General features: G+C 58.1%; 111 protein-coding genes, 1 tRNA gene and 1 other annotated feature (2 of these 113 running past the window's edge). Of the genes, 14 read left to right on the top strand and 98 right to left on the bottom strand.

Features of this window, described 5'->3' with window-relative positions:
- Positions 1-680: the 5' portion of a YwiC-like family protein gene (locus ACSEXW_RS08450; RefSeq protein WP_438445690.1), read on the bottom strand. 37 nt of this gene lie to the left of the window's left edge; 680 of the gene's 717 nt are visible here — the first part of the coding sequence; it begins with the start codon at positions 678-680; its stop codon lies beyond the left edge, outside the window.
- Positions 681-827: 147 nt separating this feature from the next.
- On the opposite strand from ACSEXW_RS08450, the gene ACSEXW_RS08445 reads away from it, so the two are divergent.
- Positions 828-1,532, top strand: coding sequence for a histidine phosphatase family protein (locus ACSEXW_RS08445; protein WP_438445689.1), 705 nt, complete (start codon positions 828-830; stop codon positions 1,530-1,532).
- Between the two features lie 65 nt (positions 1,533-1,597).
- Here the strand turns inward: ACSEXW_RS08445 and glgA are convergent, their stop codons facing one another.
- The 5 genes from glgA to ACSEXW_RS08420 all read right to left on the bottom strand — a co-directional run bounded on the left by glgA (position 1,598) and on the right by ACSEXW_RS08420 (position 9,755).
- Positions 1,598-3,148, bottom strand: a complete 1,551-nt coding sequence (glgA, locus tag ACSEXW_RS08440) for a glycogen synthase GlgA (protein WP_438445688.1) — start codon at positions 3,146-3,148, stop codon at positions 1,598-1,600.
- A 46-nt stretch (positions 3,149-3,194) separates the two neighbouring features.
- Positions 3,195-4,304, bottom strand: coding sequence for a glucose-1-phosphate adenylyltransferase subunit GlgD (gene glgD / locus ACSEXW_RS08435; RefSeq protein ID WP_438445687.1), 1,110 nt, complete (start codon positions 4,302-4,304; stop codon positions 3,195-3,197).
- A 41-nt stretch (positions 4,305-4,345) separates the two neighbouring features.
- Complete coding sequence (locus ACSEXW_RS08430; protein WP_438445686.1) at positions 4,346-5,479, bottom strand: glucose-1-phosphate adenylyltransferase; 1,134 nt, start codon at positions 5,477-5,479, stop codon at positions 4,346-4,348.
- Between the two features lie 3 nt (positions 5,480-5,482).
- The gene (gene glgB, locus ACSEXW_RS08425; RefSeq protein ID WP_438445685.1) at positions 5,483-7,396 is read right to left on the bottom strand and encodes a 1,4-alpha-glucan branching protein GlgB; all 1,914 of its coding nucleotides are present in this window, start codon (positions 7,394-7,396) and stop codon (positions 5,483-5,485) included.
- 403 nt (positions 7,397-7,799) lie between these two features.
- The gene (locus ACSEXW_RS08420) at positions 7,800-9,755 is read right to left on the bottom strand and encodes a stalk domain-containing protein (protein ID WP_438445684.1); all 1,956 of its coding nucleotides are present in this window, start codon (positions 9,753-9,755) and stop codon (positions 7,800-7,802) included.
- Positions 9,756-9,942: 187 nt separating this feature from the next.
- Here ACSEXW_RS08420 and ACSEXW_RS08415 point away from each other — a divergent pair, with 187 nt between their 5' ends.
- Positions 9,943-11,076: a peptidylprolyl isomerase gene (locus ACSEXW_RS08415; protein WP_438445683.1), complete on the top strand. Its 1,134-nt coding sequence runs from the start codon at positions 9,943-9,945 to the stop codon at positions 11,074-11,076.
- Between the two features lie 34 nt (positions 11,077-11,110).
- Here the strand turns inward: ACSEXW_RS08415 and ACSEXW_RS08410 are convergent, their stop codons facing one another.
- Complete coding sequence (locus tag ACSEXW_RS08410; protein WP_438445682.1) at positions 11,111-11,503, bottom strand: hypothetical protein; 393 nt, start codon at positions 11,501-11,503, stop codon at positions 11,111-11,113.
- 266 nt (positions 11,504-11,769) lie between these two features.
- On the opposite strand from ACSEXW_RS08410, the gene ACSEXW_RS08405 reads away from it, so the two are divergent.
- Genes ACSEXW_RS08405 through ACSEXW_RS08395 form a run of 3 tightly spaced genes read left to right on the top strand, consistent with a single transcriptional unit; the run spans position 11,770 to position 13,646 of the window.
- Positions 11,770-12,633, top strand: coding sequence for a class I SAM-dependent methyltransferase (locus ACSEXW_RS08405; RefSeq protein WP_438445681.1), 864 nt, complete (start codon positions 11,770-11,772; stop codon positions 12,631-12,633).
- Between the two features lie 3 nt (positions 12,634-12,636).
- A complete protein-coding gene (locus ACSEXW_RS08400; RefSeq protein WP_438445680.1) occupies positions 12,637-13,359 on the top strand; it encodes an RluA family pseudouridine synthase in 723 nt (240 codons plus the stop codon).
- Between the two features lie 47 nt (positions 13,360-13,406).
- Entirely contained in the window at positions 13,407-13,646 is a 240-nt protein-coding gene (locus ACSEXW_RS08395; RefSeq protein WP_438445679.1) for a helix-turn-helix domain-containing protein, read from the top strand.
- A gap of 66 nt (positions 13,647-13,712) precedes the next feature.
- Here ACSEXW_RS08395 and ACSEXW_RS08390 read toward each other — a convergent pair whose 3' ends face one another.
- Positions 13,713-14,117, bottom strand: a complete 405-nt coding sequence (locus ACSEXW_RS08390) for a MarR family winged helix-turn-helix transcriptional regulator (protein WP_438445678.1) — start codon at positions 14,115-14,117, stop codon at positions 13,713-13,715.
- Between the two features lie 214 nt (positions 14,118-14,331).
- Between ACSEXW_RS08390 and ACSEXW_RS08385 the strand changes: the two genes are divergently transcribed.
- Positions 14,332-14,505: a hypothetical protein gene (locus ACSEXW_RS08385; RefSeq protein ID WP_438445677.1), complete on the top strand. Its 174-nt coding sequence runs from the start codon at positions 14,332-14,334 to the stop codon at positions 14,503-14,505.
- On the opposite strand, the gene gyrA is transcribed toward ACSEXW_RS08385, so the two are convergent.
- The 16 genes from gyrA to leuC form a co-directional block, all read right to left on the bottom strand.
- The gene (gyrA, locus tag ACSEXW_RS08380; RefSeq protein ID WP_438445676.1) at positions 14,496-16,943 is read right to left on the bottom strand and encodes a DNA gyrase subunit A; all 2,448 of its coding nucleotides are present in this window, start codon (positions 16,941-16,943) and stop codon (positions 14,496-14,498) included. The two genes, ACSEXW_RS08385 and gyrA, sit on opposite strands and share 10 nt — an antisense overlap.
- Positions 16,944-16,998: 55 nt before the next feature.
- Entirely contained in the window at positions 16,999-18,975 is a 1,977-nt protein-coding gene (parE, locus tag ACSEXW_RS08375) for a DNA topoisomerase IV subunit B (RefSeq protein WP_438445675.1), read from the bottom strand.
- Between the two features lie 82 nt (positions 18,976-19,057).
- Positions 19,058-20,050, bottom strand: a complete 993-nt coding sequence (locus tag ACSEXW_RS08370; RefSeq protein WP_438445674.1) for an ABC transporter permease — start codon at positions 20,048-20,050, stop codon at positions 19,058-19,060.
- A complete protein-coding gene (locus ACSEXW_RS08365) occupies positions 20,043-20,999 on the bottom strand; it encodes an ABC transporter ATP-binding protein (protein WP_438445673.1) in 957 nt (318 codons plus the stop codon). Before ACSEXW_RS08365 ends, ACSEXW_RS08370 begins: the two co-directional genes overlap by 8 nt.
- A 13-nt stretch (positions 21,000-21,012) precedes the next feature.
- Complete coding sequence (locus ACSEXW_RS08360; RefSeq protein ID WP_438445672.1) at positions 21,013-21,882, bottom strand: GDSL-type esterase/lipase family protein; 870 nt, start codon at positions 21,880-21,882, stop codon at positions 21,013-21,015.
- Positions 21,883-22,138: 256 nt separating this feature from the next.
- Entirely contained in the window at positions 22,139-24,025 is a 1,887-nt protein-coding gene (locus ACSEXW_RS08355) for an ABC transporter ATP-binding protein (RefSeq protein WP_438445671.1), read from the bottom strand.
- A complete protein-coding gene (locus ACSEXW_RS08350) occupies positions 24,018-25,793 on the bottom strand; it encodes an ABC transporter ATP-binding protein (protein ID WP_438445670.1) in 1,776 nt (591 codons plus the stop codon). Before ACSEXW_RS08350 ends, ACSEXW_RS08355 begins: the two co-directional genes overlap by 8 nt.
- A 419-nt stretch (positions 25,794-26,212) precedes the next feature.
- A complete protein-coding gene (locus ACSEXW_RS08345; RefSeq protein ID WP_438445669.1) occupies positions 26,213-29,911 on the bottom strand; it encodes a dynamin family protein in 3,699 nt (1,232 codons plus the stop codon).
- 75 nt (positions 29,912-29,986) lie between these two features.
- A complete protein-coding gene (locus ACSEXW_RS08340) occupies positions 29,987-30,259 on the bottom strand; it encodes an NAD/NADP transhydrogenase alpha subunit (protein WP_438445668.1) in 273 nt (90 codons plus the stop codon).
- A gap of 22 nt (positions 30,260-30,281) precedes the next feature.
- Positions 30,282-30,977 carry an endonuclease III gene (nth, locus tag ACSEXW_RS08335; protein ID WP_438445667.1) on the bottom strand — a complete coding sequence of 232 codons (696 nt, stop codon included), beginning with the start codon at positions 30,975-30,977 and terminating at the stop codon, positions 30,282-30,284.
- 229 nt (positions 30,978-31,206) lie between these two features.
- The gene (locus ACSEXW_RS08330; RefSeq protein ID WP_438445666.1) at positions 31,207-33,942 is read right to left on the bottom strand and encodes an S-layer homology domain-containing protein; all 2,736 of its coding nucleotides are present in this window, start codon (positions 33,940-33,942) and stop codon (positions 31,207-31,209) included.
- Between the two features lie 31 nt (positions 33,943-33,973).
- Positions 33,974-34,519 (bottom strand): GerMN domain-containing protein, encoded by a 546-nt coding sequence (locus ACSEXW_RS08325; RefSeq protein ID WP_438445865.1) that lies wholly within the window; start codon positions 34,517-34,519, stop codon positions 33,974-33,976.
- A gap of 22 nt (positions 34,520-34,541) precedes the next feature.
- Positions 34,542-36,065 (bottom strand): N-acetylmuramoyl-L-alanine amidase family protein, encoded by a 1,524-nt coding sequence (locus tag ACSEXW_RS08320; protein WP_438445665.1) that lies wholly within the window; start codon positions 36,063-36,065, stop codon positions 34,542-34,544.
- 205 nt (positions 36,066-36,270) lie between these two features.
- Entirely contained in the window at positions 36,271-36,882 is a 612-nt protein-coding gene (locus ACSEXW_RS08315) for a LysE/ArgO family amino acid transporter (protein WP_438445664.1), read from the bottom strand.
- Between the two features lie 168 nt (positions 36,883-37,050).
- A complete protein-coding gene (gene leuD / locus ACSEXW_RS08310; RefSeq protein ID WP_438445663.1) occupies positions 37,051-37,659 on the bottom strand; it encodes a 3-isopropylmalate dehydratase small subunit in 609 nt (202 codons plus the stop codon).
- Between the two features lie 71 nt (positions 37,660-37,730).
- Positions 37,731-39,137, bottom strand: coding sequence for a 3-isopropylmalate dehydratase large subunit (leuC, locus tag ACSEXW_RS08305; protein ID WP_438445662.1), 1,407 nt, complete (start codon positions 39,135-39,137; stop codon positions 37,731-37,733).
- Positions 39,138-39,302: 165 nt separating this feature from the next.
- On the opposite strand from leuC, the gene ACSEXW_RS08300 reads away from it, so the two are divergent.
- Complete coding sequence (locus tag ACSEXW_RS08300) at positions 39,303-40,217, top strand: LysR family transcriptional regulator (RefSeq protein WP_438445661.1); 915 nt, start codon at positions 39,303-39,305, stop codon at positions 40,215-40,217.
- A gap of 67 nt (positions 40,218-40,284) precedes the next feature.
- Here ACSEXW_RS08300 and ACSEXW_RS08295 read toward each other — a convergent pair whose 3' ends face one another.
- Positions 40,285-41,100, bottom strand: coding sequence for a carbon-nitrogen family hydrolase (locus tag ACSEXW_RS08295; RefSeq protein WP_438445660.1), 816 nt, complete (start codon positions 41,098-41,100; stop codon positions 40,285-40,287).
- Between the two features lie 200 nt (positions 41,101-41,300).
- Positions 41,301-41,513: a binding site (T-box leader), on the top strand.
- 76 nt (positions 41,514-41,589) lie between these two features.
- On the opposite strand from ACSEXW_RS08295, the gene proB reads away from it, so the two are divergent.
- The 4 genes from proB (at position 41,590) to ACSEXW_RS08275 (ending at position 46,123) form a co-directional block, all read left to right on the top strand.
- Positions 41,590-42,690: a glutamate 5-kinase gene (proB, locus tag ACSEXW_RS08290; RefSeq protein WP_438445659.1), complete on the top strand. Its 1,101-nt coding sequence runs from the start codon at positions 41,590-41,592 to the stop codon at positions 42,688-42,690.
- Between the two features lie 15 nt (positions 42,691-42,705).
- On the top strand, positions 42,706-43,953 hold the full coding sequence (locus tag ACSEXW_RS08285; RefSeq protein ID WP_438445658.1) for a glutamate-5-semialdehyde dehydrogenase: 1,248 nt from the start codon (positions 42,706-42,708) through the stop codon (positions 43,951-43,953).
- Between the two features lie 38 nt (positions 43,954-43,991).
- Entirely contained in the window at positions 43,992-44,843 is an 852-nt protein-coding gene (gene proC, locus ACSEXW_RS08280) for a pyrroline-5-carboxylate reductase (protein WP_438445657.1), read from the top strand.
- A gap of 167 nt (positions 44,844-45,010) precedes the next feature.
- Positions 45,011-46,123 (top strand): GGDEF domain-containing protein, encoded by a 1,113-nt coding sequence (locus ACSEXW_RS08275; protein WP_438445656.1) that lies wholly within the window; start codon positions 45,011-45,013, stop codon positions 46,121-46,123.
- Between the two features lie 57 nt (positions 46,124-46,180).
- Here the strand turns inward: ACSEXW_RS08275 and ACSEXW_RS08270 are convergent, their stop codons facing one another.
- The 8 genes from ACSEXW_RS08270 to ACSEXW_RS08235 all read right to left on the bottom strand — a co-directional run bounded on the left by ACSEXW_RS08270 (position 46,181) and on the right by ACSEXW_RS08235 (position 54,769).
- The gene (locus ACSEXW_RS08270; RefSeq protein WP_438445655.1) at positions 46,181-46,864 is read right to left on the bottom strand and encodes a DnaD domain-containing protein; all 684 of its coding nucleotides are present in this window, start codon (positions 46,862-46,864) and stop codon (positions 46,181-46,183) included.
- 121 nt (positions 46,865-46,985) lie between these two features.
- A complete protein-coding gene (asnS, locus tag ACSEXW_RS08265) occupies positions 46,986-48,281 on the bottom strand; it encodes an asparagine--tRNA ligase (protein WP_438445654.1) in 1,296 nt (431 codons plus the stop codon).
- Positions 48,282-48,312: 31 nt separating this feature from the next.
- Complete coding sequence (locus ACSEXW_RS08260; RefSeq protein WP_438445653.1) at positions 48,313-49,527, bottom strand: acetate/propionate family kinase; 1,215 nt, start codon at positions 49,525-49,527, stop codon at positions 48,313-48,315.
- The gene (locus ACSEXW_RS08255; RefSeq protein ID WP_438445652.1) at positions 49,524-50,396 is read right to left on the bottom strand and encodes a 3-hydroxyacyl-CoA dehydrogenase family protein; all 873 of its coding nucleotides are present in this window, start codon (positions 50,394-50,396) and stop codon (positions 49,524-49,526) included. The genes ACSEXW_RS08260 and ACSEXW_RS08255 overlap by 4 nt, the downstream gene beginning before the upstream one ends.
- Positions 50,397-50,663: 267 nt before the next feature.
- Positions 50,664-52,175 (bottom strand): AAA family ATPase, encoded by a 1,512-nt coding sequence (locus ACSEXW_RS08250; protein WP_438445651.1) that lies wholly within the window; start codon positions 52,173-52,175, stop codon positions 50,664-50,666.
- Positions 52,168-52,698: a hypothetical protein gene (locus tag ACSEXW_RS08245; RefSeq protein WP_438445650.1), complete on the bottom strand. Its 531-nt coding sequence runs from the start codon at positions 52,696-52,698 to the stop codon at positions 52,168-52,170. The genes ACSEXW_RS08250 and ACSEXW_RS08245 overlap by 8 nt, the downstream gene beginning before the upstream one ends.
- Before the next feature lie 255 nt (positions 52,699-52,953).
- Entirely contained in the window at positions 52,954-53,439 is a 486-nt protein-coding gene (locus ACSEXW_RS08240) for a cell wall elongation regulator TseB-like domain-containing protein (RefSeq protein ID WP_438445649.1), read from the bottom strand.
- A gap of 31 nt (positions 53,440-53,470) precedes the next feature.
- Positions 53,471-54,769 (bottom strand): amidohydrolase, encoded by a 1,299-nt coding sequence (locus ACSEXW_RS08235; RefSeq protein WP_438445648.1) that lies wholly within the window; start codon positions 54,767-54,769, stop codon positions 53,471-53,473.
- Between the two features lie 224 nt (positions 54,770-54,993).
- On the opposite strand from ACSEXW_RS08235, the gene ACSEXW_RS08230 reads away from it, so the two are divergent.
- Positions 54,994-55,617 carry a DUF47 domain-containing protein gene (locus ACSEXW_RS08230; RefSeq protein WP_438445647.1) on the top strand — a complete coding sequence of 208 codons (624 nt, stop codon included), beginning with the start codon at positions 54,994-54,996 and terminating at the stop codon, positions 55,615-55,617.
- 59 nt (positions 55,618-55,676) lie between these two features.
- Here ACSEXW_RS08230 and ACSEXW_RS08225 read toward each other — a convergent pair whose 3' ends face one another.
- The 14 genes from ACSEXW_RS08225 to ACSEXW_RS08160 form a co-directional block, all read right to left on the bottom strand.
- Positions 55,677-56,300, bottom strand: a complete 624-nt coding sequence (locus ACSEXW_RS08225) for a redox-sensing transcriptional repressor Rex (RefSeq protein WP_438445646.1) — start codon at positions 56,298-56,300, stop codon at positions 55,677-55,679.
- Positions 56,297-59,158 (bottom strand): ATP-dependent DNA helicase DinG, encoded by a 2,862-nt coding sequence (gene dinG / locus ACSEXW_RS08220; protein WP_438445645.1) that lies wholly within the window; start codon positions 59,156-59,158, stop codon positions 56,297-56,299. Before dinG ends, ACSEXW_RS08225 begins: the two co-directional genes overlap by 4 nt.
- 85 nt (positions 59,159-59,243) lie before the next feature.
- Entirely contained in the window at positions 59,244-59,897 is a 654-nt protein-coding gene (locus ACSEXW_RS08215; RefSeq protein ID WP_438445644.1) for a tetratricopeptide repeat protein, read from the bottom strand.
- A 106-nt stretch (positions 59,898-60,003) separates the two neighbouring features.
- Positions 60,004-60,390, bottom strand: coding sequence for an aspartate 1-decarboxylase (panD, locus tag ACSEXW_RS08210; protein ID WP_438445643.1), 387 nt, complete (start codon positions 60,388-60,390; stop codon positions 60,004-60,006).
- A 36-nt stretch (positions 60,391-60,426) separates the two neighbouring features.
- A complete protein-coding gene (panC, locus tag ACSEXW_RS08205) occupies positions 60,427-61,302 on the bottom strand; it encodes a pantoate--beta-alanine ligase (protein WP_438445642.1) in 876 nt (291 codons plus the stop codon).
- Between the two features lie 50 nt (positions 61,303-61,352).
- Positions 61,353-62,207 (bottom strand): 3-methyl-2-oxobutanoate hydroxymethyltransferase, encoded by an 855-nt coding sequence (panB, locus tag ACSEXW_RS08200; RefSeq protein WP_438445641.1) that lies wholly within the window; start codon positions 62,205-62,207, stop codon positions 61,353-61,355.
- A 308-nt stretch (positions 62,208-62,515) separates the two neighbouring features.
- A complete protein-coding gene (locus ACSEXW_RS08195) occupies positions 62,516-63,496 on the bottom strand; it encodes a biotin--[acetyl-CoA-carboxylase] ligase (protein ID WP_438445640.1) in 981 nt (326 codons plus the stop codon).
- Positions 63,493-64,803 (bottom strand): CCA tRNA nucleotidyltransferase, encoded by a 1,311-nt coding sequence (locus ACSEXW_RS08190; protein ID WP_438445639.1) that lies wholly within the window; start codon positions 64,801-64,803, stop codon positions 63,493-63,495. The genes ACSEXW_RS08195 and ACSEXW_RS08190 overlap by 4 nt, the downstream gene beginning before the upstream one ends.
- A gap of 5 nt (positions 64,804-64,808) precedes the next feature.
- Positions 64,809-65,987: an N-acetyl-alpha-D-glucosaminyl L-malate synthase BshA gene (gene bshA / locus ACSEXW_RS08185; protein ID WP_438445638.1), complete on the bottom strand. Its 1,179-nt coding sequence runs from the start codon at positions 65,985-65,987 to the stop codon at positions 64,809-64,811.
- A 35-nt stretch (positions 65,988-66,022) separates the two neighbouring features.
- Positions 66,023-66,724: a bacillithiol biosynthesis deacetylase BshB1 gene (bshB1, locus tag ACSEXW_RS08180; protein ID WP_438445637.1), complete on the bottom strand. Its 702-nt coding sequence runs from the start codon at positions 66,722-66,724 to the stop codon at positions 66,023-66,025.
- Positions 66,721-67,143: a methylglyoxal synthase gene (locus ACSEXW_RS08175; protein WP_438445864.1), complete on the bottom strand. Its 423-nt coding sequence runs from the start codon at positions 67,141-67,143 to the stop codon at positions 66,721-66,723. Before ACSEXW_RS08175 ends, bshB1 begins: the two co-directional genes overlap by 4 nt.
- A gap of 79 nt (positions 67,144-67,222) precedes the next feature.
- The gene (dapB, locus tag ACSEXW_RS08170) at positions 67,223-68,026 is read right to left on the bottom strand and encodes a 4-hydroxy-tetrahydrodipicolinate reductase (RefSeq protein WP_438445636.1); all 804 of its coding nucleotides are present in this window, start codon (positions 68,024-68,026) and stop codon (positions 67,223-67,225) included.
- 63 nt (positions 68,027-68,089) lie between these two features.
- Positions 68,090-68,608, bottom strand: a complete 519-nt coding sequence (locus ACSEXW_RS08165; RefSeq protein ID WP_438445635.1) for a tetratricopeptide repeat protein — start codon at positions 68,606-68,608, stop codon at positions 68,090-68,092.
- Between the two features lie 55 nt (positions 68,609-68,663).
- Positions 68,664-68,999, bottom strand: coding sequence for a nucleotide pyrophosphohydrolase (locus ACSEXW_RS08160; protein WP_438445634.1), 336 nt, complete (start codon positions 68,997-68,999; stop codon positions 68,664-68,666).
- A 191-nt stretch (positions 69,000-69,190) separates the two neighbouring features.
- On the opposite strand from ACSEXW_RS08160, the gene ACSEXW_RS08155 reads away from it, so the two are divergent.
- On the top strand, positions 69,191-70,060 hold the full coding sequence (locus tag ACSEXW_RS08155; protein WP_438445633.1) for a YitT family protein: 870 nt from the start codon (positions 69,191-69,193) through the stop codon (positions 70,058-70,060).
- 21 nt (positions 70,061-70,081) lie between these two features.
- Here ACSEXW_RS08155 and ACSEXW_RS08150 read toward each other — a convergent pair whose 3' ends face one another.
- From ACSEXW_RS08150 to ACSEXW_RS08095, 12 genes are all read right to left on the bottom strand, one after another.
- A complete protein-coding gene (locus ACSEXW_RS08150) occupies positions 70,082-70,954 on the bottom strand; it encodes a sporulation protein YpjB (protein ID WP_438445632.1) in 873 nt (290 codons plus the stop codon).
- A gap of 43 nt (positions 70,955-70,997) precedes the next feature.
- The gene (locus tag ACSEXW_RS08145) at positions 70,998-71,663 is read right to left on the bottom strand and encodes a DUF1405 domain-containing protein (protein WP_438445631.1); all 666 of its coding nucleotides are present in this window, start codon (positions 71,661-71,663) and stop codon (positions 70,998-71,000) included.
- A gap of 67 nt (positions 71,664-71,730) precedes the next feature.
- Positions 71,731-72,612: a c-type cytochrome gene (locus ACSEXW_RS08140; protein WP_438445630.1), complete on the bottom strand. Its 882-nt coding sequence runs from the start codon at positions 72,610-72,612 to the stop codon at positions 71,731-71,733.
- 21 nt (positions 72,613-72,633) lie between these two features.
- Positions 72,634-73,305 carry a menaquinol-cytochrome c reductase cytochrome b subunit gene (qcrB, locus tag ACSEXW_RS08135; RefSeq protein ID WP_438445629.1) on the bottom strand — a complete coding sequence of 224 codons (672 nt, stop codon included), beginning with the start codon at positions 73,303-73,305 and terminating at the stop codon, positions 72,634-72,636.
- 23 nt (positions 73,306-73,328) lie between these two features.
- A complete protein-coding gene (locus ACSEXW_RS08130) occupies positions 73,329-73,826 on the bottom strand; it encodes a Rieske (2Fe-2S) protein (protein WP_438445628.1) in 498 nt (165 codons plus the stop codon).
- A gap of 264 nt (positions 73,827-74,090) precedes the next feature.
- Positions 74,091-74,522 (bottom strand): DUF2487 family protein, encoded by a 432-nt coding sequence (locus ACSEXW_RS08125; protein WP_438445627.1) that lies wholly within the window; start codon positions 74,520-74,522, stop codon positions 74,091-74,093.
- A gap of 122 nt (positions 74,523-74,644) precedes the next feature.
- Positions 74,645-76,981: a putative bifunctional diguanylate cyclase/phosphodiesterase gene (locus ACSEXW_RS08120; protein ID WP_438445626.1), complete on the bottom strand. Its 2,337-nt coding sequence runs from the start codon at positions 76,979-76,981 to the stop codon at positions 74,645-74,647.
- Between the two features lie 142 nt (positions 76,982-77,123).
- Positions 77,124-77,345, bottom strand: a complete 222-nt coding sequence (locus tag ACSEXW_RS08115; protein ID WP_438445625.1) for an IDEAL domain-containing protein — start codon at positions 77,343-77,345, stop codon at positions 77,124-77,126.
- Positions 77,346-77,444: 99 nt separating this feature from the next.
- A complete protein-coding gene (locus tag ACSEXW_RS08110; protein WP_438445624.1) occupies positions 77,445-77,960 on the bottom strand; it encodes a gamma carbonic anhydrase family protein in 516 nt (171 codons plus the stop codon).
- Between the two features lie 63 nt (positions 77,961-78,023).
- Positions 78,024-79,151 carry a hypothetical protein gene (locus ACSEXW_RS08105; RefSeq protein ID WP_438445623.1) on the bottom strand — a complete coding sequence of 376 codons (1,128 nt, stop codon included), beginning with the start codon at positions 79,149-79,151 and terminating at the stop codon, positions 78,024-78,026.
- Between the two features lie 151 nt (positions 79,152-79,302).
- Entirely contained in the window at positions 79,303-79,920 is a 618-nt protein-coding gene (locus tag ACSEXW_RS08100) for an anti-sigma factor family protein (RefSeq protein WP_438445622.1), read from the bottom strand.
- Positions 79,917-80,510, bottom strand: a complete 594-nt coding sequence (locus ACSEXW_RS08095; protein ID WP_438445621.1) for an RNA polymerase sigma factor — start codon at positions 80,508-80,510, stop codon at positions 79,917-79,919. Before ACSEXW_RS08095 ends, ACSEXW_RS08100 begins: the two co-directional genes overlap by 4 nt.
- Positions 80,511-81,285: 775 nt before the next feature.
- On the opposite strand from ACSEXW_RS08095, the gene metG reads away from it, so the two are divergent.
- Positions 81,286-82,932 (top strand): methionine--tRNA ligase, encoded by a 1,647-nt coding sequence (gene metG, locus ACSEXW_RS08090; RefSeq protein WP_438445620.1) that lies wholly within the window; start codon positions 81,286-81,288, stop codon positions 82,930-82,932.
- Positions 82,933-82,980: 48 nt separating this feature from the next.
- Here the strand turns inward: metG and ACSEXW_RS08085 are convergent, their stop codons facing one another.
- The 39 genes from ACSEXW_RS08085 to ACSEXW_RS07895 all read right to left on the bottom strand — a co-directional run.
- A complete protein-coding gene (locus ACSEXW_RS08085; RefSeq protein ID WP_438445619.1) occupies positions 82,981-84,069 on the bottom strand; it encodes a prephenate dehydrogenase in 1,089 nt (362 codons plus the stop codon).
- A 30-nt stretch (positions 84,070-84,099) separates the two neighbouring features.
- The gene (gene hisC / locus ACSEXW_RS08080) at positions 84,100-85,200 is read right to left on the bottom strand and encodes a histidinol-phosphate transaminase (RefSeq protein ID WP_438445618.1); all 1,101 of its coding nucleotides are present in this window, start codon (positions 85,198-85,200) and stop codon (positions 84,100-84,102) included.
- A 229-nt stretch (positions 85,201-85,429) separates the two neighbouring features.
- Positions 85,430-86,236, bottom strand: a complete 807-nt coding sequence (trpA, locus tag ACSEXW_RS08075; RefSeq protein WP_438445617.1) for a tryptophan synthase subunit alpha — start codon at positions 86,234-86,236, stop codon at positions 85,430-85,432.
- A complete protein-coding gene (gene trpB, locus ACSEXW_RS08070) occupies positions 86,233-87,435 on the bottom strand; it encodes a tryptophan synthase subunit beta (protein WP_438445616.1) in 1,203 nt (400 codons plus the stop codon). The genes trpA and trpB overlap by 4 nt, the downstream gene beginning before the upstream one ends.
- Positions 87,432-88,121 carry a phosphoribosylanthranilate isomerase gene (locus ACSEXW_RS08065; protein ID WP_438445615.1) on the bottom strand — a complete coding sequence of 230 codons (690 nt, stop codon included), beginning with the start codon at positions 88,119-88,121 and terminating at the stop codon, positions 87,432-87,434. The genes trpB and ACSEXW_RS08065 overlap by 4 nt, the downstream gene beginning before the upstream one ends.
- 17 nt (positions 88,122-88,138) lie before the next feature.
- The gene (gene trpC, locus ACSEXW_RS08060; protein ID WP_438445614.1) at positions 88,139-88,939 is read right to left on the bottom strand and encodes an indole-3-glycerol phosphate synthase TrpC; all 801 of its coding nucleotides are present in this window, start codon (positions 88,937-88,939) and stop codon (positions 88,139-88,141) included.
- Positions 88,929-89,969: an anthranilate phosphoribosyltransferase gene (gene trpD / locus ACSEXW_RS08055; protein ID WP_438445613.1), complete on the bottom strand. Its 1,041-nt coding sequence runs from the start codon at positions 89,967-89,969 to the stop codon at positions 88,929-88,931. Before trpD ends, trpC begins: the two co-directional genes overlap by 11 nt.
- Positions 89,970-90,009: 40 nt before the next feature.
- A complete protein-coding gene (gene trpE, locus ACSEXW_RS08050; protein ID WP_438445612.1) occupies positions 90,010-91,551 on the bottom strand; it encodes an anthranilate synthase component I in 1,542 nt (513 codons plus the stop codon).
- Between the two features lie 342 nt (positions 91,552-91,893).
- A complete protein-coding gene (gene aroH / locus ACSEXW_RS08045) occupies positions 91,894-92,262 on the bottom strand; it encodes a chorismate mutase (protein WP_438445611.1) in 369 nt (122 codons plus the stop codon).
- 3 nt (positions 92,263-92,265) lie between these two features.
- Complete coding sequence (gene aroB / locus ACSEXW_RS08040) at positions 92,266-93,372, bottom strand: 3-dehydroquinate synthase (RefSeq protein ID WP_438445610.1); 1,107 nt, start codon at positions 93,370-93,372, stop codon at positions 92,266-92,268.
- Between the two features lie 4 nt (positions 93,373-93,376).
- Positions 93,377-94,540 (bottom strand): chorismate synthase, encoded by a 1,164-nt coding sequence (gene aroC, locus ACSEXW_RS08035; RefSeq protein ID WP_438445609.1) that lies wholly within the window; start codon positions 94,538-94,540, stop codon positions 93,377-93,379.
- 590 nt (positions 94,541-95,130) lie between these two features.
- The gene (locus tag ACSEXW_RS08030; protein WP_438445608.1) at positions 95,131-95,295 is read right to left on the bottom strand and encodes a hypothetical protein; all 165 of its coding nucleotides are present in this window, start codon (positions 95,293-95,295) and stop codon (positions 95,131-95,133) included.
- Positions 95,296-95,381: 86 nt separating this feature from the next.
- Positions 95,382-96,155 carry a CheR family methyltransferase gene (locus ACSEXW_RS08025; RefSeq protein WP_438445607.1) on the bottom strand — a complete coding sequence of 258 codons (774 nt, stop codon included), beginning with the start codon at positions 96,153-96,155 and terminating at the stop codon, positions 95,382-95,384.
- 153 nt (positions 96,156-96,308) lie between these two features.
- Positions 96,309-96,752 carry a nucleoside-diphosphate kinase gene (gene ndk / locus ACSEXW_RS08020; protein ID WP_438445606.1) on the bottom strand — a complete coding sequence of 148 codons (444 nt, stop codon included), beginning with the start codon at positions 96,750-96,752 and terminating at the stop codon, positions 96,309-96,311.
- Between the two features lie 96 nt (positions 96,753-96,848).
- Positions 96,849-97,823, bottom strand: coding sequence for a polyprenyl synthetase family protein (locus ACSEXW_RS08015; protein ID WP_438445605.1), 975 nt, complete (start codon positions 97,821-97,823; stop codon positions 96,849-96,851).
- Positions 97,820-98,677: a menaquinone biosynthetic enzyme MqnA/MqnD family protein gene (locus ACSEXW_RS08010; protein ID WP_438445604.1), complete on the bottom strand. Its 858-nt coding sequence runs from the start codon at positions 98,675-98,677 to the stop codon at positions 97,820-97,822. The genes ACSEXW_RS08015 and ACSEXW_RS08010 overlap by 4 nt, the downstream gene beginning before the upstream one ends.
- On the bottom strand, positions 98,643-99,284 hold the full coding sequence (locus ACSEXW_RS08005) for a UbiX family flavin prenyltransferase (protein WP_438445603.1): 642 nt from the start codon (positions 99,282-99,284) through the stop codon (positions 98,643-98,645). The genes ACSEXW_RS08010 and ACSEXW_RS08005 overlap by 35 nt, the downstream gene beginning before the upstream one ends.
- On the bottom strand, positions 99,284-100,150 hold the full coding sequence (locus tag ACSEXW_RS08000) for a UbiA-like polyprenyltransferase (protein ID WP_438445602.1): 867 nt from the start codon (positions 100,148-100,150) through the stop codon (positions 99,284-99,286). Before ACSEXW_RS08000 ends, ACSEXW_RS08005 begins: the two co-directional genes overlap by 1 nt.
- A complete protein-coding gene (locus tag ACSEXW_RS07995; protein ID WP_438445601.1) occupies positions 100,140-100,883 on the bottom strand; it encodes a demethylmenaquinone methyltransferase in 744 nt (247 codons plus the stop codon). The genes ACSEXW_RS08000 and ACSEXW_RS07995 overlap by 11 nt, the downstream gene beginning before the upstream one ends.
- Positions 100,884-100,895: 12 nt before the next feature.
- Positions 100,896-101,759 (bottom strand): heptaprenyl diphosphate synthase component 1, encoded by an 864-nt coding sequence (locus ACSEXW_RS07990; protein WP_438445600.1) that lies wholly within the window; start codon positions 101,757-101,759, stop codon positions 100,896-100,898.
- A 117-nt stretch (positions 101,760-101,876) separates the two neighbouring features.
- The gene (locus ACSEXW_RS07985; RefSeq protein WP_438445599.1) at positions 101,877-102,389 is read right to left on the bottom strand and encodes a hypothetical protein; all 513 of its coding nucleotides are present in this window, start codon (positions 102,387-102,389) and stop codon (positions 101,877-101,879) included.
- A gap of 102 nt (positions 102,390-102,491) precedes the next feature.
- Complete coding sequence (mtrB, locus tag ACSEXW_RS07980) at positions 102,492-102,713, bottom strand: trp RNA-binding attenuation protein MtrB (RefSeq protein ID WP_438445598.1); 222 nt, start codon at positions 102,711-102,713, stop codon at positions 102,492-102,494.
- A gap of 124 nt (positions 102,714-102,837) precedes the next feature.
- A tRNA-Pro gene (locus ACSEXW_RS07975) sits at positions 102,838-102,914 on the bottom strand.
- 187 nt (positions 102,915-103,101) lie between these two features.
- Positions 103,102-103,374, bottom strand: coding sequence for a non-specific DNA-binding protein Hbs (gene hbs / locus ACSEXW_RS07970; RefSeq protein WP_438445597.1), 273 nt, complete (start codon positions 103,372-103,374; stop codon positions 103,102-103,104).
- 254 nt (positions 103,375-103,628) lie between these two features.
- On the bottom strand, positions 103,629-105,107 hold the full coding sequence (spoIVA, locus tag ACSEXW_RS07965) for a stage IV sporulation protein A (RefSeq protein WP_438445596.1): 1,479 nt from the start codon (positions 105,105-105,107) through the stop codon (positions 103,629-103,631).
- Positions 105,108-105,436: 329 nt separating this feature from the next.
- Positions 105,437-106,159 carry a YphF family lipoprotein gene (locus tag ACSEXW_RS07960; RefSeq protein ID WP_438445595.1) on the bottom strand — a complete coding sequence of 241 codons (723 nt, stop codon included), beginning with the start codon at positions 106,157-106,159 and terminating at the stop codon, positions 105,437-105,439.
- Complete coding sequence (locus ACSEXW_RS07955) at positions 106,156-106,500, bottom strand: 2Fe-2S iron-sulfur cluster-binding protein (RefSeq protein ID WP_438445594.1); 345 nt, start codon at positions 106,498-106,500, stop codon at positions 106,156-106,158. Before ACSEXW_RS07955 ends, ACSEXW_RS07960 begins: the two co-directional genes overlap by 4 nt.
- A 19-nt stretch (positions 106,501-106,519) precedes the next feature.
- Positions 106,520-106,813, bottom strand: coding sequence for a 2Fe-2S iron-sulfur cluster-binding protein (locus ACSEXW_RS07950; RefSeq protein WP_438445593.1), 294 nt, complete (start codon positions 106,811-106,813; stop codon positions 106,520-106,522).
- 27 nt (positions 106,814-106,840) lie between these two features.
- Positions 106,841-107,023 (bottom strand): DUF2768 family protein, encoded by a 183-nt coding sequence (locus tag ACSEXW_RS07945; RefSeq protein WP_438445592.1) that lies wholly within the window; start codon positions 107,021-107,023, stop codon positions 106,841-106,843.
- 150 nt (positions 107,024-107,173) lie between these two features.
- On the bottom strand, positions 107,174-107,455 hold the full coding sequence (locus ACSEXW_RS07940; protein WP_438445591.1) for a stage VI sporulation protein F: 282 nt from the start codon (positions 107,453-107,455) through the stop codon (positions 107,174-107,176).
- Between the two features lie 80 nt (positions 107,456-107,535).
- Positions 107,536-108,585 carry an NAD(P)H-dependent glycerol-3-phosphate dehydrogenase gene (locus tag ACSEXW_RS07935; protein ID WP_438445590.1) on the bottom strand — a complete coding sequence of 350 codons (1,050 nt, stop codon included), beginning with the start codon at positions 108,583-108,585 and terminating at the stop codon, positions 107,536-107,538.
- A gap of 31 nt (positions 108,586-108,616) precedes the next feature.
- The gene (plsY, locus tag ACSEXW_RS07930; protein ID WP_438445589.1) at positions 108,617-109,213 is read right to left on the bottom strand and encodes a glycerol-3-phosphate 1-O-acyltransferase PlsY; all 597 of its coding nucleotides are present in this window, start codon (positions 109,211-109,213) and stop codon (positions 108,617-108,619) included.
- A 12-nt stretch (positions 109,214-109,225) separates the two neighbouring features.
- Entirely contained in the window at positions 109,226-110,548 is a 1,323-nt protein-coding gene (gene der / locus ACSEXW_RS07925; protein WP_438445588.1) for a ribosome biogenesis GTPase Der, read from the bottom strand.
- 105 nt (positions 110,549-110,653) lie between these two features.
- Positions 110,654-110,848: a capping complex subunit for YIEGIA gene (locus ACSEXW_RS07920; protein WP_438445587.1), complete on the bottom strand. Its 195-nt coding sequence runs from the start codon at positions 110,846-110,848 to the stop codon at positions 110,654-110,656.
- A 15-nt stretch (positions 110,849-110,863) separates the two neighbouring features.
- Entirely contained in the window at positions 110,864-111,772 is a 909-nt protein-coding gene (locus tag ACSEXW_RS07915) for a YIEGIA family protein (protein WP_438445586.1), read from the bottom strand.
- Positions 111,773-111,789: 17 nt separating this feature from the next.
- A complete protein-coding gene (locus ACSEXW_RS07910) occupies positions 111,790-112,224 on the bottom strand; it encodes a hypothetical protein (RefSeq protein WP_438445585.1) in 435 nt (144 codons plus the stop codon).
- A 301-nt stretch (positions 112,225-112,525) separates the two neighbouring features.
- Positions 112,526-113,572, bottom strand: a complete 1,047-nt coding sequence (gene fni / locus ACSEXW_RS07905) for a type 2 isopentenyl-diphosphate Delta-isomerase (protein WP_438445584.1) — start codon at positions 113,570-113,572, stop codon at positions 112,526-112,528.
- 20 nt (positions 113,573-113,592) lie between these two features.
- Positions 113,593-114,864 carry a 30S ribosomal protein S1 gene (rpsA, locus tag ACSEXW_RS07900; RefSeq protein WP_438445583.1) on the bottom strand — a complete coding sequence of 424 codons (1,272 nt, stop codon included), beginning with the start codon at positions 114,862-114,864 and terminating at the stop codon, positions 113,593-113,595.
- 84 nt (positions 114,865-114,948) lie between these two features.
- Positions 114,949-115,343 carry the 3' portion of a lysophospholipid acyltransferase family protein gene (locus tag ACSEXW_RS07895; protein WP_438445863.1) on the bottom strand. Its footprint extends 199 nt past the window's final position, so only the last 395 of its 594 coding nucleotides appear in the window; its start codon lies beyond the right edge, outside the window; its stop codon occupies positions 114,949-114,951.

Genomic DNA, 115,343 nt, shown 5'->3' with positions numbered 1-115,343 from the left:
GCGGATACGCCGATCTCCAGAATCCCGCTCTGCTTCACGGTCAGGCCGATCCGGGGAATCAACGCGCTTCTCGCCAGCAGGAAGCCGGATAAGAGAAGCAGCAGCGGCTCCCCGTACCAGAGCGCCGCCGCCCCCAACAGCAGGTGATAGAGCACCGATCCGGCATAGAACACCGGATTCCCCTTCTCCCGGATCAGCGTCTTCACGTAATACACCGTCCCGGTGAAGTACAGCACGCAGAGCACGAACAGCGTGGAGGCCAAGTCCCAATCGTCTCCGCCTCCCAGGTAATAGACCGGGAATACCACGGAAGAGAACTGGACGATAGCGGTCAGATCGTTGACCACCGTTCTCTCCCGGTTCATGCGGGCGTAGATGCCGTTCACCGCCAGCAGCGGAAGCAAGGCAAGCCCGTAATAGATCAGCCGCGGCTCCAACAGGAGCAAGGCTGCTCCTGCGGGCAGCAGCAGCCCGCCGTAGAGCAGCGCGGGTCCCCGGTACCGCTCCTTCCGGCCGGTACGGACCCATTGCAGCACCGGGAAGCTGAACAGATACGCCAGCAGCCAGCAGACGAACATCAGAGCGTGGATCGGTCTGGCTCCCGCTGCCGCCACCCCGAGTATGTAGGGCACGGCCAGCATGGCCCATGCCCCGTGCTGATTCGGAATATATCGTTTCATGATGCACCTCCTAATCACGATTGAAGCACAGCGTACCGAATCTCTATGTGACCCCGCTCACATATTGTCAAGCCACTCCCCGGAAGGTACAATAATACCAGTCCTTAGAAGTCCCGCCATTATTCTTCCGGAACGGAGCAGCTTGCCATGAGACTCTACATCATCCGCCATGCGGATCCCGACTATCCCAATCATACCATAACCGAGGCCGGACATCTCGAAGCGCAGGCCTTGTCCAAGCGAATGGCCGTCCATGGATTGGACCGGATCTACGCCTCCCCCATGGGGCGTGCGCTGGACACCATGCGATACACCTCCGAGCTGCTGAGCCTTCCCCACGAAGTGGAGGAGTGGACACAGGAGCTCAGCCTGAAGCTGGAGGAGACCCCCTACGGACGCTTGTCCCATTGGGATCTTCCCGGCGAAGTGATCCGGGGCCAGGACGTCTTCCCCACCCACGAGACCTGGAAGGAGCTGGACTATTACGCCGGAACCGAAGGGCCCTCCACCTTCGAGAAGCTGAAGGCCGCTTCCGACGAATTCCTGAAGCGCCAAGGCTTCGAGCGCGTCGGCGGCCGCTACCGGATTCTTCGCCCCCAGAACAAGGACCGCATCGCGGTCTTCTGCCATGGCGGCTTCGGACTTACCTGGCTGGCCCACCTGCTGGAAATTCCGGTAAGCCTGGTCTGGTCCGGCTTCTGGATGCCGCCCAGCTCCGTCACCACGATCCTCTTCGACGAACGGTCCGAGGAGTGGGCGGTGCCCCGCTGCATCGGCTTCGGCGATGTCTCGCACCTGTATGAGGCCGGTTTGCCGGTCCGTCCCCGCGGAGTCATCACCAACTTTGACTAAGCACATCAAAAAGCGGCTTCCAGCCTGTAGGCCGGAGCCGCTTTTTGACGCGCTCTGCATGAGACCTATTCGGACGCCGCTTCCAGGGCAGGGGCATCGGCAGCAGCCTCTGGAGCTTCCTCGTCGGACGGCTCCTCGGAAGCCGCATCCGCCGGCGACAGCGCGACCGGCGCATTCCCGCCGGACATCACTTGCCGGTACAGCTGCACGTACTGCTTCGCCGATTGCTCCCAGCCGAAATCCGTCTTGGCGATGTTCTTCATGATCTGGTTCCAGGCCTCTTCGTCCGCATAACACTTCAGCGCCCGCTTCACCGCATACAGCATCTCGTGGGCGTTGTAGTCGAAGAAGGTGAAGCCGGTGCCTTCGCCCGTATCCTCATTATAGGCGGACACCGTATCCTTCAAACCGCCGGTTTCTCGGACGATAGGCACGGAGCGGTACCGGAGCGCGATCAGCTGGCCCAGTCCGCAGGGCTCGAATTGGGAGGGCATCAGGAACATATCCGAAGCCGCATAGATCTTGCGGGCCAATCCGTCGTGGAAGGTGATGTGGGCCGACACCTGGTCCGGATGCCAATGGGCCTTATCCAGAAACAGATGCTCGTACCTCTCTTCTCCGGTGCCCAGCACGACCAGCTGCAGCTTCTCGGCTAAGAGCTCGTCCATCATGGTCTGAATCAGATCCAGGCCCTTCTGCTCCACCAGCCGGGAGACAATGCCGATCATCGGGATCCGTTCGTCCACCGTAAGTCCCAGCTCCGCCTGCAGCGCCGTCTTATTCCTCCGCTTCTTCGAGAGCGCGTTCCGGAAGGGCTCCGCCAGATTCGGATCCTTCATGGGGTCGAACAGCGTGTTGTCGATGCCGTTGACGATACCGGTCAGCTCCCCGCTCCAGCTCCGCTTCCGCAGAACACCGTCCATTCCTTCCCCGTAATATTCGGTCTGGATCTCCTCGGCGTAGGTCCTGCTCACGGTGGTCACCACGTCCGCCGATTCCAGAGCGGCCTTCATGCAGTTGCCGTCCCCGTAATATTCCAGATGATCCCCCATGCCGAAGTACTCGTCTCCCATGCCCAGGAGATCCTGCATCAGCTTCCGGTTAAAACGGCCTTGATACCGAAGGTTGTGGATCGTAAACACCGTCTTGATGGATTGGTAGAACGGATGCTGCATATACAGCCGCTTCAGCAGATACGGGATAAGTCCCGTCTGCCAGTCATGGCAGTGCAGAATATCCGGCTTGAACCCCAGGTGGGGCAGTGCTTCCAGCACCGCCCGGCTGAAGTAGATGAAGCGTTCGGCATCGTCCCCGTACCCATAGAGACCGCCGCGCCGGAAGTAAAACTCATTGTCCACGAAGTAGTAGGTGATGCCGTTGTGCTCCAGCACCTGCACGCCGCAGTATTGGTTCCGCCAGCCCAGGAAGACGGACAGGGTGGCCGCCGTCTCCATCTTGGACCGGAACGACTCCGCAATGTCGCCGTACTTCGGCAGAATCACGCGGACGTCCAGCTTCTGCTCCCGGAGCACCTCCGGCAGGGAGCCGATCACGTCGGCCAAGCCTCCGGACTTGACGAAGGGTACCGCCTCCGAAGCGGCAAACAGGATTTTCATACGCAGATAACCTCCTTATCCGAACCGTTAATCGACCCGAGACGGATCAGATAACCTTCTTCTTCGCAGCGATGAACGGCGCGCTGAGCGCCCCTTTCAGAACACGGCCGCTGTGGATCATGACGTCCTTGTCGAGGATGGCGTTCTCCACGTTGACATTCTCCTGGATCTCGCAGTTCTGCAGCACGATGCAGTTGCGGAGCACGGCCCCCTTGCGCACCTTGACGCCGCGGAACAGGATGCAGTTCTCCACTTCCCCCTCGATCACACATCCGTTGGCGATCATGGCGTTGCGTACGTCGGAGCTGCCGGTATACTTGGCCGGCGGCTCGTCTTTGATCTTCGTGTAGATCAGGCCCGGCCGGAAGAACAGATCCCGCCAGATCTGGGGATTCAGCATGTTCATGCTGTGATGGTAGTAGCTCTGGATCGTGTTGATCACGCCCAGGTAGCCGTGGTACGGGAAGCCGACGATCTTCAGCCGGTCCACGTTCTTCATGATGGCATCCCGCACCAGATGGTCATAGCCTTGAGCGAGGGAGGTTTCCACCAGGTCCAGGAGCAGCTCCTTCTTCATCAGGAACATCTCCATGGACACCTTGCTGCTGTTCAGGCGGCCCGTGTGGTCCTGGATATCCTTGACCTGGCCCAGCGGATTGATCAGGATGCGGCGGCATTCCGCCAGATCCTCCTCCGGCATATCCTTATAGATCATGGTGATGTCCGCGCCGGAGGCCTTATGGTGCTCGAACACCTCCGTCAGATCGATATTGCATACCATGTGGCTGCGGGTGATCAGGACGTAGTCCTGGGAGCTGCGGTAGAAGTAATCGCGATGGCTGTAGAAATGGTATAAATCCCCTTTGACGATTTCACGGATCTCATCTACAGCGGGCGGCAGGATGAACAGACCGCCCCGCTTCCGGTTCAGATCCCATTCCTTGCCGGAGCCCAGATGGTCCATGAGCGAGCGGTACTTGGTGTGGGCGAAGACCGCCACGTTGATCATGCCCGAATTGACCATGCTGGACATAATGAAGTCGATAAGCCGGTAGCGGGCCCCGAAGGGAACCGAAGCGACCGTCCGTTTATAGGTCAGCTCCTCCAAGTGATCCAGTTCGTTAACCAAATTGATGACGCCGAGCACATTTTTCATGAAGTCCGCATCCCTTCCCGTAGTGTGAAACGCTGTATGAATCAGGTCACAATCTCGTGGTTGCCGATCAACGTGATTTCCTTCTGCTCCAGGTCCCCGACTACGGAGCCGTCCGCCACCATGGTGCCTTCGCCGATGATCGCACGGTTGATGACGCAGTTGTCGCCGATCTTCACACCCGGCATAATGACCGAATCGCGGATGATGCTTCCTTCGCCGACCCGCACGCCATAGAACAGCACGGAATGGTCGACGGTGCCCATGACGGAGCAGCCTTCATTCAGGATGGAATTGCGGACCCGGGCGGTGGGTGAGATATATTGGGCCGGCTGATTCGGATTCAGGGAATAGATCCGCCAAGCCTTCTCGTTCAGATTCAGCTCGGGCTCATCCTCCAAGAGATCCATGCTGGCCTCCCATAGGCTTTCCACCGTCCCCACGTCCTTCCAATAGCCCTCGAACGGATACGCGAACATGCGCTCGCCCGCCTTCAGCATGCCCGGGATCACGTCCTTGCCGAAGTCGTTGTTGGAGGCCGGATTCTCGGCGTCGTGAACCAGGTACTGCTTCAAGACCGGCCAGCTGAAAATATAGACGCCCATGGAGGCCAGGTTGCTCTTCGGAGCCTTCGGCTTCTCTTCGAACTCCGTTATGCGGTAATCCTCGTCCGCCTTCATAATGCCGAAGCGGCTTGCCTCGTCCCACTTCACCTCGATGACGGCAATGGTGGCGTCCGCGTCATTTTGCTTGTGGAATTGAAGCATCCGGTCATAATCCATCTTGTAGATGTGGTCGCCGGAGATGACCAGCACGTACTCGGGGGCATACTGCTCGATGAAGCCAATGTTCTGGTATATGGCGTTGGCCGTACCCTTATACCAGTCCCCTCCCTTGGACTTCATGAAGGGAGGCAGCACCGTGACGCCTCCGCCCTTGCGGTCCAGATCCCAGGGAGTTCCGATGCCGATATACGAGTTCAAGACCAAGGGCTGGTACTGGGTCAGCACCCCGACCGTATCGATGCCCGAATTGGTGCAATTCGAGAGCGTAAAATCGATGATGCGGTATTTCCCTCCGAAATGGACGGCTGGCTTGGCCAGATTCTTGGTCAACGCGCCCAGGCGGCGCCCTTCGCCTCCGGCGAGCAGCATGGCGACACATTCTTTTTGCTGCATGCGTCAGATCCCCTTTCTGGTATTGGATTTATGTTTGAACCAAACGGCGCCCAGCGGGGGCAGCGTGAAGCTGATGCTGGCCGGCTGCCCGTGCAAGGGCTCCTCCATGGATTGGATCCTGGCTTTGTTGGTCTGTCCGGAGCCGCCGAATGGGGTCAGATCCGTGTTCAGGATCTCCCGGTACAAGCCTACTGCAGGTACACCTATTCTATAGTTATGATAGACCCTCTCCGTGAAATTACAGACGGCCACAATATGCTCCTCGCCGCTCCCGCTCCACCGGATGAAGGACAGCACGCTCTGTCCCGAATTATCCGCGTCGATCCATTGGAAGCCGTTCGGATGGTGATCCTGCTCCCACAGGGCCTTCTCCTTGGCGTATACGGCGTTCAGCTGCTTCACGTAGCCGTGCATCTGCTGGTGCTTCTCGTATTCGAGGAGCTCCCAGTCCAAGTCCTCCATGTCCTTCCATTCGTCGAATTGGCCGAACTCCCCGCCCATGAAGAGCAGCTTCTTGCCGGGATGCCCCATCATATAGGCGTACAGGAGCCGGAGATTGGCGAATTTCTGCCAGTAATCGCCCGGCATTTTGTTCAGAAGCGACTTCTTGCCGTGAACCACCTCGTCATGCGAGAACGGCAGCAGGTAATTCTCTGAATAGGCGTACATCAGGGAGAAGGTCAGGAGATTGTGATGGTGCTTGCGGTGGACCGTCTCCTTCTGCATGTACTTCAGCACGTCGTTCATCCAGCCCATATTCCACTTATAATTGAAGCCCAGCCCGCCGACATGCACGGGAGCCGTCACAAGCGGATAATCCGAGGAATCCTCGGCCACCATCAGAGCGTTGGGGAAATATTGGAACACGGCCTTGTTCATCTTCTTGATAAAAGCCAGCGCGTCCAGGTTCTCGAACCCGCCGTACATATTGCGTGGCGCCGTGTCCGGCGACTTATCGAAGCACAAGCTCATCATACTGGCCACCGCGTCCACCCGGATCCCGTCCACATGGTAGACGTCCATCCAGAACACGGCGTTGGAGATCAGGTAGCTGACCACCTCCGGCTTGCTGAAGTCGAAGGCCAGGGTACCCCAGCCCGTCTTCTCCGAGATGTTCGGATCCGGATGCTCGTACAGCGGGGAGCCGTCGAAGAGTCTAAGCCCGTGGTCATCCTTGCAGAAGTGGCCCGGCACCCAATCGATCAGCACGCCGATGCCGTTCTGATGGCAGTGGTCGATGAAGGACATCAGCTGTTCGGGCTTGCCGTACCGGCTGGTGGCGCTGTAGTAGCCGGTAGCCTGGTAGCCCCAGGAGCGGTCGAACGGATGCTCCGTCAGCGGCAGGAGCTCGATGTGGGTGTACCCCATCTCCTTCACATACTCCACAAGATCCCGTGCGTATTCCTCATAGGTGTAGAACACCTCGTTCTCTATGTACTTCCATGAGCCCAAGTGAACCTCATACACGTTGACGGGCTGCTTGAAGACCGGCGATTTGGCCGTCCGGCGGCGCCATTTCGCATCTCCCCATTGGTGCTGGTCCAGCCGGGCTACGACGGAGGCCGTATGGGGGCGAAGCTCGGAATGGAAGGCATACGGGTCGCTCTTCAGGCGCGTCCTGCCGTCTGCCCCGGTGATTTCGTATTTGTAGACGTCTCCTTCCCCCAGCTCCGGGATGAACAGGGACCATACCCCTCCCGATTCGGGAAGCAGCTCCATCCCGTGCAGGGAACCGTCCCAGCCGTTGAAATTGCCGGCCACGGCCACCCGGACCGCATGGGGAGCCCACACGGTAAACCGGACTCCTGCCCTTCCGTCCGCTGTCTCCAGATGAGCGCCGAACGTACGGTAGCTGTGGAACAGATTGCCTTCATGGAACAGATACAAGTCATGCGAAGTAGGGTTGCACACCGCCAATATCACTCCACTCCTTCCGATTCCGAGCATCGCTTTTTTCTAACATTTTACTTTTTAACATACGCTGTAAGTATTTTATACAATTCTATGAAAAATTGATGTAAGAATGGATCGAAGAATATATAATTATTCCCTCGATTTCAAGTAAGTTTGCTCACATAAAATCGTCTGTTGTCGAAAGGATGGCGGCGGATGTATTGGGAATTGTTCTAAATTGCTTTGTAACATCTTACAAAGGAGTTACGTTAACCATTCGAGAATCGAGCACGATTTCCTGCTCCATGATCTCATCATGAACGAATTTTAATGTTCGGATACGTTAGACGAACAAGAAAACGCCCTTCCGGCGCCAAACCTTGGAAGGGCGTTACGTACGGCGGCAGGTTTCATACCCGATGCCGAGCTATGGGGTTTCGATGTTGACCGTTGCGGACTTCCCGTCCCATGTCACCTTGCCTCCGAAGGCTTCGCCTACGAATCGGGCCGGCACCATAGTGGAACCGTTGATCAGTTGGGCGGGTACCGGCAGCTGTACGGCTGCGCCGCCCTTCATGACCGTCCGGCTGCCGATGGTGATGGACACGGTCTGCCCGCCCTTGCGGCCGGTGGCCGTCTCCGTACGGGCATCCCAATCCACGGTGGCGCCAAGGGCGTTAAAGATGGCCCGGACCGGCGCCAGAGTACTGCCGTTGATCACGACCGGAGGCTGATCGAACGCATAATCCTTGCCGTTGATCCGGACGGACACGATGGGCTCCAGCGTCAGCGCCTTGCGCACCGCCAAGTCCCCGTTCTTCTTGTAGACGGCAAGCTCCAGCACGCTCCCGGGAGGCACGGCACCGGCATCGAGCTCGAGACGGAACGGAGCGGAGGCCTGCTCCGACAGAAGCGCCCCGTTCAGGAGGTACGCCACTCTGCCGATCATGACGTCCGGGATCTTGATGTAAGGCACCACGCTTAGGTGCTTGGCGAAGGCAACGGTGCCTTCGGCCTTGCGGAAGCCCGAAGGTGCAGCCGGCTTGGCGCCCGTCTCCACCTTCGTCAGGAAGTACGGGTCGGCGATCAGCGACCGGTAAGCGCTCATCATGCCGTCATTATGGCTTAAGAGGTAGTCATTGTAGGAATTCCGTTGGCCTTGGTCCACGTTGAAGTAGGTGATGGCCTTCAGCCGGGGATACTTCTTGGTCATGACCGAGTACAGCCGGTCCAGATTCATGACGCCCCATTCCGTCCAGACCGTGCCGGAATCATTGTGGTTGGAGTGCGCAACGGCCGTCTCGCTGATCATAATCGGCTTCCGGTCCGCATACAGCGTATAGAGCTCGTCCAGTCGCTCCACGGGACTGATCCCGAGGCTGGATGCCTGGATGTTCCCGTGCTCATAAGGCTCCGTGTACAGGCTCACACCCACCCAATCCACATAATCGTCCCCCGGATAGTAGGCGCTCATGGTACCGCGCGGCACGTCGCCCGGACTCCATACCATCGCCACGTTCGGCGCCTCCTCCTGCATGATCCGGTGCAGCAGCCGCCACTTGGCGATATACGTCTCCGGATCTCCGTTCCACACGGTCCAGGCTCCGTTCATCTCGGAGGCATACCGCAGGAAGATCGGGATGCCCGATGCTTTGGCCTCCCGCGCCCATTGGCGGATATAAGCGTTGTCCTGGACCTGGTCCAGGCCCTGGGACGGCTCGAACGCGATCTGGAGGGCGGCTCCGGCCTCCTTGGCATTTTTGGCATAGCCGTTGGGGAAGCTCTTTCCCCATTGCGTATACGCCAGGTAGATCGCGTGCTTCTTCTTATACAGCTGCTCGGACTTGATATAACGGTTGCCCATAAGTGGATCCTGCTCCGGGTACAGGCCTAGATAAGCGCCGTATGCAGGCTCGAACTTCGCCAGCCCGCCGTTCGGTCCGGCGGAGCGGGACAGCGACTCCTGTTCTCCGGCGGACACATACAAGTCCAGCGTCAGACGGATCTGCTCGGCACGCTGCATATCCTCGGCGCCCCAATTCTCCCCAGCCTGCAGCCAATACTTGTCCTCCAGCTCGTAATACCGGATGGCGTTCTCATAATCCCCGATTCCATCGTAATAATGGCCCAGGTTCTTGGCCATCAAGGCCGCGTTGTTCGCACTGTCCTCCTCCGCGAACTGCTGGAAGAGCTTCTCCCAGAGCGGAGCCGCCGCGCTGTAATTTCCTTCCGCCTCATAGCGGTTTGCCTGCGACAGGGCATTCCAATCCGCCGCATGACCGGCTTCTGGCACTCCGGTTCCCAGAAGGGCCGCAAGCGCCAGTACGGCCAGTGCTCTTTTCCCTCGAACCATGTGCTTCCCGATATTCCTCTTCTCCGGCATTTTGCCCATCCCCCCTGTGTCATTCTATGAGACCATTATAGCGGAAGCGGTCGATTCTGGATGCTCCGATGTGGATCATGAAGGAAATCCGGCAGATGATGTCGAAGGAATATGTCGCCGGAGCCGGGGGTACGTTATGTGCTCTTCGTTCGGCCATCATCCAAATAAGAAGCTGGAGGTACCCATTTTGAAGGACAAACTCAAAGGCTTGGTGATCGGCGCCCTGCTGGGCAGCGCGATTACCGGTACGGCGGCGTATGCCTCCGCCAACACGCAGCAGATCGAGGTGCTGTTCCGGCCGCTCAAGATCCTCTTCGACGGTGTGGAGAAGCAGCCTGAGAAGGGGACGCCCTTCATTTATGACGGTTCCACCTATGTGCCGCTCCGATTCGTCTCCGAGTCCTTGGGCAAGGAAGTGGGCTGGGACGAGGAAACCGGGACGATCACCATCGACGAGCCGGGCTCGAAGACGGCCATCGCCGAATACAAGGACGGCGACAAGGTCTACACGATCACCCAGTCCCGTGTGAACAAGCAGATGTCCATCGCCATGCTGTACAGGCCTTCTCTCCAGAATTACATATCCGACCCGAATTTCCGGGATCAGATCATACAGGAGGTGGCGGCATTCCTGATCACCGCCGGCCGTGCCGACGATGCGATGCTGCAAGCGGCTAAGGAACAGGCGCCTGCCCTCCTTCAGGAGCTGAAATCGGCGTATGCGCAGAATGTCAACGGTGACCAAGCCTGGGGCTCGCGGCTGCAGGAGCTGAAGCTGACGGAGAACGATCTTCTGGAATTCCTGCGTCTGAATACCGTCCGTGCCGCATACTTCAACCGTCAGATTACGGAAGACCAGCTGCGTGCCGCATACTTGAGCGCCTCGACGTCCCACGAATACGACACCGCGACGGTCCGCCATGTTCTGGTGGGGTTCGAGACGCAGGACGGCAAGACCCGCACCAAGGAGGAGGCTTTGACCCGGGCCAAGGAGGTGGCTTCCAAGCTGAAGGCCGGAGCGGACTTCGGCGTCACGGCCAAGACGTATTCGGACGACCCGGGCTCCAAGGACCAGGGCGGCCGCTATGAGAACGAAGCCATCAGCGGATGGGTGACGGGCTTCAAGAACGCGGTTCTCTCCCAAGAGATCGGTGCCATCGGGGAACCCGTTGAGACGGAATACGGCTATCACGTGATCCAAGTGGAAGCCCGCCACACCCCCAAGCTTGAGGAGATCCGCAACGAGCTGCACTCCCGCCTGCAGAGCTCCGCATACACCGCGTTCCTGGAGCAGCTTCCCAGCCTCCGGACGCAGCCATAAGGCTTGGTGAATCACCCAACAAAAAAAATGCCGGTCACGTGGTGTGACCGGCATCCTTTTTGATCGGGCATAATCCTCGGCGTACTCTCGACAGCGCATCGTCAACGGACGGAACGACCTGCCAGTTGTCCCGCTCCAAGTCCTTCCGTTTCACCTTCGCGATCCAACCCTCCGCATCCACGGCGAATATGTATCGGAAGGGCGCATCCGTATATGTCCTCTTGATCTCATCCAACAGCGGAGCCAGATCTTGCTTGGACAGGCGAATCTCATGCATATCGATGATCAGAACATACTCCTCCGGACGGATGTTCCGAATCTTCTGCTCCAGTTCTCGTTGAAACAGCTTGGCATCATAGACGGTGAAATATCCCGAATACGAAATGACCAAGATGCCGTCCTTCTGATTCAAGGTCATTTTGAACACGTTACCCACACTCCCATAGGACAAGATCGCCCCAAACGGCGTGATTCCCAAAAAAAGGATGCGTCTATCGGGTTGGATGTCTTATCAGTATAATAATCCCCCGTTGCGGATGATAGCGGGTTCACTATATTGTCGATGATTAATGGCGTTAGGTATGTCGAATCCGTGGCGATGTTCCCGAACATCAAGGGATGGTCGGGATACTGGATATTGCGAGAGCATCTGTTGTAGAATAGATAAGATTATTACTCAAAGGATGGATACTTATGTACTTGGCGAACGAATGGAAGGATTACGAGCTGCTCGACACCGGCGGCGGAGAGAAACTGGAGCGGTGGGGCGGATATATCCTGCGCCGTCCGGACCCTCAGATCATCTGGCCGCTGCAGCAGGAGACCGGCATGTGGAAGGATGCCCACGCGCATTACCACCGCAGCTCCAGCGGAGGCGGTCAATGGGAGGAGAAGGTCAAGCTCCCCGAGCGCTGGACGATTACATACGAGAACCTGAAGTTTATCATCAAGCCGACCGGCTTCAAGCACACCGGATTGTTCCCGGAGCAGCAGGTCAACTGGAAATGGATGATGGGCAAGATCCGCGGTGCCGGACGTCCCATCAAGGTACTGAACCTCTTCGCATACACCGGTGGCGCCACGGTTGCCTGCGCAAGTGCCGGCGCGGAGGTGTGCCATGTGGATGCGGCCAAGGGCATGGTCCTCTGGGCCAAGGAAAACCTGCAGGCCTCGGGCTTGGGGGACAAGCCGGTCCGCTTCATCACCGATGACGTGTTCAAGTTCGTCCAGCGGGAGCAGCGCCGCGGCAATACCTACGATGCGATCATCATGGATCCGCCCTCCTACGGGCGCGGCCCCAATGGGGAAATGTGGAAGCTGGAGACCGATCTGTACCGCTTCGTCGACTCCTGCCGGTCGATTCTGACCCCGAAGCCCCTGTTCTTCCTGATCAATTCCTATACGACAGGCATCTCGTCCTCCGTATTGACGAACATCTTGTCCATGGCCCTGAAGAACGAGTACGGCGGCAGCATTTCCTCCGGCGAAATCGGCCTGCCGATCACGGCCTCCGGATTGAACCTGCCGTGCGGCATCCTGGGCCGCTGGGAGGCGTAGCCCATGGGCTCCCCCAGCAGCAGCTCCTCCGGAGGCGGCATTCCCGTGCTGTACGAGGACAACCATATTCTGATCGTGGTGAAGCCCGTCAACATGCCGACGCAGGAGGACGAGTCCAAGGACCCGGATCTCCTGACCGAGCTGAAGCAGGATCTGAAGGAGCGCCACGGTAAGCCCGGCAACGTATTCCTGGGCTTGGTCCACCGGCTCGACCGGCCCGTCGGCGGGGTTATGGTCTTCGCCAAGACCTCCAAGGCCGCCTCCCGCCTCTCGGACGCCGTCCGGACCCGCAGCTTCGGCAAGCGGTATCTGGCGGTCGTGCACGGTACGCCGTCCCAGCCCACTGGCCGTCTGACGCATCATCTGCTGAAGGACAGCCGGACCAACACCGTCCAGGCGGTGCCGAAGGGCAGCCATCCCGATGCCAAGGAGGCCGTGCTCGATTACGAGGTGCTGGGCTCCTCCGGCGGCCTGTCCCTTGTCCGTGTGGAGCTCCTGACCGGCCGGTCGCATCAGATCCGGGTTCAGATGGCGGCCATAGGCTGTCCCCTGTACGGCGACCAGAAGTACGGCGCAGCGCTGAACAAGCCCGGGCAGCAGATCGCGCTCTGGTCCGCTTACCTGCACTTCGAGCATCCGGTACAGCGCGAGCCCGTGACATTCCGCTGTGCTCCCCCATCCGAGTTCCCCTGGAACATATGGGACGCGGCAATGCTTCAAGAATAAGCGACATCTTCTTCCCGATCTGATATAATGGGAACAGGTGATCGCATATGATGGAGGATATCGACCGCAAAGTACTGCGGATTCTGATCAATCATTCCCGAATGACCCAGACCGTCCCGTCCATCCGCAAGCTCTGCATCAAGACCGGCCGCTCGGACAGCGACATCCGGTCGATCCTGAAGAAGCTTGCGGATATGGGCTACATCGAGTGGAATCCACAGCTTCCCGAACAGGTGAAGCTGCTGGAATCCCCGGGCCGGCAGGAATCCCCCTCTAGGTACCGATGAAGCATACGCCGTTACACAGAACAGCCCCCGCATCCTCCGGTTGGAGGTACGGGGGCTGTTCTGCCGTCAGTTGGCGACCTTGCCCAGAAGATAGACCAGCAGCTGCTGGTTATGGGAGGAGATCCGGTTCAGGTAGGATTCCAGGAACCGCTTGCGGATCTCCATCCCCCTCATGCATTCTTCCTTCCCCTTGGCGGTGGCTGAGATCCACACGATGCGGCGGTCCTTCTCATCCCGCTCCCGTTCGATGAGTCCGGCCTTTTCCATGCGGTCCAGCAGGGTCGTAACCGCTGCAGGCGTTGTCGAGAGATGCGGCAAAAAATCGGAGGGCTTCATCCGCTCCTCCGGCAGAAGCAGCTCCAGCACGGCGAGCTGCCCCTCCGTCAACCCCGGGGCCAGCTCCGTCTCCATATGGGTCTTCAAATCACGGGACATCTTGTACCACAGCTTGCCGAATTCCTGAGCATACATGTTTACCCTTCACCCCGAGCCTATCGAATACTCTCATTATACCACCCGGACCACGAAGGAAAAAGGTTAATCTCCTTAATATTTTAGGACATCAATCGACTGATTGAGGAACCTTGTGCGTTTTTTCAACATATGCTGATAGCAGGGCATGGTATTTCCGCACTTAGCTGCCGAATCCCGCTGCCCTAGACAGATGTGCCGGGAGGGATTCCCCATGCCTAACGAACAGCATAAGATCGAAATCGTCAAACGAGCCCTGGCGGAAGGATTGATTCACGATCCGAGTTGGATCGACAAAAAAGACGAGCCCATGCCCGTGTGGGCGGTGCTCGAAGTGGCCTTGCTCTTGCTGGAGAAGCTGGATCCGCCATGCGCCACCTACGATTGAACGTTCGGTAGACGGATCATATCCGATATCATATCGCCTTTGGCCACGGGAACCACGCTGATCCCGGTGGATTTCCGGTCCTCGATGGGAGTGTCCTCCGTTGTAAACGCGTACCTCTCTCCATTCTTGGTAACGGCGATCAGGCCAAAAGGAGTCTTGACGGCGTAGGCGCCCGCCAATGCCGCCCCGTTGGGCCGCACCCTTTTGCCTTCCTTGAATTCAAAGGTAATGACGCCTTTGCCTCCGCGCCCCTGCATCGGGTAATCGAAGACAAAGCTGCGCTTGGCAAAGCCGATGTCGGAGACGACCAGGATCTCTCCTTCCTCGCCGCGAACCCATTCCGCTGCGACCAGCTCGTCATCCTCCCGCAGTTGAATGCCACGCACGCCGCCCGCAACGCGGCCCATCGGATTTACCTCCGCTTCCTGGAAGCGGATGCTCATGCCCAATTTGCTGATCAGCACCAGATCCCGGGTGTTGTCCGATAGCTCCACCTTCAGCACTTCATCGTTCTCGGACACCTTGCAAGCGGTGATCCCGATGGACCGGGTGGTCTCATACTCCTTCAGGTCCGTCCGCTTCACTTGACCGCCGCGGGTGACGAAGACCAGCGATTTGCCGGCATCCTGGAAGCTCTTCACCGGGATGATGCTGACAATCGAATCATCCTTCGGAATCGGGATGACGTTCACCACCGCCGTTCCGGTATCCTTCCACTTATATTCGGGCACCTGGTGGACAGGCAGGAGGTAATACTGCCCCTTGCGGGTGAACATGAGCAGGTTCTCAATAGTGTTGACCTCCAGGAGATGCTTGACGTAATCTCCCTCCTTCACACCGCTGCTGCCGATATCCCCGCCCGAACGGGTGAAGGAAAGCTTGGAGGTCCGCTTGATGTAGCCTTCGCCGGAGAGCGTGACGTACACATCCTCCGCGTTGACCAGCACCTGCACGTTCACCTTCAGCTCCTCGACCTCGCCCTGGATGTCCGAACGGCGGTCGATGCCGAACTTATCCCGGATCTCGGTCATCTCTTCTCTGATAACCTTGATCAGCTTGGCCGTGCTGCCGAGAATGCCCTTCAGGTAGTCGATGGTCTTCTGGAGCTCCTTCAGCTCCTTCTCCAGCGAATGGATCTCCAGGTTGGTCAGCCGGTACAGCTGCAGGGTCAGGATGGCGTCCGCCTGGCGCTCGGTGAACCCATATTGCTCCACCAGGTTCTTCTGGGCGTCCTGCCGGTTCTTCGAGGCCTTGATCGTGGCGATCACATCGTCTAAGATGTTCAACGCCTTGACAAGGCCTTCCAGCACGTGAGCCCGGTCCTCAGCCTTCTCCAGCTCATAGCGGGTGCGGAAGGTGACGACCTCCTTCTGGTGCTCCACATAGGCCTCCAGAATGGCCTTCAGCCCCATCTGGACCGGTGTCTTGTTCACGATGGCCACCATATTGAAGTTGTACGTCACCTGCAGGTCCGTCTTCTTCAGGAGGAAGGCCAGAATGCCTTGGGCATCCGCCTCCTTCTTCAGCTCGATGACGATGCGCAGGCCGTTGCGGCCGCTCTCGTCCCGAACCTCGGCGATCCCCTCCACCTTCTTCTCGAGGCGGATATTCTCAATGGCCGTAACCAGCTTGGACTTGACCACCTGGTACGGGATCTCCGTAATCACGATCTGCTGCTTGCCGCCGCGCAGATCCTCGATCGCCGTGCGGGCCCGCAGATAGATGCGGCCCTTGCCCGTCCGGAAGGCTTCCTTGATGCCCTCTGAGCCCATGATGATGCCGCCGGTCGGGAAGTCCGGACCTTGAATGGCGGTCATGAGGTCCTCCAGCGTCGATTCCGGCTTCTCCATGATCATAACGCAGGCGTTGATAACCTCACGCAGGTTATGCGGGGGAATCTCCGTCGCGAAGCCGGAGGAGATGCCGCTGACCCCGTTCACCAGAAGATTCGGGTAGCGGGAAGGCAGCACCGTCGGCTCCTTGGTGGAATTGTCGAAGTTGTCCTTGAACAATACCGTGCGCTTGTCGATATCCCGCAGAAGCTCCATGGCGATCTCGGACAAGCGGGCCTCCGTATAACGCATGGCCGCTGCCGGATCATCGTCCATGGAGCCCCAGTTGCCGTGTCCGTCCACCAGGACATGCCCCATTTTCCAAGGCTGGGCCATCCGGACCATTCCCTCGTAGATGGAGGAGTCCCCATGGGGGTGGAAGTTGCCCATTACGTCTCCCACGGTCTTGGCGGACTTCCGGTACGGCTTGTCCGGTGTATTGCCCGCATCGTACATGGCATATAGAATCCGCCGCTGGACGGGCTTCAGCCCGTCGCGCACATCGGGAATGGCGCGGTCTTGAATGATATATTTGGAATAACGTCCGAACCGGTCCCCGACCACATCCTCCAGGAATGCCGGCATAAATTGCTCATTTACGCTCAATTGAATAACCCCCAACCGATGCTGTTATCCCCGTACCTGGCGGATCGCAGCCCGTCTATTCCTCGTACTCCGTAAAATCCACATTCTCGATAATCCAGCGCTTGCGCGGCTCCACCTTGTCCCCCATGAGGGTGGACACCCGGCGCTCCGCCTTGGCGGCATCCTCGATCTGGACCTGGTAGAGGGATCGGGCGGCGGGATCCATGGTGGTTTCCCACAGCTGCTCGGGATTCATCTCGCCCAAGCCCTTGTAGCGCTGGAGCTCGTAGCCTTTGCCGAATTCCTTGGCGATCTGCGCGAGATCCTCATCGGAGTAGGCATACTTCAGCATGGTGTTCTTGCCGGACTTCTTCGTCACCTTGAACAGCGGCGGCTGGGCGATGAACACCCGTCCGGCATCGATCAGAGGCTTCATATACCGGTAGAAGAAGGTCAGGAGCAGCACCTGGATATGGGCGCCGTCCGTGTCTGCATCGGTCATGATGATAATCTTGCCGTAATTGGTCTCGCTGGGATCGAACTCGGAGCCGACGCCGGCACCGATGGCCGAGATGATGGCCTTGTATTCGTCGTTCTTCAGAATGTCGATCAGCTTGGCCTTCTCCGGATTCATCGGCTTGCCCTTCAGGGGCAGGATAGCCTGATGCTTCGAATCCCGGCCCTGCTTGGCCGACCCGCCGGCGGAATCCCCTTCCACGATGAAGAGCTCGTTCGACATATAATCCTTCGATTGGGCGGGGGTCAGCTTGCCGTTCAGGTTGGAGCTCTCGCTCTTCCCCTTCTTGCCGGTGCGGACCTCCTCCCTTGCCTTGCGGGCCGCTTCCCGGGCCTTGGAGGCTTGGACGGCCTTCTTGAGCAGAGACTGGGCGATCTGCGGGTTCTCCTCCAGGAAGACGCCCAGCTTGTCCGACACGACGGAATCCACGGCCCCCCGGGCGGAGGCGCTGCCCAGCTGGTCCTTCGTCTGGCCGACGAACTCCACCTCGCCCATCTTGATGTTGATGACCGCCATCATGCCTTCCCGCAGGTCGGCGCCCTCCAGATTCTTATCCTTTTCCTTCAGGATGGCCGCTTTGCGTGCATAATCATTCATCACACGGGTAAACGCCGTCTTGAATCCGGTTTCATGGGTTCCTCCTCCGCGGGTCGGAATGGAGTTCACGAAGGAAGCGATGGTTTCGGTGTAGCCGTCGTTGTACTGCAGGGCCACTTCCACCTCGATGTCATCCTTCTCGGCCATGAAATGGATGACGGGATGGAGGACGGTCTTGTCCTCATTCAGGAACTGCACGAACTGGCTGGCGCCTCCTTCGTACAGGTAGGTGTCCTCGTTGCCGCTCCGCTCGTCCTTCAACACGACCTTCAGGCCTGAGTTCAGGAAGGCGATCTCCTGGAGGCGCTCCGACAAGGTGTCGTAGCTGACGGCGATGCCGCCGGCGAACACCTTGGCGTCCGGCCGGAAGGTGACGCTGGTGCCGGTGCGGTTCGTGTTGCCCAGCACCTCCAGCCCGGTGACCGGCTCGCCCACATGATCGACGCCCTTCGCATCCGTCCAGGACTCGAAGCGCATCCGGTGGGTCTTGCCCTCCCGCCAGATCGTCACCTCGAGCCATTCGGAGAGGGCATTCGTCACCGAGGCGCCTACACCGTGAAGGCCTCCGGACTTCTTATAGCCGGCGCCTCCGAACTTGCCGCCCGCGTGGAGTACCGTATATACCACCTGCGGCGTGGGTACGCCGGTCTTATGCATGGCGGTCGGGATGCCCCGGCCGTTATCTTTGACGGTTATGGATTGGTCCTTGTGGATGGTCACCTGGATTTCCGTGCAGTACTTCGCCAGGTGCTCGTCCACCGCATTATCGACAATTTCCCAAACCAGATGGTGCAATCCCGACGGGCCTGTGCTCCCGATATACATACCGGGCCGCTTGCGTACGGCTACAAGCCCCTCCAGCACCTGTATATCATCCGCATCATACCCGGTAGCCTGCGGCTGTCCTTGATTCGCAAACAATTCGATCTGTTCCGCCATCGGCGTGATCCACCCTCATTTCCGACTGATTCTAACGCTGCTATATCCTGCTATAATCGTCTCCAAGCCAGCTTTTCTCATTTTAGTTTAAAATGTCTCGTTTTGTAAACACCGCAAACGATACCGCCAGCGCGCCGGCTGTCCAGACGGCCAGAACCGTCAGAGAGAAGGGCAGCGTCAGCCCCGGAATGGACGGCAGGGCGCCGGTCAGGAAATCGATGGTTTGGAGATTCAGCATAAACAAATATTTGGCGCTTGTCCAGGAGGAAGCCATGCTGGAGAGGATCGTGCCGGCGATCAGCGTCGCCAGCATGATGCCCATACCCGCCGCCGTGCTGCGTACCAGCACGGACACCATCAGGGACATGCAGGCCACCACCACGCAGGAGAACCAGGACAAGCCGTACTCCATCAGGATATAGCGCCATTGGGACACCCCATGCACGTCCGCCACGGACAGCTCGTCTCCGACGATGCGGTATCCGACGAGCACCGGCTCATCCCAGCCGTGGTAGCCGAATACCGCACCCGATATGAGATAGGAGATTCCCCCGATCAGCGCGATGATCAGGGACACGAACATAATCAGCGCGATCAGCTTGCTGAGCAGGATTTTCCACCGGGGCACGGGACGGGTCAAGAGCAGCTTGATGGTGCCGGAGGATTGCTCCGAGGACACCAGGTCAGCCCCGATCACCGAGACCATGAGAGGCACGAACAGGATGAGCGCGTTCTTCATGAATTCCCGGGTGAACGTGACGCCGTTCGGCGTGCTCGGGTTGATGTTCTTATCGAGCGCATACTGGAGCTGCTTCATGGTGACCCTCATCGTCTTCTTCCACTCGTCCGATACCCGGGGGCTGGAGAGCCGGTTGGTCATGTCCTTCAGGCGCTGCTCGGTTTCGATTCTCCAATTGCTGGTGCCGAATTGCTTGGCCCTCTCGGCCGACACCCGGTACTGCGCGTATGTAAAGATCGGAATAAGGACCAAGAGAATCAGCAGGATGACCATGAACCGGCGCTTCTTGATCATTTTAATCGTTTCGTTCTGGATCAGGGGATACAGGCTACTCAATGCGCTCGCCCTCCGTTAGACGCAGGAACAGGTCCTCGAGCGTCGGATTTTTGATGGATACCGCATAGACCCGGACCCCGCTGCCCGTAAGCCGCTCCGTCAGCTCCGGTATGCGCTCGGCGTTGAGCTCCGCGGCAATGCCCTGATCGGCTCCGGTGCCTTCCAGCTCGGGCTGCCGGACCTCCTCCTGCAGGAGCGTCACGCCGTCGGCGGCTTCCAGCAGGGCTAGGCCCCGATCCCGGGGCGCCACATGCCAGTGGACGGTGCTGGTTTCCCGCTTCAGGAGATCCGCCACCTGGCCGACGGCGATGACTGAGCCGTGGCTGATGATGGCCACCCGGTCGCACATCAGCTGGATCTCCGACAGCAGATGGCTCGAGACGAACACGCTTAAGCCCTTCGAGGCCAGATCGCGGATGAACTCGCGCATTTCCTTGATGCCCTGCGGATCCAGGCCGTTGGTGGGCTCGTCCAGAATCAGGAGCTTCGGCGAGCCCAAGAGCGCCTGGGCGATGCCCAGACGCTGGCGCATGCCGAGGGAGTAGGTCTTCACCTTGTCCCCGATCCGCTGGTCCATCCCCACGATGGCTACCACCTCGCGGATCCGCGCCTCCGTTACTCCGGGCAGCATCCGGGCGAAGTGCTCCAGGTTCTCCCAGCCGGACAAGTACGGGTAGAGCTCCGGGTTCTCGACGATGCAGCCGATCTGGCTGAGCGCCCGGCAGGAGTCCTGCCGGAGCGAGACGCCCCCGATCTCGATGCTGCCCTCCGTAGGCCGGATGAGACCGACCAGCATGCGGATGGTCGTCGTTTTGCCGGCACCGTTTGGACCCAGGAAGCCGAAGACCTCCCCTGCGCCGATGTCGAAGGAAACGCCCTTAATGATCCACTTGTCCTTGATCTTCTTCTTCAAGTTCTTGACGGACAATACGGTCCCGTCTGCTCTCATGACCGCTCCCCCCTCACTTTAAGACCTGCATGACCCTGGCCGCCATCTCGTCATATCCAGCGCCATTCGGGTGGAAATGATCCGTGTACAACAGATCGAGCCACTTGCTCTGGAAGATGTCGTACGTGGGGACAATGGTGATGTTCGGATACCGGTTGGAAGCCTCGAAGACCGCATTGTTCCACTTCCCGATCCAAGCTGCGCCTTCGCGGGTCGGATCGAACTCCATGAAGGGATGGTACAAGCCCAGGTAGAGGATCCGGGCCTTCGGATTGGTGACCGCCAGCTTCTCGGCAATCTGACCGAGCCGCTTCACAGACTCCGGCAGCTGCTTGGACAGCGCCTCGAAATTAAACGAAATTTCAGCGGGGAGTGCGGTCGAAGTGCCGTTCCCCGTCCCTTGGGCCGGACTGGCGGTCGGAGCCGCCGTAACGGAGGTGGCGATCCGATTCAGGTCGTTCCCCCCGATGGTGAACAGGATGATGTCCGCCTGCTTGATGTAATCGGCGGACGCCGGCTTGTTGATCTCCGCCAGCAAATCCTGTGTCGTCGCGCCGTTCACGGCAAAATTCCAGACATACACGGGCTTGTCCGACTGGTTCTCCAGCTGGCGCTTGACCCGTCCGATATACCCTTCGCCCTTCTCATCCCCGACCCCCTTGGTCAAGGAATCCCCCAAAGCAAGAATCTGAATCTTATCCGGGTGATTCATCGGTGTTGGCGTCACGTCCGCCGCCGGCTGGCCTTGTGCCGCCCCCGGCAGCTCCTCTCCCTTCGGATATAGAATGGTATTGACGGCATAGCCCATGCCGATCACCAGAACCGCTGTCGTCAGCAGCCCGAACAGGCCCGTCACTCTCCACAGCCACTTCGTATTTCCCATGCTCCGCCCCCCTGCCTGCAATATCTCAAGTCTATGATTAAGAGTAAATCTTCCGATTTCATTTTGCAAATGGTAGGTCCGAGGCGGAATCTTCAGGAGCATGCGGATTTTCGGACCGGCTCCGTCAGCCAATCCCAACCCGTTCATTTAGTGTAAAAGCTTCCCAACCCCGGCTCCGCTTATTCAGATAGGATTCGGACAAGAGGGCTTGCCAATCAAAAAAAGACGCCCCGTTGCCGGAGCGTCCTTCGTTCCCTTAACCCGCAGCCGCCTCGTCCAGGAAGCGGTATTGAGCTTGAATCAAGCCGTAATAAATGCCCATCTTGCGCATCAGATCGTCGTGGCTGCCGGTCTCCATGATCCGCCCGTGGTCCAGCACCACAATGTTGTCGGCATTGCGGATGGTGGACAGCCGGTGAGCGATGATGAAGGAGGTCCGGCCGAACAGCAGGGTTTGGAGCGCCTCCTGGATCTTCAGCTCCGTCTCGGTGTCGATGGAGGCCGTCGCTTCGTCCAGGATTAGAATCCTCGGATCCGCCAGGAGGGCGCGGGCGAAGGAGATGAGCTGGCGCTGGCCCATGGAGAGCGCATTCCCCCGCTCCTGCACCTCCGTGTCGTAGCCTGCAGGCAGCCGTTCGATGAAGTCATGGGCGTGAACCGCACGCGCGGCCATCTCCACTTCTTCATCCGTGGCGTCCAGTCGGCCGAAGCGGATGTTATCCCGGATGGTGCCCGCGAAGATGAAGGTGTCCTGCAGGACGATGCCGATCTGGGACCGCAGCGATTGCAGCGTCACATCCCGGATGTCCGTGCCATCCACAAGAATTCTTCCCTCCACCGGATCGTAGAAGCGGCTCAGCAGGTTGATGATGGTGCTCTTGCCGGAGCCCGTATGGCCCACCAGCGCCACGGACTGCCCCGCTTGCACCTTCAGGCTGATGCCGCGGAGGGCGGGTCTGCCCGCCTCGTACTCGAATACGAGATGGTCGAAGTGGACGCGGCCTTCGATCGGCGGCAGCTCCCTGGCTTCCGGCTTCTCGCCGACGGTGGGCTTCTCGTCGATGAACTCGAAGATCCGCTCCGAGGACGCCATGGCCACCAGCAGCTGGGAATACAGCTGGCCCAGACGGTTGATGGGCTCCCAGAACTGGCCGATGTAGGTGGCAAAGCCGACCAGCACGCCGATGGTCATATCGCCCGCTTCCACCAGATGGGCCCCATACCAGAACATGATGCAGTAGCCGATGGCGCCGGTAATCTCGATGACCGGACCGAAGCTCTGGTTCAGGGCGGAGGCCTTGTTCCAGGACCTCTTGTTGATTTCGTTCATTCCGTTGAAGTACTGTATGTTTTCCTTCTCCTGGGCGAAGGCCTGGGTCACCTTGATCCCCTGGATGCACTCGTTCAGGTGGGAGTTCAGCCGGGATTGCTTCATGCGGACGTCCTGCCAGGCCCTGCGGATCCGTTTGCGGAGTGATGTGGACACCAGGAACATGATAGGCACCGTTAGAATGATGGCCACGCCGAGCTTCACGTTCAGCGCCAGCAGCAGGATGATGATGCCTGCCAGCTGCACGCAGTCGATTAGGGAGTTTACCACCCCGTTCGTGAAGAGGTCCTGCAGGGAGTTGATGTCATTGGTCACCCGCACGAGCACGGATCCGGCCGGACGCTTGTCGAAGAACCGGAAGCTCAGCTTCTGGATGTGGCTGAACAGGTCCTGGCGCAGGTCATAGATGACCCGGTGCCCGATGGCGTTCGTATACTTGATGCGGAAGCTGTTCGCCAGCCACTGGATCAGGTAAACCCCGGCCATGGCGCCGGCAACGGTGAACAGCAGATCTTGATCCTTCTTCAGGATCGCGTGGTCGATGGCGTAGGAGATCAGGAACGGGATCGCCAGCTTCGTCAAGGTCACTAGAAGGATCGAGACGATGATGATCGGCAGAAGCTGCTTGCTGTAGGGCCGCATGTACGAGATCAGACGGCGGACCTGGGACCAGTTGAACGGCTTCTCGATGGCATCGTCATCCTGATAGACGAACCGCTCCGATTGATCCGCCTTGCCGGCTGCCGCTTGCTTCCTCTCCGTCTGTTGTGCTTCGGGAATGGTATCGCGTCCTGCTGAAGGTTGTTCAGCCATTTGCCGCCCTCCTGTTTCCATCCAGCTCATCGTCATCTGGCCGGTCCATGTACTGGATGTTGAACGTATCGCGGTAATGCCCCGGCTGCTTCAAGAGCTGCTCATGGGTGCCTCTCTGGATGGTCCGGCCCTTATCCAGCACTACGATTTCATCCGCATGGCGCAGCGACGAGATCCGGTGGGCGATGATGAAGGTGGTCCGGCCCGCCATCAGCTCCTTGAAGCCGGCCTGGATCTCGTGCTCCGTCTCCATGTCGACGGCGCTCGTCGCGTCGTCCAGCACCAGGATCTTGGGGTTCTTGATGAACGCCCGGGCGATGGCGATCCGCTGCTTTTGCCCGCCGGATAAGCCCAAGCCCCGCTCACCGACGATCGTATCATAGCCCAGCGGCAGCTCCATGATGAAGTCATGGGCTTTGGCCAGCTTGGCGGCCCGGATGATCTCCTCCATGGTGGCGCCCTTGTTGCCGTAAGCGATATTGTTCCGGATGGACGCCGAGAACAGGAAGGTTTCCTGGAAGACCACCGCAATCTGGCCCCGGAGGCTGTCCAGCTTCAGATCCTCGATCCGGTGGCCGTCCAATCGGATGGAGCCCTCCTTCACGTTATAGGCCCGCATCAGAAGCTGGATGACCGTAGATTTGCCCGAGCCGGTGCCTCCCAATAAGCCGATGACGCTGCCCGGAGGAGCGTTCAAGTGGAAGTCGTGCAGCGCAGGCTCCTGATCCGGATAACCGAAGGTCACATGGTCGAACTCCACATGGCCCTTCACCGCATCCTGCTTCAGCTCCACCGCCTTCTCCTTGTCCTTCACGTGGATGTGCTCGTTCAGAATATCCAGCACTCGCTCCCCGGAGGTCTTCGATTGGGTGTAGTTGTTGATATGGAAGCCGACGCCCCAGAGCGGGCCGATGATGTACCAGATCAAGCTGGAGAATGCCACCAGCTCCCCGATGCTGATCTCATCCTGAATGACCATATAACCGCCGGCAGCGATCAGAATGACCACGCTCAGGCTGGCGAACAGCTCCATAACAGGGAAGTAAGCTGCCCACAGGCGCGCGGCAAAAATGTTGCTCGACTTATATTCCTCGCTGGTCCTCGAGAACTTCTCCACCTGATGCGGTTCCCGGGCGAAGGACTTGACGGTCCGAACACCTGTGATGTTCTCCTGGGCGGCCGTCGTCATGGAGCTCATCGATTTCCGGATGTTCCGGAAGGCTGGATGGATCTTCCCCTCGAACTTAAACGCCGTGACCATCAGGAAGGGCATGGTGATCAGCGTAACGAGCGTCAGCTTCCCGTTCATGGAGATCATCATGGCCGCGCCGAAGACGATCATGACGAACACATTGATGATCTGGATCATTCCGAAGGCGATGAAGTTCCGGATAGCCTCCAGGTCCTGCGTGAGACGGGACATCAGATCCCCCGTCCGGGCTTTGTCGTAATATTGAAAGGATAAGTACTGCAGCTTCTCGTACAAGGCATTCCGGAGATTGAAGGCCAGCCGGTTGCCCAGCCGGGTTCCAAGGAAGCCGCTTCCGTATTGGAACATCCCCTTGACGGTGACGACGCCGACGACCAGAAGCGAGAGTGCGGGTACCTTGTCGAACTGCTCTTGGGTGATCACGTCGTCAATCAGATAGCGAAGCAGGTTCGGATAGACCAGACCTAATGCGGTTGCCGTGATCAGGCACAGCAGGGAACCGAACAGGAACCCCCGGTCTTGCCAGTAGTACTGCTTCAGCTGCTTGAAAACCTCCATTTGAACCTCCATTGTACGTTGGATTGGTTGTTCCGGTGCATGCAAGGGCCTGACGGTTGCGACTTACGGAGCGTGCGGCTTATGCCGCCATCACGCTGACTTCCTGATTTCCGTTGCGGTTGAACGCGAAAATAAGGACCACCTCCGTTGATTGTCCCTGTACTAGGACAGTATGCAGGAATCAGGACAAGAAAGCACTTCCAAATCCTTTTAGAATCTTATCATCCAACCTCGGTTCCGGCAATTTACGAAACGTCAGGTATTCCCCCTAATACCAACATTTGTGGAAAGTATGGGACTCCAGCACCACGTATTCGTGGAAATGGTCCGTTTTCCCCCGAATGGAACCCCTTTCATGGCATTTATCTCCAAAAGCGGAGAACCGCTAGTTTCCCAGCGGTTCTCCATCAGCCACATGTTCAATTGTTGTGCAACAGTTCATCCAACAGCTGCTTGCCGGCTTCCAGCCGGCCTGCGTCCGCGCCTTCGCTCCAGACCGACTCCAAGCCCGCACAGTGCTCACGGACGGATCCTTCCAGCCCTTCGCTTAAGGTCCGTGCGGATTGCTCCGCTTGGAGCTGGTACAAGCCGAGAAATTGGTCCGCATGGGTGCGGATATATTGTTCAACGGCAGGAGTCAAGCGGTTCTGCAGGGCCGTCATCAAGGCGGCGCTTCCTTCCCCTTCGAAGAAATGCCGGCCGTTGCGGTAGAAGCCCAGGAGCCACTTCACATCCGGTTCTTCAGCCTGTGGCGCTTCTAGCACGGATGGAGTCGGATGTGCGGGCGGCTCGAAGGATGCCGCCTCGTAGCCCTCCAGAAGCAGGGACAGATTCTCCCCCGTACGCGTCCACTTGGTCCCGAGGGCCCGGTTCAGATACGATTCCATCCGTAGGGTCACCGCCAGCGTCTCCTGGGAGAGGTGGTAGCCCATCATCCGGATCAGATCCTGCCAGGCGGCCTTGAAGGCGCGCTTCATGTCTCCCGCATCCTCCCGGAGAGCGGCGGGATTGAAGGCGGCCCGGAACATCTCCGGGTATCGGAAGCCGGCGCGCTGCTTTACGTAGTAGAGCTGCTCCTCCAGCTCCTTCTGCAGAGCTTGAGCGTCCGGGCTCTCCCATGGGATTCCCGCGCGCTCCAAGGCTTGGAGGCCGGCAGCCCGCAGCGCGTCTCTCTTCCGCTCCCGCTCGCCCGCATCCTCCCGCGCCGCCCGGATCCACTGCTCCAGCACGCCACTGGCGTGAGCCAGCTCCCGTTCCGCATTCCGGACGGCGAGTCCGGTCAGCTCCTGCTCGGCGAAGCGCCGGAAGGCTGCTTCGAAGGCCGCGATGCCGCTCTGTTGCAGAAGTGCGCCGTCCCCGTCCAGCTTCGCCTCCACTGCCATCTGGCTCGATACCGGATAGAGCCGCGGATTGCGGATGCCGAACTTCAGGAGATTATCCTCTACATGCCGGAGAACGGCTTCCAGCTCTTCATGGCCGGAGGCCAGATCCGCTGCATTGACGATGAAGAACATCTTATCCAGCTGCATAGCGTCCTTCACCCGGCCCAGCTGCATCAGAAACTCCCGGTCCGCTTGGGAGAATGCATGGTTGTAATAAGTTACGAAGAGAATGGCGTCTGCATTCTTGATGTAATTGAAGGCCACCCCCGTATGCCGGGCGTTGATGGAATCGGCTCCCGGCGTATCCACAAGTACCACACCATGGGCCGACAGCGGCGTATCCTGGTACAGCTCCACCAGCGTGGCGAAGCAGGACTTGGTCTCATCCGCCACATACGAGTGGAACAGTTCCCTGCTCGCCTGCAGCACTTGGCCCAAGGAGGCCGCCATCGTCCCCCACCCCTTCTCCACAGCCTTCAGGAAGGTCACGTGGGGCTTGCCTGCTGGCGGCACCCCGTCAGGCGTCAGCTTGCGAACCCGTGACAAGAGTGCGTTCGAGTCCTGAAGCTCCGACTCCGGCACATCCATGCCGATGGCTCGCAGCGAATAGACGATTTCCTCATGGATATCCGCCTCGGACTTCAGGAACACCCGGACCGTGCCGTGGGGATGCTGCTCATCCGGAGGCAGAATCGTATTGATGGCCGCCGTCGTAGGGTTCGGGGATACGGGCAGGACCCGCTCCCCCATGAGCGCATTGGCGAAGGAGGACTTCCCGGCGCTGAAGGCCCCGAATAACGCCAACGTGTAGCGGTTCTGCCCCAGCTTGGCGGCCTTCTCCCGCAAGGAACGGACCAGGGTCCCCGTCCCCGGCAGCTCCTCCAGAGCACTGGCACCGGCCTTGAGCTTCTCCGCCGTACGCTTCACCCGGTCGAACGGGAGCCCTAACGAATGGCTCTCCTCTGCCGGAGCGGCCTCCCGTACGTGCTCTCCCGGCAAAAAACGGGCAGCGGCACCGGACGTCCGCTTGAGAGGCTCCGGTGCGCCTCCCGGCGGACGGCCCGCCCCCTCCGTCCGGTGAGCGCCGGCCGTTACGGCTGCCGGGACCAGATCTTCGGGGTCCGGCAGCGCCAGCCCGCCGGCTCCACCTTCGGTAGCCTCATCGGCCAGCCGCATCAGCGCGATTTCCTTCGCCTTCTCCTCGTCCTCCATCCGGCGGATCCCGTCGTAGGCTGCGAGCTGAACGGCAGCTTCCCGCTTGCGCGTGGCGAGCTGACGGCGCTCCTCCAGCCCCTGGGCAGCGAGGCGGCTCCCTAAGCTCTCCAACAGCGTCCAGAGCGCCTTGCGGCATAGCTGCTTCAGCTCCGAGGAGAGCTGGCGGCAATAGTTCAGCACATATTCGCCGGTGAAATCCGGCCCGGCATGCACCTGCCCGGATAACCAGTCTGATGTGACGGGGAGCTTCAACGTCTCCTCCAGCTCCTGCAGGAACTCCGGCTCCCGGATCCCCGCTGCATCCGCCTCCTGCTTCAGATAATCAGCCGCGTGCCAGAGGAGATGGGCCCGGAGCTTCTCTTCCAGATCGGTGCGGAAAGCTTCCAGCCTTCGGCTCCGTTCCTCCTCCGTCTTGGCCGCTCTGGCCAGGAACCCGACCTTGAAGCCGGGCTTGCGGGTCTCCAAGTAAGCCGCAGCCAGATCCCTCGTACCGGCAGGAGTCAGGTTGGCGTTGTCTATCAAGGATTGGAGCTCCTTCTTCCAGCGTGCCTCCAGCTTCTCGCTGCCCGCCGCCAGCTCCGCCTCCCGCGCTTCCAGCTCCTTCATCTCCAGGACGGCCGCTTCCATGGCCTCCGCTCCGCCGCCTGCCTCCAGGTAAAGCTCCTTCTCCAGCTCCCGCCCCGACTTCCAGGATGCCAGCGCCTCCCGGATCAGGTGCCGCACCGTCATCTTGCTATTCCACGCCTTCAGGAGGGCCGATCGTTCCGATAATGCCTGTATCAAGGCGGGCAGCCGGCTCCAATCATTATGCGGGTGATCCGGGTCCTTTAACGACAGGAACAAGATGCCCGCAGGCTCGATATGCCAATTCCGGAATGCTTCCCGGACCCCTTCTCGATAGCTGTCGAAGGACAGCTCCCGCTCCCGGTGCTTGTCGATCTGATTGACGATCAGGTAGAGCGGCTTCCCTGCCTCCTGCAGCTTCTTCGCGAAGGTGAAGTTGATCTCGGACTGGACATAGTTGTAATCCATCACATAGAACACCACATCCGCCAGATGCATGGCCGACTGGGTCGCCGCTTGATGCGCATCGTCCGTGGAATCGATGCCCGGCGTATCCAAGAGAACCGTCGTGTCACCTAACAGGGGAACCGGATACCGGATCTCCACCGTCTCGATGGCTTCCCCGTTCTTGCAGGCCGCCTCCAAGCCCTCCAGCGGGATCTGCTCCACCGACAGTCCGCCGGTCTCCGTCCTTCTATAGATATGGGCGGCCGATGGGCCGTTCCGGATTCTCACGATGTTGGCGCTCGTCGGGACCGGTCCCGACGGAAGCAGACGGTGGCCGCATAGACGGTTCACCAATGTGGATTTGCCCGCTGAGAAATGCCCGCAGAAGGCGACATACAGCTCCGCCCCCGTTTGTTTCTCCTGAAGCTCCGCAAGCTTCCTCGCCTGGATCTCTCCCCCGATACCGGTCAAGGCTTCCGCCAATGCCGGAGCCGTCTCTCTTGCCCCCATGCTTCTCGTACTCCCCGTCTCATATATTGGAATAACTCTTAGATAATAAAAAAAAGAAACCGAAAGATTCGGTTTCTAGTGTACCACATTTTCAGGCTGCGGGATAAAAATTTCGAACACGTCGCCGTGTTGCAGGATCGTGATGTCCTTGGACTTGACCTTCATGACCACCACATCCGGCTTGGCCTTCATCCGGTCGATATAATGCTCCGGCACATCACCGGCTTCGCTGACCGTAACGCCTTCAATCACGCGCTCTTCATTCTCCTTCAGCGGAGTGTTCAAGATCGTTTCATAAATATCGGAAAAAAGCTCAAAGTTCTTGGTATATACGGCGATGCATTTCAAGGGTATCCCATCCTTTTTACTCTCAAGTTGGAGCGACTTGGTTTTTGGCCTTACTTTCCTTAGATTTCCTGTTTTGAACGGTTTTCATACGTTTCTTGTATTCTTTGCATACATCACTCAAGGGGCAGATGCCGCAGGATGGGTTCTGAGCCTTGCAATGATACCGTCCGAAAAAGATCAGGCGATGGTGAGTTAACGTCCATTCGTCCTTCGGCACGCCGGCCATCAGCTTCTTCTCCACTTCCAGCACGCTGTCCGTATCCTTCGCAATCCCCAATCGCTTGGAGACCCGTTCGACATGGGTGTCCACCGCGATGGCCGGTACGCCGAAGGCATTGGAGACGACCACGTTGGCGGTCTTGCGGCCTACACCCGGCAGCTTCACCAGCTCTTCATGCTTCTCAGGCAAGGTCCCGCCATATTCCTCCAGCAGGATCCGGCACAGGCTCTGGATGTTCTTCGCTTTATTCCGGAACAGACCGATTCGGCGGATATCCTGCTCCAGCTCCTCCAAGGGAACCGATAAGTAATCCTCAGGAGTCTTATATTTCTGAAAAAGCGTTGCCGTTACTTTATTCACGGTTTCGTCCGTACATTGGGCCGAGAGCAGCACGGCTATGGTCAACTCGAAGGGATTCGAGTGGATGAGCTCACAGTGGGCATCCGGGAACATGGCACCGATCGTGTCCAATATAGGTCGCAACTGCTTTTTGTTCATACGGCGCCATTCACCTCCGTTAAGTGCCGTCCCTTTAACCCATCCTGATGTTAAGAATGATTTTAGATAACCCAAAGTTTATCGAAAAAGGCTAGATAAATCAATGGAATCCTCAAAAGAAAATCGAATTTTTTCGGAACAATGGCATAAAAAAATCCGTCGAACATGCGGATTTCGCCCCGCACATTCGACGGCCGGCACAGTGCTGCCCAATGGGTACCGATCGGGATTACAGCTTTTCGATCTCGATGATTTTGCCGTCGATGGTATAGAAAGTAACGGTTTCGCCGTTCTTCAGCCCGCTTGGAAGCAGAGTTTGGGATCCGGAATGAACGTACGCCTTCGCCGCCAGCTTGTAAGCGCTGGTATCGAACATGGTGGTCTTTAAGATATTCAGTTCGCTGGAGGATTCGTTGTAATAGTCCACCATCCGCTGTACGGATTTGGCCGCATAGAGGACGTACACGCCGGAACCATCCTTGGTCATTTCCACCCGGTCCCCTGCATTCAAGGAAGAGAGGGTGCCCCACGAACCGCTGCCATCCCGCATAACCTTGGCATTGGTTCCGATGGTCATGGTGGACTCTGTTCCGCCGTTGACAGAAATCTTGATCTTGCCGTTCACCGGATCAACGGAAGTGATCTTGCCTCGTGTCATCGCCGCCGCTTCGACATGATCCAGCACGATGCCAGAATAGACGAGGTTGTAGAGACCGCCCAGCTCCATGTCGGCTGCGCTAAGCTCCACCTTGTTCGTGCCGAAGATCTTCACGTAGGAAGGGTTGCTCAGGGAGTAATTCATTCCGGCATCGCTCTTCAGGGTCAGAGTCTTGGCCGTATCGTTCCGCTCCGTCAAGCGGTGTAGAATGGACTGCTGCAGCTGTATCCGCGTGATGCTGTCGGAGGTCTGATTGATGGTTACCTTGGCTGAGCTGCCGAGAGGCAGATCATTCAGATAAGGCGTTACCTTGTTGGCCATCTCAATGGTCGTGCCCGACACTGTCTTCAGGGTCAAGACCTGCGCTCCGACCTTCAGGGTAATTTCACTTCGGGTGCTGTCAACCCGGGTGATGACCCCGGTATAGTCGGAAGCCATACGAATCTCGCTGACCTTGGAGCCTGTAGAGGAGGACGTGATGTCCAGTCTGCGACCTTTGGTCAGGACGGTTCCGGCATTGGACAGGGCGATCGTCGTTCCGGACGAGTCGATTCGGGTGGCATCTGTCAGCTCGTAGACCTTAAGCTGACCGTCGGCATTCTTCACAGTGAGCACCTTGGCATCCGTCTCATAGCCGACGATCACGTTGTAATAATCCGTCGCAATCGTCCGGTTGGTGACGCTGATCTTGGTCGCGATCGGATTGTCATCCGCCTTCAGCAGCACCTTGACCATATCGCCTGCGTACAGATCTTTATAGGTGGGATAATCCATACCCGGAATATCGATGATGGCTTGGTTTTCCACCGTGTAGGTCGCATAACGGTTATCAGCCCGCTGGATGATGATGATGGTGTTGTTCTTATCGAATTTATACTCGACCAGTCTTCCGGTGTCGGACGGTTCCACATAGGGGGCGACCATCTCGATATGCGTGACCCGGTCAATCTTAACGGTGTAGCGGACGGTATCGCCCGCACGCAGCGTAGCCAGATCCCCGGCAGCGCCGTTATTGATATAAGTAACCGTCTCGGCCAGAGGGTATTGAACGGCTCCGGTTTCCTTCTCCAGCACGTTCAAGCGTCCTGTCTCCTGATCCACGGACTGGATGACGCCTTCCGCCGTCTTGTTAATCGGAATATGTACGATGATAACCGATGAATACTTCGCTCTTGCGCTGCTGCGCTTAAGTTGGACCTGCACGCCCTCATCCAGATCACTTAGCTTCATTCCCTTGCCTGCGGCGTCCATGATGGACAGCTTGCTGTCCATCTCCACCAGCACGTCCCCGTCTGCGGTCCGAAGCTTGATGGCGACTGCGGATTCCTGGGTGGTGATCTCCTGAACCGTGCCTTCCAGCATGTCCGTCACCTTGGCTCGCTCCTCCAGCACCTCTGCGTACACAACGCTGCTGCCGGACAGAATCAGGTACACCTTATTCTCGGACTTCAGCTCCGTTGCCAGGATCGAGGCGTTCTGGACGCCGAAGTAAGCGGTCGTATTGCTCAAGCTGTACGAGGTGACCTTCCCGTAGTCGTCCACCAGCCGGATCGCGGAATCCGTGATGCTCTCCACGACGCCGGTAACCGTCTTCGAAGGAATATCCGCCGTATACTTGCCCGCCCGGCTCAAGAAAGTGGCCATCTCCGCACGGGTTACGTTGTCCTTCGGCTTGAAGGTACCGTCCTCCATGCCTGTAACGATTTTGAGCGACACCGCTTCATTGATATAGCCCTTGGCCCAAACCGAGATGGAGGCGCTGTCCTTGAACGACGGCTCCTGTCCTCCCAGCTTCCCGGCCTCAACCTGCTTGCCGATGGCACGGATGGCCAGCTTGGCGACCCATTCGCGGGTTGCATTCTTCTTGCCCCAGCCGGTCAAGCCGGACAGCGTCTTCTCTTCCGAGAAGTCGATCAAGCCTTTCTCCAGGGCCATCTGGATGTATCCCTTGGCATAATCGGACACCTCCAGCCCGACATTGGAAGCGGGAAGACTGGAGATCTCTCCTTCCAGTCCCATCATCCGGATTGCCATGGTGACGACCTGCTCCTGGGTGACGGGATCCTGGGGAAGGAATTTCCCCTTCTCATCCCCTTTGATGATGCCGAGCAAGGACAGCTTGGTAATATGCTTCATAGCCCAATGATCGGCCGCGACATCTGGGAAGCGCTGGGATGCGCCCGTGGTGGCGGTCGTCGTGCTGGAAGCAGGCGGCGCGGCAGTCGTCGCCGCGAGTACCGGCTGGCCGAATACGAGTGTGGCGGCCAGCATGGCGGCCGCCGTTTTGGTGTAAGGGTGTCTTGTCATGTGCTAGTGTGATCTCCTCTCTTAATAGGAGCTACCGCTTGAATGGATACAGCAGCTCCATGTGCCCCATGAGGGAATCCGTCTTCTTGCCGTCGACCAGGATCTCGAACGATTGAACCTCGCTGAACTGGAAGAGTGTCTTCTTGAAAGCCTCCAGCAGCATGGCCTCTCCCCCAGACCCCAGGCGGCTCTTGTCCGGAACGGTCAGATCTACCGTCAGAGCGCCTTCCGCCGCCTTCACCGACCGGAAGGTGATATCCGGGCATAAGGACAGCGTATCCGCAGACGGGCTTTTCTTCAGTGCGTTCAAGGCAGCGAGATACTTCTCGTTCTCCTTGGCATACCGGATGGAGGCCGGCTTAGCCACCAATGCGGACATATCGGCGTTGCCGTAATAGCTTTGGATGGAGGCCGTCTTCTCGGCTTCGGCCGAAGGGCTTGGCGGCACCGCCGCAGGTGAGGAGGCGCTGGAAGATGCGGACGGCGTAGCGGACGGCCCCTGCGAGGCGATCTTCCGATCCCCGCAGCCAGCAATCAAAACGGCGGTGACGGCGGTGCACAATAGAACGGTTTTCATCTGACGCAACGTCGATCACTCCTTATGGATTCTGCAAGTATCCCTGGATGGCGGCTGCGATCGATGCGGCCACCTTGGCCTGCTGCTCGGTGCTGAACAGCTTCTCCTCCTCCGATACGTTGGACAAATAGCCGATCTCGCACAGCACGGCGGGCATAACGGTGTACTTCGTGACCCGGAAGCCTTCGGTGCGGACCCTGCGGTCCGTGGAACCCGTGGCCTCCAGGATGCTCTTGTGCAGCTGGGCTGCCAGAGCGGCGCTCTCCGGACGGGTGTAATACGTCTCCACGCCCTTGACGGAATCCGATTCCACCTTGTTCGCGTGGATGGATACGAATACATCCGCCTTCTGGTCGTTGGCGTACGCCACACGCTCGTCCAGCTCCAGGAAAGTATCGTCGCTGCGGGTCAGGCGGACATCGATGGAGGAATCTTTCTTCAGCAGATCGTAAATCTGAAGCACGACGGCCAGATTGAAGTCCTTCTCCTTGCGTCCCTTGGCGGACAGCGCGCCGGAATCCTTGCCTCCGTGACCGGCATCCAGCACGACGATCCGCTTCTTGCCCGACTGCTCGCTTCCGGGAGCTGCGGCTGCGCTTGCGCCAAGTCCCAGGGCCAACTCTCCCGGAATCTTGCTTTCTAGTAAATTATATTCGATTTTCTGCTTCAGGTCGACCACGATACGGACGATGGAAGGATTATCCTGATAGAGCGCATAGCGGATCTTCGTCACCACCGGATGGGTGACGGACATCTCTCCGTTCTGGGTGAACGGCTTACCGTTCACCGTCTTCCCGGGAACGGCATTGGGCAGATCCAGAATGATACGGTCCGGTCCAGCCAAGCTGCTGAGCTTCGGAGCCAATGCTCCGCCGGTGGTCTGAATCCGCAACACGTCCCCATCCAGCGAGATGGAAGTGATGACGGGCGTGCCGCTTCCGGCCGGGTCAGCGGTTCCTGCGGCTGCCGGAGCCGCACTAGGCTCGGCAGAGGAGCTTGGCTTCGGCGCGCTTGAGGCAGCAGGAAGCGGGCCCGGGTCCCCTATAATCGTCCCCGGCTTCGGAGTCGAGACTGCTGGGACAGGAGTGGGCTTCACCACACCGCCGGTTACCGGCACGGAGGCATTGATGAGACCGACGGATTGGGTCAGCTCGTCCCACGAAACCTTCAGCCCCAGCTTCTCGCTGATGAAGCGGACCGGCACCAGGGTGGTGGTATCCTGCCAGAGGATGGGAGACTTCTCCAGCCGCTCTACGGCACCGTTGACCGTTGCTTCGGCTTTGTTGATATGCATGACGATCGCAAGACCGTTCTTCTCCACCGTAATCTTCTTATCGGGCTCGCTCCAGGATACCTTGGCGCCCAGCTCCTCGGATACCAGCCGGACCGGTACCAGGGTGGTGTTGTTCATGATTTGGGGCGGAACGTCAGGCTTCAGCAGCCTTCCGTCCAGATAGAGCTTGATGGCCGAATCCGCATGGACGGCGGCGGTGCCGGCGAACAACAATCCGATGACGGCGGTCAATGCAAGTAGGAGCTTTCTCATGATTCACCTCTGCTTTATATGCTGCGACAGAATGCGCCGGATAACGCCCCGTCTCTCTCATTATAGACGCAAAACGGAAGAATTTGTTGCGGAATTTGGTAGATTCCAGCCATTTTTTCGCAGATTTGCCCCCATGCAAAACAGGCCGCACCGTTGCCATGGGCATCCGGTACGACCTACCAATTAAGAAACGAGGATCCGTCTCTTAACGGATCAATTGCAGGGCCATAAAGAAGGCCGCCCCCCACATGACGAGCGCAGATATTTTGTTCAGCACCGGCAGGAAAGATCCGTTGCGGTCCAGCGCTCCGGCCAGCCTGCCTGCGCCCGCCAGTCCGAAGAACCACAGCCAGGATACCAGCACGCAGCTGGCGCCGAAGGCCGCTTTGTCCCAGCCTCCATACGCCAGGGAGCTTGTGCCGATCACTCCTACCGTATCCATGATTGCATGGGGATTCAGCAGCGAGACGAAGAGCCCGAACGAGATCTGCCGTTTGGCCGGGAAGGCTTCGGCACGCCCTCCCGCCGTGTCGGGCCTGCTTTTCCACGTGACGGTGCCCATGTAGAGAAGGAAGATTACACCGGCCCCCATCAAGACCGTGCCGAAGAGCGGCGAAGCCAAGAGCAGGACCGAGACCCCCGCCACTGCCGCCGTAATCAGCAGCGTATCGCACAGGCAGGCGGTCAGAATGATAGGAAGCGCTTGGTGGTACCGGCGCTGAAGCGCGCCTTGGTTGAAGACGAACACATTCTGGACTCCTAGGGGCAGAATCAAGCCCAGTGCCAGGAAGAAGCCGTGCAGTGCGGCAGCCGCCATATTGTTTCTCCGCTCCTTGTCTCTTTTTGGAAATTGGTACGTATTATACCGGAATTCCTTCGGTTCGCAAGCCTTTTTATGCTATTGTTCTGATTTGTCCACCTTTCCCCGGCTTGGTCCGAATGCAAAAAAACTCCCGCCCATAACGGGCGGGAGTCTCATTCAGGATTACGGGCGTGCGCCAAGACGGGCGACATGAGCGGCCTCGTAGGCAGAGATTTTGTCCTCATGCTGCAGAGTCAGACCGATATCGTCCAGGCCCTGCAGGAGGAACTGGCGGCGGTGCTCATCCAGATCGAAGGCGATGGACAGTCCCTGCTCATCCTTAATCACCTTGTTCTCCAGGTCAACCGTCAGCTTATAGCCCTCGCTGCCGGTGGTGCGCTGGAACAGCTCTTCCACCTGCTCTTCGGTCAGCTTAATCGGCAGGATGCCGTTCTTGAAGCAGTTATTGTAGAAGATGTCCGCATAGGACGGGGCGATAACCACCTTGAATCCGTAGTCCAGAATCGCCCAAGGCGCGTGCTCGCGGGAGGAGCCGCAGCCGAAGTTGGCGCGGGAGATCAGGACGGATGCGCCCTCGTAGCGGGGCTGGTTCAGGGAGAAGTCCTTGATGATTTCTCCGCTCTGGGTGTAGCGCCATTCGAAGAAGAGGAACTGGCCGAAGCCGGTTCGCTCGATCCGCTTCAGGAACTGCTTGGGGATGATGGCGTCGGTATCCACGTTCACGCGGTCCACCGGAGCCACAAGACCGGTATGGGATTTGAAAGCTTCCATGGGTAAAAACTCCTTTCACGCTGGCGAATTCGATTCGGAATGGATGAAGGCCGTGGCCAATAACGTTCGGTTTAGTTGAAGCTCCAGGCACGGACGTCGGTGAACTTGCCCTTGATGGCGGCGGCTGCAGCCATCTCCGGCGACACCAGATGGGTCCGTCCGTCGCGGCCTTGGCGGCCTTCGAAGTTCCGGTTGGAGGTGGACGCACAGCGCTGTCCCGGCTGCAGATAGTCCGGATTCATAGCCAGACACATGGAGCAGCCCGCATCGCGCCACTCAAAGCCCGCCTCGGTGAAGATCTTGTCGAGGCCTTCCTTCTCGGCTTGGAGCTTCACGCGTCCGGAGCCCGGAACGACCATGGCTTGCACGCCGGAAGCGACCTTGTAGCCCTTGGCCACCTTGGCGGCGGCGCGCAGGTCCTCGATCCGGCCGTTGGTGCAGGAGCCGATGAAGACGACGTCCACCGGAATCTCGGACATCGGAGTGCCCGGCTTCAGGCCCATGTACTCGATGGCCTTCTCGGCGGCCTTGCGCTCGTTCTCGGTCTGGAAGCCCTTCGGCTCCGGAACGGTGTCGGAGATGCCGGCGCCCATGCCCGGGCTGGTTCCCCAGGTCACCTGCGGCACCAATGCAGCGGCGTCAAAGTCCACCACGCGGTCGTACTCGGCTCCTTCGTCGGTGACCAGCTTCTTCCACTCGCTGACGGCCTGGTCGAAGGCTTCGCCCTGCGGCACATATGTGCGGCCGCGCAGGTAATTGAAGGTGGTCTCGTCCGGAGCGATCAAACCGGCGCGGGCGCCTGCTTCGATGGACATGTTGCACACGGTCATGCGCTCTTCCATGGACAGGCTGCGGATGGCTTCACCGGTGTACTCGATGACATAGCCGGTGGCGAAGTCGGTGCCGTACTTGGCGATGATGCCCAGAATCAAGTCCTTAGCGGTGACGCCGACAGGCAGCTTGCCGTTGACGCGAACCTCAAGGGTCTTCGGCTTCGCCTGCTGGAGACATTGGGTGGCGAGCACGTGCTCCACCTCGCTGGTGCCGATGCCGAACGCCAGCGCGCCGAAGGCGCCGTGAGTGGAGGTGTGGCTGTCGCCGCACACGATGGTTTTGCCCGGATGGGTCAGGCCCACCTCAGGTCCCATGACGTGAACGACGCCTTGGTCGATGTGGTTCAGGTCGAACAGGGTCACGCCGAAGTCCGCGCAGTTCTTGGACAGGGTCTCGATCTGCTGCTTGGAGATCGGGTCGGTAATGTTGAAGCGGTCCTTCGTCGGAACGTTGTGGTCCATGGTGGCGAAGGTCAGGTCCGGACGGCGAACCTTGCGGCCGGACAGCCGGAGGCCCTCGAAGGCCTGCGGAGAGGTTACCTCGTGAACCAGCTGCAGGTCGATGTAGATGACGCTCGGCTTGCCCGGCTCCTGGTGGATGACGTGATTGTCCCAAATTTTCTCGAACATGGTTTTCTTGCTCATTCTCGATCACCTCTTCAATATCGTGCGTGCGTCTTGCATTTTTTTCTTATGGGTTCATGTTAACATTTCTTTATTCATTGTTCCAAGATATAATATCTATAAAAGTTATAGGTAACGTCTATAGAATGTTGTTTCCATCCGACTATAAAGGGGCCCTGACCGATCATGGAGCTTCGCCAGCTTCAATACGCCTTGCAGATCGCGGCGGAGAAGAATTTCTCCCGCGCCGCCGAGAAGCTTCATATAGCCCAGCCCTCGTTAAGCCAGCAGCTGTCCAAGCTGGAGAAGGAGCTGGGAGTCCTTCTGTTCCAGCGGAATACGAATTCCGTGGAGCTGACCCATGCCGGTGCGGCCTTCATGCAGAAGGCCCGGTCCATCCTGGACATGGTCGGCCAGCTGACCAAGGAGATGGAGGACATCTCCGAGATGAAGAAGGGCAAGCTGATCGTCGGCTCCCTCCCCATCACCGGCTCCCACGTGCTGCCGAGGGTTCTCCCCCTGTTCCACAGCCGCTACCCCGGCATCGAGATCCATCTGATCGAGGACACAACCCAGGTGCTGGAGCATCTAACCGCCGCCGGACAAACGGACATCAGCCTGCTCACCCTTCCGCTCATGGACCCGAATTTGACCTATGACAGCCTGCTGGAGGAGGAGATCGTGCTGGCCGTCCCTCCTCAGCATCCTCTTGCCGAAGCCGCCCATGACGGCAGCGACGGCACTCCAGGTGAAGTGTCCATTGAGGTGCTGCGCGAAGAGCCCTTCATCGTGCTCAAAAGAGGGCAGGGCTTCCGCCAGATCGCCCTGGAGCTGTGCGAGGCCCACGGCTTCGAGCCCCGCATCGTGTTCGAGAGCAGCAATATCGAGACGGTACAGGCGCTGGTCGCGGCGGGCATGGGCATCTCCTTCGTTCCCCATATGATCGCCATGGGGCACGGCAACACCTTCCGCCCTGTCTATCTGCCGCTGAAGGAGCGGCCGTCGCGGATGCTGGTGGCGGCCCACCGGAAGGGCCGATACATGTCCAAGGCCGCCGCGGCCTTTATGGACGTGCTGCGGGAGGCCATGGCTGAAGAGTGACAGTGCCGGTGCATCATACGCCGCCCTTCATCCTCAGCCCCTGCGGGAGATGTGCCGTCTCGCGGTATCACTCCAGCCGGTACAAGCCGGGGCGGCGGTCCTCGAACACCGGGATCCGGCTTCGGACCTCATCTACCAGAGCCGGACGGATCTCCGCCGTGACCACCGCCTCCTCCTCCCCGCCTTCGGCCAGAACCTCTCCCCATGGATCAATGATCATGGAGTGGCCGAAGAACTCGGTGCCGCCGCTTGCGCCCACACGGTTGCAGGCCGCCACGTACAGCTGGTTCTCGATGGCGCGGGCTTGAAGCAGCGTGCGCCAATGATGAAGCCGGGGCTTGGGCCATTCCGCCGGCACGATCAGGAGCTTGGCCCCGGACAGCGCCAAGCTGCGGGCCAGCTCCGGGAACCGGATGTCGTAGCAGATCAGGGCGCCAGCCTTCACACCGCCGTCCAGCTCCGCGAGCCCCGTCCGGTTCCCCGGCACCAAGGCCTTCTCTTCGTCCATCAGGCGGAAGAGGTGGATTTTGGCATAGTCGGCCGTCACCTCGCCCATCCGATTGAAGAAGAGGAGCGTATTCCGCACGCCTTCCTCCGTCTTCTCCGCGATGGACCCCGCTGCGGCCATAATCCCGTGCCGCCTGCAGAAGGCGCCGATCACGGCCTTGGTCCGTTCCCCGTCCGGGTCCGCCAGCCGGCCGATCTCCTCCAGCGCATAACCGGTATTCCACAGCTCCGGGAAGATCACCAGGTCCGGCTTCTCAGGCCCGACCGCCGTCTCCTCCAGCAGCTCCTCCAGCCTGCGGTAATTAGTGTCCGGATCTCCCGCCCGGATGTCCATCTGCAGAAGGGAGAGACGCAGCGTTTCCTTCCGTTCCTCCATCGCAAGCTCCTCCTCTCGTTCTGTCCTGTCATTCGTTGTCCCTTCATCATAAAACAACCGCGCCGGACCGGCAATCCGACTGCTCTGCCAATATCCGGTCTTAAGACCCGATACGTCATGCGATATGAGCGGGACTAGCCGGGCCATAGGACGGATGATCTTTACAAAGCTTCATGGGAGTGGTATCTTTAATATCACAAATCAACGTAATGACGGGAACAGTACGCTGGATTCCCCGCCGTCAGAGAGCAGGCTCCATTGGCTGGAAGAGCTTGCCGGCGCATCCGCGGAACCCGCCCCCGAACGGTCAACGACGAGTTGAACGGCCCCTGCCGTTATCAGGGATCAAGAGGGCATGCTTCATGCGTGCCAATCAAGGTGGTACCGCGGAAGTCAGAGCTTTCGTCCTTATTCGGAGGACGAAGGCTTTTTTTGTTACCCGAGTCTTCCATACGTTCCATGTACCTATGCAGGAGTGTGATCGAAACCATGTCCCGAATCGTCGTCAAAATCGGCAGCAGCTCCCTGACCTCATCCGAAGGAGGCCTGAACCGCGAGAAGGTCCGCTTCTTCGCCGGAGAGCTGACCAAGCTTCAATCGGCCGGCAACCAGGTGCTGCTCGTCACGTCAGGTGCCGTCGCCGCGGGCTTCACCTCTATCGGCTACGCCGCCCGGCCGAAGGCCCTGCATGAGAAGCAGGCCTCCGCCGCTGTCGGGCAAGCCCTGTTGATGCAGGCCTACAACGAAGCCTTCCAGGAGAACGGGATTCCCGCAGCCCAGATCCTCCTGACCCGCTCCGACTTTTCCAACCGCAAGCGGGGGCTCAATGCGGTGAACACCTTGGAAGAGCTGCTCCATCGGGGCGTCATGCCGGTCATCAACGAGAACGACACGGTGTCTGTCGATGAGCTGAAGTTCGGGGACAACGACACGCTGTCCGCCCTGGTGGCCAATCTGGTCAAGGCTCACAAGCTCGCCATCATCACCGACATGGACGGCCTCTATACGGACGACCCGCGCAAGAACGCGGACGCCGTCCGGATCGACCGGGTGGACCATATCGGCGACGAGCTCTTCCAATTCGCCGGCGGCGCGGGGAGCTCCGTCGGCACCGGCGGCATGCGCTCCAAGATCGAAGCCGCCCGGATCGCCACCCGCGGCGGGGTCCCCGTCTTCATCGGCCGGGTCACCGAGCCCGGAGATCTGCAGCTGGCCGTGGATGAGAACGGCAAGGGCACCTACTTCAGCACCAGCCTCCACAATCTGCCGATGAAGAAGCAATGGGTGGGCTTCCACTCCTACTCCCACGGAACAGTCACCGTAGACCAAGGCGCCGAACGGGCGCTGCTGTCCGGCGGCAAGAGCCTGCTTCCGGCAGGTGTTACGGGGCTGAACGGAGATTTCCACCCCGGGGATGTGGTGGAGGTGGCCAATGCAGAAGGCGCCGTCATCGGGCGCGGCATCATCAATTATGCGTCCTGGCAGCTCCAAGCGGTCGCCGGACTGACCACCGAGGAGGTCCAGAAGCGTGTGGAGGTCCACCGGATCGAGGTCATCCACCGGGACGAGTGGGTATCGTTAAAAGATTAAGGAGGCCAAAAAACCATGAGTGAAGTCATCAACAAAGCCATTCTCGCCAAAGAAGCTTCCATCAAGATGGCGAAGCTTACCACACGACAAAAAAATGATGCCTTGAAGGCTATGGCCGATGCCTTGGTGAAGGAGCAGGCCGCCATCATCAAGGCCAACGAGGAAGACCTGGTCCGCGGCCGCCAGAGCGGTATCTCGGAATCTCTCCTGGACCGTCTGACCTTGACGGAAGCCCGGATTGCCGGCATTGCCGAAGGTCTGATGCAGATCGTGGAGCTTCCCGACCCCATCGGCGACGTGCTGGAGGAAGCCGAACGCCCCAACGGGCTTATGATCCGCAAGCTTCGGGTGCCGCTGGGCTTGATCGGCATCATCTACGAAGCACGGCCCAATGTGACGGTGGATGCGGCAGGACTGTGCCTGAAGTCGGGCAACGCCGTGCTTCTCCGGGGCGGCTCCGACGCCCTGTCGTCCAACAAGAAGATCATCGAGGTCCTTCAACAAGCCCTCTCCCAAACCGCCGTCCCACCCGACGCGCTGCAGCTGGTCACCAGCAGTGACCGTTCCTCCGTGGATGAGATGCTCCGTCTGAACGGCCTGCTGGATGTGGTCATCCCGAGAGGCGGCCGGATGCTGATCCAGACGGTCGTCCAGAACGCGACGGTCCCCGTCATCGAGACCGGAGCTGGCGTCTGCCACACCTTCCTGGACGAGACGGCCGACCCGGAGAAGGCGTTGAACATCGCCGTGAACGCCAAGGTCCAGCGGCCCTCCGTCTGCAACTCCATGGAGACGCTGCTCGTCCACGAGGAATTCGCGGAAGCATACCTGCCCGGCATTGCCCAGACCTTCCGCGCCTTGGGCGTAGAGCTCCGAGGCTGCGCCAAGTCCATCCGGATCGCCGGGGAAATGGCGGAAGCCACGGAAGAGGACTACTCCACCGAGTACAACGATTACATTCTGAATGTGAAGGTTGTTGAGGATCTGGACGAGGCGCTGGCCCATATCCGCCGCTTCAGCACCATGCACTCGGAGTGCATCGTCACGGAGAAGAGCGAGCACGCCGCCCGGTTCCTGCAGGAGGTGGATGCGGCAGCCGTCTTCCACAATGCTTCCACCCGTTTTACCGACGGCTTCGAATTCGGATACGGCGCGGAGATCGGCATCAGCACCCAGAAGCTGCATGCCCGGGGTCCTATGGGATTACCCGCCCTAACCTCCACGAAGTTCATGATCTACGGGAACGGTCAAGTACGGGAGTAATCCCGCCATCATAAACAAGAGGAACGAGGGATTCCAGCATGCCGACCAACGGCCCTTCAATCGCATTTATCGGCGCCGGCTCCATGGCCGAAGCCATCATCCGCGGTCTGATCCAACAGAACATTGCCGAGCCCGGCCGCATCTACGCCATGAATCGGAGCAACCGGGAGCAGATGGAGTCGCTGCGCAACCGCTACGGCATACACTGCGCATTCGAGCCGGATGACAAAGAGGCCTTCATCCGCAAGGCCGACATCGTCGTCGTAGCCATGAAGCCGAAGGATGTCCGCCAAGCCTTCTCCGAATTTAGCGGCTTCCTGCGTCCGGATCAGCTTCTGATCTCCGTCGTCGCCGGACTCTCGCTCGATACCATCGCCATGCTCGTTCCCGAAGGAATGCCTGCGGTCCGCACCATGCCCAACACCTCCTCCACCATCGGAATGGGAGCCACCGGACTCTGCTTTACGTCTAACGTATCCCCCGAGCTTCGGAAAACGGCCGTCTCCTTGTTCGGCGCCGTTGGAGAAGTGATCGTGGTGCCGGAGTCCCAGATGAACATGGTCAATGGCCTGTCCGGCAGCGGTCCTGCCTACGTCTATTACTTTATGGAAGCCATGATCGCAGCCGGAGTGGAAGGCGGCATGGACGAAGAGCTGGCCCGTCAGCTGACCGTCCAGACGGTATTGGGAGCGGCCGCCATGGTGAAGACCACCCAGGAGGCACCGTCGGAGCTGCGCCGCAAGGTTACGTCCCCCAATGGGACGACCCAAGCGGCCATCGAGACCTTCGACCGGCTGGGCTTCTCTGACGCCATCGGCGCAGGCGTGAAGCGCTGTGTCGAACGGGCGGCCGAGATCGGAGCCCAGATCAGCAAGGACGTTCAAGGCTGAGAATTCTTCGGCCGGCAATAGTGAAGAAATTGCGAACAGCCGCATGCGGAGACGCCTGCGGTTGTTCTTTTTTTCGACATTATATTACATACTCCCTACAGCAAACTACACTTTATACAGATTCTTATGTTATAATTTACTTCAATCTTCGTATTGGAGCTGAGGATATGACTCACAGGATGTCCCCCGGCGTCAATTTGTCCAAGTGGAACCGGAAGATGCTGAACGCTTACTGGTGGGTATCCCTGCTGGCCTTTATCACAGCCGTAGCCGGCATGCTCTATTGCTTGGCGGTGACCTCTTCTTTCCAGCTGTGGGATTATGTCCGCCACCACGTCTTGCTTCCCACGATTTGTCTTGCGACGGTACTCCTCTTGGCGGAGGCATCCAACCGGAAGAACCTGCGCTTCAATCATTACTTTCTGATCGGGGCGGGTTCGCTCTTGGCCGGCATTATGGTATTTTTCCATGCGGATCTGGATGGAGTCCAGTTTTTCTTTCTGGTTCCAATCATCGTCTCCGTGTTTTACTTCGAACCGGGCAAGCTGCTCTTCTCCTTCGGAATCAATGTGCTGCTGTTCTTCGGCCTGTATCAGCTCCAACCGACCCTCCACATGCAGATGAACGGCCTGGAATTTATGATCACCCTGTTCTTCATGCTGGCCGGATTGATCATCTCCTTCGGCATCATGGGGCGGGGAGCGGAGATGCAGCAGGATTTGATCGAGACTATGCAGGAGCAGCAGGATCTGTTGGTCAAGAGCATTCTCATGGACAAGCTCTCCAAGACAGATGCCCTGACCGAGCTGTATAATCATAAAACCTTCCACGAATACTTGGACAAGCTGATCGACCAATGCGATCAGAACGGCATGAGTCTGCACCTGGCTGTTCTCGATATCGACAACTTCAAGACGGTGAACGATACTTACGGCCATTGGGTCGGAGATCTTATTCTGCGCAGCGTTTCCCAGACGATCCGGACCATCGTCTCGCCAGACGATTTCGCAGCCCGGTATGGGGGCGAGGAATTCGCCATCCTCTTCACCGACAAAACGACCGATGTGGCCTACGCCTATTCCGAAATCATCCGCAACCGGATTGAGTATTCGGTCCATTCCGAGCTCCAAGGCCGCCACGTCACCATCAGTATCGGCTTGAAGGCTTATGTCCCCCATTCCGGCAAGGAGTGGCTCTTTCGGGGAGCGGACGAAGCCCTGTATACAGCCAAGCGGTCCGGCAAAAATCAAACCGTCCTCCACGAGGGACGCCAGCCATAAGACGACAAAAATCCCCTGCCAGTCCGTATGGACGGCAGGGGATTTTTCATGTGCAGGTTAACCCCGGAGCGATCCGCGAAACCGCTGGGTATGCTCCTTCGCCTGCTCCGGTGTGTAAACCTTGTTCCTCTTCCACTCGAGGAGGATCCGGTCGATATACCGGAAGTGGATCTTGCCTGCGAACACGGCTTCCTTCAAGGCCATGAGAATGAGCTCATCCGGATACCGGTCCTGGTCCAGCCAACCGGTGATCGTCTCCATCTCCATTGGGGTTAAGGGCCGAGCGAATTCCTTCTCGAAGAGGCTGTAGAGATTAGGCTCTACGCCGGCTTTGGCAGGCTCACGGCTCGCGGTACCCTGGAGCTTGCTCTCCATCGCCCATACGGCCCCCAGCTTCTGCCACAGCCCGTCCAGATTGTATCTCTCATAGCGGATTCCCGTCATGGGATCTTCATCCTCGTCAATGGCCAGGAAGCCTTCCTTCATGAGCTTGCGGAGTGTATCGGCCACCTTCTCTCCGGAGAGACTCATGCGGCTCCGCAGATCGTCCATGGTCGGGAATTCCTTCATCTCCCGGTCGCGGAAGCCGATCAGCTGAATAAGCAGCATGGCTTCCTCTTCGCTGAGATCCAGCTTCGCATAAGTGGTCAGAAGGAGCATCGGCACCGACACGGCGCCCGCACGCAATCCGGCCATCAGGCCTTCCTCCGGCGTCTTCGCTTGCCCCGATCGTCCGTACATCGGGTTCCCTCCTTATCTTGTCCATCCGCCTTCTGTCATGCAAGAAGAGCCCCGGTTCACAGGGCTCTTCCAAGTGGTCGTATGATTACTATAGGGGAAAAGCGCAACGCCGTCAATCCGGTTAAGGGTACAGACGGTACAAGAGCCGCGGGAATGCGATGGTCTCGCGGACGTGGTCCAGGCCGCAGATCCAGGCAACCGTACGCTCCAGTCCCAGGCCGAAGCCGCTGTGGGGCACGGTGCCGTATTTGCGCAGGTCCATGTACCATTGGTAGGCTTCCTTGGAGAGGTTATGCTCCTGGAAGCGCTCCTCCATCAGGTCCGGATCGTCGATCCGCTGGCTTCCGCCGATTATCTCGCCATAGCCTTCCGGCGCGATCATATCCGCGCACAGCACCACTTCCGGCCGGTTCGGATCCGGCTTCATGTAGAACGCCTTGATGCTGGTCGGGTAGTGAGTGATGAACACGGGCTTGTCGTAGCTTTCGGCGATGGCTGTTTCGTGCGGTGCGCCGAAATCCTCGCCCCACGGAATGTCATGGCCGTTATCCTGCAGGAACTTGATGGCTTCGTCATAGGTGATCCGCGGGAACGGCGCCTTGATGTTCTCCAGCTTGGAGATATCCCGCTCCAGCGTCTCCAGCTCCTTGCGGCAGTTGGCGACGACGGATTGGACCACATGGGACACGAATTCTTCTTGAATCCGAAGGTTCTCCTCCAGATCCACGAAGGCCATCTCCGGCTCGATCATCCAGAACTCGATCAAGTGCCGGCGAGTCTTGGACTTTTCCGCCCGGAAGGTCGGACCGAAGGAATAGACGCGGCCCAAGGCCATCGCGGCAGCTTCCATGTAGAGCTGGCCGCTCTGAGTCAGGAAGGCATCCTCTTCGAAGTACTTGGTGTGGAACAAGTTGGTGGTGCCTTCACAGGACGACGGCGTCAGGATCGGCGGATCCACCAGCTTGAAGCCCCGTTCGTCGAAGAACTGCTGCACCGCCCGGATGATTTCCGAACGGATGACCAGAATCGCCCGTTGGCGGGGGCTCCGGATCCATAAGTGACGGTGGTCCATCAGGAAGTCCACACCGTGCTCCTTGGGGGTAATCGGGTAATCCTGCGCAATCTGGATGATCTCGATGCCGGTTACGGTCATTTCATACCCGCTTGGGCTGCGGGGCTCTTCCCGGATCGTTCCGGTCACGTACATGGAGCTCTCTTGGGTCAAGGACTTAGCGGCGTTCCATACCTCTTCCGCCACCTCGCTCTTTACCACAACCCCCTGTATGTATCCGGAGCCGTCACGCAATTGAAGAAATACGATCTTACCGCTTGAACGCACATTGTTCAGCCAGCAGCCGATGCGAACGGATTCGCCGACATGCCGGTTTACTTCCCGGATCAAGCATTGTGCCGCCATGATGAGATCCTCCCAAGGGTGGTGAAGTGGTTTATTGGTTGACCAGAGTGTTGCTGACAATCTTCAAGGTGTCGCGCGCAATGACAAGCTCTTCGTTGGTCGGGATGACCATGACCTTCACGCGGGAATCCGGCTTGGTGATGACGCGGGGGTCGCCGCTGCGGATCTTATTCAACTCGGGATCCACATCCACGCCCAGCCATGTCAGCTGCGACAGAATGTTCTCGCGCAATCCGGCTGCATTCTCGCCTACGCCGGCGGTGAAGACGATGGCGTCCACGCCGTTCATAGCCGCTACATACGCGCCGATCTGCTTGCGGATGCGGTACTCGTACATCTCGTAAGCCAGCTTGCAGTTTTTGTCGCCCTCCAGCATCCCCTTCTCGATCTCGCGCATGTCGCTGGAGCCGCCGGAGATGGCTTGAAGTCCGCTGTGCTTGTTGAGCATGAAGTTCACTTCGTTCAGGCTCAAGCCTTCCTTGCCCATGACGAACGGCACGATAGCCGGGTCGATATCACCGCTGCGGGTACCCATCATCAGGCCTTCCAGCGGGGTCATGCCCATGGAGGTGTCGTAGGACTTGCCGCCCCATACGGCCGTGACGGAGCCGCCGTTGCCGATATGGCAGGTGATGATCTTGCTGTCTTCTACCGGCTTATCCAGCATCTCAGCCGCTACCTTGCTGACATAATAGTGGGAGGTGCCGTGGAAGCCGTACCGGCGGACCTTGTGCTTCTTGTACAGACGCAGCGGCAGCGGATACATGAAGACCTTATCCGGCATGGTGGCATGGAACGCGGTATCGAATACGACAACCTGCGGAACGCCAGGCATGTTGGTTTCACAGGCATTGATGCCCATGATATGCGGCGGGTTGTGCAGCGGCGCCAGATCGAAGAGGCTCTTGATGCCGTTCTTGACTTCGTTCGTCACGAGCACGGATTCGGAATAGAGGTCGCCGCCCTGCACCACGCGGTGCCCTACGGCTTCGATCTCGTCGATGGAGGCGATCACACCGCTTACCGGGTGCAGCAGAATATCGACGACCTTCTTGATGGCCACGTTGTGGTCCAGAATCTCGGAAACTTCCTTCACTTCCGGCTTGTCGGTAGGCTCATGGACGAGAATGGCGGTGTCCATCCCGATCCGCTCCACCCGGCCCTTGGCCAGAACGGATTCGTCGCTCATATCATAGAGCTGGTACTTCAGAGAAGAGCTGCCTGCGTTGACTACCAAGATTTTCATACCCGGTCACCATCCTTATTATAACGGAAAAATCCTTGTCCGACTTTGGTTCCCAATTGTCCTGCGCGCACCATCTGCTTCAGCAGGAAGCTCGGACGGTACTTGATGTCGCCGAACTCGCGGAACATGCCTTCCATAGCGGCCAGAACGGAATCCAGACCGAAGCGGTCGCACATTTCCAGCGGGCCATAGTGGAAGTCATATCCGATCCGCATGGCGGAATCGATGTCCTCTGCGGAAGCGACGCCTTCGGCCAGGACGTGCAGCGCTTCGTTGATCAGCGTGCACACGAGGCGGGTGGTGACGAAGCCCGGGGACTCATAGACTTGGATGCCCTTCTTCGTAATCGTTTCTTCCACGAATTCGCGGGTCAGCTGATAGGTTTCTTCGGAGGTCTTCAGGCCGCGGATGATCTCCACGAGATCGATCTTGGCAACCGGATGCAGGAAGTGCATGCCGATGACGCGGTCCGGACGGTTGGTCTCGGAAGCCAGCTGGGTCAAGCTCAGCGTGGAGGTATTGCTGGCCAGAATGACGTGAGGCGGGCAGATGCTGTCCAGATCGCGGATGACTTCACGCTTGGCGTCCAGGTCCTCGCTGATGGTCTCGATGACCATATCGCATTCGGCAATGCGGTCCAGAGCGTATACCTTATGGATTTTGGACAGGATCAGTTTCTTCTCCGAAACGGTGATCGCCCATTTCTCGATTTGTTTGTCCAGACTTACGACGATCATGTCCCAAGCTTGGTCCAGCTTCTCGGGAGTCTTCTCCACGAGAAATACTTCCAGACCCTTGACGGCCAGCATCTCGGCGATGCCTTGGCCCATGGTTCCTGCACCAATAACGCCTATCCGTTTAAATTGCACTCTTCTCACCCATTCCGTGGATTTATATATCATTATGCCCGAGCGGCGATTCCGAAGCCCTCTTCACATTGTGCGCCAAGAGAATGCTTCCGATTCGCAAAGAAAAAGCCTCCGGACCAACAGGTCTGGAAAAGCTTCTCTGCCATCAGCTATCATACCATTTTTCACGTGAAAATAGGGATTGATTTTTCAAACGTTCGATATTTCGACAAACAAAAGAAGCCCGGCGCCTATCGGCGACGGACTATTGTGAACTTCATGTGAGCATTAAGCAGATTCGTGGAGCAATCCGGTCTGCTCCTGCAGCATGTGCCGGAACTGGTCACCCGACAGGGTTTCCTCCCCCATCAGGATGTCCAGGGACTGGATGAACACCGTGCGGTGCCGTTCGAGAAGCTCCCGGGTGCGGCGCGTCAGGTCCTCCATGATGGCCGCATTCTCCTTCATCAGCTCTTCCTTCGTCGTCATCTCGCGGTCGATTATGCCCAGACGGGTCAAGCCGGCGTCCATCATCGTCTTCACCATGTTGATGGCCTGCTCGAAGTCGTTGCGGGAGCCGGTGCTCCGGCCGCCGTAGAACATCTCTTCGGCCACGGCGCCGCCCAGGGCAACCATGATTTTGGACTCGATGTATTCCTTGGTGTAGAGATACTGCTCCTTCTGCGGATTGTGGCGCACATAGCCCAAGGCTTGCCCTCGGGGGCTGAGCGCAACCTGGGAGACGGAGCCCGGGTTCAAGAGCTCGGCGGCAATGGCGTGGCCCAGCTCGTGGTACGCTACCCGCTCCTTCTCCTCCCGGGTGGATTCGCGGTCGGACTTCTCGCCCAGCATCACCTTGTCCACCGCCAGCGACAGATGCTTCTGCCCGATGATCTCCAGGCCGTCGCGAAGCGCGTAGATGGCCGCCTCGTTCATCACACTCTCCAGCTGTGCCCCGGAGAACTGGAAGGTCTCGTCCGCCACCCGGTCCAAGAGCACCTCTTCGGCCAACGGCTTATTCTTCGCATGGATGTTGAGAATATGCATTCGTCCCTTGCGGTCGGGCAGATCCACCGTAATGTGGCGGTCGAAGCGACCCGGACGGAGCAGGGCGCTGTCCAGCATCTCCTTGCGGTTGGTCGCCGCCATGATCAGAATCCGGGGCGTCTCAGCCGTATGGATACCATCCATCTCGGTAAGCAGCTGGTTCAGCGTCTGGTCATACTCCCGGTGCTGGCCGCCGGCACGCTTGCCGCCGATGACGTCAATCTCATCGATGAAGACGATGGCCGAATCCTTGCCTTCCTTCTGAGCGCGGGAACGGGCGTCCTTGAACAGGTCCCGCACCCGGCTGGCGCCAACGCCGACATACATCTCTACGAATTCGGAGCCCGACGCGGAGACGAATACGGAATTGGTATAATGGGCCGCCGCCTTGGCCATCAAGGTTTTGCCGGTGCCCGGAGGGCCCTCCAGCAGAATCCCCTTCAGAGGACGGATGCCCAGCTTCTTGATCTCTTCGTGCTTGATCAGGAAATCCAGCGCTTCCTTCAGCTCGTGCTTCGCCCGGTCCTGTCCGCCGATATCGTCGAAGGTGAGATACGAGGGGGTCCGGGACTTCGCCTTCCGGTCCGCCGTGGCCCCCATGCCGGCACCGGTACGAGCCCGGTTCATGAGGAACAATGCTGCTACGATGACGGACATGAAGAGCACGGGGACGACGTTCAGGCCGATGAAGGCAAGGAACGCGATCACTACGGGAATGACGCCGATCAGGATCTCTTTGCCATATTTACTCATTAGGCCACACTCCCATCTTGGCGGGGGTCCGCGGCAGTATGACGAACTTGGCGTACTCGCCTTGCGTCAGCTTCACGTACACGTTCTTCTCGTCCATCTGGGATTCCACCTTCAGCCCCTGCACGAGGCCGGCCTTCTCCTCCAGGCTGACGGGAATGGATGCATAACGGCTGGTTTCCATGGCTTGAGCCACATCGAACAAGGCGCGGGACCACCAGGCCTCCAGCTCCGAAGAGCTGTTGCTGTCCACATGGATCTGCACCTCACGGTCGCCAGAGATGTCGGCGGCCCGCTTCTCTATCTCGTGAACTATTTCACTTAACTGGGCTTGGGGATTGAGCTTCACGTTGAATACGACCTTGTTCCCGATCTTCGCTTCAGAGCTTTCAACGCCGGGTGTGCCGTTCAACGCTTGATTGAGCGGACTCTCCATCGCCACGCTGTGGTAAGCGAACCAACCGCCGAACAAGATGGCGCTGGAACCCACTACAGCCAACAATAAGGGAATGAGTTTCAGTTTCAAGGGAACGTCCCCCTTTCTATAATAAAAGCAATATGATAGTTAATGTAGTGAACAGCAACATAGTCTGAGTATAGCATAGCAGGCGCCGCACGTGGCGATGTAATGTGTGGAAACCCAAGGAGCAGCGCGGTTGCGGAGGAATTCTTAGCACAGCCTGGCAAATGTAAAAAGCTCCGCCCGGGTCAAGCCGCCGTCGGATTGTTCATCCTTAAGCGGCTAGACCGGGCGGAGCCTCCGGCTCCGGGATCTGGCGATCTAGCCCAGCCGGAGCGTATCGATCAGCACTCCGTCGCCGAACCGGTAATAATCATAGAAATATCGGGTCTTGCCGTCCATCTCCCGCTGGTAATATATCTCCCAGACGTAATCCTGATCCAGCTTCCCCGGCGTCGCACGCAGAACCTTGGCTTCCGGAGCGGCTCCCAGCACCTTGTCCACAGCGGCCTGCTTCGTAATCCCTTCGGATTCGTAAGCGGCATACCGCTCGTGCTGGCTTACCCATACGATCATCTTGTTGCCGATCTTGTCTTCCCCGTAGACGATCATATAAGGCTCCGTCCCCACATATGGCTCGACCCGGTCGGCCTTGACCAGCATCGTCTCTGCGTAAGCCGCCTTCACGGCCTCCTTCTTGCTGTCCCACTCCCCGGCAATGATCCGGTCCATGAAGATGTACGTGCCGGCCATAACCGTCAAGACGGCCAGAAAAGCTGCCAGGAGCAACGATTTTTTCCTGCGCATGGTTAGTTACCTCTTCCGTATGGCTCGTTCGTCAGCTTCCGACAAGCGCTTCATACCGCTGCTGGAATTCCCGGATGATGCGCTCCTCGTCTAAGGTCAGGCATTCGCCGTCCTTCACCGTCCGCTTGCCGTCAATCCAGACGTCGGATACGTCGCCCGCCGAAGCGGAATAGATAATGTGCGACACATAATCAGACTTGGGGAAGAAGTGGGGACGGTCCGAACGCAAGGCGATGAAGTCCGCTTTGTAGCCTGGGCGCAGCATCCCTGTATCGTTCAGCCACACCGACCTGGCGCCGTCCAAGGTACCCATGCGGAGTGCGGCTGCAGCCGGCACCGCCGTCGGATCGCCGCTCACCCCTTTATGGATGAGAGCGGCCAACCGGGCTTCCTCGAACATGTCCAGGTTATTATTGCTGGCAGGGCCGTCTGTCCCCAGGGAAACGAGAAGCCCCGCCTGGAGAAGCTCCGGCACCCGGGCAACGCCGCTTGCCAGCTTCAGGTTGCTGCCCGGATTGTGGCTGACTCGAACATCGTAGCGGCAGAGAATGTCAATCTCTTCATCCGTCAGGTGCACGCCGTGTGCCACGAGACAGGGACGGGAGAAGACGCCGAGCTTCTCCAGATGGGCGACGGGACGGGCTCCGTATTGGGCCGCGTTCTCCTCCACCTCTCGGAGGGTCTCGGACATGTGGATGTGGATCGGCAGATCCAGATCATGTGCCGCTTGGACGATCTTCTCGATATAGTCAGGCGGACACGTATACGGCGCGTGGGGGGCCATCATCGTCGTGATCCGGCCGCCGGCTTGGCCGTTCCATTCCCGGGCGAACCGGGAGGCCTCCTCCAGCTTGGCTTGCTGCACGTCGGGCGGACACAGGCCGATGACGCCGCGGGTTAGCACCGCCCTCATGCCTGATTCTTCAACGGCCTTGGCCACCTCGTCCATGTGGTCGTACATGTCGACGAAGGTGGTAGTGCCCCCTTTCATCATCTCAAGAATGGAAAGCAGGGTTCCCGCCTTCACATCCTGTGCCGTAAATTTGGCTTCGTTCGGCCACATTTTCTCCTGCAGCCAGACTTGAAGGGCCAGATCGTCGCCGATGCCCCGGAGGAGAGACATAGCGGCATGGCAGTGGGTATTGACCCAGCCGGGCATGAACAGACGTCCCTTGCCGTCCACAATCTCCTCTTGCGCTCCGGACGGGGTGTACTCCCCCTCCTCCAATGCGGCGATGCGGCCGTTCTCGACGGCGATATATCCTTTCACCAACGGACGTGCAGCATCCGCCGTGACAAAAATGCCATTCTTCACGATCATCCGTGACATGAACGTATCGATCCTTTCCTTAGGGGTATCCAAGCTTCTGCCTGCTTCTTCCACTCTACAATGAGAACGGGTCATAAATCAAGAACTGCCGGCATCGTCTTTCACCACCGGAACAAAGTTCATGGTTCGCTCCATTGCATAATGTTGAGAGGATATGGTATTTTAAGAGTTATGGACAATTAGATTAGGCTTCGCCGGTAAGGCAAGCCTTGGAGGTTTTGGACATGGCGATAACCAACAAGAAACAAGACGAAGATTTCTACGTGCTGCTCACCCAATCCGCCGAGAACACTCTGCAAGCGGCCCATGTATTCCGACAGGCGATGATGGGAACCGAAAGCCCTATGGCTTTTCTTCAAGAGCTGCGCGACCTGGAGCATAAGGGGGATACCATCACCCACTCCATCTTCCGCGGCTTGAACAAAGTCTTCATCACGCCCATTGACCGTGAAGATATCCTTGCTCTCGCCAGTAAGATGGATGACGTCATCGACGGCATCGAGGAATGCATCGCCCGATTCGATTACCTGAATGTCGAGAAGACTGACCACTACATGAAAGAATTCTCCGCTGTGCTCGTTAACGCCTGCCAATACATTCTGGACAGCGTGAAGCTCCTGTCCAAGAAGAAGTACATGCAGATCACCGAATTCACCGTGAAGATCAACAGCATGGAGAACGAAGGCGACCGTCTGCTGCGCGAAGGCATCCGGGAGATCTTCCGCAATCCGAAGGACCCGTACCACGATTTCAAGCTGAAGGAAATGTACGAGCAGCTGGAGCTAACCACCGATGCCTGCGAGAACGTAGCGGACATTCTGGACGGCGTCGTACTGAAATACGCATAAGTTTCCACAAAGAAGGCTCCCCGATAATCATCGGAGAGCCTTTTTCTTATGGGTTCCCTCTATTCGTCGAGGTAGTACGCCAAGCTCTGCAGATCCGTGGTGAAATCCGCGTTATGCACCCGGATATCCGACGGAACCTTGATGATGGCCGGCGCGAAATTCAGGATCGCTTCCACGCCGCCGCGTACGAACTCATCCGCCACGTTCTGGGCGTCTGCCGCAGGTACGGTGATGATCCCGATCCGGATTCCGTCCCGGTGGATGCATTCCGCCAATTGGGCCATGGGCTGCACCTTCAGGTTGTTAATCTCGGTCCCCACCTTGTCCGGGCTCGAATCGAAGACGGAGACGATCTTCATGTTGTCCTTCAGATAGACGTTATAATTGCATAGGGCTCGGCCCAGGTTACCGGCTCCGACCAGAGCGACGGCAATGTTCTGGTCCAGCTTCAGAATCTGCCGAATCTTCTCGATCAGGTAATTGACATCATACCCGATGCCCTTCTTGCCGAATTCGCCGAAATAGGCCAGGTCTTTCCGGATCTGGGCCGGATTCAGCTCCAGCTTGTTTCCCAAGTCCTGGGAAGAAACGGTCTGTACGTTCTTTATATTCAATTCGTTCAGGAATCGAAGATAAACCGGCAAACGGCGTACTACCGCTTCGGAAATTTTCTCGGTCTTCACTGCTCTTCCCCTCCCATCCATTCGGTAATCCGCGGCACCAGCTGGGCCGTGGTCATGTGCTCAATCTTCGGCCCCGGCAAGGAGTACAGAAAATGCTTGCCGTATGCCGTGTCGATCACCCGGGTATCATAAACGATGACGATACCCTTATCCGTCGCGGTGCGAACCAGACGCCCGAAGCCCTGCTTGAAGCGGATCACCGCTTGGGGCACGGAATATTTCATGAACGGATTCTGGTTATTTTTCTTGTATACCTCGCACTTGGCTTCCACCAGCGGATGATTCGGCGGCTGGAACGGAAGCCGGATGATGGCGAGACACGACAGGGCATTGCCCGGAATATCCACGCCTTCCCAGAAGGAGCTGGTTCCCAGCAGAACGCTGGCGGCATGCTCCTTGAACATTCGGGTCAGCTTGCTGCGGTTCCCGCTGTCCAAGCCCTGGCCCAGAACCTGGATGCCGGAAGGAGCCAGCTCCTCCTTCAACCGTTGATGGACGGCCTTCAGCATCCGGTAAGACGTGAACAGAACCAGCATCCGGCCGCCGGTGGACACCGCCACCTCCCGCAGCGACTCCGTCAGCTTCTCTACGAAGTAGGCTTCGCCGGAATTTCCCTTGATATTCGGAAAATCCCGCGGCACCACCAACAGCGCCTGCTGCCGGTACTGAAAAGGCGACGGAAGCAGGACGGTCTTCAGCTTCCCGGAGGGATCCTCCGGCTTAAGTCCCAGCTGTTCGCAAGTATAATGAAATTTCTTGTCGACGGACAAGGTTGCGGATGTCAATATTATACTCTTTTTGGCGTCAAAAAAGAACTGCCGTAACATTCCGCTCACATCTACCGGTACGGACATCAGCTGAACGGACTTGCTCTTGAACTGTGGGCTGGCCTCCAGCCAGTAGACATCATCCTTGTTCTGCATCTGCATGAACACGTGAAGCGTATCCCGATGGCGCGCCAGATCCTTGGAGGCGCCGTTCAGGTCCGTCACCAAGTGCTGGATGCCCAGCTCCTCCTGGACATCCTTCCAATCGGACAGCAGCCGGTCCAGCAGCTTGACCGCTTCCCCCAGACCGATGTAGAGGTTGTCCTCGATGACCCGTAGGGTATCCCAGCTTCTAGGCAGCGAGTCCGGCTTCACCCGGTACACCAGCTGACCACCCTCGGTAGCCCCTGCATCCGCCGCTCCGGTCCCGATCAGATCATAGAGCACTTGAGCCAGCTCGTCCCAATGCTCCTTGGCTTCCACGAGCTGCTCCTCGATGTCGTGTATGGTGCGCAGCCATTTGGCCGCTTTTTCGGAGCCGTCCGCTTCCTGCTGAAGACGGATGGTCACGGTAGGCAGAAGTCCGGACTTGTTATCCTTGTACAACCAAGTCAAGGTGTGCACCATGGAGAAATAGTGAAGCTCCAAGCCCAGATGCTTGCTGGCGACCTCCTCCAGATGGTGAGCCTCATCAACGATCAGATGCTCATAACCGGGCAGCAGACGATTTTCCGCCTTTACGTCGGTAAACAGCAGCGAGTGATTGGTTATGACCAAGTCCGCCATATGGGACTGGTTCTTGGCCCGGTGATAGAAGCACTTGCGGAACCAAGGACAATGCCGGTTCAGGCAGGAATCCGCATCGCTAGCCACGTCCTGCCAGAAGTCGTTAGCCTTGGACGTCAGGTATAACTCTTCATCGTCCCCATAGTGGGTACCGCTCAGCCAAACCACCATCTGGGCCGCCGTAATCCGGTCCTCCCGGCCGTTCTCGAAGTCGAACTGGTTCACCTTGTTCTCGAACTTCCGGAGACACAGATAATGGTTACGTCCCTTCAATACCGCTGCCTGGAAAGGAATGGGGAACAGCTCCTGCAAGAGCGGCACATCCCGCTGACGCAGCTGCTCCTGAAGCTGGATGGTATGGGTGCTTACGATGACCTTCTTGTCTTCCTTGATCCCGTAATAGAGGGAAGGAATCAAATAAGCCATCGATTTGCCGGTACCCGTACCGGCTTCGATCATCAGGTGCCGCTCCTCCTCAAAGGATTCCTGCACCTCATGAATCATCTGCTCCTGAGCCGGCCGCGCTTCGTATCCGGGGAACCGTTCCTGCATCCGGGCCGTGAAGGCTTCATAAAATTCGTCGAAGGGCTTGTCGATCCATTCCGTACCCGCGCCTTCGCGGGGAGGCTTCTCATCGCTCCAATCCTCCACATTCAAGGCGAATTGGCGGAAATACCGGCTCGCATCCGGATCCTCCGCCAACGTCGATTCCTTCCAGCTGCGCAGCTCCTGCAGGAACCAGCTCAAATCCGTCGTTTCCACCTCGAAGAGATAAGCGATCCGTTGAACCGTCAGCAGATCAAGCTCCTCGATCCGCTCCAGAATCCGGATCCACAATAGCCCAGTCGCTTCCGCATCCGAATCTGCTTGATGAGGCCTCACATGAGGAATGCCCAGAGACTGGGTCACCATGGAGAGGGACAAGCTGCCGAGAGACGGGAACAGGATCCGCAGCAGCTCAAGCGTATCCAGCACCCGGCCGTTGAACGGACGGTAGCCGGAGATGTCCAAGGCCCGCTGCAGGAATCCCAGATCGAATGGAATATGATGCCCGACCAGGATCGCATCCTCCAGATAGGGCTGCATCTCCGCCATCACCTGTTCCACAGAAGGCGCATCCTTCACCATCTCGTCGGTGATACCGGTAAGTTCACAAATAAAATCAGGTATACGGGTTCCCGGCTTCACCAAGGAAGTATACCTGGATATGATCTCATTATTCTCGACCACGACCAGCCCGGCTTGAATGATCTCGTCGGAAGGCTGATTGCCTGTCGTTTCGAAGTCAATTACGGCGAATTTCATTCTCCCCGTCCAATCCCTTCTTGCGTGATCCATAGCTCTTATTAGAATACCAAATCCGAAGGGGTTATGGGAAGAACAAATGATGTCAGCTCCGTTTGCTCCAGGCCTTCAGATGCAGGGCCGGCTCCACCGAGCCGGGGTCCGCCGAGTGGGCCAGACGGAAGTATTCCATCGCCTTGTCCATGTTCTGGTTCTCGGCCTGGATATAGCCCATGGCATTGTACGAAATGGCTTTCATTTTCCCGTCGTCCGTCAAGGGCACGAGGAACTGGAAATGCCGGTACGCATCCGAATATTCACCGCAGCGCAAATAGGACATAGCCAGATAAATCCGTGCCATCAGAAAGTCCGGCTGGAGCTGAACCACCTGCTCGAATTCCTCAACGGCATCCCGGAACATATGCAGCTTGTAATAGCCTTGCCCCTTAGAGAAGGAGCCCTCGGTCGATTCCTTCACGGCCGAAGCCGCAACGGGCATCGCGTATTCCGTGTGTACCGAAGAGTGTGATGGATGCCCATGCGTCTCCGCTTCATCGTCCGGAGCGGCTCCGGCGGTCCCTGTGAGCTTGCCCATCTTCTCCTCGAACAGCAGCCATTCTTCAATGCAGGTGTCGCTCATGGCCTTCAAGACCGAAAGCCGTTCTTCCAGCTCGGCGCGTTCTGCGCCGCTCGCCATCGGCAATTGCGTGATGATGTCATCCAATGCGTCATTCATCGATGCAAAGAGCTGTTTGAACATGGGGCACCTCCACCTTGCGAATGAGTTATGTCGTACCTTCATTCTTTGTTACGGCGGAGGGTTTCATACTTGCGGTCCGGTGCCATTGCTTCCAATGCCGCTTCGTTTACAGCAGGACGGTGGAGTGGGGCTCCTGCTCCAGCGTGTTCACCGGCTTGTTGGCTCCGTCCAGGATGGCGATCTTCGGCTTGTGGCTCCGTGCCTCTTCATCGGTCATCATGGCGTAGGAGATGATGATGACGGTATCCCCCACGTGAACGAGACGAGCCGCGGCACCGTTCAGGCAGATGACTCCCGAGCCCCGGGGCCCGGGTATAATGTATGTTTCAAGACGGGCACCGTTGTTATTGTTTACGATCTGGACCTTCTCGTTCGGAAGCATGTCCACCAGATCCAACAGATCCTCATCGATGGTGATGCTTCCGACGTAATTCAAGTTGGCCTCAGTCACGGTGGCACGGTGCAGCTTGGCTTTCATCATGGTACGGAACATGGCTCTCTCCCCTTACGGTTCGTTCTGTGGTTCACTCTATATCTGAAACAGCCGGTTGTCGATCAGCCGGGTCCGGCCGAACCGGACTGCCAAGGCGATAAGAAGCCGTGTCCCTTCCAGCTCGGTTGAAGGAAGATCATAGGCGGGCCGGATGGACGGGTAATCCATGATCTCCACATAGTCGATATCTGCCAAAGGGGAAGTCCGAATGTGGGCTTCGATCAAGGCTTTGACCGAGCGGTAGTCGCCTCCGCATTCCGCCAGCCAGCCTTCGGCCAGCTGAAGCGATTGGGACAGTACGAGGGCCTGCCGGCGCTCCTCCCCGCTCAGATACACATTCCGGGAGCTTAAGGCCAGCCCGTCGGATTCCCGGACGATGGGACAGGGAACGATCTGGACCGGAACGTTCAGATCCTCCGTCATTCGCTCGATGACCGCCACCTGCTGGGCATCCTTCATCCCGAAGTAAGCGCGGTCCGGCTGAATGATGTTGAACAGCTTCGTCACGACCGTCGACACCCCGTCGAAGTGACCGGGCCTCGATGCTCCGCAGAGCAGGTCCGTCACCTCGGCTACGGCAACCTTGGTTTTGACCGTCTTCGGATACATGGCGCTTACATCGGGTAGGAACACCAGATCCACCCCGTTGTCCCGGGCGACCTGCAAATCCCGTTCTTCGTCCCGGGGATACCGGGAGAAATCTTCATTGGGGCCGAACTGAAGTGGATTGACGAAGATACTCAGCATGGCGATGCCGTTCTCCGACCGTGCCTTGCGCAGCAGACTGGCGTGCCCTTCGTGCAAGTATCCCATCGTGGGAACGAAGCCCACGGTGGCCTCCTCGTCCCCTCTCCTTTTCTTCAGCTCTTGTATGGCTGCCCGTACTTCAGGCACCGTCCTTGCGATCTGCATGGTTCCCCGTCTCCGTTTCTATATGTCAATTCAAGCAAGATGAAGTCAGATTATTCTTTGCCGCCATAGAGGTAAGACATGACCTCCAGATCCCCTTTGAACACGTTCTCCTCTTTGGGGAACTTGCGTGCCTTAACCTCCTGCACATACTGTCCGATGCCGCTGCGGATCTGGCTTCCGATATCCGCATAGGCTTTGACGAATTTCTTCGGCCGGATGCCCGAGCCGTACTGGAGAATATCGTGATACACCAAGATTTGGCCGTCGCAGCCCACGCTGGCTCCAATGCCGATGGTCGGGATGGTGAGCTGGGAAGTGATCATGCGGGCCACCTCTTCGGTAACCAGCTCCAGCACTACGGCGAATGCGCCCGCTTCCTCCAGAGACTTGGCATCATCCAGCAGCTTGCGCATCTGCTTGGAGTCCTTGCCTTGAACCTTGTATCCCCCGATCTGGTAGACGGATTGAGGGGTCAGGCCGATGTGGCCCATTACCGGCACCCCTGCTTGGGTACAGGCCTCCACCGTATGGGCGATCTCAGCGCCGCCCTCCAGCTTGATGCCCTTGCACAGGCCTTCGCGCATTACGCGTCCTACATTTCGGAGAGTCTCATCAATGCTGCCATGGTAGGTCATAAACGGCAGGTCGGTCACGACGAAGGCCGACTTGGCCCCGCGGGTCACCGCTTTGGTATGATGGATCATATCCTCCAGTGTGACCGGGATGGTGGAATCGTAGCCCAGGACCACATTCCCCAGGGAGTCCCCGACAAGGATACCGTCCACTCCGGCTTCCTCCGCCAACATGGCGGACGGGTAATCATAAGCGGTCAGGAAAGCAATAGCCTCTCCATCCTGCTTCATCTTCTTCAGCTTCGTTGTCGTTACCGGCTTCCGGTTCTCCATCTTCCCCATCTCCTTCTAATTTCAATAAAAAAACCTTCCCGCCGAAGGAAGGCCGAAAGGTTCATCAAAGACATGGGTATCCTGTCTTATGATCCCTTCTGTCTCGGTCCTTGCGGCTCAGAGCAGAATCCGATATAAGCGCGATGCGGGTATAGGGTTCCCCAAAGGGGCAGGTTTCAGTGCAGCTCCTTGCGGATGCCGCCTTACCTGCATCATAAACCAAACAACGGAAAAAAGCTACTGTTCCGGACCATATTTTCGGACATGATGTTAATGGCCCAGCCGGCTCTTCCCCTCGCAAACTGGATTCAACGCGCTCCTGGCAGCTCCGTATCGGCGGAGTAAACGGTCTTCAGCGTCCCGTCCTGCTGCCGCACGATCAGCCCGCCCCATTCGTCCAAGCCTACCGCCTCGCCTTCATAGGTCCCCCCGTGGGCGATCATGCGGACCTGTCGGCCAATGGTCGCGGAGGACGCCTCCCACAAGGTCCGGATCGGTGCGAAGCCCTGCTCCCGATAGAGCTGGAACATCTCCTCCAGCTGGAAGAGGAACGAGGCGATCAGCTCGGCCCGGTCCACTTTGGCGCCGGACTCGATCAGAAGCGACGTCGCCTTCTCCTTCAGCTCCTCTGGATAATCCTCGGCCTCCAGGTTGCAGCTGATGCCGATCCCCGCCACAATGTATTGCAGCGCTTCATTCTCCGCGCTGGATTCCATTAAGATGCCGCTGATCTTGCGTCCGCGAAGGAGCAGATCGTTAGGCCACTTGATTCCGGGCGAGACGCTGGGAACCGTCTTCCGGATGGCGCGGCACAGCGCAACGGCTGCAAGCAGTGTCATATGAGGCATCAAGTGCAGCGGAATGTCCGGACGAACCACCAGACTCATGTAGATGCCCTTCCCTTTGGGGGAGTGCCAATGGCGCCCGAGGCGTCCCCTTCCCGCAGTTTGGCGCTCCGCTACGACCAGGGTCCCCTCAGGAGCACCCTCGCGAACCAGCCGTTGGGCGACGTTCTGAGTCGAATCCACCTCATCGAAGATGTGGATGTTTCGGCCCAGCAGCCGGGTCGCCAAGTACTCTTCGATCCGTTCCTGCGTAAGACGGTCCGGAGCAGACACCATCCGGTATCCGAGCCGGGGGGCGGCCTCGAAGATGTAGCCCTCCTCCTTAAGCACCTGGATGTGCTTCCAGACGGCGGTACGGGAGACGTTCAGCTCGCGGCTGATCTGCTCCCCGGATACATACTGCGTCCCCGCTTCCTCGAACAATCGGATCAGTCGCGCATTCATTGCGTCCCTCCTTCCTTCTCGAGCTCAGCCGCGCAGGCCAGCAGATCCGCCTGCACGTTTGCGACGCGGCCCAAGGCGGCAAGCTTCAGGAGCGCCGCCATGGTCCTGCTGACCCAAGGCCCCGCGGGGCGGCCGGCCTGCCGGATAAGGTCCTGTCCGGCCAACGCCAGCTCCTTCAAACCCGCCGCCGGCATAGCCTGCAGCCACCCTGCACCGTGACGGAGCAGCTCCGGAACGCAAGAGGCTCTTCCGATTCCCTCGGAATGGAGGCCCTCCTCAATGGAAAGCCAGTCCAGCCCCGCTTCCTTGCCGTACCGAAGGACCGCCAGCTTCCAAGCATCCTCCAGACTGCATGCCGGCACCTCCTCCACCGTGTGAGGCCATTCTGCTTCGCAATGGGCCCTCACCCAGCGGCTGATCTCCAGGACCTTGGCGATCCGCTCCATATCCTTCACGGAGAACGTCAGCCCCCGCATCAGCTGGCGGGCTTCATCCGGATCCAGCGAAACGAGCAGCATCAGAAGCATCCACCGGTGGAGGGGCGCTTCCAGACGGTCCAGCACAGACAATCCGGCTGGCGCTTCCTCTTCCGTCATGCCGGTGTAAGTCCAATTCAGAGCTTCCTTGGTGCAGGTCAGCAAGCCGCTGTCGAGGAGCAGCTTGATGCCGCGGTAAGGGTGACCTCCCGCAAGCATCCGGTCCAGCTCCACCCTCACCCGCTCCATGGCCACATGCCGAAGCAGCTCCTTCCGAAGCAGGACGGCCTCCCAGGTCGCCGGGTCCACCTGCAACGCATAGGTAGATGCAAATCGGACGCACCTCATCATCCGAAGAGCATCCTCCTGGAACCGGTCCTCGGCTTGTCCGACACAGCGGAGCACTCCTCGCTGCAGGTCATCCCTGCCGCCGAACGGATCCCGAATGAGGCCGTGCCGGTCCATGGCCATAGCGTTGATCGTAAAGTCCCGGCGCCGGAGGTCCTCCTCCAGCTCAGAGATGAACTGCACCTCCGATGGACGGCGGAAATCCTCATACCCGGACTCGGTGCGGTACGTCGTCACCTCGAAGGGCTCCCCCTCCTGCATGACGGTTACCGTGCCGTGCTTCAGACCGGTGGGAATGGTCTTCTTAAACAGACCGACCACCTCGTCCGGAAGGGCCGAGGTGGCGATATCGATATCTTTGACCGGCTTGCCCAGAAGCTTATCCCGGACATAGCCTCCTACGAAGAAGGCTTCATGTCCGGCCGCTTCCAGTGCTTCCAGCACGGTCAATCCTTTTTGCTCCAGCTTATTCCATTCGGTCAAGGTCATTACCCCAAACAGCTGATTTTGTCCGGATGAAGCTCCCGTTCGGGAACGGAACGTCCCAGCACCCGGTAGTATATGTTCTCGTATTCCCGCATGATCCGGTCGTTGCAGAAGGTGAATCTGGCACGGTGCAGACAGTTCTCCACCACCCGGGCGTACAGCTCCGGGTCCGACAGCAGCCGCACCGCGTCGGCCGCCATTTTGTCGGTATCCCCCATGGGAGACAGGAAGCCGGTCTCTCCGTCCGTCACCAGCTCCGGGATGCCGCCCGCCATGGAACCGATGGTCGGAACGCCGCAGGCCATCGCCTCCAGTGAGACCAGACCGAAGCTCTCCTTTTCGGAGGGCAGGAGCATCAGGTCTCCCAAGGAGATCACCTCCGCCACGTCATCCTGCTTGCCGCAGAAGCAGACCCGATCCGCCAGTCCCAGCTCCTTGACTCTGGAGATGACCTTCGGCAGATCCGGCCCTTCTCCTACGAAGAGCAGGCGGGAAGGGAGCTGCTCATTGACCTTGGCGAAGATCTCGACGACGTCCAGCACCCGCTTGACGGGACGGAAATTGCTGATGTGCATCAGGATCTTCTCATCCGGATGGGCGAACTCCTCGCGGAGCTTCTTCACATCTCGGGGGTAATAGACCCGTTTGTCCACGAAGTTGTAGGTGAGGTCGATGGGCCGGTTCACGTGCAGCGTATCCCGGGTTTCCCTGATCAAGTCCTCCGACACCGCCGTCACCGCATCGCTCTGGTTGATCGCATACCGGATCAGATCCGATATGGATTCGTCCTGGGCCAGCACCGTGATATCCGTACCATGCAGGGTGGTCACCACCTTCAGATGGTCTCCGACCATCTGCTTGGCCATAAGCGCGCAGACCGCATGGGGAATGGCATAGTGTACATGGAGCAGGTCCAGATTCTGCATCTTGGCCACCTGCGCCTGCTTGCTGGCCAGGGACAGGTCGTAAGGGGGGTACCGGAATACATAATAATCGCTGACTTCCACCTCGTGGAAGAAGATGTTCTTATCGAACCGGCCCAGGCGGAAAGGTATGCTGTGCGTAATGAAATGGATCTCATGCCCTTTCTCAGCCAACAGCTTGCCGAGCTCCGTCGCAACGACGCCGGAGCCGCCTAGAGTCGGATAGCAAGTAATGCCGATCTTTAATTTATCGCCCATTCCGCATCCACCCTTCCCTTCGGTTATTGTGTAGCTTACCGGAACAAGTCGACCGTGTAAGGCAGCGCGGAAACGAAGCCTTCCGCATAGGCGGTACCCAGCTTCTGGCCCAGAAGCCGGTCGCGCGCTTCCACGCGCTCCAGGTAATCTTGATTCAGCGGCGTGGCCACGTAATCATTGCCGGGGCCAGCCGTTGTGAATTGGGAGCGGTAAGCCGAGAGCGCCTCCGTCTTGCGGTCGTATTCTTCCGTTACGTTCACGGCCAGATCCGCTTCAGCCACATCATTAATAAAATAATAATAATGCCGTTCCACCGTTACGGGGGCGGATTCCGGCAAGTAACGGCGCAGCTTCGCATTGAACACCGCTTCCTTCACCAGCCGGCTGCACATGACATGATCCGGGTGCCGGTCCTCCCAGTACGGGGCGAAGATGATCCGCGGGCGGACCCGCCGTATCTCCAGTGTAATCGCTTCGATCTGTTCCTTGCAAATGAACAAGCCCCGGTCCGGCAATCCCAGGGATGAGCGGTAGGCCAACCCAAGGATCCTGGAGGCATCCTGCGCCTCCCGTTTCCGCTCCTCCACCGTTCCGTTGGAAGACATCTCGGCATGGGTCAGATCGCATATGCCAACCTTGAGTCCGGCCTTTGTATGCTTGGCGATGGTGGCTCCCATACCGATCTCGGCATCATCCGGATGGGCTCCGAAGATGAGAATATCCAGTGCTTCCGTCATTCGGCCCCACCCGGCTTATACTTATGTACCAGCTCCCGCCATGCGAAGTCCCCGCGCTCCAGAGCCTTGATCAGAATCTCCGCCGTAGCGATGTTGGTTGCCACCGGAATCCCCTGCACGTCGCACAGACGCAATAAGGCGGTGATGTCAGGCTCGTGAGGCTGCGCCATCAGCGGGTCCCGCAGGAAGATGACCAGATCCATATCGTTCTGCGCTACCAGAGCTCCGATCTGCTGGTCTCCGCCCAGCGGCCCCGACATGAACCGGTGCACCGTCAGCTGGGTCTGCTCCATAATGCGCTGTCCCGTCGTACCCGTGGCATACAGCTTGTGCCCGTTGATGAAGACATGCTCGAAGGCAACGGCAAAATTCACCATCTCATCCTTCTTGCGGTCGTGTGCGATCAATGCAATGTTCATTGACATCCGGATCTCTCCCCGTCTCTCCTACTACGAAAGGACAGGAGCGCCGCTCGTGTCCCTTCATGTATCTGATCTCTTAATCGATAAAATGCTCGAATCCGTAGACCATGCCCTGATAGGTCATGACCTTCTTCACGGCAAGGTTGACTCCCGGCATATAGCCCGCTCTCTCATAGGAGTCGTGGCGGATCTTCAACGTCTGGCCGTGCCCGCCGAAAATAACCTCCTGCTGGGCGAATACCCCCGGCAGGCGCACGCTGTGGATTCTAAACCCATTGTAGTACCCGCCGCGGCTTCCTTCAATAGTTTCCTCTTCTTCCGGATTTCCTTGGCGGAGCTCCCGGCGGTTGGCGGCGATCAGCTCCGCCGTCTTCACCGATGTGCCCGATGGGGCATCCAGCTTCTGGTCCCCGTGGAATTCGATAATCTCCACATGCGGCATATACTTGGCCGCTTGAGCCGCGAATTTCATCATCAGGATGGCACCGATGGAGAAATTCGGTGCGATCAGTCCGCCGATGCCGGCCTCCTGGCACAGCTTGTCCAGCTCCACAATATCCGCCGGAGTGAATCCGGTGGTGCCGATGACCGGACGGACTCCATATTGGATGGCCAGCTTCGTATTGCCCACCACTGATTTCGGAGTCGTAAAGTCAACCAGCACGTCCGGTTTGGTCTCAAGCAGAGCCTGCTCCAGACTGTTGGACATCATGACGCCGCAGGGTCCCATACCGGCCATCATTCCGGCATCGATCGGATTACTGGAGTTGTCCACTGCGGCGGCAAGGCGAAGCTCCGGATCGTCCAGTACCATCTTCACGACTTCCCGGCCCATCCGGCCGCTTGCCCCTGCTACCGCAACTTTAATCGTCCCGTTCATGCTGCTTCACCTGTTCCTCTCGTTTGTTCGATTTGGAGTGCATCCATTGAGAATGTGATGATGTTATGATTCGCTCAGCATTACAGCCAGCTTCTTCTTGTATTCCTCCAGAAGGGCGGCTGCTCCCGTATGCAGAGGGTTCAGCTTCTGCGCTTCCTGCATAGCCCGCACCGCTTCCGGATATTCTCCCAATGCGGCACTGGCCACCCCCAAGAGCATATAGGCCTCGACCGATAGCGGGTCTAACCGGACGGCTTCCTTCAACAAGGCTACGGCCATATAGAGCTGTCCGCTCTCTTGGCTGAAGGCGGATTCGGCTTGCAGGACCCGTTCTCTTGCTTCCAGCCGCTGCAGATGGATCATATAGGACGGATCGTCCGGAGCCAACCGGTTTGCTGTACGGGCATGCGTTAAGGCTTTGACTAACCGATTGCTGCGTGCGCAGGTAATCGAGAGTCTATAATGAAACGAGGCATTGTCCGGCTCCATGGCAATGGCCTTCTCGAACCAGTCGATGGCTGATTCGAAGTCACTTGCCAATATGGCTTGATAGGCTTCCTTGATATAAGCTTCACCGTTCATGCGTGATCCCACCCCCTTTGGCGAACCAAGTTGATGGTACAGCATATGCGCATCCTTAGGACTCGGTGTTCCGTTTCGTCCACCGGTCCGCGTCGCGGGTGTTGAACTTATGCATCACCTTGTCATGGGCTTCCGTCAAATCCAGCCCCAAGGAATTGGCAAAGCATACGATGATGAACAGGATGTCTCCCAGCTCCATCTCGATGGAGTTGTCCTCTTCATCGGGCTTCTTCGGCTTCTCGCCGAACCGGTGATTCACTTCGCGGGCCAGCTCTCCCACTTCCTCCGTCATCCGGGCCATCATCGAGAGCGGGCTGAAATAGCCCTCCTTATATTGGGAGATGTACCGATCCACTTCCCCCTGGATGTCCTTCAGTGTTTTTTCCGACAAAAAGCTGCACCTCGCTTACAGATTATTAGTTAATTTTTATTCCATGTTAACGCAAAGATGGAGCGAACACAACGCAAACAAGAAAAACATTCCTCGCGGTCCCGTTTTGGTAGACGAAACGCAAAAAGGGTATAATGGATGGAGCATCCATCCGTCATACCCTTGCCGAACTTATGAAAGGAGAACCTCCATTGAATACGGGAACCCGCTGGAACACGATTCAGAGTCTGTTTTTAATTGTTCTGGGAGCCGCCGTGTATTCCTTCGGCCTCCACTATTTTGTCATCTCCAACGAGCTGATGGAAGGCGGCGTAACCGGCATCGCCATTCTCTTGAAATATGCGGCGGACCTGCCGCCCTCCATAACCAGCCTGGTCTTGAATATCCCATTATTCCTGCTGGGGTGGAAAACACTAGGCAAGCAGCAAATGGGCTGGACCGTGCTGGGCACCGTGTCGGTTTCCTTCTTCCTCTGGATCATGGAGGTTTGGATTCACGCCGGCTGGATCAAACCCTTCCGCGCGCCGGATGACAACCTCCTGGCCGCCCTGTATGCCGGTCTGACCTTGGGGGCCGGTCTCGGCCTGGTCTTCCGGTACGGCGGGACCACCGGCGGCGGCGACATTCTGGCACGACTCGGGAATAAGAAGATGGGCTGGAGCATGGGACAAGTCATTCTGGTCTTCGACGCGTTGGTCATCGGCGCATCCTTGATCTACCTGCCCCAGGAGAAGGTGCTCTATACCTTGGTCTCCGTCTTCATCGCCACCCGGACCATCGATTTCATCACCGAGGGGGCCTATGCCGCCAAAGAATTCACCATCATCACAGACAAAGGCGAGGAGATGGCCCAGACCATTACGGCTGAGCTGGAACGGGGCGTCACTCTCTTTCCCGCTCGTGGGGCTTACTCCCGAACCGAGAAGAACGTGGTGTACTGCATCGTAGGCCGCTCGGAGGTCCACCGTCTCAAGGTGCTGGTCCGGAGCCTGGATCCGATGGCCTTCATGATCATCAGCGACGTCCATGATGTATTGGGAGAAGGCTTCAAGCCGGAATAACCGTGCCTCCTCCCTGCTCTCCTACCCGTCCACCCGACGTGGGCGCCGGACCGAATCCCGCTCCGATACGAACATCCGCCATGCGGCGAACATCAGTACGGCGATGATGACCGAGCCGACTGTAAAGGTCCACAGAACGGGCCGGTCCGGCTGTATGCCGGGCATATACGCCGTACGGTCCCCATTCTTCCGGAATAAAGTGTCCAGCGATTCCTTCCACTGGCCGATCTCCGTCTCCAGCACCTCCGGGCGGAAGCTTCCCGTTTCCGTGGCTTTCGTAAAGTAAGTCAGCAAGGAGTCCATCTTCTCGGCTTCCTCCGGCTTGCGGCTGATCCACACTGCCGGCCGGATGGTTCCGTAATGCTCCTTCATATGACGGAGCGCCGGTGCCGCCTCCGTACGGCTGCCCGCTCGGACAGCTCGTTCGAATTGCTTGGTATCCTCGGTCAGCACCTTGTAATATTGAAGCCACATGGGCTGGTTCGGATGGGTAAGCGTATCGACGGCCAGCTTCAAGATGGCTGCCATCCGGACACATTCCGACGGATCCAGCCGTGCCGCGTTAAATACCCGTTTGGCCTCCACAATCGCGTCCGACAGGGCGTCCACGCCTTCGATTCCCGTAATGCCGGTAAACGACAATCCTGCCGCTTGATCCCCCAGCCGGTACAACCGATCTCTCGCCCCCATAAAAGAGCCCGCCGTCGCATTCTCGTACAGCTCGTCCGCCGTCCGGTTCAATTCCTCCAGCTGCTGCTGTCTAGCCGGATCCACAGCCGGCAGAGAATCGCCTGCTTCATTCCGGAGCATCCCGCACCCGGCTCCCCATGCCATGATCGCCACAAGAATGAACAGAAGCAGGACCCCTCTCCGCTTCTTCCCGCCAACAAACATCGGACATCCCTCCTATGATGATCATATGGAGGGATGTCCGAATTTAGACCCTGCTTTTGCCTGTCCGCTTGGACGCCAGCCAGGTTATAAGTAGACTGACGATGCTTAAGTATACGGTAAAGGTCTGGACCGTACCGACATCATCATCCAGCTCCAAGGGGAGATACGGATAGATGATATAGGCATAGTCCGCATAATCGTTGAACAGCGTCCATACCGCTACGGCTGCCAATGGGCCCATTCCGATCCGGAAGAAGCGTACGTATAGCAGCGCCTCTACCGCCATTCCTAGATGGGAGCCGGACAACATATAGTCCTGCCACGACAGGCCTCCTCCTTGGGCGGCCCCCATCGCGATGATGGAGACGGCCCAGATGCCGTACTTGACCGAAGTCACGACGGCGAACGCTTCAATGAAGCTTCGGAACCACCGGACACCCGGCGAAGACAGGCGGCGCTCCGGCTCCTTGTACAGCCACCAGATTGCGGCAGTGAAGAACAAGCTGGCGGTCGGGCTATCGGGAACCATCAGCACATGCCAGATCGGATGGCTGACCAGCGTATCCTCAATCTGCCCTCCGTACCAATAGTAGCCATAGACGGTGCCGATAGCATTGATCCATAATAAAGCGCTTAACATAAAACCGGAGCGGAGCCCCTCCGGGCTCAGCCAATAGAGAACCTGATTCCATAGACGACGCAGCTGCAACCGATACCCAACCCTTCTTCATACAGGAAAAACCTGACCCCTTGCGGCGGTCAGGTTCCATCCATTGTTATTGTGCCTTCTGCTTAGCAAGCCAAGCCGCCAGCTTCTCGATGTCGGCATCGGCCAAGCCGCCGCCTTTGAGCGCATCGTACTGGGCTGGCATGCCGCCTTTGCCCTTTTTGATGATATCCAGAATCTGGGCCGCGTCATACTTGCTGCCGATGCCGATGAGCTTCGGAGCGGAGCCCTTTTGAAGCTCTTTGCCGTGGCAAGCGGCACAGCTGGCTTTCTGGAATACCTTATAGGAGGGATCATCTGGCTCCACGATGGCGGTAGCGGCCTTAGCCGGCGTCTGGGCTTGGTTGCCTCCTCCGCCTTCCTTGCCGGCCTTCCGCTCTTCCTCCCGCTTGATGTGCTCGGGGATGATGTTCTTCTCCTCGAGCTCCTTCGTGTAGTGATGCCACGAGAAGACGGTCAGATAGGTGACGGCCGCCAAGGACAGCAGCATCATACCGGAGGCGATGGGGCGTCTGTAGAAGCGGCGTTCTTTGCCGGTATCGAGGAACGGTGCCAGGAGCAGTGCGCCGAACGCGATGCCGGGAACCCCAAGCACACCGACCAGCAGATAATCACCGGAGGTGTATGGGTATTTCAGCAGCTGGTACAGGAACAAGAAGTACCAGTCCGGCATGGGAATAAACTGGGTGTTGGTCGGATCAGCCGGATAGCCGAGTGGCGCCGGCTCCGACATGACCAGCACGAGAATGCCGACCAAGCAGACGACGGCGACCATCCATTCCTTTAACAGGAAGTTCGGGATGAACGCTTCGGACTTGCCGGGATAAGCACTGTAATCCCGCGGAATGTTCGGCATACGGTTGTTTGCCTTCACCCGCGAATCTCCGACGTATACGATCTTCTCGCCGGATGGTTGATGTCCATGGGCCATGGTATGGGTGCCCTCCTCTCCTTATAGCGGTCCCGAGATGCCCTGCTTGCGGATCATGTAGAAGTGTCCTCCTAGGAGTGCCAGCAGCACGCCCGGCAGGAAGAACACGTGCAAGGCAAAGAATCGGGTCAGAGTCTGGGCGCCGACGATATCGCCGCCCTGCAGGAAGGTCTTGATGTAGTCTCCCGCAAAAGGAACGGAAGCGGCGATTTTGATGCCGACCTGGGTGGCAAAGTAGGCCTTGTTATCCCAAGGCAGCAGATAACCGGTGAAGCCAAGGCCGAGCATAACGAAGAAAATCAGCATCCCTACGACCCAATTCATCTCACGGGGTGCCTTGTAGGAACCGGTGAAGAACACCCGCAAGGTATGTAGGAACATCATGACGATAACCAGACTGGCGCCCCAGTGGTGCATGCCCCGAACAATGACGCCGAAGGCCACCTGATGCTGAAGGAAGTCCACGCTTTTGTAAGCGTTTTGGATATCCGGCACATAGTACATGGTCAAGAACATCCCCGAGAGGATCTGCATGACCGTAATGAAAAACGTGAGTCCGCCGAAACAATAGACGAATGCGGAGAAATGGTGGGCCGGGTTGACGTGCTCGGGCACTTCATGGTCGGCCACATCACGCCACATCGGTGTAATGTCAAGGCGTTCGTCGATCCAGTTATAAACACTTTTCAGCATTTACGCTTTACGCCCCCTCATGACTACACTCTGGAATTCGTATGCAGTTGACCTACATATACGAATCCGTTTTCGATTTTTACGTCGTATTCGTCAAGCGGAGCCGGGGCAACCGCAAGATTCTTACCGTTCTTGTCGTAATGAGCCTCGTGGCACGGGCAGAAATACTGCTCCGGGAACTTGGTGTTGCCGTTCCAGTTGACCGTACAGCCCAGATGCTTGCAGGTCGGATTCAAAGCGAAGATCTTGCCCTTGTCATCGATGGAGATCCAAGCTTCCAGCTCCACGTCACTCTCATACCATCCGTCCACCTGGTGAATCTGGAATTTGAAGGACTTCGGCTCTTTCGTTACTTTGGATTCTTCTACAACCTTGATCCAGTCGGCCGCTTTCTTCGGCTTAAGCACCGGATCGATAGCAAAGCGGATCATCGGAACCGTCAGACCGGCGGCCAGAAAACCGCCCGTACCGCCCAAAGTGTAGGACAAAAATTGCCGTCTCGACATTTCTCGTTTCGTCATGTACCTTTCCTACCCCCTTTTACCGTTCATATCTGATGCCGCAATGGACATAAAGTGTACACATTTACTAGGACATTAATATAATAGCCTACACCCCTGGGACCGTCAAGAATCACGCACATTAATTGTAGATAAGAATGACTATCGTTAGTTGTGATTTTAACAAATTTGTCACATTTTCTCCACAATTTCAAATTTGCGTGCTGCTGGCGCCACACCGTCAGCGTTCAGGCTATCCGGTAGCATTTGCAGGCAAAGCTTCCTTCATTCACCTTCACCCGGATTGTCCGGTTTCCGCCACAATTCTCCGATCAGCATATCGGCCTGTCCCGCCTGAACGTGCAGCGCATTCAAGAACAGATCCGCCGATTGCGGAGCCTGCATAAGCGCTGCAGCCGGATCGGACGTAATCAGAACCACGTAAGCGAATCCAGCAGACTCCTTCAGATTCCTGCAGAGGGCGGACAACGAAGCCGCAGCATCCCCGCCGCTCGTATAATGGAAGGCCGGATAGGTGACCACCCGTCCCACGTATCTTCTCTCCAACCCTTCCATCGCATCTCGAAGCTGCTCCAGCGCCTCGGTAGCCCGCCAAGGCGGCTCCTTCCCCGTCAAGCCCGTAACGGGAACCAGGCACGTATCCATGTAAGGCGCCAGCTCGGACCATCTCATCTTCTCGATCTCGCTGAACTTCACTTGGATCCCCCCATTCGTTTATACCCCTTACTTTACCATATAACGGGAATAAAAGCTCCTAAGGCCATTTTGGCCCAAAATCACGCAAAAAAACCGTCCCTGCAGGAACGGTTTCCTTCGCATTATGAAGCGGATGCAGGCGCCAGTCTGCCATCAAGCGCTTGACCCGCTTCCTCGGCGGGCATCGGCTTGTAGAAATAGTAGCCTTGGATCACGTCGCAGCCCAGCTCCTTTAACAGCCGGTACTGCTCCTCGGTCTCCACTCCTTCGGCCACCACCGTCAGCTGCAGACTGCACGCCATGGCCAAAATGGCCTTCACGATGATGCCTTGTTCCCGGATATCCGTGATGCGGCTGATGAAGGATTGGGCGATCTTCAAGCCATCGACCCGGAACCGCTGCAGATGGTTCAAGGACGAGTACCCGGTACCGAAATCATCCATCGACAGCTGCACGCCCATTTGCTTCAAGGCAATGAGCTTCTCGACCGTATCTCCGTCGTCCCGGATGGCGAAGCTCTCCGTAATCTCCAATATCAGCAGGTAAGGCGGAAAACCCGTCTCGTCCAGAATGTGCCGGACCGTCTCTACGAAGGCGGGATGCTCCAGCTGCCGGGGCGAGACGTTGACGGACATGGAGAACGGCTCCTTGCCTTCATTCAGCCACTCCGCTGCTTGTTCGCAAGAGGTGCGGAGCACCCATTCACCGATCTCCGTGATGAGTCCGGTCTCCTCCGCCAAGGGGATGAAATCCCCCGGAGAGATGAATCCTCTCGGGCTCTTCCAACGGATCAGGGCCTCCAGACCGATGACCTTGCCGTCCTTCGCCCGAACCTGGGGCTGGTAGTACACCAGCAGCTCCCGGTGCTCCAAGGCCTGATACAGCCATCGCTCCAGCTCCGCCTTCAACAGGTACTCCCGTTCCAGATCGGCGGTGAACAAGCATCCCGCTCCCGAACCGGAGGCTTTGGCCTTATACATGGCGGAGTCCGCATTCTTCATGAGATCCGTGGCGGTCCTCCCGTGCTCGGGATAGAGGGACGCCCCGATGGAGGTTGTGACGGTCAGCGTATGGTGTCCTGCCTCGAAGGGGACAGCGAAGGCTTTGTGAATCCGTTCCATAAATGCCCGGATGTCCTGAACCCCCGTGATATCTGTCATCAGGACCGTGTATTCGTCGCCTCCCAGCCTTGCAATAAAGCGATCATTGCCGGCCAATCCGTTCAACCGTTCGGCAACGGAACGGATGAGCTGGTCCCCCACCGTATGCCCCAGGCTGTCGTTAATGACCTTGAACCGGTTCAGATCCAGGAAGAGCACGGCGAACATGCCTGTTCCCCCAGCTCCATCCGAATCACCGGCTGACTCCAGCCGGGACATCCTCTGGATCTCATCATTAAGCCTAGCTTCGAAATAGCGGCGGTTCGGCAGCAAGGACAAGGCATCGTGGTTGGCTTTGAATTCCGTCTCCTCCCATACCGATGCGATCTTGGCGGCCAGCGCCTTGTTCTCGTATGTAACCATAGCCTGCCGGATAAGAAGCAGCAGGAAGGCCAGGAAGCTTCCGAAGATGGCTCCGTCCATATGTCCGATATGATGGATCAAGAGGATGCCAAGCAGGATGCTGCAGAGGTTGGGGTACAGGTAGCTGGCGCTCCAGACGCCTGACCTCCGGATGCTTCGCACCCCCTGATGCTCTGCTGACTCCTGGTATAGATAACCGGCCATTCCGAACAGGAACAGACCGGCGGAATACATCGGATCCACCCAAGCCCCCACCTGATAGGAATCCTTCACCATGAGAATGAAATAACCGGTGTCGGCGAAGACGAACACCACGAATCCTGAAATGATGCAGGCTTGAACCTTGGACGGAAGGAGAGTTTTGTTGCCGGCCATCAGTACGATCATCGTGCATGTCGTGGCAAAGTCTGAGATCGGATAGGCCAGCGAGGAAACGATGCTCTCCCAATTTCCCGAGGACATGAGGCTGTCATAATTCGGACTAAGGATGAACTCCCAGCTGACCAACCCGAGCAGCAGCATCAGAAGCAGCGTATCGAAGCCGTAACGGATACTGTTGATCATGCCGGACTTGGTGAATACCAGCACGCATAGTCCGACCAGAAATAGAAGGCCTTGCAGGTTCCAGATATAATCCGCAACGCTCGGGATAGGAGGCTCCGTCCGGAGTACGGAGGTGTACATCCACCAGATCGCTTCAGCGATGAAGTAGCACAGGCTGCCGGAAGCCAAGTAGAACCAGAACAATCGAAGCGGACCCTTCATCCGGGTCCTTCGGCCGGCAAGCCAGAGGAGAACGGCTGCAAGCGCTGACACCGGAAGCTGAAGAGACAGCAGCAATCCATGCTGGTCCGGGAAGCGGAGGTTTGCGGCCACCTGCAAGAGGAGATAACCGGCGGATAGGGCGAGTGCTAAGGCGGGTCGGGTTCGAAACATGGGGTTCTCCTCGATTCTTGTTGTGACATCATTCGTGCAGCCAATGAACCCTTTACAACTATTTTACAATAGATGTACACCTTTCGTCAGCCTTCTCTCCAAAAAAAGAAGGCCCGTGACTTCGTCACGGACCAGCGGCATATCAAGCACTTGTTCTCCGAATACCGGCGGCATGCTCGGAATGGGCGATCAACATACGGAGCTCATTGGTGAGCTCCAGGAAGGTTTGCTCATCCCGGTTGGCAAGCGCATCGTCGATCTCTTGGTACAAGTGCTTCTCTCGATGCTTCCGGATTGCTTCATCAAGTATGAGCTCCGCATAGAGCGAGAGCATCGCTTCGTAAGATGCATACATTTTGCCCATAGAACCTACCTCCAGACTTCAGCCATGACCAGGCCTTCCCATTCGGGACGACGGTACCGCTCTTCGGGTGTCCGATAGGACTTGTATGCCCCCCAGCTGTCATCTCGCAAGCTCCGATTTATATTCCCGTCCCCGCAGAATATAGCTCTCCGTTGTGCGCCGCATCCGTTCCAGATCCGCTTCTGTCAACTCGCGGACCACTTTGGCAGGAGTCCCCAACGCCAACGTGTAGGGCGGAATTTTATGCTTCTCGGCTACGAGCGACCCTGCCCCTACTAAAGCATATTCACCGATTTCCGCGCCGTTTAGGATAATGGCCCCCATGGCGATTAATGTACCCTTGCCTATCCGGCAGCCGTGGATGATGGCACCGTGTCCGACGGACACCTCATCCTCTACGATAAGAGGCTGCCCTTCGTTCACATGGCCGATGCTGCCATCCTGTATGTTGGTCCTCTTCCCGATGATCACCGGAGCCAGATCGCCCCGGAGCACCGAGTTGAACCAAACGGAGGCTTCTGCCTGTATGATAACGTCCCCGATCAGCTTCACACCATCCGCGATGAAAGCCGTCTCGTCCACCTGCGGCAGCTTGCCTTGATATGGAATCCACATGTCGATCACTCCTTGGAGATGCTTATGGTAAGGAGTGATTGTACCGTATCCACCGACCGAATGTCAATTCATTCCAATACCGATATCGATGGTCTCTTCTTCCGGCACATAGGTGCCCCGGATGATGCTGCTTCCGTACTTGGTCATCTGGACCACACTGCCGAGAGTCTCGTGCATCCCGATCCGCAGCAGGCCCAAATGCATCAGCATCGGCAGCAGGCGCTGCTCGAAGATGGACTGCGGCGTATCGTAATAATACGGCTTGATCAGCGGCACCAGCACGCCGCCCAGCGAGGAAGCGGTGACCCAACGGTCCGCCAGCCGGTCAATCCAATGAACTAGCGACAGCAGGTTCGGCACCGGTCCGCGGTACAGCTTCAGCCAGAAGCCGTATAGCTCCGCACCCGGATCCTTCCTGCCCTCTACCAGCTTGAGTGCTCCCTGCTCCGTCAGCCGGAGAGAGGTTTCGAACTCTTCGACGAAGCCTTGGTAGTAGCAGTAGTCGTACAGATACGAGAAACGGGTCGGATATTCGCGGAATCTTCGTCCGTAGCCGAATCTCCAAGCCGTCTTGGCCACCTGCTCCTCCCGGACCGCCAGTCCCTCCAGCACCTGCTGCAGGCTCCGCTTATAGAGGAAGCCCTCCGGATTCAGAGGCAGATCCTGCTGCTCCAGCTGCTTCAGGAATGCCACAAGATCATCGGCCAGCATGTTCTGTTCGTCCCGGTACACCCTCGGCGTCTCTTCCGCATAGACCAGCTTCCCGGCGAAATAACGGGCCAGCGTCTCGGAGAATCTTCGCTTCAGATCCTCCGGCACCCGGAACAGGTACTTGGTCTGCTGCGAATACCCGTTGAACAACCAGCCACGCTGCTTGAAGCGGGTAATCAGCTCCCTGGGGTTCCATTCGGGCTTGTCGTTCTTATTCTCCAGCGTCTGGCTGGCCCGGGCCACCAGCTCCTCCAAGCTGAAGGTTTCCCTCCGGTCGAACAAGAGAGAATTCAGGAACCGGATATCCTCGGACTCCAGCCCCGTGACCAGCGACTCGAATACGTCCTTGCGGTTCACGGTCGAGAGAATCGATTGGATCAGGTCGTTCTTCGAGTGGCTGCTGCATTCGCAATCGTAATTCCGGGCAATCCGGCTCAGCTCATGGATATCCGCGTAGCACAACATCTCCGCCAGATTCACGTTTGACCACCTCCAACCGCGAGAGCGGCAACATTTGTTCTGTAGTACCCATTATGGGAAAGTCAGGCACGTTGTATACTTCTTCGCCCCGCGGCACAAAAAAAGCGCCCCTTGCGATTGAACGCAAGAGGCGCATCTGGACATTGCAGGTTTAGGCTCGGGTCCGATTCAGCCAATTCATAATCAAGAGCGTACTGATCAAGCCCAATATGGACATGGACAAGGCATAATCGGGAACTGTACGGATCGGTCCCAGCTTCACCGGGTCGATAATGGTCGGGCTGGCACTGACCAGCGTGGCCCTCGACATGCTGTGAACATTAAGGGAATCGGCAGGATTGTCGGAAGCCTTGGCCGTCTGCTTGATGCCGTACTGGGCGGATGCCTGGACATCCCTGGAATCCGACTCGTTAAACTGATACACGAAGCTGACGACAAACAGCGCCAGACAGAAGGCGATTACGGCTGTCAGGTTGCGTCTGAGCTTGTAGGGGATCGAATAGATCCGTCCCGTTACCGGCATGCGCCAAGATTCGTCGGTATAAATCCGGCTCATCACCCGGTTCGTGACCGGCAAAGAGGTGACGAGATAGGGTTCCGTATCCTCCTTGGCCAGACGGATCAGATCCGTGCTCTCCTCCCACATCTCGAATTCCTCGCGGCAGGAGCCGCAGGTCTTGATATGTTCATCCACGGAGGCCCGTCTGGGATCGTCATCCGGCACATCGAAATATACCCCGAACAGTTCCTGAACTTCGTTGCATTTCATCGTTGATTCATCCCCTCATACTCCTCGAAGATCGGGTCGATAAAGTACGGCTCCAACTGCAGCTTGACGCTCGCTCTTGCCCGGAACAACAGCGACTTCACAGCACTGACGGTCTGTCCCAGAATATTGGCGATCTCCTGATAATCCAACTGGTCATATTCTCGGAGAATCAGTGCGGAGCGCTGCTTCTCGGGCAAATTGTTGATCGCGTCCCGGACCATCGACACCTTTTCGTTACGGAGCATGGATTGCTCCGGCATGGAATCGAAGGATGCATGGGGCGTATGCCCGCTCTGCTCCAGCGATACCTTGACGTGCTTCTGCTTGCGCAGCTCGCTTAATACGGTGTTGCGTGCGATGGTGTACAGCCAAGTCGAGAACGAAGCGTCCACCTCGCGGAATGTGCCCAGACTGCGATATGCTTTATAGAAGGTCTCCTGGCATAGGTCATCGGCCAAGGATTCCATATGGGCGCTCTTCAGCATGTGAAAGACAAAGGCGAGTATCTTCCGCTCGTAACGACGCATGAGCTCGGCATATAACTCTACGTTGCCGTCCTTGATTTCGCGGATCAACTGGGAATCGGTCATTACAAGCGACCCTCCTTGCTTGCATTCCCGCCCCGGTGTTATCTAACCAATTGTACCGAGTACGGGAATAAAAGTTGCGCATGGCGCACAAATAATTTCGAACCGCCGTCATAAAAACATATACTTCAGGCGATGTCAAAATAGACATGCTTTGAATAATTCTTTATAAGCGTCAAAATTCCTGCTTCGTTCGACAAAAAAACGAAATCTCCTCCAAGCTCCAAGAGTTGGATAGCAAAAAAAAACCGCCGATAGTCGGCGGCCGCACATTGTGCAATTCGGATAGGAGTGGAGAGAAACCATACTGTAGTTCTTATTATATGTATCCGTTTTCAATATGTCAATACTTTTTTTGCAAGCGATTACAGTTCCGTTCGATGCGGGCATCTGCCTGTTGACAAGGCTATGCGGCAGGTCTATAATCACCAATTAACTGAATCATCTCACTTCCAACAGCTGTGAAGAGAAAGAGTACCGAGGCTGCGGCTTACCCAGAGAGCTCCGTAATGGTGAAAAGGAGCAAAGACGCCCTTCGCGAACATGGTCTCCGAGCTGCGCACCGAACCCCTTGCGGTCGTAGGCTGCGCCGGATCCCGCACCCGTTACCGTGCTAGGGCATAACCGCGTCTGCGGCGTGCCCGAAGAGACGGATGCCGCGAGGCAGCCGTGAACAAGGGTGGTACCGCGCGGGCTTATTGTGATGCTCCCGTCCCTTTTATTGGGATTGGGAGCTTTTTGCGTTGTCCGCATCTATGGCTACGAGGAGGAATGAACCATGGCACACATCTTCATCGGAGGAGCCTGGCCTTACGCCAACGGCTCTCTGCATCTGGGACGGCTGGCCAGTCTCTTGCCCGGCGACGTGCTCGCCCGCTATTACCGGGCCAAGGGAGACGAGGTGTTATACGTCTCGGGAAGCGACTGCCACGGCACGCCCATCGAAGTGCTGGCCGCGCAGGAAGGGGTTCCCCCTTCGGAGATTGCAGACCGCTACCATCAGGAGTTCGAGGACGTCTTCCGCCGGATGGGCTTCAGCTATGACCGGTATACCCGGACGGACCGGACTTTCCACCATGTAGTGGTGCAGGACCTGTTCCGCCGGCTGCTGGAGTCGGAGCTGCTCTACAAGAAGACGGTCCGTCAGACTTACTGCGGAACAGACCGTCGCTTTCTTCCGGACCGCTACGTGGAAGGCACCTGTCCCGTATGCGGATCCCAGGCCCGCGGAGACCAGTGCGACCATTGCTCCACGCTGCTGGATCCGTCCGACCTGATCGACCGTACATGCATACTGTGCGGCCGGACACCGGAGGAACGGGATACCGAGCATTATTACTTGGCCTTATCGAAGCTGCAGGAGCCGCTTCAGTCTTATGTGGACCGGCATGCCGCCGCTTGGAAGGATAACGCCGTCCGTCTGACACGGCGGTACCTGGAGGAAGGGCTTCCGGACCGGGCGGTGACGCGGGACCTGGATTGGGGTGTGGATGTGCCGGTAGAAGGCTTCGAGGGCAAGAAGATCTACGTCTGGATCGAGGCCGTCAGCGGGTACCTGTCCGCCAGCATGCAGTGGGCGGCGGAGACGGGACACGATTGGCGCCCGTTCTGGTCCGCGGAGGAAGGAACCGGCATCACGGCTTATTATGTGCACGGCAAGGACAACGTCCCCTTCCACTCCATCATCTGGCCGGCGATCCTGACCGGCGTCGGCGGGCTTCACCTTCCGGACCGGATTCTCTCCTGCGAATACATGACGCTGGAAGGAAGCAAGTTCTCGACCAGCCGGAACTATGCCGTGTGGGTGCCCGATCTCCTGGAGCGCTACCATCCCGACTCCATCCGCTACTTTCTGATCGCCAACGGCCCGGAGCGCCGGGATACGGATTTCTCCTGGCGGGAGTTCATCTCAAGCCATAACGGCGAGCTGCTGGGCGCATACGGCAACCTGGTCAACCGGACGCTAGCCTTCATCGTCAAGTCCTTCGGCGCACAGGTTCCGGATGGTGCCTTGGCTCCGGAATGGAAGGGGCGCATTTTGGAGCTGTACCGGGAAACAGGGGCACTCCTTGCCGAGGGAAATCTGAAGGAGGCGCTGGAGCGCATCTTCGGGGGCGTCCGCGGCGCGAACAAGTTTTTCGACGAGCGCCGTCCCTGGGTTACCGTGAAGGAGGATCCGGCTTCCTGTGCCGACACGCTTTATACCTGCGTTCAGATCATCGCCAATCTGGCGAATCTGCTGGAGCCCTTCCTTCCCTTCTCCTCAGCCAAGGTGCGGGGCTTCCTGCAGCTGGGCCCGGCTGCCTGGCAATGGGCGGAAGCATCTGCCCGTACGGCCGTACAAGGCTTGGAGCTGCTGTTCGAACGGATCGACCCCTCCCGGATTACCGAGGAAACCGAGCGGTTGAAGGCGCAGATGAAGTGAAGGCAACACATAAAAAAGCCGCTCCCCTTCCGGGAACGGCTCATGTTTCTACAGATGGATCGGGTAAAGCGGCTTCAAGAGCTCCACCGCCCGGTCCAGATCCGGCTGGTTCCGGAAGGACAGGCGAAGCACGCCCGGTACGTCGGCACGGCTTTCGATGATCTGAATATTGGCCAGATTGACGCCCTCTTCCCCCAAGGTCGAGGCAATGTGGCCGATGACGCCGGGATGGTCCGGTACGTCGACGTAAACGTCATAATGGGAGGTCAGGATGCCCTTCCTGCGCTCCGGCAGACGGTTGCGGAACTCCCTGGCGGAAGCGAAGGCCGCCTCCACCCCATTCCCGTCCTCGTGCTCCAGCATATCGGCGAACCGCGCCATCTCGTGGCCCCAGTCCCGCAGGAGGCGAAGCACAACCTCACGGTTGTTCAGCAGAATGTCCCGCCAGATGGCGGGCTCGCTGGAGGCAATCCGGGTAATATCCCTGAAGCCGCCGGCGGCAAGCGATTCATACAGCGGATCCGTCTTGTTGTAACCGGCAATCTGGTTCACCAAGGCCACTGCGATGATATGCGGCAGATGGCTGATGGCGCCCACAATGCTGTCATGCTGGACGGCGTCTACCCGCACGATCTGGGCCTTGGTGCACGCCAACAGCTCCGCCAGCCGGTCTACGGCGGCTTCCGGAACACCGGCGGCCGGCGTCAGCACGTAGAAGGCATTCTCATACAGATAGGAGGTTGCCGCCTCCACCCCCGAACGCTCGGAGCCGGCCATTGGATGGCCCCCGATAAAATAGGCGCCGCTCCAATCGAAGGCTTCGGCACAGCGGGTGACGGAGGCCTTCGTGCTGCCCACGTCGGTGATGATGCAGCCCGGCTTCAGCTCCAGCCGGTGCAGCTCCTGCAGATACTCCTCCAGATTGCCCACCGGGACGCATAGGAAGATGAAGTCGGCCCCTTCCGCAGCTTCCCGGATGGAGGTGGTGGCGGTATCCACCACCTCCCGCTTCATATACTTCTCTACGGATGCCGGATTCTTCGAGTGGCCGACGACCTGCAGGCCGGGCTTGCCCTTGAAGCAGAGGGCCAGTGAGCCCCCCATCAATCCGACTCCGAATATGGCGATTTTCGTCATGGCTATGGCCTCATTTTTCGTAGAAGTCGATTAGGCCGATACGGCCACTTCCGCCAGCACCTGCTCCAGGGCGGCGATAAAACCCTTGTTCTGCTCCTGGCTGCCGACGGTCACGCGAATCTTGGTGGGGAAGCCCAGCTTGTGGCCGCCGCGGATGATGTAGCCCTTCCGAAGAAGCGCGTCGAACACCTGATCCGCGGGACGCTTCACGTCCACCATAATGAAGTTGCCGTTGGACGGAATATACGGAAGTCCCAACCGGTCGAACTGGCCGGTCAAATACTGCATGCCGGTCCGGTTGGCCTCCCGGCATTGCTCCACATAAGTCTGGTCCTTGATTGCCGCAATGGCGGCTGCTTGGGAGAACCTTGTGGTGTTGAACGGCTCCCGCACCAGATTAATCGTATGAATGACGTCCGGATGAGCGATGGCATAGCCGATCCGGAGCGCAGCCAGCCCGTAGATCTTGGAGAAGGTCCGCAGCAGTACCAGGTTGGGGTATTGCTTCAGAAGGGCCAGCCCGTCCGGGTAATCCTCGTACATGTTGTATTCCGCATACGCCTCATCCAAGATGACCAGCACCTTCGGGGAGACGGCGTCCAAGAAGGCTTTAAGCTCGGCATGGGTGTTGTACGTTCCCGTCGGATTGTTCGGGTTGCAGATCCAGACCGCCTTGGTCTTCTCCGTAATGCGGGCCAGCATGCCCTGCAGGTCATGAGTATCGTCCTTCAGCGGAACCTCGATGGAGATAGCATTTTCGATCTCCGCGTTGTGCTTGTATTGTGGGAAGGTATGGTAGGACATCACCGTCTCATCCCCCTGGACGAAGTAAGCACGGGCGATCATCAGGATCACATCGTCGGACCCTGCCCCGAAGAGGAGCTGGTTCGTTCCGACGCCCAGGTGCTCCGCCAGAACCGCCGTCAGCTCTACGGCTCCGCCGTCCGGATACAGGCTCATGTTCTCCATCTCGGTGAGCAGGGCTTCCTTCACCTTGGGCGAACAGCCGAAGGGGTTCTCGTTGGAGGCCAGCTTAGTCACGTTCTGCAGGTTCAGCTCCCGCTTCACTTCTTCAATAGGCTTACCCGGCTGATACACCGGCAAATGGACAATATTCGGTTTCGGCTGCAAGAAGAACACCTCGTTTTTCGTCTGAATAGCCTTGGGAGTGCATGGCTCTTGGCGGCGGCATTATGCCGCTTTAACGCATCTATGCATGTAATTGTCGCATACACGGGTCTCGTATGTAAATCTTTTTTTGAGTCGGAGACGGCTCGAAACGAAAGAATGCCCTCCCCAGGAGGACATTCTTCGCTCGGTTTCGCCATCCCTTGCCGCGGTCTTGTCGGATGCGGCTTCTTTATCCTTTCAGCGCGCGGACGAATTCCCGGATCTGGGCCAGCCCCTCTTGACGGGTGGATGGATTCTCCAGCAGCGGAACGGACTCCCCGATCTTGCGCACAATGGCGCTGCCGACGACTACGGCGTCGCAGACCTTCTCGAACCGCTCCACCTGCTCGCGGCTGGAGATGCCGAAGCCTACCGCCACCGGAAGGTCCGTGGATCGGCGTACATCGGTGATGAACTCCTCAACGCCGCTGGCGAACTGGATCCGGGTCCCCGTCACACCCAGGGAAGAGACGCAGTAAATGAAGCCATGGGCCGTCTTAGTAATCTTCTGAACCCGCTCCTTGGAGGTCGGAGCAACGAGAGGAATCAGATGCACGCCGTGGCTCTCGCACAGAGCACGGACCTCTTCATTTTCCTCTACCGGCAGGTCCGGAATGATGGCTCCGCTGATGTCATTCTCGGCCAGAAGCGCGAAGAAGCGGTCGAAGCCCAGCTGCAGCACAGGGTTGTAATAGGTGAAGAGAATAAAAGGCATCTGTACGCCCGCTTCCCGCGCCCGGCCGGCCACCCGGATGCAGTCCACGATGGACACTTGGTGCTTCAATGCCCGGGAGGAGGACGCCTGGATCACGGGACCGTCGGCCAAGGGGTCGGAATACGGCACCCCCAGCTCCAGAATATCCGCTCCGGCCTGCTCCAGCTGTTGGATGATCTCAACGGTGGTAACCAGATCGGGATCTCCGACGGTAATGAACGGGATCAGGGTGCTGGCCCCCTTCTCCTTGTTGGCTGCGAACGTTTGGTCGATCCGGTTCATTGCGCCCCGCCTCCCAAATATTTCATGATGGATTCCACGTCTTTGTCCCCGCGTCCGGACAAGCTGACCACGATGATTTCGTCCTTCTTCATCGTCGGTGCCACCTTCATGGTCTGCGCAATGGCATGAGCGCTCTCCAGAGCCGGGATGATCCCTTCCTTGCGGCTTAACAGCTGCAGCGCCTCCAGCGCCTCCGCGTCCGTGATCGGCACATAATCTGCCCGGCCGGTATCCTTCAGATAGCTGTGCTCCGGACCGACGCCCGGATAATCCAAGCCTGCTGAGATGGAGTGGGCTTCGATGACCTGGCCGTACTCATCCTGGAGCAGGTAGCTCATGGAGCCCTGGAACACGCCGTGGCTTCCCTTGGACATGGTGGCCGCATGCTTGTCGGTATCCACGCCCTTGCCGGCGGCTTCCACGCCCATCAGCCGGACGCTCTCGTCCTTCACGAACGGGTAGAAAATGCCCATGGCGTTGCTGCCCCCGCCCACGCAGGCGATGACCAGATCCGGCAGACGGCCTTCGGCCTTCAGGATCTGCTCGCGGGATTCGTCACCGATAATCCGCTGGAAATCACGGACCATCATCGGATACGGATGGGGCCCTACGACGCTGCCCAGAATGTAGAACGTGTCGTCCACATTGCTGACCCAGTAGCGGAGGGCTTCGTTCCCGGCATCCTTCAAGGTCCGGGAACCGGAGGTGACCGGGATGACCTCGGAGCCCAGCAGGTTCATCCGGAACACGTTCAGCTGCTGGCGCTTGGTGTCCTCCTCGCCCATGAACACCTTGCACTCCAGATCCAGCAGTGCCGCCACCGTAGCGGTCGCCACACCGTGCTGGCCGGCGCCGGTCTCGGCGATGACCTTCTTCTTGCCCATCCGCTTGGCCAGCAGCGCCTGACCGATGGTATTGTTGATCTTATGGGCCCCCGTATGGTTCAGGTCCTCCCGCTTCAGATAAATCTTCGCGCCGCCCAAATGCTCGGTCAGCCGTTCGGCATAATACAGATTGGTCGGGCGTCCCGAATAGTTCTGAAGCAGGCTTTTGTACTCCGCGATGAATACGGGATCCTGGGAATAATGCCGGTACGCCTCCTCCAGCTCGATCAGCGCGTTCATCAGCGTTTCGGGCACGTAGCGCCCGCCGAATTTGCCGAACCGCCCGTTGGCGTCCGGTACCTGTGGCTTGGTCATGCTGGCTTCACCCTTCCTACGAATGTCTCGATCTTGCCGATATCCTTCACGCCTTCCGTTTCCACACCACTCGATATATCCACGCCGTCCGGCGCATACCGCCGGAGCAGCTCCTCCACATTGTCCGCATGCAGCCCGCCTGCAATGATGAGCCGTAGGCCCCGGGACCGGGCCCAATCCCGGACCGCCGGGATAGCTTCCCACGGGAACGTCCGCCCGCTGCCTCCGCCGGTCACCGGGTCGTAGGTGTCCAGCAGGAACGCATCCACGCAGCCCGCGTACGGCTCCAGCCGGGACGTCAATTCTTCACCCTGCTCTGCGCCTACTGCGGATTCCCCCTCGGGAATCGGCACTGCCTTGAAGAGCTCCTTCCCGAACCGGGCCTTCACCTCTGCGCAGAATTCCGGCGGCTCCTGTCCGTGCAGCTGGATGATGTCAAGCGGCGCCTCTTCCAAGACCCGCTCCAGCTCGTCCAAGCCCGGGTTCACGAACACCCCGGCCGTATGGAAGAGCCCGTCGGCCTGCAGGCCCTCCTCCCGAAGCACCCGGATCAGCTCACCGGCCTCCGCCGGCGTCACCTGGCGTTTGCTCTTGGCGAAGACGAACCCGATGTGATCAACCGGCAGGCCAGCCATTCCCCGCAGGGTATCGGCCGATTTGATGCCGCATATTTTTACGGTGGTCATGTCGTCCATCCGCCCCCTTACACCCCGGAGACCGGGAGCGGCCCCATCAGGTGATGCACGGCGGCTCCCACCTCGGGCTGCCGCATGAAGTGCTCGCCGACCAGCACAGCCTTGGCGCCGATCTCCCGCAGATAAGCGATCTCCTCCGGTTTGCCGATACCGCTCTCGCTGACGACGTTGATCCCGGACGGCATGTGCCCGATCAGCTCCTCCGTCGTCTTCAGGTCGGTGACGAAGGTCTTCAGATTCCGGTTATTGACGCCGATGAGCGTCGTATCCAGCTCTAAGGCCCGCTCCAGCTCCTCCCGGTCATGGACCTCCACCAGAGCGTCCAGCCCCAGGTCCCGTGCCAGGGCCAGGAATTCCTTCATCTCTGCCGTAGTCAGAATCGCAGCGATCAGGAGAATCGCATCGGCGCCGATCAGGCGCGCTTCATAAATCTGACGGACATCGATGGTAAAATCCTTCCGGAGCAGCGGCACCCTCACCGCCTGCCGGACGGCCTTCAAATAGTCATTGCTGCCCTGGAAGTACTCCGTATCGGTCAGCACGGAGATGCAGTCGGCTCCGGCCGCTTCATAGGCGGACGCCAAGGTCACCGGATGGAAGTCCTCCCGGATCAGCCCCTTGGAGGGCGACGCCTTCTTCACCTCTGCGATCAGGCCCATGGGCCGCTTGCGTCCCGCCATCAGAGCGCACTCGAAGCCCAGGCACGCCGGCAGCTCCGCAATCCGCTTCTCGGCTTCGGCCAGGACGAACGATGCCTTCAGTACTTCCACTTCCTTCTTCTTCGTGGCGACGATCCGGTCAAGAAACATGGTTCAATTCTCCCGTATATTGGATAAGTTGCTGCAGCTTCTCATACGCGCGGTTGCTGTCGATGGCCGCCGCTGCTAATTTTACACCTTCCTGTAGGGTCGAGCAACGCTCGGACACGTAGAAGCAGGCGCCTGCGTTGGCCAACACCACGTCCCGGTACGGACCGCGGTCGCCGCGGAGAATGGAGAGTATAATCTCCGCATTCGTCTTCGCATCTCCCCCTGCGATGGCATCGATGCCCGAGGCCCGAAGGCCCAGATCGTCCGGCGTCAGCTCGAAGGTGGTGATGTCCCCATTCTTGAGCTCCGTCACCTGCGTAGGCGCCGAGATGCTGATCTCATCCAGACCGTCATGGCTGGCGACGACCATGGCCCGCTTCAGCCCCAAGTGACGCAGCACGTGAGCCATCAGCTCGGTCTTGGAACGGTCGAAGACGCCCAGGAGCTGCCGGTCCGCCCCAGCCGGGTTGGTCAAGGGACCCAGCAGATTGAACACCGTACGGATGCCGATTTCCTTGCGGGGCATCGCCGCATGCTTCATGGACTGATGGAATACCTGTGCGAACATGAAGCACAGTCCCACCTGATCCAGACAGTGCGCCGCCTGCTCGTTGTTCAGGCTGATATTGACGCCAAGCGCCTCCAATACATCAGCGCTCCCGCTCTTGCTGGAGGCGGCCCGGTTGCCGTGCTTGGCGACCCGGATGCCGCCTGCCGCCGCCACGATGGCCGAGGCGGTGGAGATGTTGAAGGTATGGGCTCCGTCACCGCCGGTCCCGCAGGTATCCAGCAGGTTCGACTGCTCCGTGGTGACCCGGCTGGCGTACCGCCGCATGGTTTCGGCGAAGCCGGTCACCTCCTCGATGGTCTCTCCCTTCATCCGGAGGGCGGTAACCAGGCTGCCGAATTGGGCGCCGGTCGCCTGCCCTTCCATGATCTGCGCCATCAGCGCGGCGGCTTCCTCCCGGGTCAGATCCGACCCGCCGATGATCTTATGCAGTCCCTGCTGTATGGAAAACGAATTGGACATCGTCCGTACCCTCCCTTTGTTCCGCTCCTGCGATCCGTGCTTATTTCAAGTAGTAATCCGCGTTCACCGACACGGGCTCTTCCCCGCAGAATACGGCTTCCGCCGTGCGTATGGCCTTCAGCAGCGCCTTCGCCTTGTTGCAGGTTTCCTCGTATTCCTTCTCCGGCACCGAATCCCACACGATTCCGGCTCCTGCCTGCACATAGGCCTTGCCATGCTTGAAGATGATGGTCCGGATCGTGATGCAGGTGTCCAGATTCCCGGAGAAGCCCAGGTAGCCGATGGCCCCCGCATAGGCGCCGCGGGCTTCATTCTCGAGCTCGGCGATGATCTCCATGGCTCTCAGCTTAGGAGCGCCTGATACCGTTCCCGCCGGCATACAGGACAGGAAGGCGTCGAAGAAATCCTTGTCCTTGCGGATCCGTCCGGACACGTTGGAGACGATGTGCATGACGTGGGAATACCGCTCGATCTCCATGAAGGTGTCGCACTTGACGGAGCCGAACTCCGAGACGCGGCCCAGATCGTTGCGGCCCAGATCCACCAGCATCAGATGCTCCGCCCGCTCCTTCTCGTCGGCCATCAGATCCTGCTCCAGCTCCAGATCCTCCTGCGGCGTTCTGCCCCGGGGACGGGTGCCGGCGATGGGCCGGGTTTCCACCCGTTCGTCCTCAACGCGGACCAAGAGCTCCGGCGAGGTGCCGACGATGATCTCGTCGTCCATCTTCAGCACATACATGTAAGGGGACGGGTTCATGGTGCGGAGGATCCGGTAGACCTCCAGTGGCTCCACGTCCGTCGTGATTTCGAACCGTTGGGATAGCACCACCTGGAAAATATCGCCGGCCCGGATATACTCCTTGGCCGTGTTCACATTCTCGATGAACGTCTCCTTCGTCACGTTGGACTGGATCTCACCCAGCTCCACGTCCGCCGGAATCGGCCGGTGCACCATCCGGTTGGCCGGGATCGGCCGGGTCAGCTTCGCGATGGTGGCGTCGATCTTGGCGCAGGTCTCATCATAAGCCCGGATGATCTCTTCAGCCGTCGCGCCCAGGGGCACGTGGACATTGGCGATGACCTTGAGCTGCTGCTTGAAGTGGTCGAACGCGATGACTTGATCGCAGAACATGAACTGGATGTCGTCCATCTGAAGATCGTCGATCCGGTGCTTCGGCAGCCGCTCGTAATATTGAAGCAGGTCGTACCCGAAGAATCCGACTGCTCCTCCCGTGAACCGGGGCAGATCCTCCAGCGACGGACTCTTGTAGGACCGCAGCAGGGATTTCAGCACCTCGATGGGCTTTTTGTCCTCGTACCGCTTATGGTCCTTGCCGTTCAACACCTCGGTGACGCCGTTCTTGGCCTTGACCGTCAGGAACGGATCCGTCCCGATAAAGGAGTAGCGCGCCCACTTGACGCCGCCCTCCACGCTTTCCAAGAGGAACGCCCGCTTCTCGGAATAGAATTGCTGGAACACCCGGATCGGCGTCTCGGTATCGGCCAACAGGTGGCGGACCACCGGAATCAGATTATAGTCCCGCGCCAAGCGGATCACTTCCCGGACTTCTGGAGCGTACATGGTCACCTTCTCCTTTACGTTGTGCTGTACAATCTATAGAGTCCGAATAAATAAAAAACGCCTCTACTGCATCAGTAGAGGCGGTCGTAGGCGATATGCCGGTCAGGTCGGTATGAGAAATAAACCCGATCAGGCCAACAGCAACTACACGGCCCGACGGAATTAACAGAGAGACCAACGGGCCTGCAGCCCCTGGTTCCTAAGCTCAACTGACTCACCTGTAACACTCGCTCTGCTCATCTGCAAGATCCCCGCCTGTGCGGGCATCCTTGCAACTCGACTCTACTCACTCTGCTTGGTACCTACTATACCGCAAGGCAATCTGAACCGTCAATACCGACATTAGGAACGAATGATATCAGGACGCAAAATTTTGGCTTCATTCAGGTATACATGGACGATGTCCTTCTGGCTCTTCTCCGTATTGACGTGCACCATCAGACGGATGCACTTGGGAAGGCTCGGCTGAACCGGGATCTCCAGGGAGCACATCAGAGGCACCAGCTCCCAGCCGTGCATCATCCGGATGGCTCTCGCCGGGAAGGTCGCCGTCAGATCCGCGGTCGTCGTGACGAAGACGCTGCAGATATCCTCCGGTACCACATGGTTCTCTTCCACGATCTTCAGGAGCATCTCCGTGGTGGCCCTCAATATTTCGTTCTCTTCGTCCTGTGAAACGGTGGTTGCTCCGCGAATGCCACGTACCATCACGGCTTATTCCTCCCTCTTGAGCTCCTCCACCACTTCCCGGACGGATTCGGCGGTGACGCTCTTATTGATCTCGACCTTGCCTATGGCAGTAGGGATGATGAAGACCATCTTCCCGTCCTTGAACTTCTTGTCATGCATCATGGCGGACATGATGGCGTCCGTATCGAAGTGGGCGGGAACGAGAACCGGCAGCCCAAACTTCTTCATGATGCGCTTCGTCACGGTATAGATCTCCTCGGGGTGACCGTGGCGCACCGCCAAGCGGGCGGCCCCGACCATGCCGATAGAGATGGCTTCCCCATGCATCAGCTCTCCGTAGCCGGCAACCGCCTCCAGCGCATGGCCGATGGTATGCCCCAGGTTCAGGATGGCCCTAAGGCCCCCCTCCCGTTCATCCTGGGAGACCACCTGGGCCTTGACGCCGCAGCCGAAATACAAGCCGTGCTGAAGCGCAGCCGGGTCCAGAGCCAAGAGCTCCTCCGCATGCTCCTCGCACCAGGCGGTGAAGTCCGCATCCCAGATCAAGCCGTGCTTGATCATCTCCGCCAGACCCGAGCGAACATCACGGGGCGGCAGGGACTGCAGCAGCGCCGTATCGAACAGCACCATCTCCGGCTGATGGAACGCTCCGATGATGTTCTTGGCCTTCGGATGGTTCACCGCCACCTTGCCGCCGACACTGCTGTCATGAGCCAGGATGGTGGTTGGAATCTGCACGAACCGGATGCCCCGCATGTAGCTGGCGGCCACGAAGCCCGCCAGGTCGCCTATGACGCCGCCGCCCAGGGCGACGATGACGGAGTTGCGCTCCAGACCCGCGTCCAGAGCCGCTCCGATGATATCCTCCAGCACGGCCAGGGATTTGGTCTTCTCGCCGGGCTCGGCGATATAGACGCCGGTCTTGTAGCCCGCCTCCTGCAGGAGTCCCTCGATTCGCTCCAGGTGCAGCTTGGCGATGTTGCGGTCGGTAATGATGAGAAGCGGGTTCGCCGCCTTAATCCCCCGCTCGGCGAACAGCCGGCCGATCTCCGCCGTGATGCCCTCTCCGATATAGATCGGGTAAGAGCGGTCGCCCAGGTCGACGGGCAGTACCTTGATCTCGGTTCCCATAGGATCAGTACTCCTTTACTTGGGCCAGGTAGCTGTCGTAATTCCGGCGGATCTCCTCCATGGAGTCTCCGCCGAACTTGTCAAGGAAGGCTTGGGCCACTTCCCAGGCCACCACATTCTCCATAATGACGCCTGCAGCCGGTACGGCACAGGTGTCGGAGCGCTCGATCTGGGCGGTGAACACTTCCTTGGTGTCGATGTCCACGCTCTGGAGCGCCTTGTACAGAGTGGAGATCGGCTTCATCACACCGCGGACCACGATGGGCTCGCCGGTGGTCATGCCGCCCTCGAGACCTCCCGCACGGTTAGTGCGCCGCTCGAAGCCCTTGTCCTCGGAGTGCAGGATCTCGTCATGCACGTGGGAGCCGCGCCGCTGTGCCGCCTCGAAGCCGATGCCGAATTCCACGCCCTTGAACGCTTGGATGGATACGACCGCCTGGGCGATCCGTCCGTCCAGCTTCCGGTCCCACTGCACATGGCTGCCGAGGCCGACCGGTGCTCCCTCGATGATGACTTCTACGACGCCGCCCAGCGTATCGCCGTCCGCCTTGGCCGCATCGATGGCGGCCACCATCTTGGCTTCGGCGTCCTTATCGGCCACACGGACCGGGGACTCCTCCGTAATGCGGATCAACTCGTCGATGGGCAGGTCCTGCCGGACGGCTTCTACGTCGCCGATCCGGATGACTTGTCCGGCTACCTTGATGCCGAACTCGGCCAGGAATGCCCGGGCAATGGCGCCAACGGCCACGCGGACCGTGGTTTCACGGGCGCTGGAGCGCTCGAGGATGTTGCGCAGGTCTCGCTGGTTATACTTGAGACCGCCGTTCAGGTCCGCATGTCCGGGACGGGGACGGCTGACGCGTCGCTTGCCTTCGCTCTCTTCCTCCACCGGCTCGATGCTCATGACCTTCGTCCAATGGGTCCAATCCCGGTTCTCTACGACCAGCGCCACAGGAGCACCGGTGGTCTTGCCGTGGCGAATGCCGCCGACAATCTGGACCGTGTCCTTCTCGATCTGCATCCGCAGGCCACGGCCGTAGCCCTTCTGCCTGCGGGCCAGCTGGAAGTTGATGTCCTCGGCCAATACGTTCAAATTGCTGGGCAATCCTTCAATGATCGCGGTCAACTGTGGACCGTGTGTTTCGCCTGCTGTTAAGTAGCGCATAGACCGTCTCTCCTCTATTTAGGCTCTTTCACTTTAGTGCACTAAATTATTTTTCCAAACACTTTAGCGCTTTTATGCACTAATATATGGCCCTTATTATAGTACACCCGGTGTTGGTTTGACAACAAAAAGCTGTTATTAGTTGGGTTTCTCGCAATAGATTTTGTTTATAGCAATGCAAGCAAAGCTACGGCCCCCATGGCCCACGGTTCTTCGAAAGTTATCACCACCGGCTCAGCGGTACCTTCCATGGGCCCTCCCCTTCCGTCTGATCAACGGCACATTTGCCCTTGGTTCATCAGCTTCCCCTTCATCCGTCTCGATGAAAGGCATTTATGCCTTTGATTTTTTAGGGTGAAGCCCCTATTCCCCAACATGGGGAAACAAGCGGCATATTTGCCCTTGATTTGGGTCTTTGTGTTTATTTCGGACTGTCAACGGCATGTGTGCCGTTGGTTGCGGATAAGGCCGCGGAACCATGCTTCCCGTCCGTCACAGGTGTGCCCTCTGGCATCGAAGTCACCTGAATCTTCAGATAAATATAAGAAAACACGCTGCCCTCCAGCCCGGCAGCGTGTCCAACTCCCTTGTTACTTGTTCATCGGCAGTTTGTTCATCACCCTCGAAGGCTCCTGCAGATCGGGGTCGTTCATCATCCCCATGATCTGCACGGAATCAATGCCCAGGATCTGCGCGCATTCCTGCATCGAGATAAACCCGCGACGGTAGGCGGTGATTACCTTCCGCTTGTCCATACCGAGAACCTCCTGTTCGACTAGGGGCACCCTCGGCCCCCTCCTACGACTAGTATAGGAAATGTTGGAAAGCCTTATACATTTCCTTACTTTTTCCGGTAGAAGAAGGTTTCGGCCGGCTCCATGCCGTATTGGCCCGGAGAGAAGATCTGCTCCGTGCTGCCGACGAACAGGATGCCGCCCGGCTTCAGGGCTTTGGCGAACTTATGGTACAGCAGGTTCTTGGCTTCCTCCGTGAAGTAGATCATGACGTTGCGGCAGACGATGAGATCGAAGCCCTCGTCGAAGGTGTCTACCAGCAGGTTCTGCTTCTGGAACTTCACCATCCGCTTCAGATCGTCGGTGATGCAGTAGGTCAGCTGGTCCTGGCGGAAATATTTCTTCAGATAGTTGGCCGGCACGTCCCGGACGGAACGGTCGGGATATATGGCCTTGCGGGCCTTCTCCAGCGCGCCCTCGTCGATATCGGTTGCAAGAACCTGTGCATCCGGACCGGCCTGCTCGGCCAGGATCATGGACAGTGTATAAGGCTCCTCGCCGGTGGAGCAGGCGGCGCTCCATATTTTGGGCTTGCGGCTGGCCTTCACGATGGGAGGAATAAACTGCTTCTCCAGCACCTCCCAGCGGTTCGGGTTTCTCCAGAATTCGGACACGTTGATGGTCATCCGGTCCAGGAATTCGTAGAAGAGCGTTTTATCCTTCAGCATCGCATCGAAAAAAGCGGCAAACGTATCGTAGCCCTTCTTCTGCCGGAGCGTGGTCAGGCGGCGCTTCATCTGCGCTTCCTTGTACTGGGCGAGGTCGATGGCCGTGTGTTCCTTCACCTTCTTAATGAATAAGGCAAAATCCTTATCTTCCATATGATCAGGGACCTCCCGCATGGATCTTGAAATCTGCGCTAATGTATTCCATGGGCAGCTCTCATTTTCCTGCTTGCGGCAGCAAAAAATCCCGGAATCTGTCGAACCCGGGAATGAATTGCCATATGTACGTACAAATAAGCGCTGTTTCGCTTAGATCCAACGGTTAATCGGCTTCTCGTAAACGGTCAATTCCTCAGGCCGGAAGAAGTTGCCGATCTCCCGCTCGGCGGATTCCGGAGAATCGGAGCCGTGGATCAGGTTCATGCCGGTGTGCAGGGCATAATCCCCGCGTATTGTGCCGGCGGCGGCATCCAGAACGTTGGTCTTGCCCATCATGGCGCGGGACAGCGCAATAACCTGATCGCCCTGCCAGACCATGGCGAATACGGGACCGGATGTAATGAAGTCCACCAGCTCGCCGTAGAAGGATTTACCTTGGTGCTCCGCATAATGGTACTCCGCCTGCTCCCGGGAGATGACCATCAATTTGGCGCCGACCAGCTGCATGCCTTTGTTCTCGAACCGTTTCACAATTTCTCCGATCAAACCGCGCTGTACGCCGTCCGGCTTGACCATCAGGAACGTCTTCTCCAAGTGGGTTCACCTCAAAAGATTATGTTATGACAAAAATCACATAACTACAGTTTACCCCAAATGTTTCCAACATGCAACCGGCTCGGCATTTGGGTATCAGTAGGAACGGTTGCCGACAAAGTGGGCGATCCGGATCAGATCGTCCTTGGCCCGGATGTTGGGCAGTCCGTCCAGCGTCCGGATGGCCTTCTCGATATACCGCTCCGCCAGCTCCTCGGCCCGCTTCAAGCCCACGCTCCCCCGTATGAGGTGGAGGAACCGGCTCACATCCGTCTGACCGTCCGCCGCGTGGATCCGCTGCAGCTCGGCCAGCAGCTCCTGGCGCAGCTCGCGCTCCTGCAGGGCATAGATGACGGGAAGCGTAATATTCCCCTGTTTGATGTCACTGCCCGGAGGCTTGCCGATCTGCTCCTCGGTCCCGCACAGGTCCAGCACGTCGTCACGGATCTGGAACGCCATGCCGACATAATAGCCGTAATCGTACAGCCGGCGGCTGATCTCTTCCCCCGCTTCCGCGGCCATGGCGCCGAGCTGGCAGCTGATGGCGATCAGCAGAGCCGTTTTCCGCTTGATCCGAAGCATGTAGTCCCGAACCCGCTGGTTGGAATGGAAGAAGAACCGGATCTGCTCCATCTCGCCGATGCTCATCTCCACGAGCGCATGGGACATGACCTGGTGGATCCGGGGGTTCGTCAATTGGGTCATGACATTCAACGCTTTGGCGAAGATGTAATCGCCGGTGTACATGGCGATCCGGTTGTCCCACTTGGAGCGGACCGTCAGCTGCCCTCTCCGCGTCTCCGCATCATCGATGACGTCGTCGTGAACCAGCGACGCCATGTGGATCAGCTCCATCGGCACGGCGACGTGCTTCAGCCGCCCCATGTCGTATTGCCCGAACTGTCCGGCCAGCAGCACGAACACCGGACGCAGCCTCTTCCCGCCTGCCTTCAGAAGATGCAGGGAGGTTTCGCTCAGCATGGCATGGTCCGTCCGGACGTTCCCCTCCAGCTCCTTCTCGATGAGATTCAAATCCCGTTTGAGCCTTGCGTAAATATCGACGATTTTCATTCTGTCACCTGCAGTATCTGATTCTCGTTCCATATCCGGATCGGGGGAAGGTTCTTCAAGAGGCCCAGTTCATAAGCGTAGCGGAAGTACAGCGAGAGTCCTTCCCATTGGGGCCGGCCGAAATCGTGGTTCAATTGTCCGAAATAACGATGCCAGTACTCCTCGGTGCCGCCTACGGTCTCCACGGCCCGGCTGATCATACCGGTCGGATCCTTCAGACCCTTTGCCTTGCTCTCCAGGAAGGAACGGTAGATCTCGGCCACCAGGCCGGGCTCCCGCTCTACCGTTTCCTGCCGGATCGCCCACACCGCGAAGGACATCCAACAGCCGGTCAAGCGGTTCCACTCCTCGCCCAGATCGGTGACGCGGTATCCGTGGTTCTCCCAGGAGGAGCGTATGGCATCGTCTCCGATCAGCAGGGCAGCATCCGCCTGTTCCATCATCTCGTCCAGCTTCGGCGGATAGGAGAAGTACTCCGGCTTGCCGCCGTAGAAGCGCTCCATCAGGATCTTCAGCAGGTTAACGGAGGTAGCCGATGTGTTCACCAAGGCGATCCGGCCCTGTGCGACCTCTTCCAGAGGCTTGCGGTGGAACAGCAGGATGGAATTCACCTTGCCCCAGGCGCTGACCGACAGGTCCGGCATCAGGACGTACTCGTCTGCGTGCTCGCCGTACGCAAAGCTGGAAATAGGCCCCATGTCGATGGAGCCCTCCGCCATACCGCGATTCAGCTGTGCCGGAACCTGCAGTACCAGCTCCAGCCGGCCGGCAAATCGGCTCTCCGCGAAATGATGAAACACCGGCCACACGTTCGTATAATCAATCCGGCCGATTCGGATCGGACGCTCGCTCATGTTCATGCTCTCCCCATCTTGTGTATAAATCGTGCTCGATGTCCATCAGGTCCAGCACCTTGCCCACCATAAAATCCACCGCCTCCTGTAGGGTCGAAGGCAGATGGTAGAAGCCCGGCATGGCCGGAACGATCTTCACGCCCATCCTCGCCAGGATCAGCATGTTCTCCAGGTGGATGGCATGCAGCGGCGTCTCCCGGGGAACAAGCAGAAGCGGCCGTCCCTCCTTCAGGATGACGTCCGCCGCGCGTTCTAATAAATTGTCCGAGGCCCCCCGCGCAATGGCGGACAAGGTTCCCATGGAGCAAGGGACAATGACCATTCCCGCCGTACGGAAGGAGCCGCTTGCAATGGAAGCCCCGATATCCTTCACGGCATGAACCCGCAGCTTGCCTCCCCGTCCGCCGAAGTGCTCCTCTAGGGCCGCTTGGCGGTCGGACAGGCTCCACCCCATCTCGTCCTTCAGCACACGCCAGCCCGCATCGGTCACGACCAGATGAACATCGACGCCTGAGTCCAGCAGGACCTGACACAGCCGCACCCCGTAAACGGCGCCGCTGGCGCCGGTCATACCCACAATCCAAGGCTTGCTTCCCGTTCCGGGCATCAGCGCACCACCACGTCGAGTAAGGTAAAGGCAAACATGACGACGCTCAACACGCCGTTCATGGTGAAGAAGGCCGTATTAAGCTTGGACAGATCATTCGGCTTAACCAACCGGTGTTCCTTGACCATCAGCGCATAAGCGATCACCAGTCCGGCGAAGTACCACCAGCTGAGATCGGTCATGAAATACAGCGCTCCGAGACCGAGTGCCGTTACGATATGCATCCCGCGGGCAATCCTCAGTGCGGCAGCGACACCGAATCGGCTTGGAATGGAATAAAGTCCTTCCTTCCGGTCATAGTCTTCGTCCTGACAGGCATAGATGACGTCGAAGCCCGCAGTCCAGCTGGCAACCGCGATATAGAACACCAACGACACCAGATCGATCTTGCCGGTTATGGCAACCCAGCCTCCGAGAGGAGCCAAGGCAATGGTCATGCCCAAGATCACATGGCACAGCCAAGTGAAGCGTTTGGTATATGAATAAAAGACCAGGAAAAAGACCGCGATGGGCAAGAGCTTCATGGACAGGGAGCTTAACTGCGATGTAGCCCAGAATAATAACAGGAATGAGACCGCAATGAAAACAATCATTTCCGCCGTATTCAAGAGCCCGGCAGGAATGGCCCGGTTCTTCGTCCGCGGATTCTTGGCGTCGATGGCCTTGTCAATCAGCCGGTTCAGACTCATGGCTGCCGTACGGGCGCCCACCATGGCCAGGCTGACCCATCCGATCTGCGCCCAGGAAGGCAGGTGGCCGAAGACCACCACGGACCCGAGCACCGCTCCCATATATGCGAAGGGCAGTGCGAACAGCGTATGCTCGAATTTAATCATTTCCAGGAATATCTTCACCTTACGGAGCAAGGTTGATCCCTCCTCCCGGCGATTCCGGCTTCGTCCCGATATGAACGGCCGCAACACCGCCCGCCAGAGGATACACCTCGACCCGGTCCAACCCGGTCTCCCGGAAGATCCGGGCCAGCTCCTTATGGTCGGGGAAGTGCACCAGGGATTCCGGAAGCCAGCGGTACTGCTCGTAGCGCTTCGCAATCAGCTTGCCCATAAGCGGCAGTAACCGGCGGAAGTAGAAGTAATAGATGGACTTGAAGGGCTCCCAGGTAGGCTTGGACAGCTCCAGGGATACCACCAGTCCTCCTGGCTTGACCACCCGGTGCATCTCCTTGATGACCTGCACCAGATCCGGCACGTTCCGCAAGGCGAAGCCGATGGTGGCATAATCGAACGTGTTGTCCTCGTAGGGGAGGCTCATGGCGTTGCCTTGGACCAGGGTGATCTGCTTGTCGAGACCCAAGGTCTTGATCTTACGGTCGCCGAAGTCCAGCATGTTGCGGCTGAAGTCCAGGCCGACCACCTGACCCGTCCCGCTGGCCTCCGCCAGGCTGATGGTCCAGTCGCAGGTGCCGCAGCACAGATCGATCGCGGTAGTTCCCGGCTTCACATTCATCTTCTTCATGGTGAATTTCCGCCACGGCTTGTGGCGTCCGAAGCTGATGATGTCGTTCATGAGATCATACTTAGGAGCGATGCTCTCGAACACCTCATGGACAAACTGCTCTTTTGTCTTCGCTCTGCTCATCGTGATGCCACCTCACCGTTCCTCCAGAACCTTAGGCTGTCTCACCATGCGGAGGAAGGGCTCGCCGATATGGACCAGCTCCTGCACCAGCTTCTCGGAATCCAGTTGCTTGGCCTTGTCCAATACGAGGAGAGCCTGTTCCTCCAGCATGGTGTACAGCTGGCCTTTGATATTGTATTTCAGCAGCATGGGACGAACCTTGCTCTCCTCGTGCTCGGAGGATTCCAAGTGCTTGCGTTCGTCGCGGGTACCGTTCTGCAGAATCAGCCAGTAGCCCCAGCTGCCGCGGAATGCCTTCGGATCGTCGCTTCGGATGATTTCACCCGCCAATACTTCGCATTGGGCCACACCGTAGAGAATCTCCGGCCACAGCTTATGCTGCACGCCTTCCATCAGGCGGCTGAAGTGCTCGAACAGCTGGATCCGGATCTTCACCGCTTGGTGGATGTAATCCTCAGCCGTCAGCTTCAGCTGCTTCATGCGCATGTAGAAGGTCATCTTCAACCGGTTCACCTCGCAGATGGCTGCGGAGAGCTGCTTCACCATGTCAATCTGACCGGCTTGGGACAGAAGCTGGTAGAAGCCCGAGCTGAAATAGTCGCCGGCCAGCACCTTGAGCTGGCGCGAGCGGACCGCCTTCTTCTCCTTGACATCATTGGAAACGGATACCATTTCATGCGTATCGATTCCCATCTGCACCAGAGAAGCCGCCAGAGCATAGAGCTCCCCATTCTTGCCCGCTTGGGGATCCTGCTCCAGGAATGCGCATAATAGACGTGTTCGGGACGCCGGAAAATCGGGCAGCTCCGTGTGAGTTTGGATCATGTCGTAATCTGTGAACCGCTTAGCCAATTCCGGTATGTGAAATGCGTTCATCCGAATGCCTCCGAAGATTGAGTGAAAAATAGCACAAAAAATCTACAGCATCTAATTATAGCATAACCGCTTAAGTGTCGCACGATTTTGTGAAACTTATGGCGAAATCCATATCCTTCAGGTTTGATCCTTCCATTTGGCCGTGTATGTGAAGTGGTATCGACTCTCCAGGAAACCGCGCAGCTCAGGGACGGTGGCCGGCTTCCGCTCACCAGGCAACGCTTGGGTCCGCTTCGCCTCCATCGCGACGAGCAGCACCCGCTCCGCCCGCTCATCTCCGGTCTTCAGCAGGATCCGGATGAGCACCCGCTCCACATTCGTGGTCTTGCCCCAGGCAAACTGCGTGAGCTCATATAAATCATGATAGACGAAACCTTCGCCCGTCACACCCTTCGGAAGAAAAAGATCCACCGACAGCACGTTTTGCTTCAGATCCGCCTTGGCAATCCGAAGCTCGAGAGGCAGTCCGACCAGCGCGTCGACCATGTTGGTTTCGGTCAGTCTCTCCGTCCGGTCCGACTGGAACACGGGATTGGCCTTCTTCGAGCCCGCATCGGGCAGAAGCGCCATCCCCCATGCTATGGACACCGATATCAACACCACCGCAGCAGCCCTCGTTAACCCCTTCATGCGCCGGATCCCCCTTCTTCCACACTCGTCTACTACCCATTGTACATAAAAAAGAAGCAGGCTATGCCTGCTTCCGCTGAAGTGCCGCCCTTGCCGCGGCCTTTATTCTTCCGTATCGATGATGCCGAACTTCGTGTAGATCAGCGCTTTGCCCCGAACCTTCACCGCCGAGGTATGATCCGTGAACTGGGCGATCATGACCTCCCCCTTGTCCAGCTTCTCGGTATGGTGAAACCGGGTATCCTGGCCGCGGGTCAGCCCGATGACATGGACGCCGTTGTCCTTAGCCTTGATGACGAAGTATTCGCTGTGTTCGTTCTGCATGGAAATAGACTCCTCCGTATTCCTAGAGCTTCGATACCTCCATGATGAAGGATGAACCCCGGGTCTGTCAAATCACCCGCACAAAAAGAAAAAGACATCGCATATAACGATGTCTTCTTCATCATGGTCGGAGTAACACGATTCGAACGTGCGACCTCACCCACCCCAAGGGTGCGCGCTACCGGGCTGCGCTATACCCCGATGCCATATCAGGTAGCCGCGTTTTCGGCGGCAAAAATGAGTCTATCGCATTTCAAAGAGAAAGTCAATACTTTGAGCCAAAAGTTTTTGGAGAAACCCGGCTTGGGTCGGGCACGGCCCCATTGAAAAACCGTGGGCCCCGAAGGGCACACGGTTTAGGAAGGTCTCGAATATGTACGAGAGAGAATTATTGGATTACGTCTCTCAGTGCTTTGCCGGGCTTGAAGGAAGGTACCTTGCTAGCCGCGATTTCGATCTCTTCTCCGGTCTGGGGGTTTCTGCCTTTGCGGGCTTGACGCTCCCGAACCTCGAAGTTACCAAATCCAACCAGCTGAACCTTGTCACCGCTTTGCAATGCTTCGGTGATTGCTTCGAATACCGCTTCGACAGCTTTCGTAGCGTCCTTTTTGGAGAGCTCGGAAGCTTCCGCAACCTTAGCGATCAAATCGGATTTATTCATGCCTTTCACCTCCCCCCGGTCTATTACTGGTGTTAACCGAAACTTGTTATATTATACCTGTTCATTGGAAAAAAACGAACAAATTTATAGTAATACACGTCCGATCCAATTTCAAGAGCAGAATCTTATAAATAGGCCTTTATTCCGACAAAAAGAATCAATTTTCGCTCTTCCGAAACAGAAAAGCCCCGGCCTGAGGCCAGAGCTTTGATCCAATTGTGTCCTAGGACACATTTTGACGGTGTGTCGGCTGCTTACAAGATGATGGCGATGAGGCCGCCGGAGCCTTCGTTGATGATCCGGCCCAAGGTTTCCTGCAGCTTGTAGCGGGCGTTGTCCGGCATCATGGCCAGCTTGCCTTGGATTCCCTCGCGCACGATGGAGTGCAGGGACCTGCCGAAGATATCGGATTCCCAGATCTTCAGCGGGTTCTCTTCGAAGTCCTGCATCAGGTAGCGGACCAGCTCCTCGCTCTGCTTCTCGGTACCGATAATCGGGCAGAATTCGGACTCCACGTCCACCCGGATCATATGTACGGAAGGCGCCGTCGCTTTCAGCCGCACCCCGAAGCGGGAGCCTTGACGGATCAGCTCCGGCTCGTCGAGAGCCATCTCCGCCAGCGTCGGAGGCGCGATGCCGTAGCCGGTGGTCTTGACCATCTCCAGCGCTTCGGCGAATTGGTCATACTCCCGCTTGGCGTGAGTGAACTCCTGCATCAGCTGGAGCAGGTGGTCCTTGCCCCGGATCTCGACACCGACCACTTCCATCAGGATCTTGTCATACAGCTCGTCGGGCGCGTAAAGGTCGATTTCCGCCACGCCCTGGCCCATGTTCATATCTGCCAGCGCCGCCCGTTCGATGAACTCATAGCCGCCGAATTGGCCCACTACGCGGTCTACGTCGCGGAGTCTGCGGATATCCTGCACCGTGTCGCGGACGGAGGTCTCGAACTGGCTGCGCAGCCAGTGCTTCTCCTCCAGAACCATGACCCAGCTCGGAAGGTTCACATTCACCTCATGGACCGGGAACTCGTACAGAACCTCACGGAGGACGCCAAGCACGTCATCCTCGTTCATGGAGGCGGCGGAGAGTGCCAGTACCGGAATATCGTACTTGGCGGACAGCTCGGAACGAAGCTCCTGGGCAGGCTCGCTGTCCGGCTTCATCGAGTTGATGATCAGGATGAACGGCTTGCCGACCTCCTTCAGCTCAGCCACGACCCGCTCCTCCGCTTCCACATAGGAAGATCTCGGAATCTCGGAGATGCTGCCGTCCGTCGTGATGACCACGCCCAGCGTGGAATGCTCCTGGATGACCTTGCGGGTGCCGATCTCCGCGGCTTCCTGGAAGGGAATCGGCTCGTCGAACCAGGGGGTCGTAATCATGCGGGGACCGGCTTCGTCCTCGTACCCCTTGGCCCCTTGTACGGCATAGCCGACGCAGTCGACCAGGCGCACGTTGACGTTCAGGCCTTCGGCCACGGCGATCTGAACCGCATTGTTCGGGACGAACTTGGGCTCCGTAGTCATGATGGTGCGGCCGGCAGCACTCTGCGGCAGCTCATCGATGGCGCGGACGCGGTCCGATTCGTTCTTGATGTTCGGGATGATGGCGGACTCCATGAAGCGCTTGATAAACGTGGACTTGCCGGTACGCACCGCACCGACGACCCCCAGGTAGATATCCCCGCCGGTTCGTTCGGCAATGTCCTTAATGATATCGACTCTTTCCAAAAAGATCCCCTCCTACAGGTTGATTAACGGGTTCGGCGTCTGTCATACGAACCATGAAAGATGCCTGGCGGGACCGCGGAGCGGCCACACTCGTACCATCTTTTGGACTAGTAAAAATATATGTAGACAGCCCCGGAATATGACAGCTTTTTTCCTCCTCCCGCTCCCGGTCCCTTAAGGGGCAGGGGCCTTCCAAAAGCTTCTCCGATATGATATATGACCCGTTACTTGGCGTTATGCCCGAATTTTCAACTGTTGAAGAGGCTTCCTGAACATAGCAAAGAACCTATGGAACCTTACCTTTCCATAGGTTAGTGGAAAAGCTTACGCTAGGGGGCAAGCACGGGAGCCTGACCCGACCAGCGGGTGGGAAAAGAAACCGCCGGCACGAAATGCCCGTCATCCAGGAGCAGATCCCGCAGATCCGCTTGGGGGTCCGGCTTCAAGCCCTTCTTCTGCACCTGCTTCAGGATCTCCGGCCCGTAATCGATGCCCACCGTTCCCGCCCCATTCATCACGGCATGAAGATTAGCGGGCGAATACGGACTCCTGAGCTCCGGCTCCTTCAAGCTCAAGAGCTTGTAATCCGGAAGCCAATAGCCGTCGGATACCGCCTCTCCCTTAGGCACAGCGCCGTTGTGGCCGCTCTTGTAGCTGTCCACCTGCCGCTGCAGCTCCGCAATCGCCTGGTAGGTCACCAGATCCAACAGCTTAACCACAGGGGTGCTCTCCGTACGGGCGACCACGTACATGGCCGTTCCTCCGTTCTCGAAGGCATTGGTCGGCACGGTCGTCAGAAGCCGGGCGTCCTGCAGCTTCTTGAAGTCGATCAGATAACGCTCATATTCCGTCCGGACGGCTTCCTTGTTGTGGATGGGCAGAACCCCCGTCTTGGTCCGGTATTGCTCCATGGCGCTCTGGACCAGAGTGAGATATTCGCCCGACGCGGGAGCCCCCTGTTTCTTGATCCGGTCCCCGTACATGCACCCCGGCAGAAGCAGAATCACGGCAAGGAGCGCCGAGAGAAGCCGAGATTGCTTCCATGTGCTCATATGCCGTTCTCCTCCTCCCGCTGCTTCAGAAGCTGGAGCCGGATTGCCGCCTTCAACGGATCCTCCGGAAGCTCCACAGTCACGTCACCCGATACCTTGGCCTGGCAGGAAAACCGGAAGCCCTCCTCCGCCAGAGCGCCCAGCTTCAGGAGCTCGTTGGGCTGGGGAGGCGACAAGGCATCCGCACCCTCCAGCACTTTGACCTTGCACATCAGGCAGCTTAATCCGCCGCTGCACCTGGACCGGACCTGCACCCGGGCGCGCCGGGACGCATCCAGAAGCGTCGTGCCCGGCCTGACCTCCGCCGATTTGTCCACCGGCTGGAATCTAACCTTCACCATCACGCGTCACCTGCATTTGTCAGTAATAAGGCCGATGCACGGCCTTCACGTTCCCTTCGGACTTTATCGCCGCCTGGCACGCCAGCCGATAGCCCGACTCCAGCTCATCATCGGTCAACCGCTCCCACTCTTCGTCGGTCACCCGGGTCAGATGCTCCATCCCGTCTTCGATGAAGCAGCGGCATCGGCCGCAGGTTCCCCGAGAGCAGGAAAATCCCACGTCCACCCCATGAGAAAGGGCGGCATCCAGCAGCGTGGTCCCAACGGCTGCGTTCACCGTTTTGGCCACCGTCCGGCCCTCTAATTCCAGCACATCATCCACCCCTTTCTCCTGGTGTCGTTACAGGATGGAAACCATCATGAAGATGACGCCATAAAAGAGCAGCACCACGGCTGCCAGCATGGAGAAGAAGCGGAGGAACCGGTTCTTCAGCTTGGCCCGGGTGAACATCACCAAGAGAGAGGCCGCGATCATCAAGCCGATGGCGATGAAGGACATCCACATTTTATCCATACTGCTCATGGGGGCCACCACCAATCCTATGAAAAGGTTCAAAACAAGAATTAGTATAGCATAATCCGGCAAATGTCGCCTGCTCCTGCGAGGGTATCCATCGTACAAAACAAATAGCCGTCCGGCTCAGCCGAACGGCACATCATTCCCGTGAATCGCTTATTTCTTGCCCATCATCATTTTCATCAAGGCTTCCATGTTGTTGGGGTTCAAGTTGCTGCTCTTGACGGCGTGCACGATCTCGTTGATCGTCTGCTCGGAGACGGGAGCCCCTACCAGTGATGCCACCTGCTTGATCAGCTGGCGAAGCTGAGCTTCGTTCTGAACGGTGGACGGCTTCACGCCGCTGGCCAGCTTATGGATATCCTTCTCGGAAACGGTCTTACCCGTTTTGGATTTCACAGCCTTCAGCACGTCCTTGGAAACGTCTTTGCCCGACATGATCATACCTCCCTCATAGGCGGTGTCCGCCAACTAAGGTATTGTATGTATCAGGCCGGGCAAAGGTTTGGGCGTTTCGACTAGGTTTCGCTCTTCCACTTGACGGCGGCCGACTGGGCCACCTCCTCCAGCTCATGGGTGCGGACGCGGCCCATGAGGTCCTCGACTCCCTGCTTGGGCGTCTTGCCCTCGAAGAGCACCTGGTAGAGGACCTCCGTGATAGGCATCCGAACCTCTAACTGGCGGGACAAGGCATAGGCGGCTTGGGTCGTCTTGACCCCTTCCACCACCATGCCCATCTCCTCCAGCACCTCGGCGAGCGGTTTGCCCTGGCCCAGCATGTAGCCCGCGCGCCAGTTCCGGCTGTGCTTGCTCGTACAGGTGACCACCAGGTCGCCGAAGCCGGCCAGTCCGGCGAAGGTCAGCGGATTGGCGCCCATGGCAAGGCCCAGCCGGCCGATCTCAGCCAGTCCGCGGGTCATGAGGGCGGCTTTGGCGTTGTCGCCATAGCCGAGACCGTCGTTCATGCCGGCGCCGAGGGCGATGATATTCTTCAAAGCGCCGGAGATTTCAACGCCCGTTACATCCGGGTTCGTATAGACGCGGAAATAGGAATTAATGAATAAGTCCTGTGCGGCGTCGGCCGCCTCTTCACAGCGCGAGGCTACCACCACCGTCGTCGGGCATTGGACGATGACTTCCTCTGCGTGGCTGGGTCCAGACAACACGACGATCCGGTCCGGATCGTAATCCGGCAGCTCCTCGGCGATCACTTCCGTCATTCGCTTCAAGGACTGGGCCTCGAAGCCTTTGGTTGCATGAATCAAGAGTGCACTGGGTGACAGAAAGCTGCGGAGCTTGCCCGTAACCTCCCGGACACCGGCCGAAGGGCTGACCAGTACGACCGCATCTGCGTCCGTGACCGCTTCCCCCATGCTCGTAGTGGCGCGGATCCTCTCAGAGAGCTTCATGTCCTTAAGGAACCGCTGATTCGTATGTAAGGAATTGATTTCCTCCGCTTGCTCGGGATGCCGAGTCCACAGCCGGACTTCATGCCCGTTGTCCGCCAGAACGGAAGCAAGCGCCGTTCCCCAACTGCCTGCTACTAGAACCGCCGTTTTTTTACTCATCATTATTCGCCTCCTGTTCGAATGCTGCCTGTCAGGATGCTTTCTTGCTGCCCAGCTTGTTCTCCTGCCCCTTCAGCAGCTTCGCAATGTTGGACCGGTGCCGGACGAAGGCAAATACGGCGATCAGGATGCTGACCAGAAGAATCGGCGCCGGTCTGTCCATGACCAGAATCAGAATGGGCATCAAGAAGGTGAATAAGAGCGATCCCAAGGATACGTATCGGGTCAGGGCAATGACCACAATCGCGACGATTCCGGCCAGTAGAGCCGGCAAAAAGGCCAGCGTCGACATGACGCCGATGGTCGAAGCGATTCCCTTTCCACCCTTAAAGCCGAAGAAGACCGGCCAATTATGGCCGACAATGACAGCAATGCCGCAGAGCACCTGCGGCCAGCTGCCGTCCTGTCCGAACCAAACGGGGAGCCACACCGCTACGATGCCTTTGGCCACATCCAGCAGCAGTACGGTGATGGCGGGTCCCTTACCCAGCACACGTAACGTATTGGTGGCTCCTGCATTGCCGCTTCCGTGCTTCCGGATGTCGATGCCTTTAAGCATACGTCCGAACAGGTAGCTGAAGCTGATGGAGCCGATCAGATAAGCAAGAATTACCGAGATTACGGTCATCCGAGTTCCCTCCTAGTTATCATCCGACTTTCGCCGTGTGAACAACCGAAGAGGTGTTCCTTCGAAATCGAAAGCATCGCGGATCTTGTTCTCCAGGTAACGCTCGTAGGAGAAGTGCATCAGTTCGGGATCGTTCACGAACAGGACGATGGTCGGCGGCTTCACCGAGATCTGGGTGGCATAGTTCAAGCGCATCCGGCGTCCCTTGTCCGTTGGAGGCGAGTTGAGCGCCACGGCATCGCTAATCACATCATTCAGCACATGGGTGGAGATACGCATGTTGTGGTTCTCGGCCACCTTGTTGACCACCGGATACAGCTTATGCAGCCGCGCCTTGGTCTTCGCCGATACGAAGACGACCGGGGCATACGACATGAACAGGAAGTGATCCCGGATGTTATTGATGAAGTGCTGCATGGTCTTATCGTCCTTCTCGACCACGTCCCATTTGTTGACGAGGAAGATGCTGGCCTTGCCGGCTTCATGAGCGTAACCGGCAATATGCTTGTCCTGCTCGATAATCCCTTCCTCGCCGTTGATGACGACCAGGACGACATCGGCCCGTTCGATGGCCTTCATGGCGCGCATGACGCTGTATTTCTCCGTGGACTCGTAGACCTTACCCCGCTTCCGCATCCCCGCGGTATCGATTAAGACGTATTTCTGCCCGTCTTTCTCGAAAGGGGTGTCAATAGCGTCTCGGGTGGTTCCTGCCACGTCGCTTACGATGACCCGTTCTTCGCCCAGCATGGCGTTAACCAGCGAGGACTTCCCTACGTTCGGACGTCCGATCAAGGCGACCTTGATTACATCCTCCCCGTACTCGTCCTCCGTCGCCTCCGGGAAATGCTTCGCGCACTCCTCGAGAAGATCCCCCATGCCCAGACCGTGGGAGCCCGAGATTCCGACCGGATCCCCGAAGCCCAGCGAGTAGAATTCATAGATGTCTTCCTGACGCTGGATGTTGTCCACCTTGTTGACGGCAAGAACCACAGGCTTCCCCGACTTGAAGAGAATCTGGGCGATCTCCTGATCGGTTCCCGTCACGCCGGCTTTGGCATCGACCATAAAGACGATGACGTCTGCTTCCTCAATGGCAAGCTCAGCCTGCATCCGGACGGAACGGAGAATCTGATCCTCCCCGTCGATCTCGATGCCGCCGGTATCGATGATGCTGAATTCCTGATTCAACCATTCGCCTTTTCCATAGAGCCGGTCCCGCGTTACGCCGGGTTTATCCTCAACAATGGCCAGCCGGTCTCCGATGATCCGGTTGAAGATTGTGGATTTGCCTACATTTGGTCGTCCCACAATCGCGATGATGGGTTTGGCCACATTTTTCACTCCCAACTGATTACTTTCCAAATTTCACAATTTCCATCATAACAAAAATTAATCGAAGAAGCTATCCCGCAATTGGGGATAGCCGTCCGTTCTGGATTATTCTTTTCTTCCGCTCTCGTGCTCCACCACGATCAGCTGGCCGTTCTGCAAATCATGCACGGAAGCATCGAGAATCTTCTCCAACCGGAAGGCGGTCATCTTCTGCTCCTCGGGAGTGGCAGCGATAAAGATGGGTGCTCCCCCCGCTACGCTATCCTTGTTCATCGTAACGATCGCCAAGATTTTGCCCATGACGCACCCTCCCGCTCACAATTGTTCGCCGGACCGGACGTGGGCTTCCGACGGCATTCGTACCGCACTCTCCAGCAAGGGCACCCGCAGCAGCACTTTCCGGGCCACCTCCGGATCCTTCTCCTGCGGAAGAATCAGTACGGCCAATCGGCCGTCGGACATATCCAGCTTGGCCATAGGCATCAGCGAAGGCTCGCCCGTATCCCGGAATACGCCCATGATGGTGGATACGTCATGCAGCATCGCCTGCCGCTGCCCCACGTTAGCAAGCGTAACCCGGCTGTTCTTGTTTCTCGGCTTCACGATGAGCCCCAGGCCATGCTCCGCAATCTGCTTCCGGGTTTCCTCGAGGCCGACGTTCATGATGTAGATGTCCCCGACATACAGATCGGGGCCGTCCATTCGGATCTCCGCATTGTCCACATCCGCAATGGCGCTGATGGACTTGCCGGTCTTAAACCGGTTGGATAGGGCGAGAGCTGCGGCTCCAGCCAAGATCCCCCAATACCAAGCGAAGACAATGGTGCAGAGGGAAGCGGTAAAGGCGGTGAAGATGACCATATAATTCCGCCCCTCGAACACCATGGCGATTCCTTCAATGTAGGTGGCTCCCCTCGGCACCAGCTCCATACTGTCGATGTTCTTCAGCGTCTGCCGCTCCATATTGCGGACATCCCGGAACTGCTGCGCGGCCAAGGTGAGGAAGGTGACGGCAGTGTATTCCTTCTCCAGCAGAGACGGTACCGCAAGGGATCCCAACGCCGCGGCTATGACCCCCAGCGCCAGGTGGATGATCCGGCCGTGCGGATACGTTGGATATTGGCGGTGGTCGGTCCGGAGCATCGTCAGACGGGCCACGATGCCGAACACGGTGCCGATCAGAATCCCTTGCGTATACTCCGAGATGTGGAACACATCCAGCACTCTACTCCCCCCATTCCTTACGGTTTTCCGGCCCAGTGCCTATAGGATGAAGCCGCCAGCCGGGCCGTCTGCTCGATGGATACCGTCAACAGCCGCGCTGCGCCCAAGGTAAGCCACCAATGGTCTGCAAAAGCGGCTCGTCCCACCCATATGGGGGACAAGCTGGCCCGGTGAAGCCACAGATAGGCGCATTCCGAGGACAACAGGCCGACGGTAACCGCTGTTAGCTGCCATACCGGATGCCGGCCAAGAAGGAAGACCACGGCGGCCAGCAGCACCGTGGATGGAAGGAAAGGACCGAACTGCTGCATCAGAATATGCCAGCCGTTCAACTCCCTCATGAGCAGATCGAAGGATCCAAGCAGGAATCCGGCGCTCCATACATGTACCCTCTGCAGGGCATCCTTCATGGACCAAGTGCATGCCCCTGCCATAATCAATAAGACGATCACCGTTCCCCTAACATGGACCCCAGCCAGACTTACACTCCACCCCCAGCAGGTGAACCAGCCGCCAAAAAAAAGAAGGATCCTTGTGTGGGAGATCCCACGGAACAATACATCCTTCCAGCCGCTGGCAAACAGCACCAGACCTATTACAATCAAAAGGAAAGACAAATAGCCCGGATTCATACCCTCACCCATCTTCCAGCTGACGCCCCGACGCAAAAATCGGTTCACCGGCGCCATCTTGGTAGCTGCTTGGTTGTAGTATGAATCAAGGCGTATCATCTCATTCCGTTAGCCCTTCCGGCTACCGCTTGGCCGCCCATCTGGAGAGATCGATCCCGCGGGCCCTGCACCATTCCGCCGTCTCTCCTGTGATCACTGCCGGGGCACGCATCAGAGCAGGAAGGTCCGTCGTTCCCAATGCGGTCATTAAGAGCCGGGTCTCATCCTGAGCCTCACGGATAGCCCGAATCAGACCGTCCGTCCCGTTCTCCTGCAGCGCCTTCAGGAAGACGCCAGCCATACCGACGGCGGAAGCTCCCAGCACGATGGCCCGAACAATGTCCATTCCTGTCCGAATACCGCCCGTCGCTATGACGGACCCTTGTCGGAACACGTCGACCGTTTCCGCCAAGGCAATGGCCGTGCTGCAGCCCCAGCCGTTCAGCCATAGCATCGGATCTTCTCTTCTGGCATTCTCAATGGCTGCGAAATTGGTGCCTCCCGTGCCTCCTACGTCCAGAATCCGAACTCCGGCCTCCCACAGCCGTTCCGCGGGCTCACGGGTAATGCCGAAGCCGACCTCCTTGACGATAACAGGCACGCCGGCTTCTTCCACGATTCTTGCGATCCGCTCGGTCATCCCCCGGAAATCCCGGTCTCCTTCCGGCATGATCAGCTCCTGCATGACGTTCAGATGAATCTGCAGGGCGTCGGCTTGAAGCATCTCAACCGCTTCCTTGGCCTGCTCTAGGGTGGCCTCGCTGCCCAGGTTGCCGAACACCAGACCGTCTGGATTCATCTTGCGTACGATTTCGTAGCTTGCGCGCATGCTCTTGTTCCGTATGGCAGACATCTGGGATCCAACCGCCATGGCCGTTCCCGTCTCCCTAGCCGCCAGGGCCAATCCCTTGTTAATCTCCTCGGTTTCCGGCGCGCCGCCGGTCATCGCATTAATAATAATCGGCGAACTCAGAGTGAGTTCGCCGATTCGGGTTACCAATGAGATGGAGTCGAGAGAGGTTTCCGGAATCGCATTCGGCACAAGCCGCACGTCCTCCAATCCGGTGTACCCGGATGGGCCGATCGCGAGAGCATGATGCACATGCTCCATTTTGCGGGGGATTCTCATCTCTAGAGCCGCTCCCGTTCTTATTTTTTGAATTTGCTCAGCTTGTCACCGAACCGCTCGCCCAACGTCAGGTTCAGGTTTTGAGTCGGCGGAGCGAACTCTGCATTTTGGTTGTCGCGGTTGCCGCGGGGGCCTCTTTCTCTCGGCTCACGCTGCGGCTTCTCTTCCCGTGCCGGAGCTTCTTGAGTCTCCTTGATGCTCAGGCTGATGCGCTTCTCGTCCACGTTGATGTCCAGCACCTTCACCTGAACCTCTTGTCCCTCCTTCAGAACTTCATGCGGAGTTCCGATGTGGGAATGGGAGATTTGGGAGATGTGCACGAGGCCTTCTACGCCCGGAGCTACTTCTACGAATGCACCGAAGGTGACGAGGCGCTTCACGGTACCGGTGATGGTGTCGCCGGTGTTGATGTCGCCGGCTACACGCTGCCACGGTCCCGGTTGGGTGGCCTTGATGCTCAGGCTGATGCGCTCGTTCTCCGGATCGACCTTCAGAACTTGAACGCGCACTTGGTCGCCTTCCTTCACCACTTCGGACGGAACTTCAACATGATGCCATGCCATCTCGGAGATATGTACCAGACCGTCGATGCCGCCGATATCGATGAATGCGCCGAACGGAGTCAGGCGCTGAACGGTACCGTCCAGCTCTTGGCCGACCTTGATGCCGGAGAGGATGGTCTTCTTGCTGGCTTCGAACTCCTCGTCCAATACATCCTTCTGGGAAAGGATGACCTTGTTCTTCTCCTTGTCGATTTCCTTCACGCGAAGGCGAAGCGTACGGCCCTTGTAGTCGCTGAAGTCTTCTACGAAATGACGCTCTACCATGGAAGCCGGAACGAAGCCGCGCAGACCCACGTCCACGACAAGACCGCCCTTCACCACGTCGGCGACGGTTGCTTCGAAGACTTCTTTGGATTCGAGCTTCTCTTGCAGAACGCTCCAAGCTTTCTCACTGTCGATGGCGCGCTTGGAGAGCTGAAGAACCTCTTTGTTGTCGTTGATGTTGACGACTTTCAGCTCCAGCTCGTCGCCCACTTTAACTACGTCAGCTGCATTGTCCAGCTGAACGGAGGAGAGCTCGCGAAGCGGGATGACGCCGTCATATTTATATCCGATGTCTACGATCGCTTGGTCGTTCTCCACTTTTACGACTTTGCCCTTCACGATGTCGCCCTTCTTCACGGTCGTCACCTGGGTCAAGTCAACGGTGTTCTCGCTTGCCGGCACTTCTGCCTCAACAGCGGAAGCCGGTTGGTCTTGCTGGTCCTGCATCTTGATTTCTTCAGTCATTGTCCTATTCCTCCTTGTTTGACAACCCAAACCACATGTTTATGATGGATGTAGTATAATTCCAAGATACCATTTCCATTCATTTCAATCAATTTGATTCTTGCTTTTCTTCTCTTCCACCATGGCACGGATCGTGGCCATGATCTTCTCGGTAGCCGCTTCGAGCTGATCCGAGCCTCCGTCGGCAAATTCCGACAGATCCACAGGCTTCCCATACTCTACCGAGGTCCGCCGGAAGAGCTTGTAGCCTCCGACGACGGCTGCGGGGATGACCGTGGCTCCGGACTTCAGGGCCAGCATGGCCGCGCCCTTCTTGCCCATCCCGCCTGCATTGCTGCGGGACCCTTCCGGGAATACCACCAGGATGTTGCCGTCCCGGAGAAGCTGAAGCGCCAGCTTGATGGATTCCTTGCTTACGCCTCCCCGCTTGACGGGAAACGCGCCCACCCTCCGGATCACCCAGCCGAAGACTGGGATGC

It is taken from the genome of Oryzibacillus soli, from assembly GCF_051594765.1.
Classification (GTDB): domain Bacteria; phylum Bacillota; class Bacilli; order Paenibacillales; family NBRC-103111; genus Paenibacillus_AR.
This window is presented reverse-complemented; position numbering and strand designations above follow the sequence as displayed.

Excerpts from the sequence above, each read along its gene's own strand:
- glgA (WP_438445688.1), bottom strand. The coding sequence starts at position 3,148 with ATGAAAATCCTGTTTGCCGCTTCGGAGGCGGTACCCTTCGTCAAGTCC.
- ACSEXW_RS08405 (WP_438445681.1), top strand. The coding sequence starts at position 11,770 with ATGTACTTGGCGAACGAATGGAAGGATTACGAGCTGCTCGACACCGGC.
- ACSEXW_RS08150 (WP_438445632.1), bottom strand. The coding sequence starts at position 70,954 with ATGTTTGTTGGCGGGAAGAAGCGGAGAGGGGTCCTGCTTCTGTTCATT.
- ACSEXW_RS08240 (WP_438445649.1), bottom strand. The coding sequence starts at position 53,439 with ATGCGCAGGAAAAAATCGTTGCTCCTGGCAGCTTTTCTGGCCGTCTTG.
- ACSEXW_RS08390 (WP_438445678.1), bottom strand. The coding sequence starts at position 14,117 with ATGTATGCTCAGGAATTCGGCAAGCTGTGGTACAAGATGTCCCGTGAT.
- ACSEXW_RS08315 (WP_438445664.1), bottom strand. The coding sequence starts at position 36,882 with ATGGCGGCTGCCGCACTGCACGGCTTCTTCCTGGCACTGGGCTTGATT.
- proC (WP_438445657.1), top strand. The coding sequence starts at position 43,992 with ATGCCGACCAACGGCCCTTCAATCGCATTTATCGGCGCCGGCTCCATG.
- aroB (WP_438445610.1), bottom strand. The coding sequence starts at position 93,372 with ATGGGAACCGAGATCAAGGTACTGCCCGTCGACCTGGGCGACCGCTCT.
- ACSEXW_RS08195 (WP_438445640.1), bottom strand. The coding sequence starts at position 63,496 with ATGAATGCGCGACTGATCCGATTGTTCGAGGAAGCGGGGACGCAGTAT.
- ACSEXW_RS08355 (WP_438445671.1), bottom strand. The coding sequence starts at position 24,025 with ATGGCTGAACAACCTTCAGCAGGACGCGATACCATTCCCGAAGCACAA.
- trpE (WP_438445612.1), bottom strand. The coding sequence starts at position 91,551 with ATGTACGCTCCAGAAGTCCGGGAAGTGATCCGCTTGGCGCGGGACTAT.
- hbs (WP_438445597.1), bottom strand. The coding sequence starts at position 103,374 with ATGAATAAATCCGATTTGATCGCTAAGGTTGCGGAAGCTTCCGAGCTC.
- ACSEXW_RS08350 (WP_438445670.1), bottom strand. The coding sequence starts at position 25,793 with ATGGAGGTTTTCAAGCAGCTGAAGCAGTACTACTGGCAAGACCGGGGG.
- ACSEXW_RS08275 (WP_438445656.1), top strand. The coding sequence starts at position 45,011 with ATGACTCACAGGATGTCCCCCGGCGTCAATTTGTCCAAGTGGAACCGG.
- qcrB (WP_438445629.1), bottom strand. The coding sequence starts at position 73,305 with ATGCTGAAAAGTGTTTATAACTGGATCGACGAACGCCTTGACATTACA.
- ACSEXW_RS07935 (WP_438445590.1), bottom strand. The coding sequence starts at position 108,585 with ATGAGTAAAAAAACGGCGGTTCTAGTAGCAGGCAGTTGGGGAACGGCG.
- ACSEXW_RS08110 (WP_438445624.1), bottom strand. The coding sequence starts at position 77,960 with ATGTGGATTCCATATCAAGGCAAGCTGCCGCAGGTGGACGAGACGGCT.
- ACSEXW_RS08360 (WP_438445672.1), bottom strand. The coding sequence starts at position 21,882 with ATGGGAAATACGAAGTGGCTGTGGAGAGTGACGGGCCTGTTCGGGCTG.
- proB (WP_438445659.1), top strand. The coding sequence starts at position 41,590 with ATGTCCCGAATCGTCGTCAAAATCGGCAGCAGCTCCCTGACCTCATCC.
- ACSEXW_RS08320 (WP_438445665.1), bottom strand. The coding sequence starts at position 36,065 with ATGAGAAAGCTCCTACTTGCATTGACCGCCGTCATCGGATTGTTGTTC.
- ACSEXW_RS08420 (WP_438445684.1), bottom strand. The coding sequence starts at position 9,755 with ATGCCGGAGAAGAGGAATATCGGGAAGCACATGGTTCGAGGGAAAAGA.
- ACSEXW_RS08085 (WP_438445619.1), bottom strand. The coding sequence starts at position 84,069 with ATGACGAAAATCGCCATATTCGGAGTCGGATTGATGGGGGGCTCACTG.
- leuC (WP_438445662.1), bottom strand. The coding sequence starts at position 39,137 with ATGAGCAAGAAAACCATGTTCGAGAAAATTTGGGACAATCACGTCATC.
- trpB (WP_438445616.1), bottom strand. The coding sequence starts at position 87,435 with ATGACCAAGCCACAGGTACCGGACGCCAACGGGCGGTTCGGCAAATTC.
- fni (WP_438445584.1), bottom strand. The coding sequence starts at position 113,572 with ATGAGAATCCCCCGCAAAATGGAGCATGTGCATCATGCTCTCGCGATC.
- ACSEXW_RS07945 (WP_438445592.1), bottom strand. The coding sequence starts at position 107,023 with ATGAGCAGTATGGATAAAATGTGGATGTCCTTCATCGCCATCGGCTTG.
- ACSEXW_RS08230 (WP_438445647.1), top strand. The coding sequence starts at position 54,994 with ATGGCGATAACCAACAAGAAACAAGACGAAGATTTCTACGTGCTGCTC.
- ACSEXW_RS08030 (WP_438445608.1), bottom strand. The coding sequence starts at position 95,295 with ATGGACAAGCGGAAGGTAATCACCGCCTACCGTCGCGGGTTTATCTCG.
- ACSEXW_RS08260 (WP_438445653.1), bottom strand. The coding sequence starts at position 49,527 with ATGAAAATCTTGGTAGTCAACGCAGGCAGCTCTTCTCTGAAGTACCAG.
- ACSEXW_RS08140 (WP_438445630.1), bottom strand. The coding sequence starts at position 72,612 with ATGGCCCATGGACATCAACCATCCGGCGAGAAGATCGTATACGTCGGA.
- ACSEXW_RS07955 (WP_438445594.1), bottom strand. The coding sequence starts at position 106,500 with ATGGTGAAGGTTAGATTCCAGCCGGTGGACAAATCGGCGGAGGTCAGG.
- ACSEXW_RS07960 (WP_438445595.1), bottom strand. The coding sequence starts at position 106,159 with ATGAGCACATGGAAGCAATCTCGGCTTCTCTCGGCGCTCCTTGCCGTG.
- ACSEXW_RS08065 (WP_438445615.1), bottom strand. The coding sequence starts at position 88,121 with ATGACCACCGTAAAAATATGCGGCATCAAATCGGCCGATACCCTGCGG.
- aroC (WP_438445609.1), bottom strand. The coding sequence starts at position 94,540 with ATGCGCTACTTAACAGCAGGCGAAACACACGGTCCACAGTTGACCGCG.
- ACSEXW_RS08025 (WP_438445607.1), bottom strand. The coding sequence starts at position 96,155 with ATGGAAGATAAGGATTTTGCCTTATTCATTAAGAAGGTGAAGGAACAC.
- panB (WP_438445641.1), bottom strand. The coding sequence starts at position 62,207 with ATGGAGAACCGGAAGCCGGTAACGACAACGAAGCTGAAGAAGATGAAG.
- ACSEXW_RS08285 (WP_438445658.1), top strand. The coding sequence starts at position 42,706 with ATGAGTGAAGTCATCAACAAAGCCATTCTCGCCAAAGAAGCTTCCATC.
- glgD (WP_438445687.1), bottom strand. The coding sequence starts at position 4,304 with ATGAAAAATGTGCTCGGCGTCATCAATTTGGTTAACGAACTGGATCAC.
- ACSEXW_RS08175 (WP_438445864.1), bottom strand. The coding sequence starts at position 67,143 with ATGAACATTGCATTGATCGCACACGACCGCAAGAAGGATGAGATGGTG.
- ACSEXW_RS08345 (WP_438445669.1), bottom strand. The coding sequence starts at position 29,911 with ATGGGGGCAAGAGAGACGGCTCCGGCATTGGCGGAAGCCTTGACCGGT.
- nth (WP_438445667.1), bottom strand. The coding sequence starts at position 30,977 with ATGAACAAAAAGCAGTTGCGACCTATATTGGACACGATCGGTGCCATG.
- ACSEXW_RS08015 (WP_438445605.1), bottom strand. The coding sequence starts at position 97,823 with ATGAAAATCGTCGATATTTACGCAAGGCTCAAACGGGATTTGAATCTC.
- panC (WP_438445642.1), bottom strand. The coding sequence starts at position 61,302 with ATGCAGATCGCAAGGACGGTGCCTGAAGTACGGGCAGCCATACAAGAG.
- ACSEXW_RS08445 (WP_438445689.1), top strand. The coding sequence starts at position 828 with ATGAGACTCTACATCATCCGCCATGCGGATCCCGACTATCCCAATCAT.
- trpA (WP_438445617.1), bottom strand. The coding sequence starts at position 86,236 with ATGAACCGGATCGACCAAACGTTCGCAGCCAACAAGGAGAAGGGGGCC.
- dapB (WP_438445636.1), bottom strand. The coding sequence starts at position 68,026 with ATGAACGGGACGATTAAAGTTGCGGTAGCAGGGGCAAGCGGCCGGATG.
- leuD (WP_438445663.1), bottom strand. The coding sequence starts at position 37,659 with ATGGAAGCTTTCAAATCCCATACCGGTCTTGTGGCTCCGGTGGACCGC.
- ACSEXW_RS08430 (WP_438445686.1), bottom strand. The coding sequence starts at position 5,479 with ATGCAGCAAAAAGAATGTGTCGCCATGCTGCTCGCCGGAGGCGAAGGG.
- trpC (WP_438445614.1), bottom strand. The coding sequence starts at position 88,939 with ATGTTTCTTGACCGGATCGTCGCCACGAAGAAGAAGGAAGTGGAAGTA.
- ACSEXW_RS07920 (WP_438445587.1), bottom strand. The coding sequence starts at position 110,848 with ATGGGCAAAATCTTGGCGATCGTTACGATGAACAAGGATAGCGTAGCG.
- metG (WP_438445620.1), top strand. The coding sequence starts at position 81,286 with ATGGCACACATCTTCATCGGAGGAGCCTGGCCTTACGCCAACGGCTCT.
- ACSEXW_RS08270 (WP_438445655.1), bottom strand. The coding sequence starts at position 46,864 with ATGTACGGACGATCGGGGCAAGCGAAGACGCCGGAGGAAGGCCTGATG.
- ACSEXW_RS08325 (WP_438445865.1), bottom strand. The coding sequence starts at position 34,519 with ATGAAAACCGTTCTATTGTGCACCGCCGTCACCGCCGTTTTGATTGCT.
- dinG (WP_438445645.1), bottom strand. The coding sequence starts at position 59,158 with ATGAAATTCGCCGTAATTGACTTCGAAACGACAGGCAATCAGCCTTCC.
- ACSEXW_RS08295 (WP_438445660.1), bottom strand. The coding sequence starts at position 41,100 with ATGGAGGAACGGAAGGAAACGCTGCGTCTCTCCCTTCTGCAGATGGAC.
- ACSEXW_RS07990 (WP_438445600.1), bottom strand. The coding sequence starts at position 101,759 with ATGAACGCATTTCACATACCGGAATTGGCTAAGCGGTTCACAGATTAC.
- ACSEXW_RS08395 (WP_438445679.1), top strand. The coding sequence starts at position 13,407 with ATGATGGAGGATATCGACCGCAAAGTACTGCGGATTCTGATCAATCAT.
- panD (WP_438445643.1), bottom strand. The coding sequence starts at position 60,390 with ATGTTCCGTACCATGATGAAAGCCAAGCTGCACCGTGCCACCGTGACT.
- ACSEXW_RS07995 (WP_438445601.1), bottom strand. The coding sequence starts at position 100,883 with ATGAGCAGAGCGAAGACAAAAGAGCAGTTTGTCCATGAGGTGTTCGAG.
- ACSEXW_RS08005 (WP_438445603.1), bottom strand. The coding sequence starts at position 99,284 with ATGCCCGGAACGGGAAGCAAGCCTTGGATTGTGGGTATGACCGGCGCC.
- ACSEXW_RS08215 (WP_438445644.1), bottom strand. The coding sequence starts at position 59,897 with ATGTTCAAACAGCTCTTTGCATCGATGAATGACGCATTGGATGACATC.
- ACSEXW_RS08385 (WP_438445677.1), top strand. The coding sequence starts at position 14,332 with ATGCCTAACGAACAGCATAAGATCGAAATCGTCAAACGAGCCCTGGCG.
- ACSEXW_RS08120 (WP_438445626.1), bottom strand. The coding sequence starts at position 76,981 with ATGTTTCGAACCCGACCCGCCTTAGCACTCGCCCTATCCGCCGGTTAT.
- ACSEXW_RS08165 (WP_438445635.1), bottom strand. The coding sequence starts at position 68,608 with ATGAACGGTGAAGCTTATATCAAGGAAGCCTATCAAGCCATATTGGCA.
- ACSEXW_RS08095 (WP_438445621.1), bottom strand. The coding sequence starts at position 80,510 with ATGACCGATTCCCAGTTGATCCGCGAAATCAAGGACGGCAACGTAGAG.
- ACSEXW_RS08400 (WP_438445680.1), top strand. The coding sequence starts at position 12,637 with ATGGGCTCCCCCAGCAGCAGCTCCTCCGGAGGCGGCATTCCCGTGCTG.
- parE (WP_438445675.1), bottom strand. The coding sequence starts at position 18,975 with ATGGCGGAACAGATCGAATTGTTTGCGAATCAAGGACAGCCGCAGGCT.
- bshB1 (WP_438445637.1), bottom strand. The coding sequence starts at position 66,724 with ATGACGGAAGCACTGGATATTCTCATCTTCGGAGCCCATCCGGATGAT.
- asnS (WP_438445654.1), bottom strand. The coding sequence starts at position 48,281 with ATGGCGGCACAATGCTTGATCCGGGAAGTAAACCGGCATGTCGGCGAA.
- ACSEXW_RS08010 (WP_438445604.1), bottom strand. The coding sequence starts at position 98,677 with ATGAGCGAGCGTCCGATCCGAATCGGCCGGATTGATTATACGAACGTG.
- mtrB (WP_438445598.1), bottom strand. The coding sequence starts at position 102,713 with ATGCAGAACGAACACAGCGAATACTTCGTCATCAAGGCTAAGGACAAC.
- ACSEXW_RS08330 (WP_438445666.1), bottom strand. The coding sequence starts at position 33,942 with ATGACAAGACACCCTTACACCAAAACGGCGGCCGCCATGCTGGCCGCC.
- ACSEXW_RS08130 (WP_438445628.1), bottom strand. The coding sequence starts at position 73,826 with ATGACGAAACGAGAAATGTCGAGACGGCAATTTTTGTCCTACACTTTG.
- ACSEXW_RS08100 (WP_438445622.1), bottom strand. The coding sequence starts at position 79,920 with ATGAAATGCAACGAAGTTCAGGAACTGTTCGGGGTATATTTCGATGTG.
- trpD (WP_438445613.1), bottom strand. The coding sequence starts at position 89,969 with ATGTCCAATTCGTTTTCCATACAGCAGGGACTGCATAAGATCATCGGC.
- ACSEXW_RS08365 (WP_438445673.1), bottom strand. The coding sequence starts at position 20,999 with ATGAGAGCAGACGGGACCGTATTGTCCGTCAAGAACTTGAAGAAGAAG.
- ACSEXW_RS08250 (WP_438445651.1), bottom strand. The coding sequence starts at position 52,175 with ATGAGTAAATATGGCAAAGAGATCCTGATCGGCGTCATTCCCGTAGTG.
- rpsA (WP_438445583.1), bottom strand. The coding sequence starts at position 114,864 with ATGACTGAAGAAATCAAGATGCAGGACCAGCAAGACCAACCGGCTTCC.
- bshA (WP_438445638.1), bottom strand. The coding sequence starts at position 65,987 with ATGGGCGATAAATTAAAGATCGGCATTACTTGCTATCCGACTCTAGGC.
- ACSEXW_RS07985 (WP_438445599.1), bottom strand. The coding sequence starts at position 102,389 with ATGAAGGGGTTAACGAGGGCTGCTGCGGTGGTGTTGATATCGGTGTCC.
- ACSEXW_RS08235 (WP_438445648.1), bottom strand. The coding sequence starts at position 54,769 with ATGTCACGGATGATCGTGAAGAATGGCATTTTTGTCACGGCGGATGCT.
- ACSEXW_RS08115 (WP_438445625.1), bottom strand. The coding sequence starts at position 77,345 with ATGGGCAAAATGTATGCATCTTACGAAGCGATGCTCTCGCTCTATGCG.
- ACSEXW_RS07940 (WP_438445591.1), bottom strand. The coding sequence starts at position 107,455 with ATGTCGGGCAAAGACGTTTCCAAGGACGTGCTGAAGGCTGTGAAATCC.
- ACSEXW_RS08300 (WP_438445661.1), top strand. The coding sequence starts at position 39,303 with ATGGAGCTTCGCCAGCTTCAATACGCCTTGCAGATCGCGGCGGAGAAG.
- plsY (WP_438445589.1), bottom strand. The coding sequence starts at position 109,213 with ATGACCGTAATCTCGGTAATTCTTGCTTATCTGATCGGCTCCATCAGC.